This is a genomic window from Ochrobactrum sp. MYb379 (genome assembly GCF_037479515.1).
GTDB lineage: Bacteria > Pseudomonadota > Alphaproteobacteria > Rhizobiales > Rhizobiaceae > Brucella.
In genome coordinates this window covers 402,202-517,544 of the sequence record NZ_JBBGYW010000003.1, presented here as the reverse complement: position 1 = coordinate 517,544, position 115,343 = coordinate 402,202, and the positions used below count along the sequence as shown (strand labels likewise).

Sequence of the window (115,343 nt, the reverse complement as noted above, 5' to 3'; positions counted from 1 at the left end):
GTCCTTCCGCAGCTAATTCGCTGATAAATTCATGGACTGCGGCTTTCGAACCAATATCAATGCCTTTGGTCGGCTCATCTAGAATGATGACCTTTGGATGGGTCGCGAGCCATTTCCCGATAACCACCTTCTGCTGATTGCCGCCGGAAAGCGTTCCCACAGGAACCGAAAGTGCAGCAGCGCGCAGATCAAAACGCTCAGCATATTTGCGTGCGAGCTTGAATTCTTCCGCCATGCGCAGAAACCCGCGCCGCGATGTACGCGTCAGTGAGGGAAGTGATACATTCTGAAAAATCGGCATCTGCAAAACCGCGCCATGCCGTCCGCGTTCTTCCGGCACATAGACAATGCCTTGAGCAATTGCATCGCCCGAGCGGCGGATTTTGATTTCCTTGCCTTCCAGCACAACCTGGCCGGATGAAGGCGTCGTCATGCCAAACAGCGATTGTGCGAACTCGGAACGACCCGCGCCCACCAGACCATAGACACCAAGGATTTCACCGCGCCGCAGCTCAAAGGATATGTCACGGAACTCGGTCGGATGAGAATAGTTCGCAACCTTCAGCACCGTGTCGCCAAGCGCAACATCCTGCTTGGGAAAAGCCTTTTCCACCAAACGTCCAACCATCAGCCGGACAATTTCGCGCTCGTTCATTTCCGACAATAGTCCGTGCCCAACGGCACAGCCATCACGGAAAACAGCGTAACGGTCCGCAATCTCGTAGACTTCATCAAACTTGTGGCTGATGAACAGGATCGCCTTGCCCTGTGATTTCAGCCGCTCGACGATGCGGAAAAGATCATCAACCTCTTTGCGTGACAGGGCCGCGGTCGGCTCATCCATAATGACGACGCTGGAATCCACCGAAAGCGCGCGCGCAATTGCCACCAGATGCCGCTGCGCGATGGAAAGTTCTCGCAGCTTGATACGTGCATCAACCGTGATTTCCAGCGAAGAGAGCAGAGCCTGTGCCCGTGCAAAGACTGCCGCCCAATTGACGAAGCCAAGCTTCGTGCGGGGTGCATGGCCGAGATAGATATTCTCGCCAACGGATAATTCGTCGAAAAGCACCGTTTCCTGATGAATGGCGGTTACACCGGCGTCGGTCGCATCCTGCGCAGTCGAAAAATGAACCGGCTGACCATCAATCAGAATTTCGCCTTCGTCCGGGTGATAGATTCCCGTCAGAATTTTGACGAGCGTCGATTTGCCCGCTCCGTTTTCGCCGATCAGTGCTGTTACCTGGCCTGGATAGAGCGCGATATTGACGTTATCGAGCGCTCGCACTCCGGGAAATGTCTTGGCAATGCCGCGCATTTCCAGCAAAGGCGTATCCGGATGGCTGGCAGGCAACACCGATTGCCCGCTTTTCTGCAAAGCTGCATTCATCAGAAATACCTGAATTCAATTCGGAAAATGATGGCGGTGCAAGATTATCCATTGCACCGCCAGCCTCAGTCTTAAAATTAAAAGACCTTGGAGAATTCGTCGATGTTCGATGCGTCATAGACAAATGGATCGCTCATCGCGGCTTCGCCGTTTTCGCCAATCTTGATCTTGCCCATGCGACCGGCTTCGATTTCCGAGCCCGGCTTGCCGTCTGCATCACCCTTTACGAGATGATAGGCAATCTGCGTTGCAGAATAACCAAGATCAATCGGGTTCCAGATCGCGAATTCCTTGGTTGCACCCGACTTGATGGCGCCTGCCATTTCGGACGGAAGACCAAGGCCGGTTACATAAACATCGCCGATTTTGCCCGCGTCTTTGACAGCCTGCGAGGCAGCAAGCACGCCAACCGTAGTTGGAGCGACAATCACCTTCACATTGGGATTGGAGGTGAGGAGGCCCTGTGCTTCACGATAGCTCTTGTCGGCAAGATCATCACCGTAAACGGTGGTGACGAGATTAAGGCCCGGAAAATCCTTGAGCTGCTTCTTCATCTCGTCAATCCAGATGTTCTGATTGGTCGAGGTGGTTGTTGCCGAAAGGATCGCGAAATCACCCTTGCCGTCCGGAAGATGGTTTGCTGCAAGCGTCAAACACATCTTGCCAATCAGATCGTTCGATGATGGATTGAGATGGACGATGCGGCCTTCAGGTGCGACACCTGAATCCCATGAGATAACCTTGATACCACGCTGCGCAGCCTTTTTGAGTGCTGGAACAACTGCATCCGGATCGTTTGCCGAAATTGCAATCGCATCCACGCCTTGTGCAATGAGCGAATTGATAACTTCAATCTGGCCTTCGGCAGTTGTTGTCGTTGGGCCGGTGTAGATAACTTCGACGCCACCCAGTTCCTTGGCAGCTTCCTGTGCGCCCTTGTTGGCGGCTTCAAAAAAGCCATTGCCCAGCGACTTCGCAACAAGTGCAATTTTCATGTCAGCAGCCTGCGCCGCAGTTGCCATGAGAGCAACGGCAATAGCCGTGCTCATTGCCAGTTTTTTGAAAAGTTTCATGTCCCATTCCTCCCGATTAAGAACATTCCGATTTATATTAAAGCCTAGGCAACCTCTGTGGTCTCTCCCCGATCATTGCCTTTGCCAGCATTCGCAGATACAGGCGTTACGATGAGCCTGATGCCTGCATTTTCGACCATCCGTCGTGCATCGTCCGAAATGCCGTCATCGGTGATCAGTGTACTGACCCGATCAAGAGGACAAAGGATGAGGCTTGAACGGCGGGTGAATTTTGATGAATCGACCATCAGGACGATTTCGTCCGCCTGGCCCATCAGTTTTTGTTCGCTTTGAATAATCAAAGCGTCTGCTTCCATCACGCCAAGCGGACTGATGCCCTGACATCCCAGAAACATGCGTCGCCCGTAAAAGTTGCGGATCACGTCATTATCGAATGGCGACAGAATAAGGCTCTGTTCGCGATAAATCGCGCCACCCGGCACCAGAACTGTGCTTTTGGACTGCCGCAAAAGATGTTCAGCGATTGCAAAAGAATTTGTCAGTACTTGCATGCGCCGCGCTGCAAGGTAATGCACCATCTGAAACGTGGTTGAGCCACCATTGATGATAATGCTGTCACCTTCTTCGCAAAGCGATACGGCTTCGCGTGCAATTGCGCGTTTGCAATCCGTATTCTCGGCTTCCGATACTTTAAAGGAACGACCTGCAAGATTGCTGAGTTGCGGTGGATGAATAGCTTCTGCGCCACCACGAACGCGTTTAATACGGCCTTGCATATGAAGAGATGCAATATCACGTCGCAGCGTCGCCTCAGACGCTTCCGTCAGTTCTACAAGATCCTGAATGGTGATCACCGGCTTTTCCTGAACTGCACTCAGGATAATACGGTGGCGTTCTCTCTCGTGCATGGCTCCTCCTCCCTCATGTATCAAACATAAAAGGGGAAGATGTCAATCACAAACAATCACTAGCGATATAAAATTTACTATTGTTGATCGATTATGATTATTTTTGATTGACACCTTCCGTTACATAACGCCATATCTGCCTGAAATGTGATCGATTGGGCGTAAACAGCGTTCAGTCAGGTCTTCACCATATATCGGGAGGATGAGATGGTGGCGCAAAATAGGCTGTTGGATAATCGATGGGACGACGCGAAAGCGGCAACGCTGGATGAGCCTGGAAAATTGCTTTACCGCTCAAACCTGCTCGGCTCTGATAAGCGGATCACCAATTATGGTGGTGGTAATACATCAGCCAAGGTACAGGAAACCGACCCCCTCACTGGAAAGACCGTTCCGGTACTTTGGGTTAAAGGCTCTGGTGGCGATGTTGGCACCATTAAGCTTGACGGTTTTTCGACGCTTTATCAGGATAAGCTCGACGCGTTGAAGGGCATCTATAAGGGCGTTGAAGACGAAGACCGTATGGTCGGCTTCCTTCCGCACTGCACATTCAATCTCAATCCTCGTGCCGCTTCCATTGATACGCCATTGCATGGTTTTGTACCATTTACGCATGTTGATCATATGCATCCTGATGCGATCATCGCAATTGCCGCATCCAAAAATTCCCGCGAGCTGACGGCAGAGATTTTCGGCGACGAAATTGGCTGGCTTCCGTGGCGCCGTCCGGGCTTCCAGCTCGGTCTTGACCTTGAAGCTTTCGTGAAAGCAAATCCGAATGCAAAGGGTGTAGTCCTTGAAAGTCATGGGCTTTTCACATGGGCCAATGATGCAAAAGCCTGCTATGAGCTAACGCTTGAAATCATCAACAAGGCTATCGAATGGCTTGATAAGAAGGGTGAAGGCAAGGCCGCTTTTGGCGGTGCTGTCACACAAAGCCTTGATGATTCAGAACGCCGTGCAATTGCTGCGCGTCTCATGCCTGAGATACGCGGGTTGATCGGAAAGGAAGAGCGCAAGCTTGGCCATTTCGATGATCAGGATGCGGTTTTGCAATTCGTAAATTCGAAAGAACTAGAGCCACTCGCACGCCTTGGCACATCTTGCCCGGATCACTTCCTGCGCACGAAAATTCGCCCACTTGTGGTCGATTTCGATCCCGCGAAACCGGATGTTGATGGTGTGGTTGCTGGTCTCGAAGCTTCACTCGAAGCCTATCGCGCTGATTACACGCGCTATTATGAGAGCTGCAAGCACGACAACTCGCCGAAAATGCGCGATCCCAACCCGGTCATTTTCCTGATCCCCGGCGTCGGCATGTTGTCTTTCGCGCGCGACAAAGCGACAGCGCGTATTGCCGGCGAGTTCTATGTGAACGCAATCAACGTCATGCGCGGCGCATCATCCGTATCTGAATATCAGGGGCTGCCCGAACAGGAAGCCTTCGATATTGAATATTGGCTGCTTGAAGAAGCCAAACTCCAGCGTATGCCGAAACCTAAAAGCCTGGCTGGACGCATTGCGTTGATTACGGGCGGTGCAGGTGGCATCGGCTATGCCACCGCTGAACGTCTGGCAGGTGAGGGCGCTTGCGTGGTTCTGACAGATATCGACGCAGAATCGCTCAAAACCGCTCACGCAAATCTTGCCAAGCGTTTTGGTTCCGATCAGGTTCGCAGCGTCGAGTTGAACGTCACCAATGAAAGTGCGGTCATCAACGCTTTCACAGAGGCAAGTGTTGAACTTGGCGGCATCGATATATTGGTTTCAAATGCCGGTATTGCATCGTCTGCACCGATCGAAAAGACCGAGCTTTCGATGTGGAACCGCAATATTGATATTCTTGCGACCGGATATTTTCTTGTTTCTCGCGAGGCATTTCGGCTTTTCCGGCGTCAGAACCTTGGCGGTAACGTGGTTTTCGTCGCTTCCAAGAATGGGCTCGCCGCTTCGCCCGGTGCATCTGCCTATTGCACGGCAAAGGCTGCAGAAATCCATCTGGCGCGTTGTCTTGCCCTTGAAGGTGCAGAAGCTGGTATTCGTGTGAATGTGGTCAACCCGGATGCTGTACTGCGCGGCTCGAAAATCTGGGACGGCGAATGGCGTGAACAGCGTGCAGCGTCATCTAAGATCGACGTCACTGAACTGGAAGAGCATTACCGCAAGCGCTCGCTGCTCAAACTCAATGTATTGCCGGAAGATATTGCAGAAGCGATCTACTTCCTTGCGAGTGATGCTTCAGCCAAATCCACGGGCAACATTATCAATGTTGACGCCGGAAATCAGGTGAGCTTCCCGCGCTAATAATCAAGAAGGCAGAAGGGCGCTCTTGCTTCTCTGTCTTCCTTTATTGAAATTCAGGACATTCTGGGAGGAACCATGTCCGAACAACGTATTGCAGCCGATTTCATCGCTGAGCATAATTCAGGCTTTGAGAATGCACAGAAGAGTGACTATCAGGCTCTTGGCGAACAGCTTGCCCGTCGTGGCATCGAAATTGAAAAAATCACTGATAAGGTTGGCAAATATTTTGTCGCTGTCCCCTCTTGGGGAACAGGGACTGGCGGCACACGTTTTGGCCGTTTCCCCGGTCGCGGTGAGCCGCGCGGAATTTTTGACAAACTCGACGATTGTTCGGTCATCAACGAATTGTCACGCGCGACGCCGAACGTTTCGCTGCATATTCCGTGGGATAAGACTGATCCGAAAAAACTGAAAGCCCATGCGGAAGCACTCGGGCTTGGTTTTGACGCGATGAATTCCAACACGTTCTCGGATTCGGCTGATCAGCAGCATTCCTATAAATATGGCTCGCTTACGCATGTCGATCCGGCCGTGCGCGCTCAGGCTATTGAACATAATATTGAGTGCATCAAGATCGGAAATGCCATCGGTTCGAAGGCATTGACCGTCTGGCTTGGCGATGGTTCAAACTTCCCGGGTCAGCAGAATTTCACCCGCGCATTCGAGCGTTATCTGCATTCGATGGGTGAAATTTATAAAGCGCTTCCGGATGACTGGCGGCTGTTCTCTGAACACAAAATGTATGAGCCAGCCTTTTATTCTTCAGTCGTGCAGGACTGGGGCACGAATTACCTTATAGCCTCGACCCTTGGTCCAAAGGCGCAATGTCTGGTCGATCTTGGCCACCATGCACCAAACACCAATATTGAAATGATCGTGGCGCGGTTGATCCAGTTCGGAAAGCTCGGTGGCTTCCATTTCAATGACAGCAAATATGGTGACGACGATCTCGATGCGGGATCAATCGATCCATACCGCCTGTTCCTCGTTTTCAATGAGCTTGTCGACGCCGATTATCGCGGTGTAAAGGATTTCCATCCTGAGCACATGATTGATCAGTCACATAATGTGACCGACCCGATTGAAAGCCTGATTTCATCTGCCAATGAAATCCGTCGTGCTTATGCGCAGGCTTTGTTGGTGGATCGGGAAGCGCTGGAAACCTATCAGCAGGAAAACGATGCCCTGATGGCATCTGATACGTTGAAGCGCGCTTATCGTACCGACGTCGAGCCAATTCTGGCAGAAGCACGTCGACGTACCGGCGGAGCAATCGAGCCGAATGCGGCTTATCGGGCCAGCGGCTATCGCGAGAAGGTTGCGAAAGAACGCCCTGAAAGCAGAAGTGACAGTGGTGCCTTTAATTAGAAAAGGCATCTGGGGATAAAATTACCGCTGCTGATATCAGGGTCATACTGTCGATGTTGTATGGGCTCTCAGCAGCGGATTTGTTAGCAATATTATAGTGTTTTTTTCTAAGAATAGATCTATGATCGAGATGCTTAGATCTTAATGTATTTACTTAAGCCATTCACTCAGCTCGATTTCAGCGCGTTCCAGTGCGCTATAATTCAAAAGCTTTCGTAACAGTGCGACAGTTACTGCGCGCGAGCGTAAGTTGAAACGCCCTTCATCAGGCTCGCCTTTTTCCTGATAGACACCAAGCTTTTCGTAAAGCTGTTGTAAGCGGTTTTGAACGCTTCGGAGCGACAGATTACGGCGACGCGCAATAACGCGATCGGTCAGGCCAAGTGCTATATCGATCAGAATTTCATATTCGCTTTCGCTAAAACCGCTGGTATGGCCAAGGCTTTTTTGTTGGAGTCCACGAACTTCACGATCAATTACGCATTGGGCCTCTACAAAAATGCTGCGAAGTGCCAAACGCAGTTTGTCGTCGGATGCCGATTTTAGCACATAACCATAGGCCGCACCTTCCGGTACAATGCGCGAAACACCACGCACATAGGCTTCATCGGCATAATTCGACCAGAATAAAATGCGCGTTTCCGGATTTTCCTTCCAGATGGTGCGAGCAGCTTCAATGCCGTTGCGCCCACTCATCTGCAAGTCCATCACAATATGCGCTGCACGATGCATGCGAGCGAGCTTTTCACCCGTCGAGCCATTATCCGCTTCCAGCACATCACTGCATTCGGGCAGCGCCGCGCGGATCGCTTCGCCCAAATAGGTGCGATGCAACGGATCATCTTCTACGATCAAAACCTGCATCTTACTCTCCACTTGTCGCGCACATTTCCGGGGGCAGATGAATTGTCACGCATGTGCCGCTGCCCTCCGCATTTTTTCTGATGGCAAAGCTCGCTGAAATGAGCCGCGCCCTTGTTCGCATATTATCGATACCATGTCCGATACGCTGCGCCTGACGATCCATACCGATACCGTCATCCATGACTTCAACGAGAAGTCGCCCACCCTTATCACGCAGTCGAACACGGATTTCTCCAGCTAGGGCATGGCGGATCGCGTTGTTAATTGCTTCCTGCACAATGCGGAAAAGCGAGGTCGCAACGCTCTCCTCAAGCCGGTCGGTCATACCATCGCTCTCATCTTCTAGAAACCACTCAATGGCGACCGCACTTTCGCGGATCGAGCGATCAAGATGGTTTTCCGTTGCCTGCGCAAAACCGAAAAGCTGGAGCACTGATGGCTTTGCCTCTTCGATGATCTGGCGAAGGTCTTGCATACAATGCTGCAAACCTCGAAAAAGTGGTTCAAGCTGCTCGCCGGAAAGATCTGGCGCGCGCGTCAGCCGCTCAACATGCCTAGCCAGACGCGTGAGATCAGCCAATGTCTGATCATGCAAGTCCATGCCGATACGATGACGCTCGGTCTCCAAAGCTTCCGTGAGTTTAAGCGCACCAAAACGCAAACCCTCTTCGCGGGCCCGTGCTTCTGTCTCTACAATTGCAGAGCGTTTGGCCTGTTCTGCGGCGCGGATTGCGAAGAAATACGGTGCCAGAAGATCAGCAATTGATTGCGCATTTTCCACGTCACGCATCGAGTAACTGCCGGTTTGTAGACTGGAGCAACTCAATGCGCCGATAATATTACCTTGCGCTTTCAGTGGCACATGAAGACGCCCTTTAAGATCATGCTCGATAATTGGGGTTGAGAATGCTCCCTCAAAATGAAAGCGCGGATCAGTGCGGGCATCATCGGTTAGCAGGTACTCAGCCTCGCCAGATAAAACCGTGCGGATAGGGCTTCCAGAGAGAAGGGCGGGTGGATTACGACTCCACGCCGTCGCAATCCCACTTTCATAGGCGATATGAAACTTGCCATCCACCATCTTGATACAGACATCAAGATGATCGTAGGGCAAGATATGGTTAATCTCAGCAGCAACGGCCTGAATGATGGAATCGAAATCGAGTTGTCCCGCCAGCAATCTGGAAATATTCAGATAGCGGTCGAGCAAGCGTGCAGGTGCTAGTTCCAGCAAGCGACTCTCCTCCCAAAGACAGGTTGCTTAGCTTGTTATATTACGCAGCTTATCTACCGGCGCGTCTTGCGGGTTCCCGCAATTTTGCTGCGTAAACTCGCAGCACAGTTGCTTCGATCAGCCTTCACAGCGCAACAGTTTTATTACATCCTCGCTTGACCAGAAAATTGCTCGCAAGACAACAGGAAATGTCGCGGGCGTGCTGGTGCCGTTGAGGAGCGGCGGTGCGGGAGGTTTCGCGCCACATTCAAATTCAAACGATCCGAAGGGCATAACGCTCTGCGGCGCGGATATTTGCAACTGGGAGGAATAAAATGCAGCTTGGGAAAATTCTTTTGGCATCCGCCGCACTAGCCACTTTGATGGCAAGCGGTAGCGCATTTGCCGACACATCGTCGAAAAAGATCGCCTTCTCCAACAATTATGCTGGCAACTCATGGCGTCAGGCCATGCTTCAGAGCTGGGACAAAGTGACGAAGGAAGCCGTCAGCGCAGGCGCAGTTTCTGCAGCCGACGCTTTCACGACCGCTGAAAATCAAGCCACAGAACAGGCTGCGCAAATCCAGAACATGATTTTGCAGGGCTATGACGCGATTGTCGTGAACGCCGCTTCACCAACTGCATTGAATGGCGCAATCAAAGAAGCCTGCGATGCCGGTATTACCGTTGTTTCGTTCGACGGCATTGTCACCGAGCCTTGTGCATGGCGCATTGCGGTTGACTTTAAGGCCATGGGCGAAGGTCAGGTGGATTATCTCGCAAAGCGTCTGCCTGAAGGCGGAAATCTTCTCGAAATTCGCGGGCTGGCTGGCGTTTCAGTCGATGATCAGATGCATGCTGGTATCGAAGAAGGCGTGAAGAAGCATCCGAACTTCAAGATCGTCGGCTCGGTCCATGGCGATTGGGCTGCAGATGTTGCACAGCGCGCAGTCGCAGGTGTTCTGCCAAGTCTGCCGAAGATCGATGCTGTCGTAACGCAGGGCGGCGACGGTTATGGTGCTGCACAGGCCTTTGCCGCTGCAAAGCGCGAAACGCCGATTATCATTATGGGCAACCGTGAAGACGAACTGCAGTGGTGGAAGCAGCAGAAAGATGCGAACGGCTACGAAACCATGTCGGTGTCGATCGCGCCAGGCGTTTCAACACTCGCCTTCTGGGTCGCACAGCAGATTCTCGACGGCAAGGAAGTCAAGAAAGACCTCGTCGTTCCGTTCCTGAGCGTCAGCCAGGAATCGCTCGATAAGGATCTCGGTAATACCCAGAAGGGTGGCGTTGCGAATGTCGAATATTCGCTGGAAGACGCACAGAAGGTCATCGCAGAAGCGAAGTAAACCTTTTCTCCCAGGGGGTGGGCATTTCCTGTGTCCGCCCCTCCCTTATCTCCAATACAGTTCGGATGCATGTCTCATTCAATCGACAAAGGCGAGGTCGTCGCCGCACGCAATATTCGCGTGCAGTTCGGTGCGGTTAAGGCACTGGATGGCGCTGAACTTGTGATCCATGAAGGCGAATGTGTCGGGCTTGTCGGCCATAATGGCGCTGGCAAATCCACCATCGTCAACGTCATCAATGGCGGCCTTACCCCGCATGAAGGCAGCCTCTCCTATCACGGTGAGGCGGGTCATGGCGTGGCAACTGCCCGCAAGCACGGCATTCGCTGCGTCTTTCAGGAGCTGTCGCTCTTCCCCAATCTGACAATTGCTGAAAATGTCCGCATCATGCAGCGCGACCTCACGGGCGCGAACTGGCGCGGTAAGGCTGTCGATCTTATCGCAACAAAGCTCAGTGAGATTTTCCCCGGTCACAAGATCGATTGCGCGGCAACCGTAGACGAGTTGTCCATTGCCGAGCGGCAGATGGTCGAAATCGCCATCAACTTCACCGCCCCCGGCACACCGCCAAAGCTGGTCATTCTCGATGAACCGACCTCATCGCTCGATGCGGGCATTGCTGCACAGCTGATGGCCTATGTCCGTCGCTTTGTGGGCACAGGCGGTTCGGTGATCCTCATTTCGCATATGCTTGGTGAGATCCTCTCAACATCCGACCGCATTGTCGTCATGAAAGACGGTAAGGTCGTCGCCAACCGGGCAGCAAGTGAATTCACCAACCGCAGCCTTGTCGAAGCTATGGGTAGCGTCGAACGTGAAAAAGCGGCACGCCGCGCGGCAAAAGCCGACACGACGGGCACAGCTGTTCTCTCTGCAAAAAAGCGCCCCCATGACAGCAAGCCGTTTCAGGCTTTCAAGGGCGAAGTTATCGGCCTCGCTGGACTTGCCGGTCATGGCCAGACCAAGATGCTGCTTGATCTTTATTATGCAGGTCGGCCAAATTGGTTGCCTGCGCGCAATTGCGAAATCGCCTTCGTAGCGGGTGATCGTAGCCTGAACGGCACGTTTCCGCTCTGGAGCATCTTGCACAATCTTACCATTGGTTCGCTTGATCGCCTCTCATCGCTGAAGCTTGTCGATCAATCACGCGAAGATCAACTCGGCGGGCAATGGAAAGACAAAATCCAGATCCGAACACCGGATATGGGCAATCGCATTCTTTCGCTTTCCGGCGGCAATCAGCAGAAAGTGCTTTTTGCCCGCGCGCTTGCCACCACTGCCAACGCCATTCTGATGGACGATCCCATGCGCGGAGTGGATGTTGGTACCAAGCAGGAAGTCTATGAAATCCTGCGCCATGAAGCAGAAAATGGCCGTACCTTTGTCTGGTATTCCACCGAAATGGACGAGATCGAACTATGTGATCGTGTCTATGTCTTCCGCGACGGTGCAATCGTGACAGAATTGGTCGGCGACGAAATCGCGGAAAAGAACGTGCTTGCTGCATCCTTTGAGGGAGGACACGAATAATGCGTCTCTCCGCTTCATCTCTCCGCCTGCTTACGCCGGTTTTCTCGCTCGCTTTGCTGCTGGCCGCTGTTTTCTACATGCAGCCGCGCGCCATGAGCTATACCGGACTTAACCTGCTGTTCAATCTCGCAGTACCGATTGCACTCGCAACAATCGCGCAGATGCTCATCATGGCGGTCAATGACCTTGATCTATCGATGGGAACCTTCGTGAGCTTCGTAGTCTGTGTAGCTGCGACCTATCTCAATACTGATCCCGTCATCGGCGTTCTGATCCTTGCGGCGGCAATTGCAGCCTATGCAGCACTTGGCGCGATCATCCACCTGCGCAATCTCCCATCCATTGTTGTGACACTCGGAATGTCGTTCGTCTGGGGCGGGCTTGCCGTTCTACTTTTGCCGTCACCCGGCGGTCAGGCGCCTGACTGGGCGCGCTGGATTATGACGACAAAGCCGCCATTTGTGCCGATGGCGATTGTTGCAAGCATCTTGATTGCAGTTGTCACGCATTTCATCGTCATGCGCACCACTTTCGGTGTGCTGATGCGCGGCGCAGGCGGAAATACCCGATCCATCGAACGCGCAGGCTGGTCTGTCACCGCAATTCGTGCCGGAACCTATGCACTTGCAGCCTTCTTTGCAGTGCTTGCAGGTATCGCGCTTGTTGGTCTCACTACCTCGGCAGATGCTAATATCGCGCTGCGCTATACGCTGCTCTCCATTGCTGGCGTCATTCTGGGCGGTGGTGAATTTGTTGGTGGCCGTATTTCGCCAATCGGCGCGGTTATCGGCGCGCTGACACTCACCCTCGCGGGTTCATTCCTCTCATTCATGCGCATTTCTCCAGACTGGCAGATCGGTGCGCAGGGCGGAATCCTCATTCTGGTGCTGGCACTCCGCCTCTTCCTCAACCGTCTCGACCGCAAGGGGAAAAAGCAATGAGCGCTGTCTCCGTTCTCACAACTCGCCCATGGATATGGTCGTTTATCGCGACTATTGCGGTCTGGATCATCACCGTAGCATTTACCGGTGGCGCGGGTGCCGCAGGGCTTTCTCATGCGGCTTTCACCTTCGCATCGTTTTCGGTGATTGTCGGCCTCGGGCAGATGTTCGTCATCACGCTCGGACCCGGTAATATCGACCTCTCGGTTCCGGCCACCATGACCCTTGCGGCGACATTGGCTCTAAAGCTGATGGACTCGCAGGACAGCATGGTGCTGGCAGGCCTCGCTGTTGCGCTCCTGATCGGCCTTGGCATTGGCATTTGCAATTATGCACTGATCAAGTTGCTGCGTATCCCGCCAATTATCGCGACTCTTTCGATGAGCTTTCTTATCCAGTCGACTGCCATCTGGAGCAATCGCGGCCTGCGCGTAAAGCCGCCTGAAGTTTTGGCACAGTTCACCACCTCCTCTGTCTTTGGCATTCCCAATGTTGCAATCGTTGCACTGTTGTTGTCGGTCATTGGCTGGGTACTTCTGAAGAAAAGCATTTATGGCCGTTGGATTTCAGCCATCGGGCAAAACCCGTTTGCGGCGCGCATGGCAGGTGTTCCGGTTGATGGCACACGCTTCGTCACCTATCTGATCTGCGCAGTTTTAGCGTCGCTCTGTGGCTTCCTACTTGCCTGTTTTTCAGGCGGCGCAGCACTTAACATGGGCACGGAATATCTCCTGATGTCGATTGCCGTTGTCATCATTGGCGGCACTGCGGTTGCGGGTGGCGATTCCAACATTCCCGGCATTTGGGGTGCCGCACTTTTCATGTTCCTTATAGTCTCGATGCTCAACACCTATGGCTTCGGTGCCGGTGTTCGTCTGGTACTGACGGGGCTCACCATTATTGCGGTGATTTTCCTTGCCAGTAGCCGCAGACCTGAGCGCTAAACAGCATTCCCGGAGTATTTTTCTTGTCTCAGAATAATTCAATTTACGAAGTTCACGATGAGCGCTTTAAACACTTGATCGTATCAAGCGCCGATCTTGATGAACTTTACAGCGATTGTCGCTGGGCCGAAGGTCCGGCTTGGTTCGGTGATTTAAACTGCCTGCTTTGGAGTGACATTCCCAACCAGCGTATTTTGCGCTGGGTTCCAGATGGCGGGGTCTCGACCTTTCGCCAGCCATCGAATTTTGCCAATGGCAATACGCGCGACCGTGAAGGACGACTGGTCTCCTGTGAGCATGGCGGACGTCGTGTCACCCGTACCGAACTCGACGGCAGCATCACCGTGCTTGCTGACAACTATCAGGGCAAAAGGCTCAACGCACCCAATGACGTTATCGTGCGCTCTGACGGGTCCGTCTGGTTTACCGACCCGACCTACGGTATTATGGGTGATTATGAAGGCTATAAAGCGGAGCCTGAACAGCCGACCCGGAATGTCTATCGACTTGATCCTAAAAGCGGCGAGCTTAATGCCGTCATCACAGACTTTGTGCAGCCAAATGGTCTTGCCTTTTCGCCTGATGAAACAAAGCTTTTTGTTGCCGACAGCGCCTATAGCCACGACGAAAAAGCACCGCGTCATATCCGCGTTTTCGATATCGTTGATAACGGCGGGGGCGTCACGGGCGGTAAGATTTTCTGCACGATTGATAACGGTCTGCCAGATGGCTTTCGCTTCGATACAGACGGCAACCTTTGGACGAGTGCGGGCGACGGCGTACATTGCTTTTCGCCTGGAGGCCAGCTTCTCGGCAAGATCAATACGCCACAGACCGTCGCAAATGTCACTTTTGGCGGGCCACGTCGCAACCGGCTTTTCATCACTGCAACAAAATCGCTTTATGCAGTTTATTTGACCGTCACCGGAGCACAATATCCGTAAGTTTGGTGTTTTTTATTTCGCCTCCAAGTTATTTTTTAACTTGGTAGCGAGTGATGATTTGCTGATAGGTTTTCGTAAAATATCGATGGCACGGAAACGCTCTGGAATGGCTGAATCGTCACTGTAGCCTGTCATAAATATAAATGGGATTTTGTGTTCAGAAAGAATATCTGCGACTGCCTCAGATGTTTTGGATCCAAGATTGAAGTCTAATATAGCAATGTCTGGCTGAAATGATTTTAGAGTTGAGATGGCATCGTTTGTATCGCTTGCAAGTTGTATATTCTTCGCACCCATTTCCCGCAGGGTATCCTCGACGTCCATCGCGATAAGACTCTGGTCTTCCACGACAAGAACCGAAATTCCATCAAGTTGTGGCTGATTGAACGCGTTTTGTGAAATGGGTGCAAGCGTACTAAGTTCCCCTAATACAACATGGGATGCGGGAATTTGAAATGTTGCGCATAAGCCACTATCGTGATGTTCGATATGAACCTTTCCACGAAGGTCATATTCAAAGGAACTTTTGATCAGCTTTGTACCAAAGCCGGTTTGTGTTGGGCGAACAACAACTGGACCACCTATTTCCTTCCAGTTGATCAGGCAGTCTCCAGTTTCGGTCAGCTCCCATCTGATACATAATTGACCCTGATCTGTTGAAAGCGCGCCGTATTTTGCGGCATTGGTCATCATTTCATGCATTACCAACGACAGGACGCTATAGGCGCGCTGGTCGAGGATGAGGGGAGCGCCATCGAGAACTATCCTATCGGGTGTTTCATTGTCCCTAAATAGATCAGCTTCGCTCTCGACTAATGTTTTAATAAAGCCGCTCTTGGAACCATCTAATGACTGGTCATGCGCTGAGGAAAGCGCGCGAAGTCGTCCTTCCAACGTTTGCGCATATTCGTCAACATTTCTGGCACCCATCCCGGTTTGCTTGGCGATAGACTTAACGAGGGACAATATGTTTTTAACCCGGTGGTTGAGTTCGGCATTTAAAATACGCCGGCGTTGTTCCGTGCGAACACGTTCTTTCTCTGATATCTCGTTCTGGCGAAGAATAACGTCTCGCAGATATGTTGCTATGGCACGGGCGACAGAAATATCTGTTGCTGTCCAAGGCATTGATCTACCTTTCACATCCTCTCGCCACGTATCAAAACTACCGCGTGGCGTCAGACGCTCTCCAAAAGGCGTATTTAAAACCTGTTTTACAGGTTCTCCCGCCCATTCGATTTGATGGGCCTCTTCATTTCTAAATAGAATAAGATACTCACCAAATGTGACGGACAGAGGGATTGCTATCAATCCAGCTACATTGGAGTCTATATCTGGAAGGAAGGACTTTATCTCAGACGTGGACCATATGTCATTTGATGATTGTTGTTTTATATTGTTCAGCAATTGACGCGTCGGTTCTTCATCCAAAGCATCCCCTGTCTGAAACCATTGGTCATTCATCCATAAAGCCGCTCCGTGGCTTGCAACTAATTTTGCAAACTCCGGTAACTGGCTAATTAGGTCATCACGCATTGAGCTGTTAATGCCTAGCCTCGATACGATGGAGTCGAGCTTCGACCGCGTATCGGCAGTCGCTTGCAAGGTTGCCCGACGCTCGCAAGCAGCAATGTGAAGTGAAAAATACTGTCCAAAGAGTTCTGCGCCAATGCGAAGCGGTAATGGCGTGATTTTTGGTGTATCATGATGACACGCAATCAAACCCCATAGTTCGCCGTTCACAATTACTGATATGGATAGTGATGCCGCGACACCCATATTGTTCAGATACTCACAATGAATAGGCGAAACGCTTCTTAATTGTGCGAAAGACATATCTACAGGTTTTTCATCCGGCAACAGTGCAGGACTTAATCCAACGGGTGAGGATGTCGTGTCCGCGATCATCCGGATCGTGTTGCTTATATATAGCTTGCGGGCCTGAACTGGAATGTCGCTTGCCGGGAAGTGCTGTCCCATAAAGCTATTCAGGGTAGATATCTTTGCTTCCGCAATGACCCGTCCTGCGCCATTGTGAAGAAAACGGTAGATCATAACACGATCGTAACCAAGCATTGCGCGAACAAGTCGTGCCGCAGCCGTGGCTGCTCGATCTACATTTTCTTCCAGCCCCAATCTGTGAATAACGGAGCGTGTGAGATCAAGCGCTTGTCGCGCTGTTTGTCCTCTATCTGGTGAGGGTTCGAATTCGACAAAAATATTCCCGTCGTGCGAATGGACGACGGCGTCAAAAAGGGGGGCTCTGCCGGGAAAGCGTAAGCCAATAATGATGGAAGAAAGACCGGGTTCTCTTGATTTGGCAACGGCATTGCGAAAATCATGCGCATTCTTATCACCAGCGATCTGAGAAATGTCAGTTCCAGGGGTCAGGGTGCCGGTATAACCTGTTAACGTTGAGAAGTTAGCTGACGCATATCGTAATCGTTGAGTTACAGGGTCAATGACGAGCATCGCGCCGTGTGCCTGTATGGAACCAGGAATATGAATAGGTTCGCGATCGCAGTTCGTGAGGTTAACAGACTCCGGTATATACATTAGAAGCGGCGCACTTTCTCACATGAACGAATTAAACAGGTGTTTTAAGGACGGGAACTTTTATGCGCCTAATGCTTTCTTGAATTAGGAGCATTTTTGCAATGAGCTTTTTTATGTGTTCCTTCAGGGGGCGAGCAAAAATAAAGTCCCTATTAATTGCCGAAGTTATGTCAAAAAGTAACATAACACCTCTTTCGCGTCTGTCCACTTATGGACATTTTGCAGGGAAATAAAAGAATGTTTTCAATGAGTACGCAACTGATTAGCGAAACCTCAGATAATCTGTTGTTATTGATGCTTAGTGAGGATGACCGAAAAAGGTTGGCTCCGCACACAATGGCTTTCGAAATGGATGCCCTCACAATTTTACACAAAGCAGGTGACGATGTTTTAAATACGTGGTTCCCCTGCGGCTCGGCGATGGCAAGTTTTCAGCGCTGGGTTGATGATGACAATAGTGCAGTGGAAGTGGCGTTAATTGGCCGGGAAGGTGCTATCGGTGGAATTGTATCGAATGGCAGTCTCCCAGCTTATGCGACCGCAATTGTACGCAATCCGGGCAGATTTCTTCGTATTAAAACAGCTGCTCTAGAACAGGTGAAGGCTGAATCTGTGGCGCTGAGGCATTGGTTTTCACGGTATTCTGACTGCCTTATGGCACAGGTATTTCAAACCGCCGCCTGCAATGCAACGCACACGATTACGCAACGTACCGCAAAATGGTTGCTAGCCGCCTCGGCTCGTACCAACTCAGATAGTTTTGAACTTACCCATGATCAGCTATCTGAAATGCTTGGTGTGGGACGAACCTTTGTGACGCGCACTCTAGGTCAACTCAGATCAGAAGAAATAATCGAAACGCGTCGAGGGAGTGTCGTTATTCGCGATAAAGCGGCCCTTAGTAAAAAATCTTGTAGCTGCACAATGGCAATAGAAAATCATTATGATGCCGTCATGCATGGGATTTATTAAGGGAATTGCGATGGGGTGTGGCGGATTTCCTTTTGGCTTTTTAAGAGAAGATATTTCTAACAATTGTATCGCGTAGCCAGCTATGCGCAGGCTGGGAATCTAGGCGCTTATGCCATCGCATACAGATTGATATCCGTGGCGATTCAAAAGGTAGTTCGCTCATCGCTAGATGTGAGCTCTGACAAACGACCTTTGCAATCGGTCGCCGCATAACTGCCAAGACATCCTGATCCTCCATCACAGTGCTGAATCCGAGTAAGGGGATAGAATGCTTGACGTTGCGCGATACCTTTTGTTGTGCAAGCCAGGTATCGAGAAACCCCACATCATCCCCTGTTGATGACAAATTGAGGTGTGGTTGGCTGATGAGTTCCGTTACGGAAATTTTTGTATTGGGTTCGCGCAGATTTTTGTGATGAACAACAACGAAATCATCGTCGCCCAATTCCACGGAAGCAAAGCGTTCGCGCTCAATTCCAGGTTTGCCGATAAAGAGATCCAGCTCAGAATCATCAATGAGGCGATCCACATCAATCGTTCCACTGGGGCGCAAGATCAGAGAAATTCCGGGAGCATTGGCTTCGACTGTCTGAACGAGTTTGGCAGTTAGCGCGACGGCGCTACAGTTATCGAGCGCTATACGGAATTTTTGGTTTGCGGTCAGAGGATTAAAATCTTGCGCCTGAAGGCCGAGTTCAAGATAATTCAATGCCTGACGAATGGGGCCTGAAAGTTGTTCAGCGCGTGAAGTTGGTAACATGCCGCGTGCTGAACGCACAAATAGATCATCCTGAAGCGTATGTCGTAGCCGAGCGAGAGCGTGGCTGGCAGCTGGCTGGCTCATGCCGAGGCGCTGCGCCGCACGCATGATATTTCGCTCACGGAAGATCGCATCGAAAATCCGCAGAAGATTGAGATCAATCTGATTGATGTTTGGAAGTGCCATCTCAGGCTTCATTCTCCTACTTTATTTCCCATAGAATGCATTACGCGCAGTTTGATTATAAAGTAAAATGCACCGCATGCATATTGGTATGCAGAGGTTTCAGTTCCTTAAGTCAGTTGTTTCGTCCAAGACGGCAGATATCTGACATTTATTGTCATGTTTAAGTTTGTGGCTTTCAATTAAGCGGATGTTTTGTGGCAGATGCTTTGTGAACGTCTGATACAGCTGGCAGGAGTATCTATATGTCGTTTGTTAATGCGGTGCGGTCCTTGGCTTTAGCCGCGGTTTGTATTCTTTCACCTCTTGTTTCTCAGGCAGCGGAAATTACGGATGTTCTGGGACGCAAGGTTCAGGTTCCGGAGCATGTTGAACGTGTCGTATTGGGGGAAGGCCGTCTGAGCTATGCCCTAGCATTGCTGGATCGCGACAACCCCTTCAAACGGATTGTCGGCTGGCAGAACGATCTGCGTAAACTCGATCCGCATACATTTGAAGCCTATAAAACCGCATTTCCTGAGGTTGCGGATATTGCTCTTATAGGCCAGGCTTCTGAAGTCAGCGTGAATGTTGAAACCATTCTCGCGCTTAAACCGGATCTGGTGGTTTTCAGCGTGGCGGGTGAGGGCCCCAAAGCGCATAGCCCGATTGCTGACACGCTGGCGAAGGCTGGAGTTGCCGTCGTTTACGTCGATTTTCGCGTTAACCCGATTGAAAATACGCCCAAAAGCATCGAACTGCTTGGCGAAGCGATTGATCGGAAAGACGAGGCCAAAGCCTTTACCGATTTCTATGGGGCACATCTCAAGCGCCTGACCGATAAAGTGCGTGATCTCGATGAGGCGAAAAAGCCAACGGTTTTTGCAGAACTTCTTCCAGGCGTCTGGCAAGCTCCCGGTCATACAACGGGCAATGGAGGGCTCGGCCAATTCATCAATACCGTTGGCGGACGTAATATTGCATCAAGCGTCGTTCCCGGTGCTATCGGCGATGTCGCTGTTGAGTATGTTTTACAGGCTGATCCCGACATTTATGTTGCGACTGGTAACCGTGCGCCGGGCGTTTTGCTTGGTGCCGCGGTTGACGAAGCAACTGCCCGTCAAAGTCTGAACACGGTTCTGGAGCGTCCGGAATTCAAGGAGTTGAGGGCGATCCGTGAGCATAATGCTCATGGCTTATGGCACGACTATTACAACTCACCTTATAACATCATTGCTGTCGAATTGCTCGCAAAGTGGCTGCATCCTGACTTGTTCAAGGATGTTGATCCTACAAAGACTCAAGAGGAGTTGAATGAGTTTCTGACAATCAAAAATGATGGCACTTATTGGATTGATCCTGTGCAAGGAGAGTAAGGCGGCGGGATCATCAATATGTCTTCGGATATGAAAACGATTATCGAAACGAATGCGGATTCTGGTTTTAATGCGCTGAAATTACGCTATGGAAACCTCCGCAAGCGACGGTTAGCCATTATTTCGGGACTGCTTGCCCTTCTGATCGTCTCGTTTTGCTATGATATCGTTACAGGTTCATCTGGCATGACGGTGCAAAGTTTCTTGCATGGCTTGTTGCATCCGTCGGATTTATCTCCGACGGATCGAGTTATTATATGGAATGTGCGCTTGCCGTTCTCGCTGATGGCACTGCTTGTTGGGGCTGCATTATCGCTGGCTGGTGCTGAAATGCAGGTCGTGCTTAATAATCCGCTTGCAAGTCCTTTCACATTAGGCGTTGCATCTGCTGCGGCGCTGGGTGCGTCGACCGTTATTGTCTTTGGTCTGTCAGTTGCGTGGTTGCCCTATAATTGGCTGGTATCGGCGGCGGCGTTTGTTTTTGCATTTGGTTCGGTCTTACTCATTGATGCATTGGCGCGATTGCGTGGAACCAGCATGGAAACAACCGTTTTGCTCGGCATTGCTCTGGTGTTCAGCTGTAATGCAGTCGTTCTTTTATTTCAGTTGATAGCGACGGAAGATGTGCTCCAACAGCTGGTTTTCTGGTCTGTTGGCAGTCTAGCGCGTGCAGATTGGGAGAAAGTGCTTGTTCTGGCGATAGCGCTCGCCGTCGTGATGCCGCTGTCTTTTGCCTCATCTGGCAAGATGACAGCGCTGCGCATGGGCGAGGAACGCGCCATTAGTTTCGGTATAGATGTGAAAAGGCTGCGCTATTTTGCGTTGCTACGGATCAGTGTCTTGTCGGCCATGGCTGTAGCATTCGTTGGAACGATCGGCTTTATCGGGCTGGTCGGACCTCACATTGCGCGACTACTCGTAGGTGAAGATCAGCGTTATGCACTGCCCGCAAGTGGTCTGGTGGGGGCATTGTTACTTTCTTTGTCGTCCATAGCGAGCAAGACAGTGCTGCCCGGCCTGATTGTACCTGTCGGCATCGTGACAGCGCTTGTTGGTGTGCCGGTATTTATTATGCTGATTTTCAGAGGCAGGTCGGGTCGATGAAGGCAGACGAGAAAGGCCTGTTGATTTCGGACTTGTCGGTTCGATATGGGCGTAAAGAAATTATCCATTCACTCTCAATGGGGCCAGTTAACCCCGGCCAATTCGTTGCGGTGCTCGGCCCGAATGCTGCTGGTAAATCGACGCTGCTCAAGGCAATCGCAGGCATTGGTTCTTTCCGTGGACAAATTTATCTTAATGGAGTGGACATGGCATCCGTGCCGGGGGCAAAACGCGCCCGGATGATTGCTTATATGCCGCAATCACAGCCACCGGCAATTGGCCTTCCAGCGCTTGAAGCTGTCATGAGTGCTTTTGGCGGCAGTAAAGGGCGGGATGAAGCAATCAGTAATGCCTATGAGACACTTGATGATTTGGGCGCCGCAGATCTGGCCTTGCGCAATCTTCACGAGCTATCAGGAGGACAGCGGCAAATTGTGGCGCTTGCGCAGGCAATAGTTCGCAAACCTGAGGTGTTGTTGCTCGACGAACCAACCAGTGCGCTTGATCTTAAGCATCAGGTGTTTGTGATGCAGTCTGCGGCACGCCTCGTGCGTATGAAAGGCGCTATCGTCGTGGCAGTGCTGCACGATGTTTCACTTGCTTTACGCTATGCGGATTCGATCGCAGTTCTGAAGGATGGTGGACTTTATGCTTATGGAACACCAAAAGCTGTCGTCACCTCAGATATGCTGGCTGGTGTCTACGGCATTGAAGCGCGAATTGAGACTTGTAGTCAGGGAAAAATGCAAATTATTGTCGATGGAGTGGTGTAGAGCACATCCCGAAAAGTGGGAACTGGTTTTCGGAACAAAATGTGCGTAAAAAAGGCTAGAGCATTTCATCTGGTCCAACTTGATTCAGAAATGCTCTAGCTATCACGCCAGTTCAAGCTCATGGCTTTTATAGCTTGACGAATATCATGCTGATCTCGACTTTTGCAACTTAGTCGCAGCACCGGATAAACAGTAAAGAATGGTCATCACCCTTTGAAAGAGAGTGCTTTTCGCTATCGATTGTTTGCATAGGGATAACCACGTTCCTTATTCAGGCCAATGTCACCCCTATGCATTTCATTAAATCTCTTTGATCAACGTATCCGCAATTCGCACGCTCAAAGCTGCACCTGTCAGCGTTGGGTTCACACAGGACGATGAAGGCATAACGCTGGTGCCCGCAATGAACATATTGCGGTGATCATGCGTGCGGCAATCGCGATCAACGACCGAGTTCTTCGGATCGTCGCCCATAATCGTTGTTCCCATAATGTGCTGGCGGTTCTGCCATTTGACATCGGTACTCAGAATTTCGCCATCGAGAAGCTTGGCGATCTGGTCGAAGTCCTGCAATGCGCGGTCGCGACCTGCATTCCAATAGTCGGTCACGCTGTAATAAATCGACGGGACCGGAATGCCCAGCGCATCGACCTTGTCCGTGCTTGGGAGGACGCGGTTTTCAGCCAATGGCAGCGTTTCAAAATCAACTGCCCAGTTGAGCGACCGTGCCGACTGACGACGAATTTCAGCGTCCAGTTTTGAACCCAGAACACCCTTCTTCAGAAGACTCGACGTCGTCTGCCCCGTCGGAACGGTATTACGAACCTTGATCTTGTAGCTTGGGTAATCCTTGCGGAACTCGCCATCGCGCTGGTTGAGATAAACGAGAAGCTGGGTTGGACCTTCGCCCGGCCAGAAATCTTCTTTCGCCATCACATTCATGCTGATGCCGGTATGATCCATCAGGTTACGGCCAACTTGATCGGATGAGTTGGCAATACCATTCGGGAAGCGATCAGACTTCGACAAAAGCATAATCTTTGGCGATTCAATACCATAAGCAGCCATCACGAAATAACGTGCGGTGAGCTTATGCTCTGAACCATCCGGGCGCTTATACCAGATTGCGGTAATCTTGCCGGTGTCATCGGCATCAATTTTGCAGACAACCGAGTTGTCCTGAATGATCGCGCCATGGCGTTCGGCTTCATCGATATGCATCGAACCGTCATATTTAGCAGCAATCGGACAGACCGGGTTGCAGTTGTTGTTGCCACCACAGGCCGGACGCTTGCCATAAGGGCGCGTTGCACGGCCATTTGGCTCAAGGATCGGATTGAAACCACCTTTTGAGAGCTTCTCAGAAAGCTGGTTGAACATATAGCTAGGCTTAAGGCCACGCATTGGATACGGGATCGAACGCGGTGGATAGGCAGCACCGCCATGCCCGCTTTCATCCTGGCCATCGACACCGCTCACACCGAGTTCTTCTTCAGCGCGTGCATAGAATGGTTCAAGCTCATCATAGCTGATTGGCCAGTCACGACCGTGGCCATAAAGCGACTTCAAACGGAAGTCATTAGGAATCATACGCCACAGCGACGAGCCAAAGTGCCATGTCGTACCGCCGACCACACGCAAGTACGACGTGTTGTACTTAACCGGGCCAACTTGCTGGAGATAATCGCCATAGGTGGATGGTGCATGCGGCAAGCTTGGGAACGGTGAACCTGCACCCTGCAATTTTGCGTTGGCGAGTGAAAGTTTCACAGGCGCGTTGCGGAAAGTCTCGACAATATCGCGGCGATCTACACGCGGGCCTGCTTCGAGCACGATCACTTTCTTGCCAGCCTTTGCGAGGCTGTTGGCAATGATACCGCCCATTACGCCCGAACCGATAACGATCAGGTCCGCATCATATGCGTCGTTTGCCATTGTTCTCTTCCTGTCAAATCTTGGTGTCAGGTTTCGGACCCCAGGCATCTGGGCCGGGTCCATAGGTCGGGATCGCCAGAATGCCGCGTGTCGGGCGGTACATCAGCGCTTCTCCATATGCGATCAGCTCTGCATCTTCCGGCTCGCCGACCACGCCGAGATACCAGGCGGATACAATCTTAGTCGCGGTTTCCATCAGCTTCGGATCAATGGAAGGGAGCTCCAGAAATGCATCCATATTGGCAGCATTGCTCTGCTTGATAGCTGAACTGAGCGCATTCATTTGTGCGACGAGGTCGGGATTGCGTTTCTGCAAGGCTGCCAAATAGCGGCTGCCCAGCACCGGATCGAGATCGTGGCCGGTCAGAAAAGTGGAAAGCTGCATGAAATCCTGCTGCGCCTCGTCGGCAGCCGATGCTGGCAAAGGTCCGGCAAGAGCACCGATTGCCGCCAGCGCCACCATTGCAACGGAGCCTCGCAACACGGATCGGCGGGAAATATGACGACCGAAAACGGTGTCAGAAAAATTATCGATTGGCATTATTGGTCTCCTGCGGGAGTGCGCAATGCAATTGTGAAAGAAATGATCAGGCGTGGGCTGCCCGCTTACGGCGGCGAACCAGCCAGACAATCAGCGCAATCAGGATCAGGATGCCGACCACCATTGCCGGTGCTGCGAAGGGTGCAAGCTCGGCAATCAGCGGCTTTGGTCCACCTTCGCGGATCAGCTTCACATCGGCGGGCGTCACTTTGACATCCGGATTGCCGTATTGCGCCAACACATAATTGCTGACATCGGCAACATCCTGATCGGAAAGGCGATCGGTGTAGAAGGCATCTGGCCCGAAGCCCGGCATATAAGCGGTGTGGCCATCAACCGTACGATTGACGCCAAATACGATTGCCGAAAGCAGATTGTCTGAGCGATCAGCACCCGTCACCGTGTTGTGGAACAACGACGGATAGTGCTTGTTGCCTTCGCCATCCATCTGATGGCAATTGGCACAAACACCACTGAAAATACGAAAGCCACTTTCGTTCGGTACTTCACCCGGAAGTCCGCGCAGCGCATATTCCGTGACCGATGGCTTGCCAAATTTGTCACGTGGGGTTTTGTCACCCGACGAAATCGGAGCCACGTCCTTCACGTAAACCGCTATTGCGTTGAGATCGTCATCCGTCAAATGTTGGAGGCTATGCTCAATCGCTTCTGCCATAGGGCCTGCGGCCTGCGCCTTGCCTGCGACGTGTCCTGTGCGCAGATATTGCACAAGTTCTTCCTGCGACCAGTCACCAATCCCACTGACCGGATCGGATGTGATGTTCGGCGCATACCACGAACCCAGCGAACCGCCCGACAGTGCTTTGCTGCTCTGCTCGGCCATCAGATCGTTGCGGGGCGTGTGACAGGTGCTGCAATGAGCCAGCGCTTCTGACAAATAGGCGCCGCGATTCCACTCTGTGGATTTACTAGCATCCGGCGTGAAGCGAGTCTTATCAAGGAAAAGCAGATTCCACGCAGCCATCGAGGTCCGGACGCTGAACGGAAACGGCAGTTCTGTCTTCTGCGGCTGATGATCGACCGGCTTCACCTCATGCATGAAATAGGCATAAAGCGCTCTCACGTCCTCATCGGTCATCTTTGCATAAGCCGTGTAGGGCATTGCCGGATATAGATGCGAGCCGTCTTTCGCGACACCGTCACGAACGGCATGCGCAAATTCTTCTTCCGAGTAGTTGCCGATGCCATCAGCCTTTGATGGCGTGATGTTTGTTGAGAAAATAGTACCAAGCGGCGATGAGATTCCATAGCCACCCGCAAAAGGTGTCCCGCCGTGTGGTGCCGTATGACACGCAGCACAATCGGACGCGGTAGCGATATAACGCCCCTTGGCAATCAACTCTGCAGATGGTTCATCGGCCATGGCGGTTGATCCTAGCGCCACGATGGAAACGGCTGTTGCGCCAATAAGTGCTTTCCATGAAGGACGGGGTGCAACGGGGTATTGCTTAAAGCTGCCTGATTGCGACATTTTGATCGAGCTTTCATGAAGCATGAATATTCAATGCAAAGCGCAGGCGACTTTCATATAGAAAGTAGCCTTCTATCTCTGCCCGAAACGAAACAAGCATAGCAATCCAAGAATATGATTTTCTTGGATATTCCTATTCTCATCATCGATTCAAAGAATTGGATATAAGCTGTTACGCGACTTGGTTTTTGGAATAGCTCTAAGTGACTGGATATGAAAATCAGTCTTTGCTAAAATCTGATTTCATCATTTGTGAAAGTGCAACACATGAAATTCGATCTGATTGATCTGCGTATCTTCGTATCCGCCATTGAAGGCGGAAGCCTGACGGCTGCGGCAAATCAGAATAATATCGTGGTCGCAGCGGTCAGTGCGCGCCTCAAGAAACTGGAAGAATCCTTTAATCTCAAACTGTTCGATAGAACCGGACGTGGCATTCGCCCAACGCTGGCGGGTGAAATGTTTGCGCGAAATGCACGCAAGTTGATTGACGATGCACGACGCGCGCAGACTGCACTTGATGATTTTGCTGATGGCCGTGGTGGACATGTGCGATTGCTGTCGAACACGAATATGTTAGCGGAACATTTGCCGCATGCACTGGGGACATTTCTTGCAGCCCATCCCGATGTCACCGTGAGCGTTGAAGACAAGCCCAGTCTGGAAGTGGTGAGTCTATTAAGGAATGGCGAAGCAGATATCGGAATTGTCGCATCGTCTGCTGATATGAGCGGATTGGAACAATGGCGGTTTGTGCCAGACAAGCTAGTTTTGGTTACACCGCCTGAACATCCGCTTTCAGCGTTGCAGGTGAACTATTCCAGAATTCTCGATTTCAAGCTGATTGGCCTGCCGAAGCAGACAGCACTCATGCAGTTTCTGGGTCGGCTTGCCAATGAGCTTGGTCGTACTGTTGATTACCGAATGCGTGCGGAAAATTTTGAAGCCATCTGCCGCATGGTCGAAGGCGGTGCCGGTATCGCAGTTGTTCCGCAAAGTGCTGCATTGCGTTATGGAAGCTATATGGCGCTGAGTATCACAGACATTAATGAAAGCTGGGCCGACCGCGAGCTTTATCTATGCACACGAAATGAAGCGCAATTGCCTGGTTATTCAAAACGCCTTTTCAATCATTTGCGGGAATATGCAGCCAATGCTAGCTAGTTCCGCGGGCTTTGGTTGCAGAGAAAATTTGTGTTCAATCAATGACCGTATTTGTTGATGCTCGATGCTGCCGTCGCCGGAAAATTGAAATGGTTTATGGATAAAGTCATTACAGTTTAAACGAACTGAGTATTACAAAAACGGCATTTTATACCGCTTTGCTATTAAGGTTGTGGTTTAAGTGAAAATTGCAATCTTAAATTAGCACTTACTGCGAGACATGCTGATTTTTATATAATAAACACTCTTACGAGAAGCGCGTTTTAATTTGCGGATGCATGCAGATGGGTTCCCCTTTGGTACAAAGCCAGTGGCGTATGAGAGAGCTTTTGCCCGCCCTTGCCTTATTTGTGTTGGGGCTAGGAGCGCTTGCCTATGCAATGATTTTACCACAAGGGGAAAGCAATAACTTTGCAGTTATGTTGAACCCTTGGGCTGATGCTTCTGAAGTCGTTGCTTTGGTAAATAAAACCGGAGCGGACGTAATTTCCTTCAATGAGCGCACGAATGTTCTGGTTGTGAATGCTCCGCGTTCCGATGCTGTTTCGGCGTTATATAGTGCCGGTGCGTGGCTCGTTTTTGAGCCATCCCAACTTGCAAGCTGTTTTGATCTCAAAGTCCCAGAGGCTTAATCCATCATGATTATCGAACTTGATGATATTCGCAGACGTTTTGCGCGTTTTTTGGTTGTGTTTTTCTGGCTGCATGTTCCACTTTTTGCAGCTATCGCCTACGCGAACGGGAATTCCGTGATAGGCGGAGCTCTGGCTGCAGGGGTTCTTGCGCTCGCATATAATTTAATGTGGTTGCGCGCTGATATAGCGCCTGAAACCCGTTTTCTTTCTGCTGTCGCGCTTGTCGCTGAACCGGCTGTTTTGCTTTACTTATTGCGTGGCCACATATGGCAAATGGACATGCATATGTACTTTTTTGCCATGCTTGCGCTAACCATTGGCTGGTGTGATCGCAGAGCGACCATCATTGCTGCAATAGCTGTTGCGTTCCACCATTTAGCTCTTGATTATTTCCTGCCATTCTTGGTTTTTCCAACCGGAGGCGATCTTCGCCGCGTGATGATTCACGCCGTTATTGTAGCGCTTGAAGCTGCCGTTTTGGTTTGGTTTTCCGATATGCTTGTCGCGTGCGTCAACAGCATTAGCAACATGCGCGACGAAATCATGGTCAAGAATGCCGAGATTGAAGTGCGCTCTACCGAGGTGGAGCAAGCTTACAAGGCAAAGGGCATGTTCCTTGCCAATATGAGCCATGAAATTCGCACGCCACTCAATGCAATTCTTGGATTCTGCCACTTGATGTCGCGTACGGACATGACGGAACGGCAGCGCGATTATCTTTCCAAAATTAACACGGCCAGCGGATCATTGCTCCGTCTTATCAATGATATTCTGGATTTTTCTAAGAACGACGCTGGTAAGCTGACATTTGAAAACCGGCCGTTTGAGTTGCGTGCGCTTTTCGACCGCAAATTACAAATCACCGGTGCAGATGCACGGACTAAAAATGTCGATGTGAATCTTCATATTGATCAAGATGTACCCGATCGTCTTGTTGGCGATGAGATGCGTCTGGGACAGATTCTCCTCAATCTTCTGAGCAATGCAATTAAATTCAGTGAGAATGGTTCTGTAACGCTGCGCGTCAGCGGAACTGTGACCGAGACAAGTGGCTACAAGTTGCAGGTCACAGTTGCCGATACTGGTATCGGGATGACGCCGGAGCAACAATCAAAGCTATTTAACTCGTTCTCTCAGGCCGATAGTTCTACCACGCGCCGCTTTGGCGGCACAGGATTAGGACTGGTCATCAGTAAGCAGATCGCTGTTCAAATGGGCGGTGACATCACGGTCTTCAGCACGCCAGGAAGAGGCAGCGTTTTCACTGTGACGGCGATGCTGGCGAAGGTAGACCGTGCATATTCAATCGTTGAAAGGCCGCAGCCGCATATTCAGAAGCTTCGAGTACTGGTCGCTGACGATAACCCTGCTTCGCGTGAAATTTTGCAAGGTATTTTCGCTGACTGGTCGATTGCCGTCGATCTGGTTGCTTCTGGTACAGAGGTTATCAGTGCGTTGGAAACTGCGCTCGAACGTGGCCAAGCTTACGACGCGCTCTTAATTGACTGGAAAATGCCAGGCATGGATGGGCTTGAAACAGTCGGTCGCCTCTATGCCAGCGCAAAACTGGCAAAGTTGCCGGAAATAATTCTGATTACCGCATATGGAAGTGATGAGTTTAAAACTCAGGCCTCGCGTGCGGGTATTGCAGCATATTTGCCCAAGCCTATAGAAGCGCAGCAAATCTTGCAGACACTTAACACGCTATTCCCCATCGAAAACACCAACGCCGAAGCAACCAGAGATTCTGAGCTGATTGCCGAGCCTTTGAGAGGCGCGCGTGTGCTTTTGGTTGAAGATAATGCAATCAATCGTGAGATTGCTTATCAGTTGCTTGATGATGCGGGCCTGGATGTCGATATAGCTGAGAACGGACGAATAGCCTGTGAAAGTGTTGCACGATTAAAAGGCGCTTATTCGGCCATCCTGATGGATGTGCAGATGCCTGAAATGGATGGTCTTGAAGCGACAAGACATATTCGTCGTGAATGGAGCGCTGAGGCGTTGCCCATTATCGCTTTAACCGCGCATGCCTACGAAGAAGAACGTCGTCGATGTGCGGAAGCGGGCATGAATGATCATATCGCGAAGCCAATCGATCCAAGTGTATTAATCGGTACACTCGAGCGCTGGATGAAGCCGCGCCGTGCTGAAGCTGATGTAAGTCGTCCGCAAGACAAAAAGATAAGCGTTGATTATTCCGAGTTGCCGGAGAGCCTGGAACCTTTCGACCTCACGAGGGCACTCGTTCGTGTGAACGGAAAGCGGGCATTGTTGCGCCGACTGATCATAAGTTTCCATGATGATTTCGAAAACGTTATCCAAACACTGATGGATCAGATTGCCAAAGGCGACTTAACTTCTGCCCGTCGTCTCGCTCATACATTGAAGGGAGTCGCCTCTTCTCTCGAACTTCCAGATATAGCGCGTATTTCGGCTGAAGTGGAATTGGCGATCGCTAATGAACAGCTCGTCGGACTTCAATCTACGCTGTCTGCGCTCAATTCTGCAATGAAGCCGGCGTTGAAGGCTGCATCAAGCTTAATAAATACTGGAGCAGAACCTGTGCAACAGGCGGAAGGTAGTGCTCAATCTGAAGATATAAAATTGGCAGTCTCTACCCTTAGAGAGAACCTCAAACGCCGTAGCATGCGCGCGCGTGCCAGTTTTGATGCATTGCTGCAGCTGGTCGGATCGCCCATTTATGAAGGAGAGAAAGCAGAAGCTCTCCATGCAGCTAAGGCTGCGCTCGATAAACTCGACTATGATACGGCACTTCAGAGATTGGATGAAGTTTTCGTTGATGATAGTCCAAGTTCAACACAACGTGAGGCTTAAAAATGTGATGTCGAATTATCCATCCCGTGAAAGTATAAGCGTCGGATAACGCAGCCGATTTCGCCTCATGAAAAAAAACTAAGCCATTTCTAAATGCACTTGCTCATCAAAAACAGAGTAATTCTCTTGATGAGTACGTTGCAGAACTACCGGAGTAAGCCAGATGTCAGATCGCGCAACAATTCTGATCGTTGATGATGAAGTATCAAATATCGAGATCATGAACGCGGTGCTGGAAGATCATTATGAAATATCTTTTGCGACTTCAGGAGAACAGGCTCTAGAGGTGGCACGTTCGGTGTTGCCGGATTTAATTCTGCTCGATGTCATGATGCCGGGCCTTGATGGATACGAAGTTTGTTCGCGCCTCAAAAGCGATAGGCTGTTGGCCGATGTGCCCGTAATATTCACGACAGGACTTGATGATCAGGAGGCCGAAGTTCGTGGTTTGTCGCTTGGTGCAATTGATTATGTAACCAAGCCAATAAATCCTATCGTTCTTAATGCTCGTGTCTCAAACCACATTGAACTTAAACGCCTGCGTGATCAGCTTGCTCAAATGGCCGTGACTGATGCGCTGACCGGGCTCAGCAATCGTCGTCAGCTGGAATCTATACTTACGGCAGAAATATCTCGTTTGGGTCCGACAGGTGCGTGGCTCTCCGTTATCATGCTGGATATCGACTTCTTTAAGTTATTCAATGACACATATGGTCATCCGGAAGGGGACCGCTGTATCTCCATGGTGGCAGCAGCGCTCACACGTGCGGTTCACAAAGTTTCAGGCATGACAGCGCGCTATGGCGGCGAAGAGTTCGCATGTGTTTTGCCAGAGGCCAATCCGGAGAGTGCGCTGGCAACGGCGCGTGAAATTCAGTTTCAGATTCAATCTCTGAATATTCCGCATACTGGTTCTACAGTCAGTAAAAGTGTGACGCTCAGTATCGGGATTGCATCTGCCCGAACCCGAAGTGACATGGGTGGGTATCTTTGGCTCCAGCATGCAGACCAGCAATTATATGCAAGCAAGAAAAGCGGTCGGAACACGATTGCTCAAACAGAGTTTTGACAGGCTGAGCATTTGAAAATGTAAGAGTCGCAGTTACAATTTTTCCTGCCCAATTTGGGCGATTGAGATTTGCGACTTCTTATATATGGTTTGAGCTAAGATTATTTTAAGAATGGCCATCGCGTAGGCGTTTTGTTGGCCCATATTCTGTGAAGTAGGAATGTTTGTCCAAATACGACGTCAATCCGTCAATTTTTGTCGAATTTGGTTTTTTTCTTCAGCTTTGAATGCTAAGTCGCTCTCGCGATAAATGCCAACCAAGCTATATGGCGAGTTGATCAGCATAGCCAGAGCCTGAAAGCCCCAAAAATGACCGCACGTCTTTCATTTGCGCGTGAGCGTATCAATGTTCTTCTTCTCGAAGGCATCAATCAGTCCGCTGTCGATTACTTCAAATCGTCTGGCTATACCAATGTTGTCCACCTGCCAAAGGCATTGGATAAGGCTGAGCTGATTGAGGCGATTGCGTCGGCGCATATTGTGGGCATTCGTTCGCGCACGCAGCTCACCGATGAGGTTTTTGAAGCTGCACAGCGTTTGATTGCAGTCGGTTGTTTTTCGGTCGGCACCAATCAGGTTGACCTGAAAGCTGCTCGCAAGCGCGGTATTCCGGTTTTCAATGCACCTTTCTCGAATACACGTTCGGTTGCGGAACTGGTGATTGGCGAAATCATCATGTTGATGCGCCGCATTTTCCCACGTTCCAACTCGGCACATACCGGAGGCTGGGACAAGAGCGCGACGGGTAGTCGTGAAGTGCGTGGCAAGACGCTGGGTATTGTCGGCTATGGTAACATCGGTTCGCAGGTCGGCAATCTTGCCGAAAGCCTTGGCATGACCGTTCGTTATTTCGACATGACCGACAAGTTGCAATATGGCAACGTGATCCCGACAGAAACGCTGGATGAATTGCTCGAAATTTCCGACGTGATCAGCCTTCATGTGCCATCGAACAAATCGACGGCCAAAATGATCACCGAAGCCAAGTTGCGTAAGATGAAGAAGGGCGCCTTCCTCATCAACAATGCACGCGGAAATGTGGTTGATCTGGAAGCGCTGGCCACAGTGCTTAAAGAAGGCCATCTTGCTGGTGCAGCAATCGACGTGTTTCCGGTTGAACCTGCATCGAATAAGGATGCGTTTGTTTCGCCATTGCAGGGGCTTGAAAATGTCATTCTAACTCCACATATCGGCGGCTCGACTGCGGAAGCGCAAGAGCGCATCGGCATGGAAGTGACCCGCAAGCTGGTTGAGTATTCCGATGTCGGCTCGACGCTCGGTGCCGTAAACTTCCCACAGGTACAGTTGCCAGCACGTCCAAACGGCACGCGTTTCATGCATGTGCACGAAAACCGTCCGGGCATTCTCAACAGCCTCGTCAATATTTTCTCGTCACACAATATCAACATCATCAGCCAGTTTTTGCAGACCGATGGTGAAGTGGGTTATGTGGTGATTGAAGGAGATGCGATGGAAGAACATGCCGAGGACGTTCTTCAGGCGATGCGCGAAATTCCGGGCACCATCCGCACACGTTTGCTCTACTAGAGCGCGTTTCGGTCTGATATTATCAGATCGGCGCTCTAATCATTTGTTTTGACGCACATCTTGGTCCGAAAACCGGTTCCCACTTTTCGGGATGTGCTCTAAATAACGTTCGATTGCATGCAAGGTCCGCACGGTTAATGCTGTGCGGACCTTTTGTTTTTTAGATGATGCGTAACAAGTGGCATGGTTCCCGGACATTCCAGCAGTTTTGTTGCGCTTGCAGTTGCAAACACATTGACTCTTTCTCCAAAGGGCTTAAAAGCGCAATCATAAAAGGAGACATCCCGTGAACGCATATCGCGCATCACATAGCCTGTTTGGACGCAATGGCCTTATCGCCATCGGTGCCTGCATGGCGTCTGTCTCTAAAACTATCACGGCCACTTACATTAAAACGACCACCAAAACGGTCTGACCCCTTGGCCTGCTCGCCCTCTCTCCCCGGGTCCGGCCCAGGGTAAAGGCCCGCTGGTCGCGGGTTTTTATGGAAGCGGAGAGGACAGGAGAAGGTAAATGGGTTTTAAGATTGCAGTTGTCGGCGCCACCGGAAATGTCGGTCGCGAAATGCTCAATATCCTCGAAGAACGTGGCTTTCCGGCTGATGAAGTCGTGGCTCTCGCTTCGCGTCGCAGCCAGGGCACGGAAGTATCCTATGGCGATAAGACGCTGAAGGTTAAGCCGCTCGACCAGTATGATTTCTCCGATACCGACATCTGCCTTATGTCCGCTGGTGGCAACGTCTCCAAGGAATGGTCGCCAAAGATCGGCGCGCAGGGCTGCGTTGTCATCGATAACTCGTCTGCATGGCGCTATGATGCGAATGTGCCACTGATCGTTCCTGAAGTGAATCCAGACGCGATTGAAGGCTTCCGCAAGCGCAACATTATCGCCAACCCGAACTGCTCGACTGCGCAGCTCGTTGTGGCACTCAAGCCACTTCACGATGCAGCCAAGATCAAGCGCGTTGTTGTCGCGACTTACCAGTCCGTTTCTGGCGCTGGTAAGGAAGGCATGGACGAGCTGTTCCAGCAGTCGCGTGCGGTTTTTGTTGCTGATCCTATTACAACACAGAAGTTCACCAAGCGCATTGCGTTCAACGTGATCCCGCATATCGATGAATTTATGGAAGACGGCTACACCAAAGAAGAGTGGAAGGTGATGGCTGAAACCAAGAAGATGCTTGATCCAAAGATCAAGCTCACAGCAACTGCTGTGCGTGTTCCAGTTTTCATTGGCCATTCAGAAGCGGTCAACATTGAGTTTGAAAACCCGATTTCGGCTGAAGAAGCGCGGGAAATCCTGCGTGAAGCGCCGGGCTGCCAGGTTATCGATAAGCACGAAGACGGCGGTTACATCACGCCTTATGAATCGGCTGGCGAAGATGCGACGTTCATCAGCCGCATCCGCGAAGACATCACTGTTGAAAACGGCCTGTCAATGTGGATTGTTTCTGACAATCTGCGCAAGGGTGCAGCACTTAACACGATCCAGATCGCAGAACTTCTGGTTTCGCGTGGCTTGATCACGCCAAAGTCGCTCGCGGCTTAATCAAGACTGTAGTTTGAAAACAAAAGCGCCGGCAATCCGGCGCTTTTTTGTTACCTTGAAGTTTTGTCTTTGAGATTATTGCGAACATTAACCAATCGGTCGCGCAAATCCTGTAAATCATCCAACGGCTCACCGAGCGCGCAAAAGACCTGCTCGGGAATGTCTGCTGCTTTTATGCGCAAAGCACGGCCCTGATCAGTCAGTGTGATACGAACCTGCCGCTCGTCCTGTGGATCTCTGCGGCGCGCGAGATGACCTGCCGCCTCCAGCCGTTTCAAAAGCGGGGTGAGGGTGCCTGAATCGAGATTAAGCTTCGCGCCGATTTCCGAAACCGTGCAATTATCCTGCTCCCACAAAACAATCATAACCAGAAACTGCGGATAAGTAAGCTCCAGTTTGCTGAGGATTGGCTGGTAAGCGCGTGTCAGCGCATTCGCAGTCGAATAGATTGCAAAACAAACCATATCTGAGAGGTGCAATTGGGAGTCTTTACGGTTCTCGCTCATGTTCGCCTCCTTAGCGTCAATATACAGAATGCACAATTAAATTGTGCATCACATATTTGTGTAAATAAATTTTACAAAATTAGATTGTGCCCAATATAAAAATCTGCGAATTTGGCTGTGGAGATAGTTTAACGATTACCGATGGAGAGTTTGAAATGGCTATTCTTTACACCACCCAGTCCACCGCAACCGGCGGCCGCACAGGCAGCGCAAAGACTGCTGATGGCCGTCTCAGCGTCGTTCTCGATACTCCAAAAGAGCTGGGTGGTTCAGGCGGCGAAGGGACCAACCCTGAGCAGTTGTTTGCATCCGGTTATGCAGCCTGTTTCCTCGGGGCGCTGAAATTCGTCGCAGCCAAGGAAAAAGTTTCTATTTCCGCTGATAGCACAGTCACTGCGACAGTCGGTATTGGCCCGCGTGATGATGGCACAGGATTTGGCCTAGATGTGGCTCTGGAAGTCGCTTTGCCGGGTGTTGAAAAATCCAAGGCGCAAGAACTGGTCAATGCTGCGCACATCGTCTGCCCTTATTCACATGCAACACGTGGCAATATAGATGTCCGCCTGAGCGTAGCATAAAACGAGAAAAGCAAAAGGCGCTCGGTTGAGCGCCTTTTTTTGTTTATGAGGTTAGTTCTTCCAACGCTTTTAATGCAGTTCCAATCTGCCCACGCACCTCTGCCGCTAACGGCAATATGGGTCGTGGTGGTTCGATTTTTGTAAGGCCTAATAGATCGGCGATGACATACATCACGCGGAAGCTGCCGTGGGTTTTGAACAGGTTCCAGAGCGGCTCGAACGCTGCATTGATACGTTCTGCCTCGGCTTGATTGCCGCTTTGTGAAGCGCGTACAAGTGATAAAAACTGTTTTGGTAGAAGACCCGCCGCAACGCTATAGAAAGCGTCGGCACCTGCGAGAAGTGCATCTTTTGCGCCCCAATCGCCACTATAACCAATGGCGAAGTCATCGGGTGTTGCAGCGCGTAATTTTTCAATCTCTGCTGCATAGTTTTCGTCGGCGGGCAAGGGCATCTTGATTGCGTAGATATTATCGATATCTGCAAGTCGAGCAATCAGCTCATCACTGAAAACAAATCGTGTGGTCCCCGGGTTGTTATAGATGCAGAGCGGCAAATCAGTGGCCCGCGCAACAGCCTTGAAATGCTCAAAGCCTTCTTCTTGTGTGAGCGGCGTATAGGAAACGGGGGCAAGCAATAATGCATCAGCACCTGCATCCGCGGCATCTCTTGCAAGTGCCTGTGCTTCATCAGTGCGCAACGCGCCAACACCAACAATCAGCGGTATTTTTCCGCCAATATGATTGACCGCAATCTTCACTGTATGCTGACGTTGTTCTCGTGTGAGAAAGGCATATCCACCCGTGCTTCCTAACAGGCCGATCGAATCTGCTCCTGCCTCATGAATGCGCGTCAGAAAAGCTTTTAGCGCGTCCTCGATCAGATTGCCTTCGGCATCAATTGGCGTGAGCGGGAAGGCGGAGAGACCATGGAACATCTTCATTGCGACACTCATTTCTCAGATGGTTCTAGCGTGACAGAAGCAGACGAATACCGGCGAATGCAAACACCGCTGACAGAACACCTTCGATCCAGCGTCTTGCTCGACGATATAATCGCACCATTGGAGCGGTCGAAAAGATAATCGCATAGCCGCAGAAGATCGTGATGCTGAGCGTAATGCAGCCGCCGAGGAATGCTGTCATCTGTGACCATGACGAATTGGTGCCAAGGCCAAGCGTGACAAGTGCTATCCACGACAATATCGATTTAGGATTGGAGAGATGCAGCAGCAGGCCACGACGATATAGTTCGCCGCCTGAGAGGAACGCATCACCATTTATATTGCGTGCAGCGATTTTCTCATCTGATGTCATTGCAGCGCGTGCTGCTTTGAACGCGAGGTAGAGCAGATAAAGACCACCGAAAATTTTGAGAATTATCAGCGCTTCAGCAAACCGTGTAAGGATTGCAGATACGCCCGTCGCTGCCATCAGGCCCCAGAATATGGAGCCGGTCACGACACCTGCCGCAAACATTAGCCCAGCTTTGCGGCCTTGATGCATTGCAACACCCATGATGCGCATATTGCTTGGGCCGGGGCTTCCGGCGGCAATCACATAGGTCGTGTAAACAAGAAGGAGCTGATAGGCGGCGGGCGAAAGGCTCATAATCATCACTCAGATTGAACTGAGCGAATTTATAGCATTTTCCGCATGCAATTTCTGTATTCTATTGTATCGAAAACGACCAAAATTGTCTCAATTTTGACCAGAACTGATGGGCTTATACAGCACTGCGATTATGTATTGCATTAGTCCGCATGCGCTTCCAGAGCTTCCATATCATCATCCGAAAGGCCAAAATGATGGCCAATTTCATGGATGAGGACATGGGTGATAATGTCGCCAAGCGTCTCTTCATTCTCGGACCAGTAGTCGAGAATTGCGCGGCGGAAGAGCGTGATGCGGTTAGGCGTGTCGCCAGTTTGCAGGCTAAAACGCTCACCGATACCCATGCCTTCAAACAGTCCAAGAAGATCAAAAGGCGTCTCTAAGCCCATATCTTCAACGATCTGCTCTTCAGGGAAGTCAGCAATTTGGATTATTATGTCGCCACAAAGCGCACGAAACTCCTGCGGAAGATGCGCAAGCGCTTCAATCGCAATGGATTCAATTTCGTCCAGCGAGGGCGAGAGACGCCCCGCCCAGTCACCGCTTTGATCTTCTCGGGCCATTTCAGCCAACCGTGTCCTATTCAATGGTTCAGGCCACCACACATCGGCTAAAGGCGCATAACAGAACTGCCATTATGCCCAAGGACGCTGTTGAGCGTTTTTTGCCTCGAACGTGTCGATGTTCGTTACTTTTTCCATGGTCAAGCCAATGTCATCAAGACCATTGAGCATGCAGTGGCGACGGAAATCATCGAGATCGAAGGTAATTGTACCGCCATCAGGACCATGAATTTCTTTGGTTTCAAGATCAACGGTCAGCGTAGCATTGGCACCGCGCGATGCATCGTCCATCAGCTTGTCGAGGTTTTCCTGACTAACCTTGATTGGCAGAATACCGTTCTTGAAGCAATTGTTATAGAAAATATCGGCGAATGACGTCGAGATGACGCAACGGATGCCGAAATCAAGCAGTGCCCATGGCGCATGTTCACGCGAAGAGCCGCAACCAAAATTGTCGCCAGCAACCAGAATCTGCGCGTTACGATAGCTAGGCTTGTTGAGCACGAAATCCGGGTTTTCAGTTCCGTCTTCGTTAAAGCGCATTTCGGCAAACAGACCCTTGCTCAGACCCGTACGCTTGATCGTCTTCAGATAATCCTTCGGGATAATCATGTCCGTATCGATATTGACGATAGGCAGGGGGGCTGCAACGCCCGTGAGCTTGGTAAACTTATCCATGTCTGCGGCCTGTCAGTTTGGTATTGGTAAATTTGAAATCTGATTTACATCAGCATGGCAGAGAGTCAATGTTTCAGGGCGTAAGTGCCCAATAGGTCGCAACCTCGGATCATAATAAGTGTGCATCCGGGCGTTTTAAGTCGCTCCGGATGCACATAACGGTCTAAACGCACGAATATGTCTGAATTTCAGATCTAAAATTCGGAATCGTGCGTCTCGGCAGCGTTACGCGAAATTACTGCACGTTTAAGGCAATATTTCCGCTTTCGCTGCCAGTTAATCTGCGAGACTTTCCATCTGCACCGACAACAACCGTAAAACGCCTGCGTAGCATCGATAGGTTCGGTGAAACTGCAACATTAATCGCAGGATCGAACTGCAGCGTGATCCGCCAGAGATCAGGCTTGATCGTTTCTTCAACACCGATGATGCGGGCTTCAAATGCGGTTGAATGGAACATGCCCGAAACGCGCTGGCTGACGCGGTAAGGTGCTGTACCGTCTTCAACCTCTGCTTTTTCAACCTTGGCACCGTTGGCTGCAAGCGTATTCCAGTCGCGTGTGCCTGATTGGCGAGCGACGAGATCAAGTGCTTTTCCGTGGCTGATATTAATGCCTTCTTCGCCCAGAGCTTGCCTTAGACGGCGAGCTTGATGTTTGAAGTCAGTTGTTGTGTGACCAGCAAGGATAGCTGTGGTCATGGTATTGCTCCTGAATGTGAGCAGCATTTTCGTGAACGGGTGCCCGCATTGCCGTTTCTGCCGTCACCGGAACAGGAACGTGAATTCAGAATGCTTTACCATGGCCTTGAGGCCGCGAGCGGCAGGTGCATTCCAACCGTGAATGCAAAATAAGCAGTCATAAGCCAGATTTCAAGTCTCATAAAATTGGCGCGCCGTAACAGCGCATTTCAGCAAAAATAGCCCTTGCAAAATCAATTATGCAAAATTCCGAGCGTATTATGTGTCCTTGACCTGCCAGCTGAAATAATCAAAGTCTGATTCACGCTTTGATGTTTTAAAGATCAGTGACGGGTGGAATATGCTTCGAATTTTTATGTTGGGATTAACAGTTGCAGTTATTGGTTTCCCAGCCGCTGCGGAAAACAAGCCGAGTTATAATGTCCACGAGGGAAGTTATACTGGCAATGATGGCATGGAGCTACAAGCCAATGTGAAGCATAAAGGTGGCGATCTTTATGCGGTGTCTCTGTCCACGATGGTTCCGTTGATCGGAAATCAACCGGGTTGCGGTGGTGACGTTGCTGGTGATGTTACGATCAAGGACAAAAATGCGACGTTCAAAATCGAAAGCGAAGGCTTTGACCCGAGCGAAAAGGAATCCCTTCGGAACCCTCGTTTTTGTGAAATCAAAATGAAGTTTGTTGGCGAGTATAATCTGGAGATCGAAGAGGTTGCCGGGTGTACCTATTACCACGGCGCATCGTGTGAGTTCACAGGGAAGTTGGAACACGAGGCGAGCGGACTTTAAAACTTTACGGTGCGGGCGCTTGTGCGCTGATGCCAATCGGTGCACAAATTGCGCATGAAAACAATTGCTCGTCCGCGTCGTTCCGTTTTGTTTGTGCCCGCTTCCAATAGTCGTGCAGTTGAAAAATCGCTGACGCTCGGAGCTGATTGCGTCATTTACGATCTCGAAGACTCTGTTGCGCCGGAAGCGAAACTTGCCGCACGGGACGCATTGAGTAAGCATGTTTCCGAGCATCCAAAGGTTGGCTTTGAACGCGTTGTGCGCGTGAACGCTGCCGATACGCAATGGAATAAGGCCGATCTTATTGCAGCGGCAAAGATTGGCGCGGATGCAGTTTTGCTGCCGAAGGTTGAGCGACCGCAGGATGTGATGGACGCGGCGAGCCGGCTTGATCGGCATGATGCTGATCCTGAAATGCGCGTCTGGGCGATGATAGAAACACCGCGCGGTATTTTGAATGCGGATGAGATTGCTGTTTTAGGTCATCGCTCTGCAGCACGGCTTGGCTGTTTTGTGGTTGGCCCAAATGATATTGCGCTGGCAACCGGTGTGCGTCCGCAATCTGGGCGGCCTTATATGGTTCCATGGCTCATGCAGATATTATTGGCTGCGCGTGCTGGCGGTATCGATATTCTGGACGGTGTCTATAACGACTTCCGCGACACTGCGGGCTTCGAAGCAGAATGCACTCAAGGTGCTGCAATGGGCTTTGATGGAAAGACGCTTATTCATCCTTCGCAAATCGAATCGGCTAACCGTGCTTTTTCACCGTCTGATGATGACTTGGCTCATGCCCGTGCAGTGGTTGCCGTCTTCGCACAGCCGGAGAATGCTGATAAGGGCGTCGTATCGCTGGACGGTCAGATGGTCGAGCGCCTCCATCTTAAAATGGCTGAGCGCGTGCTCGCAAAATCAACTTCGTAAAGGCTAAAAGGAAGAAAACTATGAAGCTTTACCGTTTCATCACAGGACCAGACGATTCCGCATTTTGTCATCGTGTGACAGCAGCTTTGAACAAAGGCTGGCAGTTGCATGGTTCGCCCACCTATGCGTTCAATGCAGCGACGGGTGTGCTGCATTGTGGTCAGCCAGTTATCAAAGAAGTCGAGGGCGTCGAATATACGCCGGACATTAAGCTTGGCGAATATTGATTGAATGAAAAAAGGCCGGTTTCCCGGCCTTTTTGTTTTGTTTAGTTCAATCCACGCTTTTCAATCATCGCATCGGGCGTTGGCATCTTGCCACGGAAGGCTTTGTAAAGTTCTTCAGGGTCGCGGCTGCCACCAGCAGCATAGATATATTGCTTAAGCTTTGTTGCCAGTTCGGGGTTGAAAGCATCGCCGGTTTCTTCAAAAGCCGAGAATGCATCGGCATCGAGCACCTCCGACCACATGTAAGAATAATAACCGGCTGAGTAGCCATCGCCAGAGAACACATGTGTAAAATGCGGCGTGCGATGACGCATGATGATTGCGTCAGGCATCGAAAGCTTTTTCAGCGTCTCGGCTTCAAAAGCCAATGGGTCTGTGATCTTTTCGGTGCCAGTATGGAAGGCCATGTCAACGAGTGCGGACGAGGTGAACTCGACCGTGTTAAAGCCCGCATTGAACGAACGTGCAGCAAGCACCTTGTCGAGAAGCGCCTTTGGCATGGCCTCACCTGTGCGATAATGCACCGCATATTTTTCAAGCACTTCTGGCACGGTCAGCCAATGCTCATAGAGCTGTGATGGCAGTTCAACGAAATCTCGCGAAACTGCGGTGCCGGAAATCGCAGGCCATGTTACATCCGACAACAGCCCATGTAGCGCATGGCCAAATTCGTGGAACAGCGTGCGGGCATCATCCAGCGAAAGCAGCGCAGGTTCACCAGCCTTGGGCTTCGCAAAATTCATGACGTTATAGATGAACGGTTTCTGCCCGACACCAAGCTTATGGCTTGATTGCAGTGAACTCATCCATGCACCTGAACGTTTGGAGGTGCGGGCAAAATAATCGCCGAGGAATAAGCCGCGCTCGCTGCCATCCGCATTGAGAACTCGAAACACGCGCACATCTGGATGCCATGTGGGAATGCCTTTTTTCTCTTCAAAACGAATGTCGAAAAGACGGGTTGCTACATCGAAGCTTGCTTCAATGATTTTTTCAAGTTGCAGATAGGGCTTCAGTTCGGCCTCATCGAAAGCGAAACGCTCGGCACGAAGCTTTTCGGCATAAAAACGCCAGTCCCACGGCGCAACCTTGTGATTGTGGCCATCAGCCGCGATCAGGCGTTCAAGCTCAGTTTCTTCTTCGCGCGCTTTGGCGCGTGCCTTGTCCCAGACCGGCTCCAGTAGATCCATCACGGCCTTTGGCGTTTTAGCCATAGTGTCATCGAGCTTATAGGCTGCGAAATTAGCATAGCCGAGCAGATGTGCTTTGCGTTCGCGCAGTTCCACCATTTCGCGCACCACGTCGCGATTGTCGGTTTCTCCGCCATTTTCGCCGCGCTTGCCCCACGCATTGAACGCCTGTTCGCGCAGCTCCCGGTTTTGTGAGAATGTCAGAAATGGCTCAACGATCGAACGAGACAGCGTGATCGCCCAAGCGTCTGGCTGACCGCGCTCCGTTGCGGCACTCTGCATGGCGTTTTTCAGAAAATCGGGCAGTCCCGCAAGGTCAGCTTCTTTGGTTATAAACAATGCCCAGCTTGATTCATCTTTGAGCACATTCTGGCCAAAGCGTGCGCCAAGGCCTGCCAGCTTCTCGTTGATGCCTGCGAGTTCCTTTTTGCCTGCTTCATCAAGCTTTGCACCGGAACGGACAAAGCCTTTCCAGGTCTTTTCAAGCACGCGCTTTGTTTCAATGTCGAGATCTAGATGACCGCGATTTTCATAAAGCGCATCAATACGTGCAAACAGCTTTGGGTCCATCATTATGCGCGAATAATGACGCGACATTTTTGGGGCGATTTCGCGTTCCAGCGCTTGAATAGTATCGTTGGTGTGAGCGCCAGCGCGCATCCAGAAAATTGAAGAAACGCGATCAAGCGATTGGCCGGTAAGCTGCAAGGCTTTCAGCGTATTTTCAATGGTAGGTTCAGCGGCATCATTGATGATCGCTTCGACTTCCGCGAGGTCTTCAGCCAAAGCTGCGTCGAAAGTAGCAGCGAAATCATCGTCCTTAAATGCTGTGAAATCCGGCAGGCCAAGCGGTCCATTCCATTCGGTAAGCGCGTGATTATAAGACTGCTTTTCGGACATCAGAGACTCCAGATAAAAAGAATTCGATATGTATCAGATCTAGGATTTTGCAGCCGAAGAGACAAGGGTATGTCGGGATTATGAAAAAGCTTTCATGATCGGGACCGGGGGTTGACTTTCGGGGCAACCGGGCGCAAATCAGCCACGCAGCCGCAACTCTATGGCTGCATTTCAACCGGAGTCTTATTCTCTTATGCCAAGCGACAGTCACAGTCGATTGTTTCAGCCGTCAAGGCAGTTCGTGATCTGATCGTTTGCGGTCAGCTTGCACGATCAGCCTCTGACGGCGGATCGACAGAAAGGCAAGCTAATGACCGACAACAACTTCACCGAAGTTCTAAATGTTGCCGACCTCCCTGCTGCTGCAATTGCCAGCCGCATCGCTGATATTCGTACCGGCGACGCCGTAGAAATCGTCAATGAACTGGATGCAGACGACGCAATCGCCGTTGTTGCCCAGCTTTCGCATGATGACGCTATCCGTCTGCTCGATCAGCCGGAATTGGAACGTGCGACCGAAATTCTTGCAACTTTGCAGCCAAACATTGCCAGCCAACTTCTGGATGGTATGTCTGCTGACCGCGCGACCGACGTTTTCCATGAACTGGATGACGCTGACCGTGCGCGTCTATTCCCTATTCTCGCGCCCGAAACGAAAGCTGCGCTCAAGAAGCTGATGGGCTATGCGCCGAATACGGCCGGTAGTCTGATGACCATTGAGTTCATCACTGTTTTCTCTGATTGGAATGTCGGGCAGACGCTTGATCATATCCGTCAGGTTGAGCGCACGCGTGAGACTGTCTACGCCATCTATGTGGTCGATCCGCAAACCCGCGTTTTGCTGGGCGTTGTCAGCCTGCGCCGCCTGATTGTGCGTGAACTGGATGAGCCAATCCTCTCGCTTGCACGCGACGATGATCCGATCACGATCTCGCCGCTTGAAGATCGCGAAGATGTTGCCCGTCTTTTCCGTAAGCATGACTTGCTGGCCGTTCCTGTCGTTGATGACAGCCGCCACATCATCGGCATTGTAACTGTCGATGATGTGCTGGATGCCATGACCGAGGACGCAAGTGAAGACGCTTACCGCTTTGGTGGTATGGAGGCGCTTGATAAGCCTTACATGCGTATTGGCTTCGGCGAAATGCTCAAAAAACGTGGTGGCTGGCTGGGGGTTCTATTCCTCGGCGAAATGCTCACAGCAAGTGCAATGCAGCATTTTGAACTTGAACTTGAAAAGGCTCTGGTTCTCACCTTGTTTATTCCGCTGATCATGTCGTCGGGTGGTAATTCAGGTTCGCAGGCCACGTCGCTGATCATTCGCGCGCTTGCACTTCAGGAATTAAGCCTGAAGGATTGGTGGCGTGTTGCTTTGCGCGAAATACCAACGGGTCTTGCCCTTGGTGCATTCCTCGGTTTCATCGGTGTTGTGCGTATTGCCATTTGGCAGAGCCTCGGCATTTATGATTATGGTGAGCATTGGATACTGGTTGCGGCGACAGTTGGCATGGCACTCGTCTGTATTGTGACGTTTGGCTCGTTAACAGGCTCGATGTTGCCGTTTGCTCTTCGTAGATTAGGCTTTGATCCTGCCAGTGCATCGGCACCATTTGTCGCTACATTGGTCGATGTGACGGGTCTCGTGATCTATTTCAGCGTGGCACTGGTCATTCTTTCAGGCACATTGTTGTAGAAACATCGGCAAAACTGTCACAATTGCAGTGTAAATAAACGCGCAATTCTGGACTTTTTCGGTTAATTTAGGGGCAGTTTCGTACTGCCCCTTTCTAAAACGTAAAAAAACATGTAAGAGCGCCTCATTGATTTTCCGTGCATCCATCTTGGCGCGGCTCCCAACTCATAAAGAAGTGATCTCCATATGGAATTGCGTAATATCGCTATTATCGCACACGTCGATCATGGCAAAACCACATTGGTCGACGAACTGCTGAAGCAGTCAGGCTCTTTCCGTGAAAATCAGCGCGTTGCAGAACGCATGATGGATTCGAACGACATCGAGCGTGAGCGCGGTATCACCATTCTCGCGAAAGCCACTTCCGTAGTCTGGAAGAACACGCGTATCAACATCGTCGATACACCAGGTCACGCCGACTTCGGCGGCGAAGTTGAGCGTATTCTTTCGATGGTTGACGGCGCGATCGTTCTCGTTGACGCTGCTGAAGGCCCAATGCCACAGACGAAATTCGTTGTTGGCAAGGCTCTTAAGGTTGGTCTTCGTCCAATCGTTGCGATCAACAAGATCGACCGTCCAGATGGTCGTCATGAAGAAGTCATCAACGAAGTTTTTGACCTTTTCGCAAATCTTGATGCGACCGATGAGCAGCTCGAATTCCCAATTCTTTACGGTTCAGGCCGTAATGGCTGGATGGCGTTGAACCCAGAAGGTCCACAGGATCAGGGTCTGTCTGCGCTGTTTGATCTGGTGCTTGAGCATGTGCCAGCGCCAAAGGTTGCTGAAGGCCCATTCAGCATGATCGGTACAATTCTTGAAGCCGATCCGTTCCTTGGCCGTATTATTACTGGTCGTATCCATTCCGGTACCGTTAAGTCCAACCAGCCTGTAAAGGTTCTTGGTCAGGACGGAACACTTCTGGAAACAGGCCGTATCTCTAAGATTCTCGCGTTCCGCGGCATCGAGCGTCAGGCCATTGATGAAGCACAGGCTGGCGACATTGTTGCTATTGCCGGTCTCTCAAAAGGTACCGTTGCAGACACGTTCTGCGATACTTCGGTCAGCGTTCCGCTCGCAGCGCAGCCAATCGATCCGCCAACAGTTACTATGTCGTTTATCGTCAATGACAGCCCTTACGCTGGCACCGAAGGCGACAAGGTAACGAGCCGCGTTATCCGCGACCGTCTGTTCAAAGAAGCCGAAGGCAACGTTGCGCTTAAGATCGAAGAATCAAACGAAAAAGATTCGTTCTTCGTTTCGGGTCGTGGCGAATTGCAGCTTGCTGTTTTGATCGAAAACATGCGCCGTGAAGGCTTCGAGCTTGGCGTTTCGCGTCCGCGCGTTGTTCTGAAAGACGGCGAAAACGGCGAAAAGCTTGAGCCAGTTGAAGAAGTCGTCATCGACGTTGATGAAGAATATTCGGGCACAGTTGTTCAGAAGATGTCGGAACGTAAGGCCGAGATGGTCGAGTTGCGTCCTTCGGGCGGCAATCGCGTTCGTATGAAGTTCTACGCACCGACCCGTGGTCTCATCGGCTATCAGTCGGAACTTCTGACAGATACACGCGGCACGGCGATCATGAACCGTCTGTTCCACGAATATCAGCCTTACAAGGGTGAAATCGCTGGTCGTAACAACGGCGTTCTGATTTCAAACGATCAGGGTGAAGCAGTTGCTTACGCGCTCTTTAACCTTGAAGATCGTGGTCCAATGATCATTGACGCTGGCGTCAAGGTTTATCAGGGCATGCTGATCGGCATTCACTCACGTGATAACGATCTGGAAGTGAACGTGTTGAAGGGCAAGAAGCTCACCAACGTTCGTGCATCTGGTAAGGATGAAGCTGTTAAGCTAACCCCGCCAATCCGCATGACGCTGGAACGCGCGCTCTCGTGGATTCAGGACGACGAACTGGTTGAAGTAACGCCAAAGTCGATCCGTCTGCGTAAGCTCTACCTCGATCCAAATGAGCGCAAGCGCTTTGAAAAAAGCGGTAAGTAAGGCTTTGCCTGATTGCTTTGAAAAATGATTAAAAAGAAACGGCGCCGAAAGGCGCCGTTTTTGTATGTAGTTTTATTGAGTGAAACCTAGCGCTCGCCGCGGCGATAGGGCTGCATCAATGCCTGTGGTACGCGTGCACGGCGGGCCATGATGACGAGTGCGACAATCGACATGATGTAAGGGATCATCAGGAAAAGCTGATAAGGCACCAGCTTGCCGTAAACCGTCTGCAAACGTAGCTGGAATGCGTCAAAAAGTGCAAAGAGTAGAGCGCCCAAAAGTGCGCGTGCAGGCTTCCACGAGGCGAATACGACGAGCGCGATACATACCCACCCGCGTCCCTGCATCATGGTCGGGAAGAACGAGTTGAACGCAGAGAGCGTCAGAAACGAGCCGCCGACAGCCATCAGCGCACTGCCAAACATGATCGTAAAAATGCGAACGCGGATCGGATTGATGCCTTGCGCTTCGGCGGCATGCGGGTTTTCGCCGGTCATGCGGATGGCAAGGCCAAGCGGTGTGCGGAAAAGAACATAACCGAGCAGGAGTGCCAGTGGAATGGCAAGCCATGTAAGCGCCGTTTGAGTACCAAGTACCTGTCCGATGAATGGAATGTCTGCGAGCCATGACGGATTAACGGGCTGGAACGGCGTGATTGATGGTGGCGTTGACGACAGTGGCACCAGAAGACGAAACAGAAAATAGCTAAGGCTCGAGGCAAAGAGTGTAATGCCAAGCCCCACGACATGCTGCGAGAGGCCAAGCGGTACGGTGAGCGCTGCATGCAGCAGGCCAAACACAGCACCCGATGCTGCGGCGGCAAGTACACCGACCCAGAGGTCTGCTCCGTTAAAGACTGTAAGCCAGCCGATCATGGCGCCAAAGGTCATGATACCTTCAATGCCGAGATTAAGTACGCCCGCACGTTCGCAATAAAGTGCGCCGAGCGTGCCGAAAATAAGCGGTGTTGCGATGCGTAGAACCGAGACCCAGAGGCCAGCAGAAAGCAGGATATCCATCAACTCGTTCATCGGGCGATCCTGTATTGGGTGAAGAAGAGCGCAACCAGCATTGTAAGCAGTGAAAGTGCCACAGTCACATCGGCGATGAAGCTTGGAATGCCAATAGCGCGACTCATGCCGTCTGCGCCGACAAACATTGCGGCGGCAAAGAGTGCTGAGAAAATAGCGCCGATGGGGTTCAGATTGGCGAGCATGGCGACAATGATGCCGGAATAGCCAAAGCCCGGGGACAGGTCGGTCGTGACATAGCCTTTAACACCCATAACCTGTATTGCACCGGCAAGGCCAGCCAAACCACCAGAAATGCAGGCAACCTTCACAAGCGTTTTTCCAAGCGGAACACCCGCGAAACGAGCGGCTTGCGGGTTAAGTCCGGCTGCTTTGGTTTCAAGACCGAACACCGTGCGCTTCTGCACATAGGCGATGACCAGCGCGAGTGCGATGGCAATTGCGATTCCAATATGAAGGCGCATGCCCGACATGATTTTGGGTAGAACAGCCGCATCGGGTATCGGCTCTGACTGCGGCCAGCCGAAAGCCAGCGGGTCTTTCATTGGACCTTCGATCATCATCGAAACGAATAGTACGGCGACGAAATTAAGCAGCAGTGTGGTCACGACTTCATCGACACCAAAGCGGAGGCGCAGACCAAGCGGGATCAGCAGAAAAATCATGCCAGCAACGGCACCGACGATCAGCAGCAACGGAATAAGCAGAGCTGCGGGGAGGGCTAATTGCGTGCCGAGCGCTACAACTGCCAGCGCGCCCATATAGAATTGACCTTCAGCGCCAATATTCCAGAGCTTGGAGCGGAACGCGACCGCCGCCGCAAGGCCAGTTAGCATTAAAGGAGTAGCGCGGGTGAGCGTTTCGGTGATTGAAAGCTTGGTTCCAAAAGCACCAATTGCCATCTGGCGGAAAGATTCAAGCACCGGCGCACCGGCAGCTGCAATCAGCAGGCCAGCGAGCACAAAGGCAGCGAGAACAGCGATAACCGGCGCGGTTGCCACCAAAGCCATGGGCCGTGTTTCGCGTCGTTCAATACGCATCAGTTCAGCCCCTTCGTGGAATTATTCTGCCATTCACCGGCCATCATCAGGCCCAGTCTTTGCGCATTGGCTTCATCGGCATCAATCGGCGGTGACAGCTTACCCTTGACGATAGCCTGAACGCGGTCGGCAAGGCCGATGATTTCGTCAAGGTCTTCCGAGATCAGCAGAACGGCCGCACCTTTGGATCGCGCTTCCAGAATGCGGGCATGGACGGCTGCGACGGCACCTTCATCAAGGCCGCGTGTCGGCTGCGCCGCTATCAGAATACGTGGAGCCGTTTCAAGATTGCGGCCCAGAATAAGCTTCTGCATGTTGCCGCCCGAAAGCAGACGAATACGGCTGTCGGGCGTGCCGCCACGCACGTCGAAGTCTTTGATGATGCGGTCGGTAAATTCACGCGCAGCTGTGCGGTTGACCAGAATGCCATTGGAAAACTGCGGATCGCGGACGCGTTCAAGCACGGCATTTTCCCAAAGTGTGAGATCGCCGATAGCACCTTCTGTGTTGCGATCTTCAGGGATACGGCCAACACCCATTCCCACAAATTCGCGCGGATCAAACTTGGTGACAGCCTGCCCGAACATCACAAGGGAACCGCTGGCAAGCTGGCTTAGGCCCGAAACAAGACGACCCAGCGCTGCCTGACCATTTCCGGACACGCCGATGATGCCAAGCGTTTCGCCTGCGCGCAGATGAAAGTCGATATCTGTCAGGCGTGTAGCACCATCCTCAATCACGCTCACATTCTTTGCTTCGAGTAATGTCTCGCCGGGGGTAGCTGCGGCGCGCGAAGGGCGCGAAACGCGGCGACCAACCATAAGTTCAGCCAGTTCTTCCTTCGATGTTTCGGACGCTTTACGCTCAGCGACAAGCTTGCCGCCGCGCAAGACCACAACGCGGTCAGCTGCAGACATGACTTCATGCAGCTTGTGCGAAATGAAAATCAGCGACAGGCCCTGACGCGCCATTTCTTTGAGTGTTTTAAATAGACCTTCTGCTTCTTGTGTCGTCAGAACGGCGGTTGGCTCGTCGAGGATCAGAATATCGGCATCGTTGTAAAGCGCTTTGAGAATTTCCACGCGCTGTTGCTCGCCGACAGAAAGATCACCAAGCCGTGCATTAGGATCGACCTGTAGACCAAAGCGTTTGGCGATCTCGGCGATCTTGGCATGCGCAGCACGGTGCGCTGATTTCAGCTTCCAGAGGCTTTCAGTGCCTGTGATGATGTTTTCCAGAACCGTGAGATTAGGTGCCAGCGTAAAATGCTGATGCACCATACCAACGCCTGCATCAATTGCGGCACGGGGCTTTCCCTGCGGGATTTCTGCCCCCTTGACGAAGACACGGCCTTCATCGGGGACATAATGGCCGAAGAGGATATTCATCAGCGTGGTTTTGCCAGCGCCGTTTTCGCCCAGGAAAGCGAGGATTTCGCCGCACTCAAGCTTTAAAGAAATATCGTCATTGGCGGTCAGTGCGCCGAACCGCTTGGTGATGTTTTGCAGTTCTAGAACTGTCGTGGTCATGCGTTCAACCCCGCAACGCCAAATTTGTGCTGCCAGCGTTGGTCCTCTTCCAACAACTCGCCAAGGTTTAAGAGAAGATTGTCCGCTCCCATCGGTGCAATCAGCTGAATTGCAAGCGGCAGACCGTTCGTGTCCTCGCCAAAAGGCATGGAAAGCGCCGGGAAACCGGAAATATTGGCCAATGCCGCATAAGGCGCAAAGACATTCATCTTATGCCAATGCGCGTCTACATCGTCGTGATCCATTGGGTAAGAGCCGATAGGTTGCGGACCACTTGCCAGCATCGGCGTAATCAGCACATCGACATCATGGAATATCTGCCAAAGCTGATAGGCGGTCATAACGCCACCATTCATTGCGTCATAAAGATCGATAGCGCTCATCTTGCGCCCACGTGATGCTACAGCCTGCGTCAGTCTTTCTAGCTTTGCTTCATCGATCAAAAAAGCATCAATTGCCGAGGCTAAATTGGCCGAGATAATCCGGTCAAACGCTGTTGCGCTGGCATCAGTGAGCGGCGCGAGCGTGCCCGCATCAACATTGCGGATCGTGTGGCCTTGCGCTTCCAGAAAGCGTGCGGCATCTGCAACCACTTGCTGGCGCTGTTCTGTTACCGGATATTTCGCCAGATCACCGGAAACAACGCCAATGCGTAATTTTGAAAGTTGGGTGGTTGAAGAAAACGCTACATCTGGAAGGAAGCTTTCGATGTTTCCGGCCACCAGCGGAAACAGTGTCTTTGCATCGCGGATAGAGCGGCAAAGCGCAAATTCGCTCGCAATACCTGCTAGATAATTACCGAAGTACGGACCGGCTGGCATCGCGCCGCGGCTTGGCTTGAGGCCAATCAGCCCGCAGGTTGCAGCCGGAACGCGGATCGAGCCGCCTGCATCTGTTGCGTGCGCGATCGAAACAATGCCCGCTGCAACGGCTGCGGCGGCGCCACCCGATGAACCGGCAGGCGAAAGCTTTTCATCAAAAGGGTGGCGGGCGAGGGGACCATTTATAGGCTCGCTTGAAAGCGCCATGCCAAATTCGGGAACAGTTGTCGTCCCGAGGAAATTAAGACCAGCTGTGCGTAAACGTGCAGCGAGTTCTGAATCAAGTTCAGGAGGCGCATCTGCACATGCGCGTGAGCCAAGCCGGATTGGCAGGCCAGCGCACGGTCCGCCGAGGTCTTTGAAAAGCGATGGCACTCCGGCGAAAGGATCTTTGTGATCAAAAGCTGCTGCGTTGTTTCGGCCTAGTTCGGCGTCGAGATATGCAATGGCGCCCAGAGGGCGCCATTTTTCTACTGCTTCAATTGCGGCATCCATAGCCTCTCGTGCGGTCAAAACGCCTTTCGCAATCGCTTGCGCGAGCGCTGTTGCATCCTGTTGCTTCATATCGAGTGCCACGTCTGTTGTCCTGAAATTCGTTACTTAGGTTCAGCCGGGTTTGGCTCGACTTTGAAGGTGCCAGCTTTGATCTCAGCGCGGCGCGCTTCCATCTTCGCTTCGACGTCTGCTGGTGCCGAACCCTTGACGTAAACGATGTCGTTGCCGCCTTCCTTCATCAGACTGAATGGCGTGTAGTCCTTGCCGGTTGGCGATCCGGCTTTAACGTCAGCGATGGCCGCATTGAGGATCGGGCGGAAATTCCACATCGCATTGGCGAAGACAGTGTCAGGATAGCGTGGCGTATAATCGATCAGCGAACCAATCGCTTTGATGCCGCGTTCCTTGGCAGCATCTGCCGTACCGATGCGTTCGCCAAACAGAATGTCTGCGCCAGCGTCGATCTGTGCAAGACCCGCTTCACGTGCCTTTGGTGGATCGAAGAACGTGCCGATAAACGACGCATTGAACTTCGCATCCGGGCGGGTTTCTTTTACGCCCTCCTGAAATGCGTTGATGAGCATGTTGACTTCAGGAATTGGAATAGCGCCAACCGAGCCGAATGTACCGGTTTTGCCCATGCCACCTGCGAGCATGCCTGCAAGGTATGCTGCTTCAAAGTTCCAGGTGCCGAATACGCCGAAATTATCGCCCTGCTCTTTGCCGGACGAACCCATGATGAAGGTCGTCTGCGGATAATCTGCTGCGACCTGACGCGCTTCACGTTCAACCGCATAGGATTCACCGACAATCAGCTTGATGCCTTGCTCGGCATATTCGCGCATGGCGCGGGGATAATCGCTGGCAGAAACGCCTTCTGAGAAGACATATTCAATAACGCCTTCATCATTGGCCTGCTTGAGCGCTTCATGAAGGCGCGAGTTCCATGCATTTTCGACGGGCGATGCATGGATGCCTGCAACTTTCAGCTTTTCTTCGGCTGCGAAAACGCTGGTGGTGAGTGCGGTTGCACCGAGTGCTGCCGACATGACGAGAACGCTGCGGCGTGTGAATGTGGATATTTTGGTCATAGGAACCCCTCTTGGGTGATTTTAGACGTGCAATTATGCGCGACTTTTTGCTCTGCCTCTTTTGTTGAGGCTTATGAGCAATGTCACGTATTTCAGACGAATCTGCCGTTAATTCAAGCGCTTTTATCAGACGATTGAAAAACAGGCATTAGTTTTCCGTCGCATTTCTGTGGGTATTATCCGCGTGGCGCGTAATCCGCACCATCCACGGATGAAGGCCGTCCTGCTAGGTTCAAATTGCTGATGCGCTGCGGTGTTTCGGCAATGATCTTGCCGCGCTTGACGACTGTCAGGCGGTTGGCCTTGAGACGCAGTGCTTCCAGCGGATCGCGTGCCTGAAGCACGACAAAATCTGCGTTGCAGCCTTTTTCAAGACCGTAACCTTCGAGACCAAGCGCTTTGGCCGAATTAACGGTGAGCGAATTAAAGACCTGCTTTTTGCCTTCGATGGATGTCATCTGCGCCACATGAACGGCCATATGGCCAACTTCCAGCATGTCGCCTGAACCCATCGAATACCATGGATCCATCACGCAATCGTGGCCGAAGGCTACGTTAACACCAGCAGCCATCAGTTCCGGCACGCGGGTCATACCGCGGCGTTTCGGATATGTGTCGGCGCGTCCCTGCAAGGTGATGTTGATGAGCGGGTTTGGAATGGCATTCATTTGCGCTTCTGCGATGAGCGGAATGAGCTTGGAAACGTAATAGTTATCCATGGAATGCATGGAGGTGAGATGCGAGCCAGACACGCGGCCTTGCAGACCAAAGCGCATGGTCTGTGCTGCCAATGTTTCAACGTGGCGCGACATTGGATCGTCGGTTTCATCACAATGAATATCAACCGGCAGGCCACGTTCAGCAGCAATGCGGCAGAGCTCTTCAAGCGAGGCTGCACCATCAGCCATGGTGCGTTCAAAATGCGGAATACCGCCCACGACATCAAGGCCCATATCAAGTGAGCGGTTGACGAGATCGACAGCGCCCGGCGAGCGATAATAGCCGTCCTGCGGGAAGGCTACCAGCTGCAGATCGATGTAAGGCTTTACCTTTTCGCGTACTTCGATCATCGCTTCGGCAGTGAGAAGGCGTGGATCACTGACATCGACATGACTGCGGATAGCAAGCAAGCCCTGGCTGACGGCAAGATCGCAATAGCGCAGAGCGCGTTCAACCATCGCTTCAACGGTCAGCATTGGCTTTAGCTCGCCCCAAAGTGCAATGCCTTCCAGTAGTGTCCCCGACCGATTGAGGCGCGGCAAGCCAAGCGAAAGGGTCGCGTCCATATGGAAATGTGGATCAACAAAAGGAGGCGTGACCAGACGGTCTGATGCGTCGATTTCTTTCGCTGCCTGATGTTCACCCTTGGATGGGACAATATCGGCAATCTTACCATCCTTGACCAGAATGTCCTGCTTTTCACGTCCGTCGGGAAGATTGGCGTTTCTTACAATCAGATCGAACATCGGCAGCCTCTTGGTCGTTATAAAAATATGAGCGCTATAAAGTGCTGCTCATTTCTCGTTTGACTTATACCCAACTTTGCATGCTTGCAATGCTAACGGAGCCATAAGGGGTCGTCATCCGCTACGTAAAATGCTAGGCCGCAGAAATACCGTTTGCAGGATAGACATGTTCACCATCAGCCGCATTGAGACCATTACGCAGGAGATCAAGAAGAGCCGCTTTTTAGGCGTCGCTGCTCCTGTTGCGAATGAACAAGCGGCGAAAGACTTTTTGGCTGAACATTCCGATCTTGCTGCCAATCATAATTGCTGGGCATGGCGCATTGGTCAGAATTATCGTTTCAGCGATGATGGCGAACCAAGTGGCACGGCGGGCAAGCCCATTTTACAAGCCATTGATGGTCAGCAGCTTGATAATATCGCAGTGGTCGTCACGCGCTGGTTCGGCGGTATTTTGCTGGGTAGTGGCGGATTGATGCGCGCATATGGCGGCACAGCGGCCATGTGTTTACGACAAGCGGAAAAGACCGAGGTGATCCCGGTTATAGGGTTCCAATTTGGGTACGACTTCTCCGATCATGCACTGATTAAAGCGCGTCTCACGGCTGTTGAACATGTGACGATCATCAGCGAAAACTTCACAGCGACGGGCGTTGAAATTATCGGCGCGATGCCGCTCGCTGTTCAAGGTGAACTGGCGCAACTCGTGACAGATCTCACGCGCGGAAAAGCGATTATCAAGTTTGATGAATGATTAAGAGCGCATCCCGAAAAGTGTGAAACGGTTTTCGGGATGCGCGTAAAGTAAAAATTAGAGCGCGACGCGCTCTAAGAGAGCTGAGACTTTCGCAATGCTTCCGTCGAATAATGTTTGCGCTTATCCGCATACATCAGAAGATCAGCGCGCTTGGCAACTGTCTCGAGATTTTCGCCCGGCATACTGGTAGCCGCACCCATAGAAAGCTCAATCTTAAGGTGTGAATAATACTGATTGTTGATGTCGATCAGCCGACGAATGTCTTCCATGACAGCATCCGCGCCACGTTCATCGATATAAGGCAGAACGACCGCAAACTCATCACCGCCAATGCGGGCTGCGTGACCGGGTAGTTTGACGGCTTCGTTCAGAACTTCGCCGATCCGGCGTAGCAGGCCGTCACCACTCGCGTGCCCAAGCTGGTCATTGGCCGTTTTAAGGCCATTAAGGTCAATAATGATGATTGAGACAGGCTCGTGGTTTTTGCGCTCAAGCCGATTGAGTTCGTCAACATAGAATGCCCGGTTATGCAACTTGGTCAGAACATCGTGTTTGCCAAGATATTCGAGATAGGCTTCAGCTTTTTTGCGGGCTGTAATGTCAGCAAGCGCGACCTGAACAAGCGACCAATCGTTTTCATGCCCCGGAAGAACTGAGAATTGCAACAATAAATGTCGTTCTGTGCCATCAAGTGCATAATTGACGACTTCACGGCGTTGAAAATAGACGCCATTCCAGAGATCAATCAGTTGTTCGCGAAAATTCGTCTCCATGTCGTCTTTGAAGACATGTGGCAGGTTTTTCAGAAGCGTTTCTTTATTCGGTGCTGCAAACAAATCCAGCGTTTCACGATTGATGTCGAGAACGCGAATTTCGCTCATGCACTGGCGTACAAATTCTGGATGCACGTCCGTAAATATCCGAAAATCTTCTATCCCACGTTCGCGGATGTCATCCATCAATTGCTTGATACGGCTGAAGTCTTCAACCCAAAGCGAAACAGGCGAATGCTCGAATAGGCCTTCGGCATGCTGTTTGTGCTTGCTTTGCTCGCGCCGCGCTTCTTCGCGTGCTGTCACATCTTCAATGGATAAAAGAACTCGGTCCCACGTTTCCTCGTGCCCCGGAAGAACCACGCCTTTGAGCTGAATATCGAGACGTTTGCCATTGAGTGAATAGTTGATGGTATCGCTGTTAAACGCGTTGTCGCCATTCCAGAGCTGCACCATTTCGTCGATATGCGGGTCGAGCATGTCGTCACGGAAAACACGTTCCAGATTTTCAACCAGATGGTTGAAATCCTGCGCTTCATAAAGCGACAGCGTTTTGCGATTGACCTTGAGAACACGGATATGACTTGTGCAGATACGCAGGCGGCTCGTGTCTTCTTTGAGAAATGCTCTTAAATCCGTAACGCCAAGCTTCCGCCACTGTTCGAATTGCTCACGCAACCCGCTGTAATCTTCGAGCCAAAGAGAAATAGGTGCGAGTTCGAAAACATTGGCACCGTCATTCAAAGCGAATTCCATATTCATGATCAGGCTCTCAGACCGAAGCGAAACGGTAGCAGGTGCGTGTCGGATGCCACACCGAAAATGCCTTATATGATGGAGTATAATAATTAACCAGTGTTTATATAGCCGAAGGTTTATTAACCAAAATTATAAGCGATTGGCGAATAATCAGATTGGTAGAGACATCTGGCCCGATAACAATTATCGGTTGTTTGGGGAATTTTTATAATTCATTTGTTTTCTCGTCCTATGACTGCCGATGAAAGCGAACGAGATTTGCCTTGCGGGCATGCATCACGGGGATACGTTAATATGGATGAGCGGCACAAAAGCCATGAAGTGCCTTTGGCCGTTGATCTTGACGGAACGCTGATCGCGACTGACCTGCTGTGGGAAAGCATTTTCGTTCTACTGAAAAGAAATCCACTATATCTGCTTTTGCTGCCCGTCTGGTTGGTTTCGGGCAAAGCCAACTTGAAACAGCAAATTGCAAGCCGTATTTCGTTTGATGTTTCTTTGTTGCCATACAGGCAGGATTTTCTCGATTATCTGCGGCATCAACATGCAAGAGGGCGCAGACTGGTGCTTGCAACGGCGGCTGCGGAACCGTTGGCGCGGGCCGTTGCAGAAGAGCTAGGAATATTTGAAGCGGTCTTTGCGACCTCGGGCGCGACCAACTTGTCTTCGCATCGTAAAGCGAAAGCGCTGACAGAGCATTATGGTGCAAGAGGCTTCGATTATGCCGGTAATGACCGTGCGGATCTTGCAGTTTTTGCGGCTGCGCGCGAAGCGATCATTGTAGCACCTGATCGTGCCGCATCGCGCTTTCAGAAGGCAAATGACAGCCAGTCATTTCAAAAGCCAGCTACTGGTTTAAAGCCATATCTCAAAATGCTGCGTGTGCATCAATGGCTTAAAAACCTGCTGGTTTTCGTACCGGCTATTCTGGCGCATACGATCTTTTTTGCAGAAGACTTTATTGCTTCAATTTTAGCCTTTGTTGCGTTTTCTGCTGCGGCTTCAGCGATATATATCATCAATGATATCATTGATTTGCCGCTCGATAGACAACATGCGAGGAAGCGGCTGCGTCCCTTTGCAAGTGGCGCGCTCAGCATTCCTTTTGGCCTTAAAGTTTCATTTCTGCTGCTCGTGATTACCGCAGTAACCTGTTTCTTTTTGCCATTGGCCTTCAGTCTGGTCATCGGCACTTACCTTGTCGCAACGACAGCTTATTCGCTTGTTTTGAAACGCGCACTTCTTGTCGATGTTATCTGTCTCGCGGCGCTCTATGCGCTTCGGCTTTTGGGTGGCACTGCGGCGACAGAAATTCCACAGTCATTCTGGCTGATGGCTTTCGCGATGTTTTTCTTTTTGTCGCTGGCGCTGGTCAAGCGCTATGTGGAACTTCAGAACTCGACGGCAACGGAAAAAGATCGCATCGCTGGTCGCGGCTATCGACCGGAGGATATGGATATTGTCGGGCAAAGCGGTGTCGCGTCTGGCTTCACGGCTGTTGTGGTTTTGGCGCTTTACATTAACAGCGCAGCCGTTCAGCAGCTCTATACCTATCCGTGGCTGATCTGGCCGTTGGTTCCGATTGTCCTCTACATCATTATCCGTGTCTGGATTTTGGCGCATCGCAAAGAGATGGACGACGATCCGGTCGTGTTTCTCGCCAATGACTGGCGCAGTCAGGTCGTGATCGCGATAGGAACAATCCTGCTATTTGTTGCCGGGATGCGATGATGGACCAGTCTTTTGACAGTTTTGGACGCATTGATCGCCGCAAGCGTAACGTGATTGCGTTCGACGATGTATTTTCCAAACTGGAAGGCCCGGAAACGTTGCTCGCTTTCGGCAATGGGCGGTCTTATGGCGATAGTTGCCATAATGATGCGGGCTTGCTTGTGCCAATGCGCACGCACAATCACATTGTCAGTTTCGACCCGCATACCGGAATTCTGGAAGCGGAATCTGGCGCGCTGTTGAGCGAAATTATCCAGGCGGTGGCCAAGTACGGCTATTTTCTGCCGGTTACTCCCGGTACGCGTTTTGTGACGCTTGGCGGTTCAATCGCCAATGATGTTCATGGCAAAAATCACCATGTGCGTGGCACTTTCGGCAGTCATGTGGAGAGTTTTGAACTGCTTCGTTCAGACGGTGTGCATTACCAATGTTCGAGTGCTGAGAACCCTGAGCTCTTCGCGGCAACCATTGGCAGTATGGGCCTGACGGGGCTTATCCTCAATGCCCGCATACGTCTGATGCCGGTTGGATCACTGGATGTCGAAGAACGCATCACACCGTTTAAAAGCCTGTCTGAGTATTTCGCAATTGCGGAAGAAGCCGACCGCGACAATGAATATGCGGTGGCTTGGGTGGATCAACTGGCAACGGGTCGCTCGGAAGGGCGTGGCGTTTTGATTACCGGTCATCACGCGATCAATGGTAATCGCAGCGTGAATACTGGCGCGGCGCGGCTCGGGGTCCCGTTTGATCTGCCATTTTCGATGCTTAATAAGGTGAGCCTGACAGCCTTTAACAACTTATATTTTTATACAAAGCGCCGTAAGCAGGAGCCGCATCTGACAGGCTTTGCGGGCTTTTTCTATCCGCTGGATGGTTTGCACAATTGGAACCGCTTTTACGGCCCCGCCGGGCTATATCAGCATCAGAGCGTCATACCTTTTGAGGCGGCAGAGAAAACAATCCCTGCAATGCTGGCAGCAAGTCGCGATGCTGGACAAGCCTCTTTCCTGACAGTTCTCAAGCGCTTCGGTGATCTGCATTCTCCGGGGCTGCTGTCATTTCCAAGGCCTGGTTATACGCTCACGATGGATTTTCCCAATCGCGGGCGCAAGACGCTTGATCTGCTGGACCAGCTTGACAAAATGACCGTTGAGGCAGACGGGCGCGTAAATCCCTATAAGGATCAACGCATGAGTGCCGAGACATTCAAGGCAGGCTTTCCAGAATGGCGGCAGCTTGAAGACATGCGCGATGCGCGGTTTTGCTCTGATTTCTGGCGGCGTACCGCTCTCACTAATTAAAACGGGACAGATCATGAAATATATCCCATTCATTCTCTTTACGGTCGCGACGAATGCGGCAGCACAGCTATTGCTTAAATACGGAATGATGACGTTCAGTAATGCCAGCTATACAGCTGACACGCTGATTTATCGGATATTTCAGATTTTATTTAATCCGTGGGTTTTCGCTGGTCTGACCATGTTTGTGATTTCCATGGCGTCGCATATGTATGTGCTCTCTAAAGTCGATTTATCATTCGCATATCCTTTCCTAAGCCTTGCCTATGTCGCTGTGGCAGTGTTCGCATGGCTTTTATTCAAGGAAGAGCTGGGCGCCTACAAGATCGCGGGTATTGCATTCATTTGCATTGGAACTGTGCTGATCGCACAGAGCGGTAAGACGCCCAACGCTGAACAGAACGCAGTGGTTCAAGACCGTACACCAGTTTAATTTTTAGAGCCGGGGCAGGATTATGAGACATATTATTTTCGGTGGCGATGGGTTTGTGGGGCGTTATCTGGCTCCCATGCTTCTCGCTGATGGCCATGAAGTCGTTGTTGCAGACATAGTGAAAAGCGATCTGGCGCATTATAGTGATGCGACTTTCGTGCATACGGATGTGACTGACCCGGAAGCCATCCGCAAGCTTGGGCTTCGCGCCGACGATATGGTCTATAATCTCTCGGCCAAAATGCTTTCACCGCTTCAGGTGCGCGCCAAGCGTCATGATTTCTTCTTTCCGGTCAACTATTACGGTACGGAAAACATTATCAAGGCAATGGACGAGGCTGGCGCAAAGCGCCTCGTGCATTTCACCACCGATATGGTCTATGGCCACACTTATGTCTGGCCGCAGAAGGAAGATCACCCCTGCAATCCACTTGGTGAATATGGCCTGTCGAAGCTGAAGACCGAGGAATTGGCCGCAGAATGGCGCAAGAAAGGGATGAACATTTCGCTGTTCCGTCCGCGCTTGATTATCGGACCGGGACGCCTTGGCATTCTGGAAAAGCTGTTCAAGCTGATCGATAACAATCTGCCCGTGCCGATGATCGGATCGGGCAAAAATCCTTATCAGTTTATTTCCGTGTTCGACTGTGCGTCTGCTTGCTATGCCGCTTTCAAGGCAGGCGTGCCGAACGAGGTTTATAATCTCGGCTCGCTCAATCCGCCGCCGGTGCGCAAATTGCTTGGCGATCTGGTCAAACACGCGGGCTCGAAATCCATTTTGGTGCCGACACCAGCCTGGGCGGTCAAGCGCACGCTGGATTTCCTCGACTGGCTCAACAAGCCTTTGATGGACCCCGAGCAGTATCTGATTGCCGATGAAATGTGCGTTCTTGATGTGTCGAAAGGCGAGCGGGAACTCGGCTGGGTGCCGCAATATCGAGATGAAGATATGCTGATCGCAGCCTATAGCGAATATCACAAAAAGCTTGCATCGAAGGCAGCGTGAGGACAGGCCATGACAAATTTAGTAACGACAAATACCACGCCTAAGCCGAAACTTCTGACGGTTGAAGACGCCAAGGCGCTTGACCTGCCGCGCATGACTGAGCTTTTCACTGGACACCTAAATCCGGGACAGCTTCATTTCATGAAGCTGCTCGGCTTTCACAAGGTGAAAATCGAGCGTGCCGAAGGCATGTATTATTATGACCAAAATGGTCGCAAGATTCTCGATTTCTTCGGTGGCTTCGGGTCTCTGGCGCTGGGGCACAATCACCCGCGTATTCTGGAAGCACGCCGCAAATTTCAGGAAGAAATGCGGCACGAAATTGCGATTGCTTTCATGTCGCAATATGCGGCAGCGCTCGCTTATGACATTGCCGCCTGCTCGCCGGGCGATCTTGATATGGTGTTCTTAGGCTCGTCCGGTTCGGAAGCAATGGAAGCTGCTATCAAGGTTGCAGAACGTGCTGCAGGGCCGAAGAAGCCGAAGATCGTCTATGCCGAAAATTCTTTCCACGGCAAAACCAAGGGTGTGCTCTCGATCACCGATGGCGGGCTTTATCGTGGTGAGTTCAAGCTGGTCGATAATACGGTGCGCGTACCGTTCGGCGATATTGATTCAATCGAAAACGCGTTCCGCTCAGACCCTGAAATTGGCGTCATCGTGCTAGAAACCGTTCAGGGCGGCGGCGGCATCATTCAAGCCGATACTGTATTCTGGCAGAAGCTGCGCCAGCTCTGTGATCAGTATGGTGTCATCTGGATTGCTGATGAAGTGCAGTGCGGATTTGGTCGGACAGGAAAATTCTACGCGTTTGAACATTATGGGGTTATTCCCGATGTCACGGCGCTAGCCAAGTCATTGGGCGGTGGCAAGACAGCGATGGCTGCGATGATTGCAAAGCGTGACGTCTATATGAAAGCCTATGGTACGCCAAAGACGGCGATGATCCACGCCATGGCAACTTTCGGCGGTATTGGCGAAGCCTGCATCACCTCAATTGAAACAATCAACGTGCTTTACGACGAGCATCTCATCGATAACTCGGCGGAAACCGGTGATTATCTGCTGGGGCGTCTTAATGAGCTGCACGCACGCTATCCGAAACTCATCAAGGACGTGCGCGGCAAGGGCATGATGGTTGGGCTGGAGTTTCATGACTTCTCCAACGCCATGCCAATGGTACTTCGCCCTGTGCTGGCTATGCTTGATGACAAGTTGAAAGGCTCACTGCCGGGCTTTATTGGTAGTCATCTGCTGCGTGATCACGGCGTGTTGGTTGCCTTCACAGAGTATAATCGCAACGTGATCCGGCTCGAGCCGCCACTTATTTGTGGCCGTCAGCATGTGGATGAGTTCATCACAGCGCTGGATGAAATTCTCGGACGCGGCATTGTTGGCATCGTCAAAGACTTCGTGAAAGCGCAAATCAAGTAAAGCGAAAAAGCCGGGTGATTTCACCCGGCTTTTATTTTTGCAGAATGCCGGGACGCAGCAATAAATCCCAGCAAGGGTCGAGCGCAACCACATCGCGATCTTTGAGCGCATCGGCATAGATTTCCTGCAAGGCAAGGCGCGATGTCGTCATCGGGCATTTAGGCCTCAATACGCCATCAGTTGCTTCAACCGCAGCTTTGGTTTCAGGCGACATGGCGAGAACAGTGCGGAACGGATCTGCACCAATTTGGATTTTACGGGTCGCATTGCGATCAAGTAGCCAAGGAAACGGATCGGTGAAGTCGAGCGTCATCAGCGTATCAAGATGCAGACCGGATTTCGTCTCAAATTGTTTAAACGCTTTAACGGCTTTGTCAGCTGAGATGAGCCAATACATTTGATAATCAAGTTCGGAATAAAGGCGCCAGCTTGGCAGCTGTCCTTGCATTGCAAGGGTCTCATAAGGCGCGGGGTAATTGGCATAATGCTCGGGCAGCAATTTTGCGCGAGTCATAATGTCAGGCCGGGCCGAAACTTGGCGCATGTTTTTCAGCTCGGTCACAGGCGGTTGCACATAGGTTGGTGCCACAGCGATCGCCCGCAAAGTTCGATGCGTTACTTTGCTAAAAGTTGGAATAACGCAGAAAGCTGCGAGCACCACGAAAGCGATTTTGGCTTTGCCTTCGACATGTTTGATACGATCGTAGATCATCAGCAAAACTGGCCAGATAAAAATAAATTCCTGACTGCCGGTGTTTTGTGTCTCTACAGCAATGCCGCCGAACAAAATGACGGCAACCCATATCGAACTACGGTCGAAAAAGCGGTCACGACCTATGCTGCGTGTGGTTTCGAGCCATAGCAGAACCACAACAAGAATTGCAGTTGGCAGAATGACGTCCAATGTGCCGGAAACAACCGTCAGGAAACGCGGCAGCAATGCATCTTCGTTCAATAAAAGCAGCTGCTGAATGTCCGCAATATAAGCCGAAACTATGTGATTGTTTAATTCGAGTGCCACGAGGGCGAATAGCGCAAGAGCCGTCGAAACCAGAACGCTTTTAAGTGAGATGCGCCCAGCCAGAATTGCAGTCAGACCGAAAAGACCACCAACAAAAAATCCGGTGATTTTTGTTAGAAACAGTGCGAGCATAACAACGGCACAAAAGGCTGCTAGTTTGCGGCCATCTGCAATAAACATCAGTCCGCATGTCAACACATAAAGCAGCAGCGATACCTGACGATTATAGATGCCGAAGCCATCCAGCCCCGGATAAGATGTGTAAGTCTGCACGTTGGCGGGAAAGATGGCAAAGACCAGGAATGGAATGAGAAGTGCGAAGGCAAGCGTTCTGCTTTTTCTATCAACTTCCAGAAGCACGACGATCATCAAAGGTGCTGCAACTGCAAGCAATGACCATTGCACAAGCAACAAAGATTGGGCGTGTGGAAAAAGCTTCATGCCCCATGCGAAAAGATAATATCCAAGCGGCCCAACAGGCGTTGAAAAGTCGACCGATGGTATTTGTCCTGTATGAATACGTTGAGCTGCATCCAGATAGAGATACGTGTCCCAATACATCGGCCCAATTGGAACGGTCAGCGTGACGCTCAATAGGCCTAGCAGGGCTAAAAGCACGAACAGCATCCACCAGATTGGTTTGCCCGGAAAACGGGACTTTGCAGATTTTGTTTCTGGCAATCTGGATGCTGAAATTTTCAAATCTTCCCCCGTTCGGCATAATTCAACCGATCTATCTTGTTCTATCCCGTATATGTTTAAAATCTGCAAAACATATCTTGCGCTTGAAATTTCCCGCAATATGGTGCGCGCTTGACCGTAAAGCTGGAGTTGAATTTTGCAGAGCGTCGATGTTTTGGTGATAGGCGCTGGCGCTGCTGGCATGATGTGCGCGATTGAAGCTGCAAAACGCGGTCGTTCGGTGCTGGTTTTGGATCACGCCAAAAAGCCGGGCGATAAGATACGCATTTCTGGTGGTGGACGCTGTAACTTCACCAATATTCATGCAAGCCCAAAGAATTTCCTGTCGCAGAATCCGCATTTTTGCATTTCTGCTTTGAGCCGCTACACGCAGCGTGATTTTATCAAACTGGTAGAGCGATACGGTATTGCCTATCATGAAAAGACGCTTGGGCAATTGTTTTGCGATGGTTCGGCAACACAGATCATCGATATGTTGCTCGATGAAATGCATCGCCACGGCGCTCGTTTGCAGCTCGAGACTTCAATCGAAAATGTCGAAAATGTCGAAAAAGGCGAACACGGTTATGTTGTGCGGCATTCCGGCGGAACAGTCGCGGCGAAATCGCTCGTCATCGCGACAGGTGGAAAGTCCATTCCCAAAATGGGAGCGACAGGCTTCGGCTATGATATAGCCAAGCGCTTTAATTTGCGTCTGGTCGAGACGCGCCCCGGTCTGGTTCCGCTGACTTTTGAACCAAATTTGCTTGAGCGGCTCAAACCTCTCGCGGGTGTTGCGGTTGATGCAGTTGTGGCTTGCAAGAAGACGAAATTTGCGGAAGCGATGCTGTTTACGCATCGTGGTATTAGCGGTCCTTCTATCCTACAGATTTCATCTTATTGGAGAGAAGGCGATGAGATTGTTATCTCTATGCTGCCAAAGGCCGATCTGTTTGAACTATTGCGGGAGCAGCGATCCAAGAATGGCAAACAAGCTCTGCAAACTGCGCTTTCCTATTTCATTCCAAAGAAATTGGCGCAACTCATTGCCGCCGATTTCCCTGCAAGCAATTTGGCTGATTGTTCGGATGCCGTGTTGCGGCGTGCTGCTGCGGCAGTCAATGAATGGCATGTAAAGCCTGCGGGCTCGGAAGGTTATCGGACAGCGGAAGTGACGCTCGGTGGTGTTGATACGCGTGATCTTGATTCCAAAACCATGGAAGCAAGAGGCGTGCCGGGTCTCTATTTCATTGGAGAAGTTGTGGATGTCACAGGCTGGCTAGGTGGTTACAATTTCCAGTGGGCATGGTCTTCGGGCTGGTGTGCAGGGCAGGTCGCATAACACTGTGTCGTCGCGTCGCGCCTGAACGAATTCACTTAATCCTTTGTGGCTATATCTATGTCACTTAAAGTATTGGTGTAGGATGGAGGTTCGTCCGAATGCCGCAAAGAAATTCCCCCTTGGCGCCGTTTCAATATGGAACTTTTCGCGCTCTTTGGTCCGCAACGCTGTTTTCAAACCTTGGCGGTCTGGTACAAACAGTTGGCGCAGGCTGGATGATGGCGACCATCGCGCATTCAGATGACATGGTTGCGCTGGTTCAAGCTTCAACGACATTACCGGTAATGTTTTTCTCGGTTGCAGCCGGAGCCCTTGCCGATAATTTTGATCGCCGCCGCATCATGTTGACCGCGCAAATCATGCTGTTGGTCGTTTCTGTGGCGCTTGCAACCTTTGCCTATTTGGGCATGTTAACGCCATGGATGCTGCTGGGCTTCACCTTTCTCATCGGCTGTGGCGGGGCACTGCACAACCCTTCATGGCAAGCCTCGATGGGGGATATTGTTCCAAGAGCCGATCTTCCTGCGGCGGTCGCACTGAATTCCATGAGCTTTAATCTCATGCGCAGCATTGGCCCTGCCATTGGCGGTGCAATTGTTGCGGCAGCGGGTGCTGCCTTTGCCTTCATCTTCAATGCTTTCAGCTATATCGCCCTTATTCTGGCACTCTGGCGCTGGCAGCCACAACTTGCCAAGTCGACCTTGCCGCGTGAAGCCTTTGGCCCGGCGATGGTGGCTGGACTACGCTATGTTTCTATGTCGCCAAACCTTTTGAAAGTGATGTTTCGTGGCTTTCTTTTTGGTCTGTCGGCGATTGTTATTCTGGCACTTTTGCCGCTCGTTGCGCGTGATCTGGTCAAGGGTACCGCGCTGACATACGGCATCATGCTCGGCTTTTTTGGGGTTGGGGCGATTGGCGGTGCTCTGTTGAGTGCACGCCTGCGTGAGTTGCTCGGCAATGAATGGCTGGTTCGTGGTGCTTTTGTCGCCTTTGCATTGAGCTGTGCGTTGCTTTCGGTAAGTCGCAGCATCTGGATGAGCTGTATTTTTTTGCTTCCAGCGGGGCTTTCCTGGGTGCTTGCTTTGTCTCTGTTCAATGTGACGGTGCAGCTATCGACACCACGTTGGGTGGTCGGGCGCGCGCTTGCGATGTATCAAACCGCAACCTTCGGCGGAATGGCGGCTGGCAGCTGGCTGTGGGGCTCGGTTGCTGATGAATTTGGCGTGCCTTATGCTTTGCTCGTGGCGTCTTGCGTCCTGCTGTTTGGTGCGCTGGTTGGGCTTCTTTTGCCGCAGCCGGATTTTGAATCTCTCAATCTCGACCCGCTGAACCGCTTCAGCGAACCCGAGTTGCGGCTTGATCTTCGTTCACGCAGTGGTCCGATCATGATCATGGTCGATTATAAAATCGCACAGGAAGATGTCCCTGCATTCCTTGCCGCGATGGCTTTGAGACGGCGTATCCGTATTCGTGATGGTGCACGACAATGGGCGCTGCTGCGTGATCTGGAAAACCCAGAGACGTGGACAGAAAGCTACCATGTGCCCACCTGGGTTGAATATGTGCGTCATAATCAGCGCCGAACCCAGTCGGATGCCGAAGTGTCAGAGCGTCTGCTCGCCCTTCACAAAGGCGCCACCCCCCCTTTAGTGCACCGTATGATTGAGCGACAAACTGTAACTATGCATGATGATATGCCGCTTAAGGTGCATCCAGATTTGGCATAAGCTGGATTCGACACCTTTTGGATGATCTGACATGATGCGCGGGCTTGTTTGAAAAGTTTGAGGATATAGCCGCCGTAAAAAAGCCGTCTTGATTTCATGTCTGGCGGAAACGGGCCTGAAAAGCCAACCTCTGTCGTTGGTTGCTCTTGTAAGGCGCGCGTGTTCAAAAATTTCGAAAGCGTGCCATGCAGAAGTTTCGTCCCACAATCGCCAGTGGACCATTGTGTCTTTTAACGGCGCTCTACGTTCTCATTTTTACAAATACTTCATTCTGGCGGGCGATTGGCACATATTATGCTGACGCTCCGTGGAGGCTGACTGGCATCGCAGTTGTCTTGCTGTTGCTGCATATTGCGCTCTTTATGCTGTTCTCAGCAAAATATATCATCAAGCCAATGCTGATCCTGTTTGTGATTATTGCAGCAGGCGGTTCGTATTTCACAGATACATTCGGCACGATTATTGACAAATACGTTGTCGAAGCAGCGCTTACAACGACGCAAGCTGAATCGGGTGCGCTGCTTACCTCAAGCTATCTTTGGCATATGATCATATTTGGCATTGTTCCGTCGCTGTTGATCGCTTGGGTGCGTATAAAACACCGCCCCATACTCTCTAAGTTGCTGGTGAATACAGGCGTCATCCTAAGCTGTGTGATCGCATCTGTTGTCATAATAGGCACGAATTATGCGGCCTATTCTTCCATGTTCCGTGAACATGGGGCTGATATTATGCAGAAGATAATGCCAAGCACGCCAATCGCGAGCACCATTCAATATGTTTCGCACGTATATAAAAACCGCGATATCGTCATGGAGCCATTGGGGTTGGATGCCAAGCAGACGCTCACTCAACTGCCAGCAGGCAAAAAGCTGGTGACTGTTGTCGTGGTCGGTGAAACAGCGCGTGCCGAAAATTTCAGCCTGAATGGATATTCGCGTGAAACCAATCCTGAATTGAAAAAGCGCGACGTTATAGCTTTTACCAATACATCAAGTTGCGGCACGGAAACCTCCGTTTCGGTGCCGTGCATGTTTTCGCCTTTCACACGTGAGGATTACTCCAACACCAAGTTCCGCGGTTCTGAGAATCTGATGGATGTGCTCAAACATGCGGGTGTACAGACGAGTTGGTATGAGAACAATACTGGCAGCAAAGGCGTTGCCGAACGCATCAAGCTGATTGATTTGCAGGGTGCACAAGACAAGCGTTATTGTGAGGGCGGCGAGTGTCTTGATCAAATATTGATTGATAGTCTTTCGAAAGAGCTGAACGAAACAACGGGCAATGCGACCATCGTTCTACACATGACGGGTAGTCATGGCCCAGCTTATTATCGTCGATATCCGTCGGAGTATGAGCGCTTTAAGCCAGACTGCCGTTCAAATGACTTTGCCAAATGCTCGCATGAGGAAATCGTAAACGCGTACGACAACTCCATTTTTTACACGGATCATATTCTTTCTGAAGTTATCGATCTCCTGAAAAAACATCAGGACAAGTTTGCGTCTTCGATGATTTATATGTCCGATCATGGTGAGTCGCTCGGTGAGGATGGTCTATATCTTCACGCGGCACCCTATTTTATTGCACCATCGCAGCAGACCCATATTCCTTTCATCACATGGTTTTCGCCTGAATATGCCGTCGATACGGGGTTAAATCTTGATTGTTTGCGCAAAACAACAGCTGAGCCGTCATCGCATGACAATCTATTTCATACGGTACTGGGCATGATGGCGGTTAAAACATCTGCTTATGATCAGGCGCTTGATCGATTTGCGGCTTGTCGAAAGCCAAATGATGTTGCGTTGAATTAAAGCGCATCCCGAAAAGTGTGAAACGGTTTTCGGATAAGATGCGCGTCATAAAAATTGGAGTGCCAGCCTAATTTAATTAGATAGGCACTCTAAAACAAAAGCCCCGCTAAGTGAGCGGGGCTTTTGTATACCTGAAACTATCAAACGTAGCGGTTGACCACGTTTTCCAGATATTCCTGACGGCCAGATTTTGGCTGCGGGTTGATACCCTTTGTTTCGACTTCGGATGCGATCTGCTCCAGCGAAAGGCCGGTTGCGAGCTTTTTGCCGAAATCGCCAGACCAGCCCGCATAACGTTCATCCAATGGCTTGGTCAGCGCGCCGTCTTCAACCATGCGAGCCGCAGCCTTGAGGCCACGTGCACAGCAATCCATGCCGCCGATATGACCGATCAGCAGATCCTGCGGATCAAGCGACTGACGGCGCAGCTTGGCATCGAAATTGGTGCCACCATTTTTGAAACCACCATCGAGCAGAACCTGATAATAGGCCAGCGCCATTTCAGGCACATTGTTCGGGAACTGATCTGTGTCCCAGCCCGACTGATAATCATTGCGGTTCATGTCGATGGAGCCGAGAATGCCGAGGCTGCGGGCCAGTGCCAGTTCGTGCTCGAACGAATGACCGGCGAGAATAGCATGGCCCTGTTCGATATTGAGCTTCACTTCATTCTCAAGACCGTAGCGCTTGAGGAAGCCGTAAACCGTGGCAACATCGTAATCGTACTGATGCTTTGTTGGTTCTTGTGGCTTAGGTTCGATCAGGATCGTGCCCTTGAAGCCGATCTTGTGCTTATACTCGACCACGAGGTTGAGGAAGCGGCCCATATTGTCGAGTTCGCGGCTGAGGTCCGTGTTCAACAGGGTTTCATAGCCCTCACGACCGCCCCAAAGTACGTAATTGTCGCCACCAAGACGTTTTGTAGCGTCAAGGCAGGTTTTGACGGTCGCGGCTGCAAACGCAAACACTTCAGGATCAGGGTTTGTAGCAGCACCCGACATATAACGACGATGTGAGAACAGGTTTGCTGTTCCCCACAAAAGCTTGATGCCGGTTTCAGCCTGCTTCTGCTCGAAAATATCGACAATAGCTTCGAGATTTTTTGTGTTTTCAGCGAAGTTATCGCCTTCCGGGCGCACGTCGGCGTCGTGGAAGCAATAGAATGGTGCGCCGAGGAGCGAGAAGAATTCGAACGCAACATCTGCTTTCAGCTTTGCAGCTTCAAGACCATCCTTGTACCAAGGACGATCAAAAGTGCGTCCGCCGAACGGATCTCCGCCTTCCCATGCAAAGCTATGCCAATAGGCGACAGCGAAACGCAGATGATCTTCCAGACGCTTGCCCATGACGATTTCGTCTGGGTTATAGTGGCGGAACGCCAGTGGATTGTCGCTGTCTGGTCCTTCGTAACGTATTTTCTGGATGTCGCCGAAAAATCCGGTGCTCATCATATTCCTCCGATTTAGATGATTGATAAAGTGCGCGCTCTCTTACGCGAGAGGGCGCAACGCGGGATAAAGTGCGTGGTAGCGCTGATAAGCTTCGTCATAAGACGAGAGCAGCGCTTGTTCTGGTTCTATGGTGCGGGCTGTGCGCGGCGGTGTGCAGATCGCAAAAGGGTCAGCGCCGCTTGCAGCAATTAGGCCTAGTCGCGCTGCACCGAAGGCCGCTCCAAAGTCACCTTCTTCAGGCAGTGAAATTGGGACATTCAGTGCTGTTGCGATGGATTTGAGCCAATAGGCAGAGCGTGAACCGCCCCCGACTGCGATGAGAGATTTGATCTCTGTACCGGCCGATTGCAGCGCTACAAGATTGTCGCGGATGGCAAAAGCCACCCCTTCAAGGACTGCCTGCGTCATCGCTTTGCGATCTGTCTCATGATCGAGACCGCTGAAGATACCACGAATCTTCGCGTCGTTGTAAGGAGTGCGCTCGCCCGAAAGATAGGGCAGGAACGTCGTGCTACCGGGGGCCTTTATTGTGCTGCCAAGTTCTGCATCCAGTTCATGTGCGCTGGTGCCGGTGATGCGGGAGAACCAATCAAGGGCACTCGCAGCCGACAGGATCACACCCATCTGATGCCATGTGCCGGGAAGTGCATGACAGAATGCGTGAACGGCACTTTCAGGTTTTGGCTGATAAGCGCCATTGGCAGCAAACAACACACCCGATGTGCCGAGTGACACGAAAGCATGACCGGGTTGCACTGTTCCCATGCCGCAGGCCGAGGCCGCATTATCACCTGCACCGCCTGCAACGACTGGGGCTGTTGATAGTCCCCAGCGCGCCATCAGTTCAGAGCGCAAAGTTCCGGTTGCGTCGCTGCCTTCAGCAAGCGCTGGCATATGGTTTTCGGTTAGACCGGTCTTTGCAAGCAGCTCCTGCGACCATTTACGTGCGCCGGTGTCGAGCCAGCTCGTACCTGCCGAATCTGACATATCAGATACGTATTCGCCGGTCATCCAAAGACGCAGATAATCCTTTGGCAAAAGCACTTTGCGCGTGCGGGAGAAAATATCCGGCTCGTTGCGCGCGACCCAAACGAGCTTAGGTGCTGTGAAGCCCGGAAAGACAATGTTGCCGGTGATGGCACGGAATGCCGGATCAGCATCGAGCTCGGCAGCTTCCTTATAGCTGCGGGTATCGTTCCAGAGAATGCATGGGCGGAGTACCTGATCATTTTCATCAAGCAACGTTGCGCCATGCATCTGGCCGGATAGACCAATGCCTGCAACGGCTGCAAATTGTTTTGGATGCGCAGCCCGAAGACCATCAATGGCTGTTTCGCAAGCCTTGATCCATTGTGCGGGATCTTGTTCGCTCCAACCTGGATGCGGGCGTGAGACTTCAAGTTCGCCATGGGCCGAACCGATGACGGCCTGATTGTCATCAATCAGAAGCGCCTTTACGCCAGATGTTCCTAGATCAAGCCCGAGATACATAGTTGCTCCAGTCGAATAGTCGTATGCCCCATGCCTCAATCGGGTTGGGGAAGGTTGTCTTTAAGAAAGATTTCAATGCGAATGTGTTCTTGTCCCGGCACGATGGAAAGGCGGTCTGCTGTAGCTTTCAAAACACGGATAGCACTGCGAATTTCGTGCCCCGCATCTTGCGCCAAAACGGCATGGATCAAGCCTTCTTCCAGTGCCTGTGAAGTCACGTCATCTCGCTCATGGGCGACAACGAGAGGGCGAGGGCCAGGATGGGTATCGAGTGCCTGAACAAGACCACTATTACCCGCCCCAAGATTATAGATACCGGCAATGTCACTGCGCTGGTCAAGCAGGTTGTGGACCAGTTTTTCAACCTGAGCGCTCTCGTCGAAACCTTCAAGTACTGGTAGAATCAAACGCTCCGAAAAGTCCGTTTCCATAGCGTTTTTGAAACCCTCAAAACGCTCCTGATGGTCACGTACTTTGAGCGAACCAGCAATGACAGCGATAGCGCCATCTGTTCCGCTTACAAACAAACCCAGTAAACGCGCCGCGGTGCGCCCTGCTGCGCCGTTGTCAATGCCGACATAATGCGCACGTGATGACAGGCCGAGATCTGAAATGAGAGTGACTGCGTTAATGCTTTGTTCTGCAAGTCTTTTACATGCCTCGCGCACCGGGTCGGTGTCGATTGCAACAAACGCAACCCCATCTGGTTTGCGTTCCGCGCTCGCATCCAAAGCTTTGACAAGAGCTGCTTCATCAAATGGGGGAACGAGAATGAGATTGATGAATACCCGTTCTGCGATACTGCGCTCGGCAGCAGCGTTTAGCTCCGCGCGCAGACTGAGCATGAAGGTATTTTCATTATCCGGCAAAATGAAATCAAACTGATATAACCTGCCACGAGCGAGATTGGCAGCGCCCACATCACGCACATAGCCAAGCACATTCATCGCTTCCGTCACACGGTCGCGAGTCTTGCCTTTTACGCCGGGGCGGTCGTTCAGCACACGGTCAACCGTGGCGAGACTAACACCCGCAGTTCTGGCTATATCATGGACGGTAGGTTTCATGCTCACTCCTCGCTGCGGAACATAGGAGTAAAAATGAGGTACGTAAATCAGAAAAATGCTTGCTATTCATTTTTGTTCGCGTATCAATTGCTGCCGAGGATAGGGGCCGTGCGTCATGCGTATGGCCCGACTGGAGTGATCTAGGCGCTTAGCGCCGCAGGGAGGATCAGCCAGATATAAGAAATGAGTGGTCTCGATAGAGGCTGCTTTGTCGTACCAAACTCCGGGGGCGGTTTCGTTCGGGGCGAGGTCTTGTATCAGCCGACATGGCGTCGGTGGTGTTTGGAGGAACGTGCATGAAGCGTCGTAATTTTTTGACAGGTGCGTTGGTTGCCGCAGCTTTGGGCATTGGTGCAATGGGGACAGCACCAGCATTTGCATCGCCGGAAAATCCGGTTATCGGCTTTTCTATCGATGATTTGCGCGTAGAGCGTTGGGCGCGTGACCGCGATTATTTCATCGCAGCAGCTGAAAAGCTGGGTGCCAAGGTCAACGTTCAGTCGGCTGACGGCAATGAAGAAAAGCAGGTCAAGCAGGTTGAAAATCTGATCTCGCAGGGCGTCGATGCCATCGTGATCGTGCCGATGAATTCCAAGGTTTTTGATGCGGTTGTGGCCGACGCAAAGGCTTCTGGCATCAAGGTTCTGTCCTATGACCGCCTGATCCTCAATGCCGATATTGATGCTTACATTTCTTTTGATAATGAGCGCGTTGGTTTCATGCAGGCGGAAGCCGTGCTGAAGGAAAAGCCAGAAGGTAATTATTACCTGCTGGGTGGTTCGCCAACCGACAACAACGCTAAGCTTCTTCGTGCTGGTCAGGAAAAGGCGCTGAAGGAAGCGGTTGATTCCGGCAAGGTTAAGATTGTTGGCTCGCAGTGGGTCAAGGAATGGAGCCCGACTGAAGCGCTTTCGATCATGGAAAATGCGCTGACGGCTAACCAGAACAAGATTGACGCTGTTGTTGCTTCCAACGACGGTACAGCTGGCGGTGCAATTCAGGCATTGGCCGCTCAGGGTCTTGCAGGCAAAACAGCAGTTTCCGGTCAGGATAGCGATCTTGCCGCTGTAAAGCGCCTGGTTGATGGCACGCAGACAGTGACTGTTTACAAGCCACTCAAGCTGATTGCTGAAGAAGCTGCGAAGCTGACGGTTCAGCTGGTTCGGGACGAAAAGCCTGAATTTAATGGCAAGATCGACAATGGTTCGAAGGAAGTTGACACATTGCTTCTGACGCCAACCGCTGTGACCAAGGACAATGTTGACGTCTACGTAACGGACGGCTTCTACACCAAGGAACAGATCGAAGGGAAGTAAGCTTCTTTTCGGTGAACTTGGAATAAGTTGATAGATCAGACGCCAGACATTTTTTCTTTTTGGCGTCTGATCTTCAGCAAGCCTTGGTTGGCCAATTTATGACAGCGTTGTCTATGGTCAATTTGCTTTTTGAAATTGCTGCCTGAAATACTGCCCCGAAATACTGCAAGGTCGTTAATTTATGTCCGAATATCTTTTGGAAATGCGAAACATCAGTAAGGATTTCAACGGCGTAAAGGCGTTGGATGGAATTTACCTGAAAGTGCGTCCGGGAGAGTGCGTCGGGCTTTGCGGTGAAAATGGAGCGGGTAAATCGACGCTTATGAAAGTGCTTTCGGGTGTTTATCCCTATGGCACCTGGACGGGCGAGATTTTCTGGGAAGGCAAGGAACTAAAAGCCAGCGGCATTCGCGATACGGAAGAAGCTGGCATCGTTATTATCCATCAGGAATTGATGATGGTGCCGCATTTGTCGGTTGCCGAAAACATCTTCTTGGGTTCTGAGCCGACAACGGGCGGCTTTATCGATTATGATCAGATGAATGCACGGGCGACTGAGTTGCTCGCACGCCTCAAGATTTTCGACATCAATGTCGCGCTGCCGGTTTATCATTATACGGGTGGTAAGCAGCAGCTGATCGAAATTGCAAAAGCGATCAACAAAAATGCGAAGCTTCTTATTCTGGATGAGCCGACTTCGGCGCTGACTTCATCAGAAACCCGTATTCTGCTTGATCTGATCAAGGATTTTAAAGCGCAGGGCATGGCTTGTGTCTATATCTCGCACAAGCTTGATGAGGTGGCCGAAATTTCTGACACGGTTACTGTCATTCGTGATGGCGCACATATTGCGACGCGCCCAATGGCAGAACTCACGACACCCGACATCATCACGATGATGGTCGGTCGTGAAATGAAAAACCTTTTCCCGCGCGAGCCGCATGACATTGGCGAGGTGGTGTTTGAAGCCCGCAACATAAGCTGCTGGGGCGTTACAAACCCCGACCGCAAAGTGGTCGATGATGTTTCCTTTGAATTAAGGCGCGGTGAAATTCTCGGCATTGCAGGTCTTGTCGGCGCGGGTCGTACAGAACTTGTTTCCAGTCTGTTTGGCGTCTGGCCCGGTGTGCATCAGGGACAAATTTTTCTGGAAGGCAAAGAAATCAAAATCCGCACGCCGCGTGATGCGGTGCAGCAGGGCATTTGTATGGTGCCGGAAGACCGCAAACGCGACGGCATTCTGCCGATCATGCCGGTTGGTCATAACATGACGATTTCCGTCCTTGATCGCTTCTCATTGCGTGGACTCATCGACAAAGAAGCCGAACTTGCAACGATCCAGCGCGAAATTTTGCGTCTGAAAGTGAAGACGGCTGACCCGATGCTGGCGATTGCGTCTCTATCGGGCGGCAATCAACAGAAGGCAGTTCTTTCTAAGATGATGCTGCCGGATCCGAAGGTTCTGATCCTTGATGAGCCGACACGCGGTGTCGATGTCGGTGCGAAGTATGAAATCTACAAGCTGATATTCGCACTCGCGAAGCAAGGAGTGGCAATTTTGATGGTGTCGTCGGAAATGCCAGAGGTTCTTGGCATTAGTGATCGTGTTCTCGTCATTGGCGAGGGCAAATTGCGCGGTGACTTCCCGAATGAAAATCTCACCCAAGAGAGGGTTCTTGCCGCTGCAATTGGCAAGCCTGCAACCAATGCGGCCTAGTTTTTTGAACATTGAACCGCAACTAATCTAACCGGTGCATGACATGACGTTGACAGGCAAAAGCCTCAGAAAATTTTTATCAGAATATAAGATCGTGGCGCTGCTGATCGTGGTCGCTTTGATCTGGGCATTTTTTGCGGTCATGACTTATGATCCAGAAATGGGTCGGTCACAGTTTTTGACGGCGCGTAACTTCTCAAATCTCCTCCGACAGATGGCAATTACCGGCATGCTGGCTTCAGCCATGGTGTTCGTTATCGTGGCGGGTGAAATCGACTTGTCTGTCGGTGCGTTGCTCGGTCTTCTGGGGGGCGTGGCGGCTGTACTCGATGTTGTCTATGGCTGGCCATTATGGGCTACAATCAGCACGGTGCTTGTTTTAGGCGTGATCTTGGGTGGCTTTAACGGCTGGTTGACGGCCTATCTTGGCATTCCATCCTTTATCGTCACACTCGGCGGACAGCTGGTTTTTCGCGGGATCGTGCTTGGCATTATGGGGGGCGTTACCATTGCGCCTATCTCGTCAGACTTTAAATATCTCGGGCAGGGCTACTTGCCAGAATGGTTTGGCAATGTCTGCGCAATGGCCTTGTTCGCCGTGCTCATATTGATCACTCTGCGAACGCGCGCCAGCAAGCGTAAGCACAATCTGCAAATGCTTTCACCCGCTATGGAAGTTGCGCGTCTGGTTGGAACAGGCATCCTGATTTTGGGCTTCATTTTGGTTCTGAACAGCTATCAGGGTGTTCCGTTTCCGGTTCTCGTGCTGCTCGTTATCCTGGGTGTTTTCACCATTATCTCAAGGCAGACAGTCTTCGGACGCCACATTTATGCGGTTGGCTCCAATCTGGAAGCTACGCGTTTTTCGGGCGTCAATGTAAACTTTGTCAAGATGGCGGTGTTTGCGCTGATGGGCTTGATGGCAGCCGTGGCTGGCCTCACCACCACTGCGCGTCTTGCAGCGGGTACGCCATCGGCAGGTTTTGGTGGCGAACTTGATGCTATTGCGTCCTGCTTCATTGGCGGAACGTCGATGCGTGGCGGTGTCGGCTCAGTGATTGGTGCACTGGTTGGCGCGCTCATTATGTCGAGCCTCGACAATGGCATGTCGATGCTGGGCGTCGATACATTCTGGCAGCAGATTATCAAGGGCAGCATTTTGGTGCTGGCTGTTTATCTCGATATTGTTTCGTCGGGAACACGTCGCGCTTGATTAAAGTACGACGTTATTGATGCGGGCGGGGGCGTGGCGCGCAAAACCTTGATTGGTTTTGCGCGACGCATTTTTTAGTGGATCTCGTCGCTCTTACGACCAATGCTGAGCAACTGATACATGATCAGAGCGGCAAAGGTTGACGTACCAATACCACCAAGAGCAAAGCTTCCGATGTTAACGGTGAAGTCACCGGCACCGAAAATCAGCGCAACGCCAACGGTGAAGAGGTTGCGCGGATCAGCAAAATTGACCTTGTTGACCACCCAGATGCGGGCCATTGCTGAAGCAATAAGTCCAAATACCGATACGGCAAGACCGGCCAGAACAGGCGCTGGAATGGTTTGCAGGATTGCACCAAACTTTGGTGACATACCGAGTGCAATGGCCACAATCGCAGCGATCACAAAGATCAGTGTTGAATAGACTTTCGTCATTGCCATAACGCCAATGTTTTCCGCATAAGTGGTCACACCAGTACCGCCGCCAGAACCTGAAATCATCGTGGCAATACCATCACCCAGAAAACCGCGACCGATATAACGATCCATGTTTTGGCCGGTGATCGAGCCAAGCGCTTTGATGTGACCAAGGTTTTCAGCAACAAGAACGATGGCAACAGGTGCGATCAGCGTGATTGCAGGCCATGTGAAAACAGGTGTCGTAAAAGCTGGCAGGCCAAACCAAGGCGCCGCGCCAACTGCAGCAAAGTTAATGCCGGGAACAAAGCCAAAACCGTTACCGAAAATCAGCACGAGGCAATAACCGAACAAGAGAGCCAGCAATACTGCGATGCGCTTGGTTGCAAGCGATCCATAGGCAGAAATCATTGCCATGCAAAGCACCGTCAGTAGTGCAATGGACATATGCGCGGCCGAACCTTTAAGCTGGCCGACAGCCACAGGTGCGAGGTTCAGACCAATGGCAACGCCAATTGCGCCAGTAACCGCGGGCGGCATGAGCTTTTCGACCCAGCCCGTTCCGACAGCCATGACAATCAGGCCGATCACGGCATAAAGCGCACCACAGGCGATGATGCCGCCGAGTGCCAGTGCGATATTCGGGTTAGGGCCGCTGCCAGCATAGCCGGTGACTGCGATAACCACCGCGATGAAGGCAAAGGATGAGCCGAGATAGCTCGGAACGCGCCCGCCGGTCATCAGGAAGAACAACAGTGTTCCAATGCCGGAGAAGAAGACGGCAACATTTGGGTCAAAACCCATGAGCAGTGGTGCAACGATGGTGGAACCGGACATAGCCAGCAAATGCTGGATACCCATCGGAACCGCTGCTGCAGTTGGAAGACGCTCGTCGGGCAAGACGGTGCTGTCGTTGGTAAGACGCCAATTTGGGAAGTAGGACATAGACCCCTCATAAGATATTTATCGAAAGGCCCATAACTTCAAACGAAACGGATCGCCAGTCTATATCGTTAACTGGTTGTTAACTTTTTGTCCGTTGTGGCATATTTCCTCTAAAAATAGCATTATTGGCAGGCCTTCTCGTTTTCTGTGGCAATGTAATAATAACCAAACAGGCTACAACCAGCACCACACCTAACCAACCGAGTAAAGGCAAACGCTCTCCTACAATGATGACGGCCAAAAACGCTGCAACGACAGGCTCGAAAAGTGTAATTGTTGTTGCTGTGCTTGCTTGGACCCGGCTTAGCCCATAGCCGAAGCAGACATAGCCGATGAACATTGGAATGATTGCCATATAGATGCCAACGGCTGCATTGTTCCATGACGCCAGAAATGCGCCGCCGGTGACTGCCAGAACTGGCATTAGCAATAATCCACCAAGACCAAAAATCGCACCCATAGCGACTGTTGAACTGATGCCGCTTTGCATAACCCGTCGCGCACACCAAGAATAAAGTGCATAGGTGAAACCGGCCACAAGCCCCAATAATATGCCTATCATAGCCGAGTTATTTGTAGCGGATGCGTGTGCTGTGCCGCTTTCTGCAAGGCTAAGCAGTATCATTCCGAGAATACCAGTGAGGGCGCCTACTATCCATCTGGCGGAAAGGCGAAAACCGTCGAGCTTGTATTCAATAAGGGCGGAAAGCAAAGGTGCCGAACCGATGGATATGACCGTTCCGATTGTTACTCCAGCCATTCGCATGGATGCATAAAACGCGAGAGGATAAATTGCGACAGCAACAGCGCCCAGCGCAAGGCAACGCCAATGGGTACGCAAAGCGTGGCGGGAGGCGGAGATCCCTTTGAAAGCAAGCAAAGCTTGCAGCAGCCCGCCAATTCCCATGGCAGCCGCACCAATTGCCGCAGCGCTAACTTCGGGCGCAAATGTTGCGGCGGTGCCAGTTGTTCCCCAGACGATTGAAGCAATGATGATGCCTGCAATGCCGAGCAAGTAGTCTTTTGATGATTGCATTAAAGGTTCTTCAGAAGTGCGAGGACCAGATCCTGGGCTTCGCGCATTTGTCTGCCGTTTCCTTCAAGCCCTGCACGCGTAATCGCGCCTTCAAGGATGAAGGAGAGGTGTCTGGCCATCAGTTTAACTTGCTGTTCATTCGTGAGAAGTGCGCGAAGATGATCTTCGATAAAACCTTCAATCTGTTCCTTGTGTTTTCGCACTGTTGCGCGACCGGGGTCGCCTGCTGATAATTCTGCTGCCGCATTCAGAAGTCCGCAGCCGCGAAAGCCATGCTCATAAGCAAATTCGGCGTGATCCTCATAGGCTTTAAAGACGGCCAAAATCTTCTCTTTGGGCTGCGTCTTATTCTCAAGTCGCTTATTATAAAGCGTCAACCATTCATTGTGACGCAATTCGAGATAAGTGGCTACGAGATCAGCCTTGGATGAAAAGTTGTTGTAAAGGCTTTGTTTGGCAACTCCCGCACGTCGGGTAATTGAATCAATTCCAGTCGCTGCAATTCCGTCATTATAGAACAGGATAGCGGCAGCCTCTAAAAGCCGTTCACGTGCTGTTTTGGATGATGTGGAAATATCGCTGGACATTATTTCTTAGATCGTGGTTATTAGGTAGTTCAGTCTACCTAATAACGAAATGGCGTCAAGAAGTATTTTATTGGGCGAGGTTATTTCATCAAGACTGGAAAGACGCAGGAATGATCTTCGTCATTAACCTAATTCAGCGTCCAAAAATCACTGTGTCCTGACGCCAGGCGCCGGTTGTTTGTGACATGTGGAATATGATTTAGAGCGTGTTTCCATTGGGGCGTGGGCAAAAGGAGCTTTTCTATTGCTCTTGCCGTTCGAAGTGATCAGGGTATTTCTATATACATGACGAGAATGCGGAGAATTAAAATGATCACGATTAGAAAGATTTTTTCTGCGGCCTCCATAGGCTTACTGTCGGTTGTGCTTATGGGCTGTGTGGGAGATCCCTATTATGGCGGTGGCGGTGGTTATGGACAATCATATGGCGGTTATTACGGTGGTTCAGCCGTAGTTTATCGTTCGGGACCTCGATATGATTCACGCCGATATAGAAATGACCGATACTACAGGGATAATAACTATCGCAGAGGTGAGCGTCATGAGCGACCTTCACGTCGCCCAGATTATCAGAACACCCGCCCTGACAGGCGTCCAGATGCGCGTCCTGACAATCGTCCTGCCAGACCACAATTAGTTCGTCCGATGAATAACGACAACAAAGCTAATTGGGTGCGACCAGACGGGTTTCAGCCAATCAAAAGAGGGCCTCGGTAAAAGGGGTAATTCAAGATTCAAGGAACCCGCCGCAGGGTTATTGCGGCGGATTCTTTTAGATACTTGAAAGTATTTTAGGGAAATTCCACTTCTGCAGAGCTGTGCCTATCAGCGTTCCCATTTCTTTTTCAGGATGACGGGCAGATGCAGTTGGATGATGTAAACCAGCAAAGCGGCTGACCATCCAAACATGATGATGCCACTTGCCGCGGTAATTGGGCCGAACAGGCGTGTCTTTGCAATTTGGTTGAGGTCGCCAGTTCCAAGCGTGGTGTAATTTAGCATTGCCGAGTAAAATGCATCGCCAAAAGTATCAACTAAGCCCATGTGGTAATAGGTCGTTGCCCAGATCGTCACGCTGCAACACAGGCAAATAAAGAGGATGAAATACAGCGTCACTAATGACAGGGCGAGAAATATCACTCTGTTTTCATCAATCCTGTTTCCGATCAGATGCACCAGTGAATAGACGGTGAGCGTGGCCAGCAAGTGAACAAACATCACTGCCATTCCTACTGCTGAACCGATTATAAAATCTGAAATCATTTTTGCCCCCTCGTACTAATTCTGGAATCTCGGCCATCAATACGGACGATGCCTTAAATTGCAGTTTAAGCGGCTGAGTGGATGCTAAACTTTAATAACAGGGGCTTTGCAAAGCTAAAAGAAACCCCGCCGAAGCGGGGTTGGCAACTCTAAACGGCTTCAAGCTGCAGAAATGGAATCTCAAATCTAAGAGGCGCGCTGACTTAAGGCCAACCATCAGGTGCATCTTTACAAAGGCCTTTAGCATCACTTCTTCGATTGCGTTTTGCGCATAAAGGTAAGCTTGCTTCTTGATGGTTTGTATCAAGCTGGTACCCGGTTCTTTCGACCCAACATGCATGTGCAACTGAGATTGTTGCTGTCAGTTTCGTCTTAACTTTTCCAATTGCTCCAGCGATAGCGCCGCTACAATCACTGTATGATACAGGTTCCTGGCCAATCTCGACACGATCTGTTCGCGCAGCCACTAACGGCCGCGGCCAACAGAATTATGCAGATAGCCGTCGATATCGCTTTCATAGAAGCCTCCCGTATTACACCTTAGCGCATCCATAGTTTGGTTCTTTTATCTTCGGCCCGGATATATGCCAACCTTTTGGCCAGGCCGACAGATGTAGTAGCGGGTGATGCGCCATTACGTTCTCCTTTAATGTTCTTGATTTGTTTCGATTTATAGGCCATCCTGACGCACGTATTGAGCTTAGTAGCGCATATAGGTAATAGACATGGAAACACATTTCGTAGTTCAGAGCTACAGTCATGGTCAGCGGGGCAAGCTAGTTGCTGATACGCCTTTTATTGCAAAAGATGTAGCACATGCTCGGCGGACCGCAGAGCGCATGGCAAATAGTAGCCCTATGGTGATTGCTTTCATAAATACCGGCGACGCGGATACAGGCGATTTCGAGCCGCCTAAGCTTATCTTTGCTTATGGCGACCAGTTGCCACCAGAAGTCGAGGAGATGGAAAAAGTCTAGCTTTGGAGGCGAGCGTGAATGATCAAGGTGTAAACGCGTCAGAAATGCAAAAAGGATGAACCCCATATGGAGTTGCTGACTGCTTATTTCTGCTGGAAATGTGCAGAACCGTCGAACGCAATGCCACTCTCACGATAGTTTGACGCAAATCGATCATGGGCGGTCCCGCGCAATGGCTGTTCAGATCAAACTTTGAACTGCCTGGCTTAGAGTTTTCCTTTGTCCACGCGAAGCCTGAGTTCCATTCTCATGCCTGACATAAGTTGGGTAGGACACGCCGAGAACTTCGGCAGCATCTAGCGCGTTATGGAAGCTTGCCCGGTTAAGAGTCGCTGTCAATCTTTTATCAAGTTCGATGATTGTGATTATGTCATAACTAACTACGGGTTTTTCATACTCTTCATATTAAACAAAACAACCAATGTCGAAGACCGCTACGCCACATTGAAGATGACCCTGGTTGAGCATGTGCGGCAATCGGCGTTGTCCAAGCCACCTCTCGACGTTTAAATTTGATTCGAGCGTTTCACGTCCTGAAACTTAATGCAGATTTTTCCTAAATTTGAAAAATCCTTCGGAGCAACGAGAAATGCATACTTTGTGAAGTCCCTAACTCGTTGCAGAAGCGCAAAGCACTGCCACTAGCTGCAGCTTCCGTCTCTGCTCGTGTTCGCCGCATCGCAAGGTGCCTTGGATGGCGTTGTAGCCGTATCAAGAGCGTCTATTGTCGCGTAGCCAATGCCATTCATAGCTACAAAATGAGCGGCGTCGAAGAAATCGCGGGCACTCCTCTTGCTGGCGCAGGATGAGAAATAACTACGCTCCTTACTATGTATCTCTTGCGCATCGGATTTTTGGAGAAAGGCATGAACCAATCCCTGTCTTCTGCGTTGTTTAGATATCGTTAACCATGATCGGAGGTAAACATGCTTTTATATTCGCGAATTGAAACGATTGCAGCCGCAGCATTTCTGGTCATCATTTCTCTGGCAATGATTTTGAGTTAAGTCATTGAGAATAGAATTTTATTATTCAGCGTCTGCTAAGACCGTTTTCTAATTGCACCTGACATTATCTGATGTCAGGTGTTTTATATTAGAATGGCATAAAAACACGGCTACCGCGAGTTTTGCGCAGGTTAAAACTTCTTTCAGACGATGGAACGGGAGAGGGTAGCTAAAAGATTATTTGTGCACCTATGGAACGTTTTGTGCATGGCAGCATTATGTATACGAACAATATGTCATTGATTATTTTGGAGAATTTGGATGCGTCGTATTCTACTCGCTGCTGCTGCAACTGTTGCCCTGGCTTCGTTTGCTAACGCCCAGACTGCCACTGTCGCAGAAAAAGAAGTGTTCGTGACAGCCCAACCGACTGCGGTTCTCAGCTACAATCTTATCGGCCTGAACATTGTGAATGGCGATGATAAAACTATCGGCGAGATTAAGGACCTTATTATCGCAGACGGTGTGCTGAGCGGTTATATCGTGTCCGTTGGAGGCTTTTTGGGTGTCGGCGAGCGCTACGTGATTGTCGCTCCTGATGCGGTGGACATCACCTATTTTGACGAAGACAAAAAATGGTCGGCAGTTATGAACTCGACCAAGGAAGAAATTGAGAAGGCACCAGAGTTCAAATATGATGGCCGCTGGGCAAAGTAATTATTCTTAATCGACAATCACAACCGCCCCTCGGGGCGGTTTGTTCTTGTTCAGTCCACCGAGTTCTCTCAATCTTCGCGAGAGGAGTCAGTGCGGATGGGAAATTGGTCAATAGGTTGAGTGAACCTAGAGAGCGCTATCAATACTCTTGATGGATTTCATATAACATATTGATGTATTGGGGGTTCGAATGGTGGGCGTAACAGGGATTGAACCTGTGACCCCTACAATGTCAATGCAATTTTTAAACGTTTCCGTTTGTTTCCAGAAATTTCTTTTAAGTCGATTACGATATTAATATCAATGCCTTACAGTTTCCATCTGTTTCCATCTGTTTCCACTCGTTTCCGGCTATATTCCCATATTTCCGTTTTTGTGGTGAGTATATGGTGAGTAATTCGGAAATGTGGGGGTCGCACGGTGCCAAAACTTACCAAGTCAATTGTCGATAAAGCCGAGCCAAAAGACAAGCAGTATACGCTTTGGTGTTCCGACCTTAAAGGCTTCGGCGTATCGATCAATCCTGCTGGTTCACGATCATATATTGTAGATTACCGTACGGCTGACGGTGCTCGACGCAGAATGACAATAGGGCGTCACGGCTCGGTCACAACGGAAGAAGCGCGGAAGCTGGCAATCAAGACGTTGGGCGACACGATCAGGGGCGACGATCCGGCACTTGAGCGCAGGACGAGGCGCACTTCTTTGACCGTCTGGGAACTGTGCAATAATTATCTGGCAGCTGCTGGCAAGGGACTTATCATTGGCCGAGGCGGTCAACCGAAAAAGCAAAGCACCGTTGCCACGGACAAGAGCGCCGTCGATGCTCATATTGGCCCATTGCTCGGCAAGAAGCTGGTCATTGACCTTAAGCGTGCGGACATTGTGAAATTCATCCGCGATGTATCGGCAGGCAAGACAGCAAAGGCAACCGAGAAGTCCGGCAAGTTGCGTGGGCGCATTCGCGTATCGGGTGGCACTGGCATTGCCACGAGAACGACAGCCACGCTGGGCGCTATCCTTTCCTATGCTGTGTCTGAGGGCATCATTGAAACAAATCCGACCTATGGCGTGAAAAAGCCGGCTATCGGCAAGCGTGACAGGCGATTATCTCCAGATGAATATAAGGCATTCGGCAAAGCGCTGCGCGATGCTGGAACGGATGAGACGAAGGCATGGCAAGGCATTGTTGCTTTGCGTCTGGCTGCACTAACTGGTTGCCGGATCGGGGAAATTGAAAATCTGAAATGGTCTGAGGTCGATCTTGAAAACAGCTTGCTCAAGCTTGAAGACAGCAAGACTGGCAAATCCATCCGTCCGCTCGGTTCACCAGCCGTTGCGCTGCTGGCTGGTCTGGCACGAGATCCAGACAATCATTTCGTGCTGCCAGCGCCAAGGCTTGAGAACCGTCCATTCGCCGGGATCAAGCGTTTCTATCGCGGGATATTCAAGGCTGCTGGCTTTGAAGATGTAACGCCTCATGTGCTTCGGCACTCATTCGCCAGTGTAGGCGCTGATCTGGGCTTTTCAGATAGCACCATTGGCGCAATGCTCGGTCACTCTGGCAGTGGGATAACCAGCCGATACACTCACCGGCTTGATAGCGTTCTCATTGCAGCAGCTGATAAGATTGCGATCGAAGTGGATCGCCAAATGGGGTTTGCATCAACCTGATGTAAACAATGAAGCCGTGAAACTTCCGCCAACGGCGGGAGTTGCCAATCCTGCGTTTTTCTTGCGTTCCCTGTGCGTTGCGCTTTCGAGACAAGGAAGCGATTACATATGCTTGCTTGCGTTCTAGGCGTCATCATTCGTACTGCCTTCACGTTCTTCCTTAAGCTTTTCATACGTATTCTGGATTACATCATCTTTAAAGTTATCGTTGTTTAATATTTCTTTGGCTTTAGCTGAGAGCTTATCAATGTCAACGTGATTATATTTTGGCTCAGAAAGCATTTTTTTAAATGCATATGTCTTTGTGTGCTCTAAAGAAAGCTTATTAAATGATTTAATGCTTTCGAGGATTTTTTCCGAATATTCGTCTAACGTGTCGGTGTTGTTTTCATGCTCCCATACGAACTCTAATAGACTTAGAAACAATTCCCCTAAATCCTGCCGGTATTTAGACCTGAGTTTCATCTCCTTTTCAGAATTTTCTGCTGCGAAGAGTCCGATTTGAACAAGTCTTCGAACGGCCTCGGAACGAGACGGAACACGATTGCCAAAACGCCAATCGTCTATTGCTGCGATTTCCGCAGATGTAATCTTCAGCTGCATGCGTTCAGTGTCTGTCTCGCCAAGCTTAGGACGGGCCATAAAAACTCTCCTTTATTTAGTGTGTACATAACTCACAAAAAGGTTGCAAGAGAGTTAAAAAGTGATAACGTCACAATCGTACACACCTTACTAACTAAACGAGGACGTTTAATGACGCTCGAAGAAGCCTTATCAAGACCTACAATATCTGTACCTGATGCAGGTAAACTGTTTTTTGGCTTAGCGCGTAATGCTGCCTACAGCGCAGCGGAGCGCGGTGATTTTCAGACTATTAAAGTGGGAGGAAGAATTGTCGTTCCAGTCGCGCCGTTAGCCGCAAGCCTTGGCCTTTGCGCCAATATTGGACGAGCGATGATGACTGAGAAACCAAAAGGCCCGGCAGAGGTTGCAGCCTCAACGCCGAGCCAAGATTGAAACTTCCCACCTCAAATAGAAAGAAATCAACATGTCGTTGAATAGCACAACTGCGCCCAAAGTTCCAGACGGCCAAAGCGGGAACATCGTCACTATGTCGAGCCGCGAGATTGCGGAGTTGACTGGCAAGCGTCACCCAGACGTAAAACGAGATATCGAAAAGATGCTGAATGAGCTTGAGGAAGATGTGAGCAGATTTGCTCATATCTATCAGGACAGCATGAACCGCGATCAAAATGAATACCAGCTTGATCGTGAACTGACTGAAACTCTTCTGCTGGGCTACAGCGCACCATTACGTCGCAAGGTCATCAAGCGGCTACGTGAACTCGAAGAAACAGTCTATCGCCCGATTAATTCGGCGGAGGCTCTTTTGCAGATGCTCCAATTCCAAGTGAAATATGAGCGCCAGCAAGCCGAACAGGTTCAAGCTTTACAGCAGTTTGGCGAGCGGCTTGATAGGGTTTCACAGGCGCACACTATTCTCGACAAAATGCCAAGCGACTGCGAAGCGATCGGCAAAATCAGGATGCGTATTCATAAGAATTACGGATTATCTGCTGAGATTGTTACGCAAATTGTGCGGCACTCGCCCTACGCCCTTACTGTGCGCGCTATTGTTCGCAACCCAAGCGTTGACGCCGAAGGCTCTCACTATTCTGGTTATTCCAAGAAAGAGGCTACCGCTGTTTTCAAGCGCTTTGTGTCTGAATGTGTTCAGGTCACAGCCACTATGTGTACGCATCCCTACATTGAGCGGCGCTTTCGTCTCGTGAAGGGTGGTGCAGCATGAGCAATCAGATTGTGGAACAATTCGATAGCGACATTCATCACATTCACGTCCTAACGACTTTGGCCGCTGATGTCTTTGACGGGTTGAACCGGGACACTAACAAGGACAGCAACGGATACGTTGTCTTTCGCCTGAATTCTACAGATATCAATCAATTTGATTTCTTGTTGAATGAACTCGTTCGTCGCGCTCGCATTCTGCATGAAGAATTCCAAGTTGCGGATTTTGGAGGTGTGGCATGACTTCACGTCCAGAACCTTGCACCCTTGTGGCGGCTTCCGACCTCTTGTCGAGTGTTCAGTCACTTGTTGAGGCGGCTTTTATGGCAGCAGGCACTCTCGGCAAACGAGAGGAAGCGAACGCACTTCAACAGGTGCTCGACATTGCCGATACCCGTCTGACAAACGCAATCGAAATCTTGGAAGTCATAAGGAAGGGTGGTGGAGCATGACCCTCATTCGCGTGACGCTTGCAATTCTCATTCTCAAGGTTGCGAGGCGCATTGCATTCGCAGTGTTCCCGAAGAACGGCGGTGCGAAATGAGTCCAGCTATTTACAGCTATCGCCGCCGAACGCTCGAAGCATGGATCGATCAAGCAATTGCCTTGCTCGATCAGATCGATGGCGACCCAGAGTTTGAAGATGATGAACGTGAAGACGATCCCGCAGAGCTGGGCATCGCTGATATGGGTGGATGGATAGAATGATGGATCGCCCACGCCTCAGAAGAAAAGAAGTTCCTGATTATCTACTGTCAAAGTTTGGCATCGTCTTGTCGCGCTCCACATTGGCAAAGCTCGCCACCAATGGCGGTGGGCCCCTGATGCAGTATTCGGGCCGCATTCCACTCTATGCCAAGACTGATCTTGATGTGTGGGCAGATGCTCGCCTGTCAAAGCCCGTCGCGTCCACCGCAGAGAGGGGGCAGCATGGCTAAGCACAACAACAAAGGCCGTAGCAAGGGCTGTCCGCCTTATGTCCAGTTATTCCACTGGATACGAAAAACAGAGGCATGGCGATCTTTATCGCCATATCCGAAGCTCCTCTATATCGAAATTCGCGGTCGCTATAATGGCAGCAACAATGGCGGCATTTCGTTCTCAGTGCGTGAAGCTATGGAAGCGCTCGGCTGCTCAAACAGAACAGCAATTAGCTCTTTCAGGGATTTGGAAGGTCGCGGCTTGATTAAAGCTGTAATCAAAGGGGCGTTTGATTGGAAAACCCGATATGGGGCCGAGGGCCGTGCTACCACATGGCTACTCACCGAGTTGCAACAGGATATACCTGAAAGAAGTTTGGTGCCGTCCTATGATTTCAAGAAGTGGACCGCACCGGACGATCTAAAGAAAAAAACGCGGGTGAAAAATACTCACCCAATGGATGAAAAAAACTCACCCATAAAACAGGGTATGGATGAAAAAAACTCACCCAATGGGTGTAAAAATTCCACCCATGTAGCCACTTATGAACATGGTGATGGGTGTAAAAATCTCACCACATATAATTTACCATATACCCCTTCTAAATCTTCTACGCAGCACAGCGGCTTAATTCAGGTTTCGGATGCTTTGCTGCAATCGCGGCTCGTCGCAAGAAAAACGAGTGCAGGAGGAAGCCTATGAGTAAGGGTAATCTTCCTCTCTTTCGTTGGCAACCTTCCTGCAAGGTGCTGATGTTCCCGCTCAATAGGCGCATCCGAAAAGTTCGTCACACGGCGGCGATGCTTATCGACCGTCAAGGTGAAGGCGCCGAGCTTTACTGGAAGCAAGTGGCAGCAGCCAATCGGAAACACTTCGATAGGATCGGTCTTTCGGAAGAACAGGCACGCGCCGAGTTTGAGGCTTTCTCTCAGGCTGTGCATGCCGAAATGATCCGCATTTCAATGATCAAGCGAGACACCGGAGGCGTAGCATGACGCATCGGCCAATTTTGCCTCAAGAACAAATGGTAAACAATGCCGCTTCACGGCTCAAGAGCGACACACGCCAAGCCGACTGGCGGCGAGCCAACCCGAAAAAGTACGCGGCGCATATCGCGGTTCAGCGTGCGCTCAATCAGGGAAAGATAGCCAAGCGTCCTTGTGAGGTCTGCGGGGAGCCAAGGGTTGACGCTCATCACGATGATTATTCGCAGGCGCTCAAGGTGCGCTGGTTGTGCCGATCGCATCATAACCGCCTGCATGCGGGTGGCGACGACATGTTCAAAACCAAGCCAGCGAAAGGGGCATCATCATGAGCGGTGATTTAAGCCGACAGGTGCGCAAGGCTGCTATCTGGTTGGCAACCACGCCTCAACTTAGCAAACCGCGTCCGGTGATACCGCATTTGCGTCAGGCGTACGGTTTGACGGCGCAGCAAGCCGTTGAAGCCATCACAGAAAGCAATCTGATCAAAGCGAGGTCGCAATGACGGACATCAGCGATGAAGAACTTGAACGGCGCATGCGAGAGCAGTGGTTCGGCTCTAGTTCAAGCAAGCCATCAAAGCCGGTTCTTTCTGATGAGGATCGGCTAATCGCCGCAAAGCTCATGGGCAAAAAGAATGCTCATCGCCTTGCAACAACAGATCGGCCATTTCGCTACAAGCCTGTCGTGATGATTGCTGAGTTCTATGAGCACCCACAAACGGGCTGGCGAATTGACGTGATTGAGGATGGCGAGCGCCGTTCTCATCGAAGCGGCATGACCGAAAGTGAATGTTTGAAAGAGCTGCGGCAGTTGGAGAGCAAAGGCGCGACGGTGCGTCGGTTCGAAACTGAATGGATGAAAGCAACAGCAGATAGCCGTCGCGCTGGTCTGAAAGAGAAAAGTCCAGGCAAGAAAACCGCAATTATGAACCAGCAAAAGGAGTTTCGCCTGTAATGATTACGGATATGCGGATCAAGCCAAAGCGCAAAGCAAAGAAGTTGCCGCCAGCAGGCTATGAGGGCAGCAAGATCGTCAAAACCTCGGTACGTGTGACAGCGACCCGTTCAGAGACAAGATCGATCCGAGCAAAGCCGGGTACTTTTGAATGGCGTTATGCGCGCGCCAAACCAGCAGGAAAAGATACGAACGCAGCACTTTATCTGGCCGGTAGTGAGTACGCCCGGACATGGGAAAGGGCAGGCGTTGCAGACATGGGTTCTCCGAACAAAATGGGCGGCATCGGAGGCGGTGCGCGTATCGGTCTGGCAGATCGTCGGTGTGAGGCTATGGACAAGCTGGAACAGGTTCGTGAATGCCTCGGCATATTTGGTACTGCTCGCCTGACTGCTTATTGCGTGGAAGGTCAGACAACGAAAGAAATTGCTAATAAATTCGGAGCCGACGAGAGGGAAATGGGCCACGTACTGCATAGTGATCTACGCTCACTCGCTAAGCACTTAAAACTCCTTTAGTTAGTGGAACAGAGTTCGTTACGGATGCGCAATGAATTGACATTCGTAACGAAATGCAATACACATTGATTAATCGGTAGAACTGTCTCTTGAGCGGCCTTGTGCCGCTTTTTGCATGTGGGCAGTGTGTCCAGTTGGTTTTGACAAATTGTCCGCTTGATACCAACTACCGGCCAGATTGTCCGGTTGAGGCATTGCGAGGCGGCGAAAGAGACAAACAAGCCGCATATGTGTCATGGGTAGGTAGTGCTTGCGGCAATCCTAGGTTCACGGTGCCAGTACATCCCATCGCCTCGCAGTGTCCGTTCAACGCTCGTTTAACGCCCGTTGAAATCTATCATTGTTTTCATTGGATTTTTGAGGCTGGACGCAGAGCGGACGCAAGCAAACACTTGAGAACGTTCGATAAAATGGCGAAGCGAACGCAGCTAGAACGCAAGGAAAACGCAGAGAACTGCGCATTATGACGATTGAAACTTCGGCTAGAGTAGCTCGTACAAGCTTCGTGAGTGGCTCATTATGGCGTAATGCTTTTTTAACCACGAGTTTGATGAGATGCCTTAATATACCCGTTGCCATGAGGTGTTGCCCTGTTGCTACAGACATTCTTGGTCTGTTGTTTATATCAGGAATAACAAATGATTTTGGGCGTTCTTACGGGCTGGGAGTAATACTATGAAAATCAAGTCGATCTTGCTTGCTACTACTTTTGCATTCGCTGGAATTTCTGGCGCGAACGCTGCGGACGCTATTGTTTATGAAGAGCCTGTTGCTGTTGTAATGCCAGCTCCAGTGTTTTCTTGGAACGGTGGCTATCTCGGTGGTCAGATCGGTTATGGCTGGGGCAAGTCCACATACAGCGATGTAGATGGTTTCGGCGGCAGGTTGAAGCCAGATGGCTTCCTCGGCGGTCTCTATGCTGGTTATAACTTTGACGTTGGCAATAGCATTGTTTTGGGTGTTGATGGTGACGTTACCTACAACAATCTGAAGAAGCGCTTCTCGGAAACTGATGAAGATGGCGACTTTGATAGCGTTGAAACAAAGCTGCGTTGGTCGGGTGCAGTGCGCGCTCGTGCAGGTGTAGCAGTGGACCGCTTCCTGCCTTACATCGCAGGTGGTGTAGCATTTGGTAGCATCAAAAACTCCGGTACTTCTATTGTCGATGGTGTAGAAGAAGGCTTCTCCACGAGCAAGACACATACAGGCTGGACCGCCGGTGCCGGCGTTGATTACGCGGCAACCGACAATGTCATTCTGCGCCTTGAGTATCGCTATACCGATTATGGCCACAAGAACTTTGAAATTGATGGCGAAAATACCCGTAACAAGTTCAAGGCCAACGAAGTTCGCCTTGGTGTAGCTTACAAGTTCTAATCACATAATCTAGATAGTCTAGCTTCAACCGCCTGGAGAAATCTGGGCGGTTTTCTATTGAGGTCAGTTTCAACTTAGTCAGAGGATATGGGGCAGGCCGGTAAATTGCGTTCAAACCGCAGAATTTTCAGCCAGTTTAGACAAGTGCGCCAGTGCTAACGGCCCAAGTGGTATAGATCGCGGCTATAAGCGTGAAGGTGATGATTGTAGCGTTCATGATCTTGTCCATGCACCCCAAATAGTCGGACTGTCACAAAACTACAATCATCGTACGAGTGAACACACCGTTGAACCCCGCCATTGTGCGGGGTTTTCTACAAGAAAAGACCAAATAACATCACATGACTTGATATTCTTGTTGGTGCGACTGCTTGTCTATGGTGCTAATGCAGCTTTCTCCGGCCTTCGATGGATGTTTTAAACTTAGCTGCAGCTTTTTCTGCCTCATCAATTCCGGTGAACAGCTTTTCACTATCGATGACGACATCAGCCCCGCAGTCGATACATGAGAGTTTATGGGGGTGAGATTTAAGCCAAGCTCCTGTCTTAGTATCCGTGTGCCCACATTCAGAGCAGGTAATTCCGATTATCAGATCTTCAGACATGGAGCTCCTCCTGCTGATAATTCAGCACAGGCTTATCAACCAGTCCAGATCACTTTTGGAATGGGTACTCATTATCGCAGTCCACTTGGTGATGTGGCGATGCCTATACTTTTGGTTGAGTTAAACAATATCCAGTTGTTCCGGCGTTGGCATCGTCATGGCCGGTGTACTTACTTTGCCGCTTATAAATGCTCGCGGCGTGGGAGAATGCGATGAGGGCCAAAACAGCAATGTTCTATCTGTATTCATCACGCAACAAGAAAGGCGGAAAGCCTCACCCTGTTGTGTTTCGTCGTAAGGATCGCGTTCTAACGATGTGGTGGGAACACCGAACAGCAGCAGAGATTGCAGAGGAACTTGATATCTCGATCGACACTGTGCGCGGGTACATCAAGACAGCACGTAAAGCAGGTGATCCACGCGCTACCCGCACAAGAGCAACTAAGCGGATCATGGCTGCTCAAACGCGCCGCAGAAACATTGTTGAACTCAATAGCAGAGGACTAGACGTAAAAGAGATTGCAAAAGCTCTCTCTGTTCATCCCCGCCTTGTGCAAATGAGACTTAAGGAGGCTCTCTGTGTCTGATCGTGACGAAAAGGGCCGGTTCCTACCGGGTAACACTTTCTGGGAAGCACGCTCATCCCATGGGCCAAAACCTAAGTTCAGCAATCCTGATGATCTATGGTCCGCATGCTGTGAATACTTCCAGTGGTGTGAGGATAACCCCCTGAATGAGGCCAAGGCATTCGCTTATGAGGGGAATGTCACCATTGCGTCACTGCCAAAGATGCGAGCAATGACAATTGGTGGCCTATGTATGTTCCTTGATGTTGATTTTACGACTTGGCAATTATGGAAAAAAGACCGCGCCGATTTAATCCATATCGTCACACGAGCCGAGGCAGTTATCTACCGACAGAAGTTCGAAGGAGCCTCAGCGGGGCTTCTTGTCCCGAATATCATTGCTCGTGATCTGGGTCTTGCTGACAAGTCAGACGTAAACAGCCAGACAACCGTCACCTTCAACACGGTCTATGAAAAAGGGCCTGACGAAGCATGATGCATGAATTCCGCGTCCGGTGGTATCAACGTGCATTTCATGAGGCTTTGGTACAGCAGAAGAAAAAGCGCCTGATTGAGATTGCACACCGGCGATGGGGCAAGGATGAGATTGTGCTGAACGGCTTTCGCGAACTATCGCAGAAACGTGTTGGCACATACTGGCATTGCTTTCCTGAATATGCGCAGGCCCGTAAGGCTATCTGGAACGGGATTAATGGTCGTACCGGCAAGCGCCGCATTGATGAGGCTTTCCCGCCTGAAATCCGCAAGCGTATCAACGACAATGACATGTTCATTGAGACGGTATGGGGTTCAACATGGCAGTTGCTTGGTTCTGATCGATATAACGCCACGGTGGGTTCAGGCCCTGTCGGAATAGCTTATTCAGAGTGGGCGCTGTGTAACCCTGCCGCGTGGGCGTATCACAAGCCCATGATTGAAGAAACGGAAGGGACCGCTGCTTTCATCACCACGCCTCGCGGCAACAATCATGCCAAGACGATGTATCAGCGTGCGGTAAGCAATGATCAGTGGTTTGCGCAGCTTTCCAGCATCCATGAGACGAAGGCATTGAGCGAAGAACAGCTTGCCGAGAGTTTGGCCGAGTATCAGGACATATATGGCGCTGACCTTGGGTTGGCGATGTTTGAACAGGAATATTACTGCTCATTCTCTGGTGCTATGGTCGGCGCGTACTTCGGCGCTGAAATGAACGCAGCCGAACGAGACGGACGGATTAAGCTCGTTCCGGTCGATACGCGCTATCCGGTTCATACGGCATGGGATTTGGGCAAGGCAGCAAACAATCCGATATGGTGCTTTCAGGTGATCCCCGGCGAGGATGGACCACGTATCGTTGATTTTTACCGGCCTGATAGTGACGATCTTGAGGAATGGGTAAAGTGGCTTGAAGGTAAGGGCTACACCGGTACGGATTATGTGCCACATGATATTGTTGTGGCCGAGTGGGGTAGTAAGCGCACACGGTTTGAAACGCTTAAACTTCTAGGCCGCAAGCCGTTTCGGGTGGCAAAGGTGTCTGTTGCTGATGGTATTCACGCTGCCCGCCAGACCATCAAGGTTGCTGTGTTCGATAGTGAGCGCTGTGAGCTTGGTGTTGAAGGGCTGAAGCAGTTCCGCCGTGAATGGGATGATGAGCTAAAGGTGTTCCGTGACAATCCGGTCAAGGATTGGTGCGAACACATAGCCTCCAGCTTCCGTTATCTGTCGCTGGCGTGGAAGCTGGCAAAGCCGAAGGATGAACAACCGGCTAAGCCAAAAGAGCTAATCTACGCCGTTGGCCCAACTGGTCTAATTCAGGGAAATATGAGCGTGAAAGACGCCGTCGAAGCTATGGTGCGCAGGCGAAGGGAGAGGGAAGGATAGTTATTCTTGCGCCTGACCTTTTATCGCGTTTGACTGTAATTCTAAAATTTCTTGGAAAGACTCTACGACACTGATTTCATCGTCCTCAATAAAGCTGATCACCGTCTCGTTATTTTTGTATTCCACTCTTTTAATGTTGTTGATATTAATCAGAACATTACCATCATCGCGAGCGTCTTTAAGTGTAAGCCAAATAAGCATTCTTTTCTCCTTTTTTATTATACTTATTAAAGCATTCAACTATTTCAAGTCCCTCTCTCTTTCGCTGTCAAATCCATAGCTTGCGAGCATGGAACAAGATACGCCAGACCAGACGAACATTGACGGGGCCAAGTTGCTCGAAAAGGGCGGCAAATGGCTTGAACGCATTCGCGGTTCTGAGAGCCGTGAAGAAGGCTGGCGGGACGATGCGGAAGCCGCTGAAAAGACCTATGCTTGTAACCCGAAGGCAAAGGCCAAGAGCGGTAAGCTCTATGATTTCAACATTCTGCATTCCAATGTGGAAACCATTGTTCCAGCGATTTACAATTCCACGCCTGTTCCGGATGTTCGACAGCGCTTCATCACGGCGATAGGTCCAGCACCACAACCGCCAGCGCCACCGCAACCACAGCAGCCAGAAGGGCAGGGCGGACCGGATCAGCAACAGCCACAACCAGACCCACAGGCGGTTCAGCAGTTCCAGCAGCAAATGCAGGCTTGGCAAGCCAAAGCTCTTGCAGACAAGACTGCTAAAGATTTCGGCACAATGATTGAGCGGTCTATTACCGTTCTCATTGACGATAATAAGCTTGATACGGAAATCGAGAGTGTGGCGCAGGATAGTTTTCTATCCGGTCGCGGTGTCCTTCGCCTGTCGTTCGAAGCGACCTTTCAGCAGCAGCCAGCAACCGACGAACAGGGCCAGCCAGTCATTGACCCTGAAACCGGCGATCCTGTTGTTGAGGATAAAGCAACAGACGAGAGCATAGACTTTCAGGCGTGGTCATGGCGTGATTTCCGCATGGGTAAGGCCAAACGCTGGAAAGACGTGCCTTGGATTGCGTTTCAGCACCATATGCCGCGTGAAGACCTTGAGGACTTCAGGGATGACGAGCTTGTAGCGTCTCAGGCCGTGCCGACCATGGATAATCAGGATGATGACGACAACGATATCTGTGTCTGGGAAGTATGGGACAAGCGCACAAAAAAAGTTTGGTTTATCGACGCCAACACCGGCGCTGTGCAGAAGATTGAGGAAGACCCTCTAGGGCTTCCCGGTTTCTTCCCGACACCTGAGATTGTCCAGCCTATTACACTTACCGGCAATATGACGCCGGTTTGTCCGTTCACGGTCTATAAGAAGCTGGCCGACGAGTTGGACCTGTGCACCAAGCGTATCGCCGCTATCATGAAGGGACTGAAGGTTCGTGGCGGTGTAATGGGCAATGCTGCTGATATCATGAAGATTGCGTCGGCAGGTGACAACGAACTTGTATCTATCGCAGACGTTGAGCAGCTTGTGCAGACGGGTGGATTGGAAAAGGCTGTTGTCTGGTGGCCGATCCAGCAGGCGATTGCCGTTCTACAGCAGCTTTATCTACAGCGTGACGTGATCAAGTCGGCTATCTACGAGATTACCGGCATTTCCGACATTGTGCGCGGTGCTTCAAACGCCAATGAAACGCTTGGCGCGCAGCAGATCAAGACACAGTGGGGATCGCTTCGCATTCAGAAGATGCAGCGCATGATTGAGCGTCAGGTGCGCAATGTGTTCGCCATGATGGCTGATATCATTGTGACCAGGTTCTCTCCTGAGACATTGCAGGAAATGACAGGGATCGAGATTACACCGGAAATCATGGAAATGATGAGCGGCCCGGTGTCCTCGTCTTATCGCGTTGATGTGGAAAGCGACAGCACGGTTAAAGCTGACCTTACTCGCGTCAAAGGCGAAATGGCTGAGTTCCTGCAAGGTACATCGCAGTTCTTCGCGACCATGGCTCCTGTCATTGGTCAAGCGCCAGACATGGCCGAGCCTATGGCGGAAATCTACGCATCGTTTGCGCGTGCCTTCCGCCTCGGTAAACAAGCTGAAGATGCGATTGAGCGCATTTCGCAAGGAGCAAAGGAAGCAGCCAAGCAGGACAAGCCCGATCCAGCGCAGGAAGCCATGCAAAAGGATTTGGAGCTTAAGGCCAAGAAGCTTGAGCTTGACTTCATGAACGCCAAAACTGACGCGGAAACCAAACAGGCTGAATTGCAGATTAAACAGGCCGAATTGCAATTGAAGCAGCGCGAGCTTGGCATCAAGGAGCAGCAGGGCAGGCCTGTTCTTGTCGGCTAACGTTTCGGTCTCGGAATAGGAATTGGAACGTATCGAGGTTTGTATTTTAGATCGGTAATATGTCGTTCTATTACACGCTCGATAACGGGTTGAACCGTAATAGTCGGAGTAGATGGAGTTGTCAGCTTGTTAGCAACCGCAGTCCCAAAAGAAGATATAATAGCAGCGCAAATTGCCGCTTTTACCTCTTTGCTCCAATTCTTGGCGTCAAAAATACCACCGAACCGTGGAGAAATTTTCTCTGCCTCATGTTTTGCTTGCTGAGAGGTTATTTCGTCTCTTTGAAGGCGCACCGCTATATCGCGCAAGGCTTTTAACGCTTCCATGGATACGGAAGGACCGAGATAAAGTTTAAGTTTATCTCCAATCGATGTGTAAGACCCTGAGATTAATTCGGATGGTTTCCGGCATGTAGGGCACTGTACGACCCCGCCATCGAACGACACATTTTTGGAGTTCTCAATAACTATTCCGCCTACAGGGAAAAAGCCATGGGTTCGGCAAAAGCCGAGAGGATGATTCATTGGTGCCTCCGAGTATGTACATAATTCATTCGTAACAAGCTTTTTGCAATCGCATGTTTCAAATCCCTCTTTCTTTCGCACGAATAATCCGAGGCTGAGACTGTCTTTAAAGGAGGTAGTTTTGGGCGCGTATGTCTGGCGAAATGGTGAGTTTATCGACAAGCAGTCCGGTGAGGCGATGCATAAGCCATTTGCTGGTCAGGTCTGCATGCCGACCGTCATTTCTGACATTCCAGAATATCGCTCCCCAATCGACGGCAAAGCGATCACCTCGCGCTCAGAGCGCCGGGAGGATTTGAAACGCAATAACTGCGTTGAATACGAGCCGTCTATGTCTCCCACGAAAAGCAAAATCCGAAACAAGGCCTTTGCCGAGAAACGCGGCTTACAGGTCAGCGAGGAATTTAGATGACTGTCGAAACCGCTGAAATTTCTGCACCGCAAATAGAAAGCGCCGCCTTACCGGTCGTTGAAACTGCCATTGAGCAGGTGAATGATGGGCCGAGTGAAGATGACGCTATGCTTGAGACGTTCAATCGTCTGACCAAAGATACCGGCACCGCACGCGGTGAGGATGGTAAGTTTACCGCTGCGAACGGCGATCAAGCTTCGCTGGAAGGCGAGGAAGGGGCCGAGGTTGTAGACGCGGGTTCGACAGCCGAACAAGCGACTTCGGCCCCGGCGCACATGCCACAGTCGATCAAAGACCAGTGGGCAAGCCTAACGCCAGCAGCACAGAAGGCAATCACTGACCATCAGGCGGAAGTTGACCGCAGGTTTGGTGAGGTTGGCCGTCAACTTGGAATGGTCAAGCCGATTGCAGACCGGCTATCGACGGCACAGCAAACCATGCCGGAACTGTTTGCGGACATGTCGCCAGAACAGCTTGCGCAGGGTGCGCTTGAGCTTGGGGCGGTTCAGGTTCGTCTTAATCGTGCGCCGCTGGAAACAATCATTCAGATTGCGCAGCATTACGGAGTTTTAGACGGTCTTTCGCAGCGCCTTTCAGGGCAGCAGCCGACCGGCGATCAGCAATTGGTGTATGGACTGCAACAGGAGATAGCGAGCCTAAAGGGCCAGCTTACCCGCGTTTCTGATCCTTCATCGATAGACCAGCACCTTGACGCACGAATGGCTCAGCGAGACGCCGAGAAAATCATAGGAGACTTTGCCAAGAGCAAGGAACACTATGCCGATATCGAGGCCAGCTTGCCGATGTTCATTGATATCGCGCAGAAAGGTGCAGCACCGGGAACGCCTTTGGCATCACTTCTCGATGCGGCCTATGACATGGCAGTCAACGCAATACCGGCAGTCAGGGAAAAAGTCAGAGCATCCGAAGCAGCAGCGACGGTAGCAAAGACCGACCCGAAACGGACCGAGGCAGCACGGCGAGCCGCTTCCATCAACGTGAAATCAACATCGACCGGCAAAGAACGCCCCATGACCGAAGAAGAGGCCATGCGTGCGGCTTATGAACGGGCGACAGCCAGCTAATAGGAAACAAGATGGCTATTCCCTCACAGGTATTCACGGAAATGGTGACGACAACGGACCGCAACTGGTCCCAGAAGGTCACCGACAACGTGAGCAAGCATAATGCGCTTCTTTCTATCCTGAAGAAGAAGGGCAAAATCAAAACAGAAGACGGCGGTTATGAAATCGCGCTTCCTCTCGAATATGCTGAAAACAACACTTATCAGCGCTATTCCGGCTATGACGGCTTGAACACCAATGCGTCTGATGTGCTGACCACGGCTAAATTCGACTGGCAGCAGATCGCATTGCACGTCACGGCATCGGGCCGCGAAATCCGTATGAACATGGGTTCGGCAGAACGTATGATCAATCTGGTTAAGGCCCGCAAGGACAATGCGCTTAAAACCGCTGCTAACGGCTTTTCGACCGATATCTATTCGGACGGCTCGCTTGTTAACCAGGTTGGCGGTCTGGCTCAGATGATCCAGCTTAACGGTCAGGGCGTTGTGGGCGGCATTGATAGTGCTACTTGGACTTTCTGGCGCAACAAGTTCCGCGAAATCGCCGGTACTGATGCTTATACGGCTCAGACCCTCAAGGGCGAGTTTAACAAGCTCTGGCTTCCGTTGAACCGTGGCGCTGACAAGCCTGATCTGATCGTGCTGTCTCACGACTTCTATTCGACCTACGAAGCAGGCGAACAGCAGCTTCAGCGCTACATGGATGCTGATCTTGCGAAGGCTGGTTTCGTCGGCCTGAAGTACAAGACGGCGGACGTGATCTTTGACGATAACACCAATTTCGCGACCACTGCTGAAAAGGGATACTTCCTGAATACGGATTATCTCTACATCGTTCAGCACAAGGAAGCGAAGTGGACGCCGGACGAAGAAAAGCGCCCGACCAATCAGGACGCCGTTGTCGTGCCAATCTACTGGATGGGCAATCTCGTAACCTCAAACCGCTCGCTTCAGGGCGTGTTGGTTGATGCAGCTTAAGGAGGGAAAATCATGCCTTTTCCGATTACTCCCCTTGTTGGCACAAAGCCCGGCGAAAAGAACGACAGTGCCAGCAAATTCAAGGTTGGCACCACGTTCCGTGCTGATGACGGCCATTTGTATGTCTATGCGCGTGCATCGGCTGCAATCGCCGCCTCCACTGTGTCGGTGCTGACCGAGCCAGCTTTTACCATGGCTGGCGGCGCTGGCGATTGGACTTCTCCCGCATTCGCGCTCGCGAACGGCGATGAAGCTTGGTTCAAGAAAACCGCGATTTGATCAAAAGGGGCGGGGCTACGGTCCCGCCTTTGCCTTCCAACGAACAAGGAATTGAAAATGGATAATCCAACAATCCGCGTTACCGGCTTTAAGGTCGAGTACGCGATGAACAAGGAAACCGGCAAGCGTGATCGCCCTGTAGAGTGGGTTGAGTATGCGCCGGTGCACGCTGTCATGACCTCCCGTATTTGGGATCGCGTCAAGAACCTCATGCCGCCTGAGAACATCGATAATGACGATGACGGCAAGAAGATTGCCTTTATGCGTCACCGGTGGGCGATGATCGAGCCTGCATATGGAGCATGGAAGCAGGGACAGGATTTGCCGCTGAATGGTACGCCTCTTGCTGCATGGGCCGGTGTAACCGCAGAACAGGCTCAGGCGCTCTCACGTATTGGCATTCGCTCAGTGGAAGAAGTCGCCAGCCTGACGGATAGCGTCATGGGCAAGGTGCCTCTACCGAATGTGCGTGACCTCATTTCGCAGGCCAAGGCGTTTCTTGATGCATCGGACCGTAATGTCGTTGCCGATAAACTGGCAGGCCAGCAGACGGAAATTGACGGCCTCAAGGAACAGCTTGCGGCTGCTATGGAGCTTTTGGAAGAACAGACCAAAGGCAAAAAGACCAAGTCAGACGACAAGAAAGCTGATGAGGATGCAGCCTAATGGAAAAAGGGCTTGAATTCATCGGATTTGCTTTGAGTGCAGCCATTTTTGCAGCTGTGTTTCTCGTGGGGGTTATCGTCTATGGCGGCGACTTCTCACGTCCTATTGCGCTGCTTGCCGCACTCTCTGGAGCTATGTCGCAGTTCGTTGCTCAGGATCGTCAGCACTGGCGCGTATCTATCATGTGCGCATATCTGGCTTTTGCCCTCGGTTTGGTGAGCTTGATTGTTATGATGATCGGGGGCAAGTGATGGCAACCGTTGCGGAACTCATGAATAGGGCTGCTCGCGAGTGCAAGATCAAAGCTCCCGGTGCATGGGTTCCCGCAATGGGTCTGTCTCATGCGGAGCTAAAAGATTTTCTGCTTGAGACGGTTGAAGAACTCATTGAGCGTCTCGACTGGCCAGATCCAACAACCAAAGACCTGATTATCACGGGCACTGGTGTTGAGAAATACGATTTGCCCTCTGACTTCTCGCGCCTGACGAGGGATGATTTCGCAGTTTATGAAACTACCACAACGCGCAGGGCCGGTATACCAGTCACAAGCAACGGCGGGTGGACTTTTCTAAAGCAGCACGGCTCCGCTGCTGGCAATCGATATTATCGTCTGTCTGGTATCGATGGTGCATTCAAGATTGGCTTCTATCGACCGTTGGAGGCAAACCAGAGCCTTACTGTTTCGTACGTGTCCAAAAACTGGAACTCTGTTGGCGGTGTGGGCAGCAGCGAGTGGACAAATGAAGAAGCTGTTCTCCTGTTCCCACGTGACTTAGTTCAAATTGGTATTGTCTGGCGCTTCAGGCGCGCCAAAGGTTTGCCATATGCTGACCGATTGAATGAATACGAGGGCCGCTTGTCGCGTTTGATCAATGATGCACGTGGCGTTCGTACCATCAACTTCGGCGGGTGCGATGAAATGCGTAGCCCTTTTGATATCCCGGTTCCTGACTATATCCCAACTGCATAGGTGAAGCATGCTGTTCAACCGTCTTGCAGGTCCATCGTCTTCACCGATGCAGACTTCGAACACGAAAATCTTTCCTGCGCCGCGCCGTGGTCTTATCCAGAATGACAGTCTCGCCATGCCGCAGGGTGAAGGCGCTGAGGTAATGGATAATTGGTTTCCCACCCCACAGGGCGCTCGTATGCGGCGCGGTAGCGTGAAAAAGGCCACCACTGGCACAAGCGATATCCGCACTTTCATGGCTTATGAAACGGGCGGAGTAAAAAAGCTTTTTGCTGCCACACCCACTGCTGTATTCGATGTAACTACACCCGCGAACCCCGACACAGTACTATCACCAGTTCTTTCAGGGTTGGGCGGCGGTAAGTGGTCTAGCGTGATGTTTTCCAACAGTGCCGGTGCTTCTTCCTTGATTGCCGTAAATGGCGCTAATGCGCTCAAGCGGTTCGACGGCACGTCTTGGAGTGACATTACAGGCACTTCGACGCCGGTCTCAATTACTGGCGTCGATACGAGCAAGCTATCTGCTGTCTGGGCATACCAAAATCGTCTTTTCTTTGTGCAGGGCGGTACGGCATCCGCTTGGTATCTGCCGACACTTTCTTATGGTGGCGCAGCAAAAGAAATTCCGATGGGTAGCACCTTCACCAAAGGCGGCGTGCTCTTGTTCGGCGGCACGTGGTCCACAGACAGCGGTAGCGGCATGGATGATATGTGCGTGTTTGTCACCGACATGGGAGAAGTTGCTGTTTTTCAAGGAACGGATCCTGACAGCATTAATACCTGGTCGAAAGTTGGCACCTACGTAATCGGCAAGCCACTTGGTAATAATGCATTCTTTAAAACCGGTGGCGATATAGCAATCATCACCGATGATGGCATTGTCAGTGTTTCCCAGATCATGCAAAAAGATCGCGCGGGCCTCGCCTCTGTTGCCATCACATTTCCGATTGAAACTTTATGGCGAGACGTTGTCTTTAGCCGTGCATTTGCGGGATATGATTTTAGCGCTGTCGTATGGCCCACTGAAAGCCTGCTTATGGTTGTTGTCCCTGCCTTTGCTGGCAGCGCTCGCTTTTGCCTCGTCGCAAATGCTAAAACAGGCGCGTGGTGTCGGTATACTGGATGGGATGCACGCTGCGCTATAGTGTTTGATGATAAGCTTTTCTTCGGAACAAGTGACGGACGAGTGGTTCAAGGTGAGACGAGTGGCGCTGAATGCGGTGAGCCGTATGCCGCAGCTCTCTTGCCTCGCTTTGATGATATGGCGTCACCAACCCAAAAAGTTGCACTACATGCGCGTTGCATAGCTCGATCCAATAATGCTTTTGAACCAATCCTGTTCGCAAATGCCGATTATGAAACGGATATTCCTGATGCGGGTATCAGCTACGGCGATGCGAGCGGCAATGTCTGGGGCGGCGCTGTTTGGGATAGCAGTACGTGGGGTGCAACTGAAAGCAAGAAATTCCTGACCGAGTGGCAGTCTGTTGCCGCTGTCGGATCAGCATTGTCGGCAGGCATCGTCATGACTTCCGGCCGCATAGCCCCTCCTGATCTGGAATTGATCGCTATCCACCTGCAATATGAAGCGGGTAACATCCTATGAACATTCTGTGGGGCGATAGTACCAATCCAGAGTTGCGATTTCGCCTTAGCTCCTTCGTTGACCGTTCAATAGGTGGCTCAGGGCTGGGGTTTGGCGATGGAACAGCTATGGGCGTCTTTGACGGCCCGAAGCTCATTGCAGCAGTTGTGTTTCATAATTGGGAACCGCGAGCAGGTGTGATTGAAATGTCGGCGGCAGCGTTGGACCGAAGATGGCTCACGCGGTCCGTTTTGCAGCGCATATTTGATTACGTGTTCGATGATGCGGCCTGTCAGATGGTCGTCATGCGTGTATCAGAGAAGAATAAGCCGATGGTGCGCATTGCACGATCATATGGTTTTTCTGAGGTTTTAATCCCGCGGCTGCGTGGTCGTGATGAGAACGAATATATTTTTACGTTCACAGATGACAACTGGCGTTCAAGCCGTTTCAATAGCAAGTCCCTCAGTCTTTCGCACTGAAAACCGCAATCTCTGGTTATGTGAGAAACTGGCCGGAGTTTGAAAAATTGGGAAAAAGCAAAGCGCCCAAAGCGCCAGATCCTAAAGAAACATCAGCAGCGCAGACAGGCACCAATATTGGTACAGCCGTTGCAAACTCTTGGCTGAACAATGTCAATCAGGTCACGCCTGACGGATCGCTGACATATACACAGACTGGAACAAAGAATTACTACGACCCCTATACTGGAAAGTCGTATGAAATTCCTCTGACGACAGCCACACAGACGCTTTCGCCCCAGCAGCAGGCCATCAAGGATCAGGAAGACGCAACCAACCTGAACCTTGGAAAGCTCGCTAATTCTCAGTCATCGCGACTGAATGATCTGCTTGGCAAGCCGTTTACCCTTGATGGCGCTCCTGCTGGCGGTAATGCCGCCAATTTGAAAGCTCCTAACTACCAGCAGTATGGAGGCGGTCCGCAGCTTCAAACTAGCGTTGGGGCGGAAAACATTCAAAACAAGATTTCTGATGCTGGAAAAATTCAAACCGGTATTGGAAATGCTGGTGATATCACGCGTTCCTATGGCGGCGATTACAGTGGCAATGTGCAACAGGTGCAAGACGCACTTATGTCGCGCCTCAATCCTCAGATTGAGCAGGACCGTTCGGCACTTTCACAGCGATTAGCCAATCAGGGCATTATGCCGGGTTCAGCAGCGCATCAAACGGCTATGGACCAGATGGAGCGCAATGTTAACGATCAGCGCACCTCGGTTCTATTGGCGTCTGGTCAGGAGCAAAGCCGACTTGCTGGCCTTGATCAGGCACAAGCGCAATTCCAAAATTCGGCACAGCAACAATCATACAATCAGCTTTTGGGATCCGGCCAGTTTGCGAACGCTGCGCAGGCGCAGCAGTACGGACAGAACGCAAACAATGCTCAGTTTGGAAACTCTGCACAGCAGCAAGGTTATGAGCAGGCCATGGGTAATGCCAATCTTGGCAATAGCTCTAAGCAGCAGATGTGGCAAAACCAGAACCAGACCACACAGAACAACAATGCGCTTGCCGGTCAGAAATATGCCGATCAGCAGACGCAATTCAATGCGCAGAACACTCAGCGAAATCAGTATCTTCAGGAGCAATATCAGCAGCGTAACCAGCCGATTAATGAGATTTCGGCTCTGCTCTCCGGCGCACAGGTCACAAACCCGAATTTTGTTAATTCTGCCAACAGCCAGATTGCGACAACAGACGTGGCGGGCCTTATTAATCAGAACTATCAAAACCAGCTTGGCGCATGGCAACAGCAGCAACAACAGGCAGGCGGCATTCTTGGCGGACTGTTTGGTCTAGGATCAAAGTTGATCGGCCTTTCGGATGCTTCCACCAAGGAAAACATTCGTCGCGTTGGCTCTCTCGACAACGGTCTACCGATCTACGCCTACAACTATAAGGGCGATAGCATGACGCATATTGGCTTGATCGCTCAGGAAGTTGAGGAGGTGAACCCTGAAGCTGTGCACCGCATCGGCAGTGTTCGTGTTGTCAACTATGAAAAAGCCGTGGAGGCCGCGTAATGGTAGGATTTATCTTCGGCGGCGATACTGGTGAAACACCCGAAAGCGTCAAGCGTAAGCGCGCAATAGCAATGGCTCTGTTAGGCCAGTCGCACGCACCCCGCAACGTAGGCGAAGGTTTGAACGCTCTTGGTGACGGCATCGTGGCAAATGTCATGAACCGACGTGTTGGAGAAGCCGAAAAAGCCGGGCAAGCCAGCGCAGAAAAAGCATTTGGCGGCATCGACTTCAGTTCGCTTTTCGGTGGCGGTGCATCTGCGCCTGCATATCCGTCGAGCGTGGCGGCTGGTGCTTCACCTACTAGTGGCGCAGCGACAGGGACGGAAACTGTCAACCTTTCCGGCGACAAGCAAAAATTCATTGATACGCTCTTGCCAGCCGCTATCGAACACGGGGAACGTATCGGCGTTGATCCGCGCATCATCGTTGCACAGGCCGCACAGGAAACCGGATGGGGAAAATCTGCACCGGGCAACAATTTCTTTGGTATCAAAAGCCACGGTCAGAGTGGCGGTCAGAACCTCACTACGCATGAGGTCATCAACGGCCAGCGCGTGAAGATCAACGATAGTTTCCGCACGTTCGCCAGCCCGCAGGATAGCGTAGCCGGGTACGCTGATTTCCTGTCCACCAATAAACGCTATCGCCCTATGCGGGAAGCGCAGGGGTTGGACGCGCAGTTGCAGGCGCTTGGCGCTTCTGGCTATGCGACCGACCCGAACTATTCACGCTCTGTCGGTGCTATAGCGCGTGCTATTGATATACCGCAGCAGCAACAGCGAGGCGTGCAGGTAGCCAGCCTTGATCCTTCAATCGGTCTGGATATGGGGCAGGGCGCTAACCCCTCTCCGTTACAGACAATGCCAAATCGCATTGATCCTAATAATCCTGTCGATCCGTCACAGGCTGCTCAGCCGATGCCTGATACTATGAGTGATGCGCAGATTGATCCACGGCAGGCTTTGCAGCCTATGGTTAATCAACCGCAACCTACTCCGGCCAAGGTTCCTTACGATTTTACGGGAAACCCTCAGCTTTCGGCTGGCGCGGGCATGCCGTTTCAGGCGGGACAAGCGCAGCCGCAGCAAATGGCATCTGTCCAGCAACAACAGCAGGCCGACCCAAAAACAGCTATTCGTGATGCTCTGTTGCGACAGAATGACATGGCCTTGGGTGGCGCGCTTGCTCCACAGGGGCAGGCACCGCAGCAAGTTGCGGACGCCACTGGCACTTTCCCACCTGCACCGACTGGTCAGCCGTTCTCAGGGCAGCAGGGCGGTGACGCGCGACAGGCAATAGTTCAAAAGCTTATGCAGGCAGCGCAAAACCCGTGGATGAACGATAATCAGCGTGCCATGGTCAATGCTCTGCTTCAAAACCAGATGCAGCAAGCTGACCCGTTAAACCAGTTGAAAATGCAGAAGGCACAGCTTGAAGTCGATGCTTTGCGTGCCAAGCCTCAGACCGAGTATGGTTTCACGACTTTGCCTGATGGCACCGTTTTGCGCACAGACAAGCGTTCAGGCAATGCAGAGCCTATTTATAGCGCAGGTCAGAAGCCAACTGGCGACATGCAGGAATATGAGTTTGCCAAGAGCCAAGGCTATCAGGGAACCTTTGCCGATTACCAGCAGTCAATGAAGAAGGCAGGTGCCAGCAGCACAAGTGTGACCGTTGGTGAGGGTGATAAATTCTATGAGGCTCTCGACAAAAAGAATGCCGATACTTTTGCAGCCCTTTCCGACACCGGTATTCAGGCGCGGTCAAAGCTTGCCCAGATTGAACGTCTCGGCGGATTAATGGAGGCTTCGCCGTCAGGCGCAAGTGCGGCATTGAAACTTGCTGCCGGTGAATACGGTATCAAGACAGACGGCTTGGACGATTTGCAGGCGTCACAAGCTTTGATCAACGAGCTTGTTCCACAACAGCGCCAGCCGGGTTCCGGTCCTATGTCTGATGCTGACTTGGCACTGTTTAAGCAGTCATTGCCGCGCATCATCAATACACCAGACGGCAATAACCTCATTCTCGATACGATGCGGGGTATCACGCAGTATCAAATCCAGATGGGCGATATTGCAGATCGCGTGGCAAATCGTGACCTTTCGGCGGCTGAAGCTCGAAACGAGATTAAAAACCTTAAAAACCCGCTTGAAGGTTTCAGAACTTCGTCAAAGGAGCAGGGCAGCAAAAACACATCGACTGGCGTTCAATGGAGCATTGACTAATGGCTAAACTCACAATCAACGGCCGTAAAGTTACCGTCGATGACAGCTTTCTAAGCCTCTCGCCGGAGCAGCAGGAAACGACCGTAAATGAAATCGCGGCGTCTATGGGCGGCAATCAGGCTCCGCAGAAACAAGACGGCAGCTTGAACGCTGACAACACTGTCCGCGCTCTCGGTACGGGTGTTCCGATCCTTGGCGGCTTGCTAAACAAGATGGATGCGGCCACCAATGCTACGCTTGCGCCGCTTATCGACCCGCTGTTGCCTGACAGCTTTCAAAAGCTTCCCGGCAATAGTTGGGATGAGCGATATAAGCAGGCGATGGATATTCAGCAGGGTAAAGACAAGGCGTTCGAAGAGCAGCATCCATACGTCAATACCGGCTTGAACATCACAGGTGGCGTTGCTGGCACAGTTCCTATGATTATGGCTGCACCGGCTGCGTTTGGTGCGACCGGCTCCCTTGGACAGAAAACAATCGCCTCTGGACTGTCAGGCGGCATTCTTGGCGGTGCTGATGCGGGTATCCGTTCTGAGGGAGATCCAGAAGCTATAAAGATGGGAATGGGATTTGGTGCGGTTACAGGCGCTGCCGCTCCTGCTCTTGGTCAGACTGTTGGCGCTGGCGTTCGCAAGGTGAGCAATTCTCTTGCTAACCGTTCCGCTGCAAAGGGCGCAAACATGACGTCCGGTGCGCTTTCCAAGCTCAACAGGGCCGTGACTGATGATGGCTTAGACGCACTCGCAATGCGTAGCCAACTTGACGAGCTTGGACCGGATGCAATGTTGATGGACCTTGGCCCTAACCTTCAACGTCAAGCCGGTGCGCTGGCTGCAACGCCGGGTCGCGGCCAAGAGATTGTGCGCGAAGCTGTTGGATACCGAAATGCAGGCGCAAATCAGCGCGTCATAAGCGGTCTTGATGATGCGTTAGGTCCGGTTCCAAATCCGCGTACGATCAATGATACTATTCGGCAAGGTCAGCGCGATCTTGCCCCGGCATATGAAGAAGCGTTTAAAAACGCCAGTCCGGTAGATACATCGCAGTTGGCGAGCCGCCTTGATACACAAGCATCCGTTCGACGTGGCCCCGGTCAGAAAGCCGCAACTGAAATCCGTAAGTGGTTAAACGTATCGAGCGACGGGGTGCTTGATACCAATCCGTACACGCTTTTCCAGACCCGGAACGCCATTGATGGCCGTCTGGCTACCGAGGCTGACCCGCAGGCCATTGCGCTCTATACAAATGCGCGCCAGCAGATTGATGAACTGCTCGCACGCAATGTACCTGGTATCAAGATGGCCGACGCTCAATATCAGGAGCTTGCCCGCCAGAATGAAGGTCTGCGCACAGGCGTAAAAGCTCTGGATAGCGGGCGTGAAGCTTTGCGCCCAGAAGAATTACGGCAGGCCATTACCGAGGGCGTTAATCCAGACGGCTTGATGGTTGGTCCATCTGGCAATACTTTCCGCATGCAGCAGGCCGCACGCGCCGACATTGACCGGCAAGTTGGCACAAAGGCCAATGATGTTGTTGCACTTCGCAATGTGCTTAAGGGTGAAGGTGACTGGAACCGGGACCGCATTGGTATGCTATTTGGGCAGGACAAGGCGGATAGCGCTTTGAACCTACTGGAGCGCGAAGCTCGATTTGCAGATACCAGCCAGATTGTCACGCGGAATAGTGAGACGGCGGCACGCAATGCAGCAATGCAAGAACTTGGCGGAGAAGCTGCGCCGAAGTTTGGTGCACGTGAAGGCTTTATGGCTGGCGGGGTCAGTGGCGCTGCTCGATCCTCAGTTGTTCGTATGGTCGAGAAGGTAGCAGACACCATCTTGAAAAGCGGACGCGGTGCGAACAATACCAGTCTCGCCGAAGCTATCTCAGGAAACCGCAAGGCCGTTATTGACGCGCTTGTGAAGGTTCAGCAGGCACAGGGCCGCTTGCCTAACTCAAAGGTCGAGGAAATCGCGCGAGCGCTTCTTTTGAACAGCGGGTTCAATGCTGCTAGAGGCCTTCCCGGCTTCTAGCTTTTGGATGACAAAATATAATACAGCGCAGAATGCGCAGCCTGCAACAACGCCAAGCGCGAAGTCACCGCCCATAAATGACATGACAGATTTCGCACCCTGACTAATTATAATCATCAGGGTGATGAAAATCACGACACATGCGATTTGGGCGGTACGGCTCAAGCTTCTCTCCGCATTTTGTCTAATCGTTCATTCACGCGTCTAAATCGCTTATCGATCCAGCGGAACCACACATAAGAATATAATGACACAGTCAGCAAAGCTACGACAAGGCCATACAGCAGCGCTACCGATAATATTGATGGATTTTTGAATCCTTCAAGGCCGAAGAATGCCCCTGCTCCGACAGCAACTGTAATCAGAACTGCGATAAAGAAATACGCTCCCCAGCTTCCTTGAAATTCACTTCGAAGATCGACTAAAAGTGTCCATCTAGCGTGAAGCTGTTCACGGCTAAGGTTATCAAAATTATCGTCTGATAAAACTTTTGTTGGCACCATTTTCCAGCAAATCCCTCTGTCTTTCGCTTCCTCATGCGCATGCTGTTTGAAACTGTCGTGAGAGGATCGAGTTATGCCATTGTCCAAGCGCATCCGCCTTGCAATCATTTTCAGAATTGCAAGGCTTATTAAAGTGCCTATCGATATTCAGGGAAGCTTTTTCACGGTGTTGAAGAATGAGGCAAGTACGCGTGGTTCCATAACCGCACCGAAATAAGCTAAACTCATATCAGACGGGTCAAAAACCACCAGCATATCGTGGTTTGCATCGAGGCCCGCTGATAGCTTTTTTGCAAAGGCTTCAGTGTTTAGAGTGGAATTTACGAGCAGAAAAGACGTGGTTGCATCCCAATATCCCAGTCCTTTTGTGAATGCGGCCTCCATAAGTGACTCTCTACGTTCACCATATGTTTTTCCTCCTACCGTTTTGTCGGCTATTCTAAAAGATATTACGTAAGTATCAGCCATTTAAGCCTCCCCGTTGTTAACACAACCAGTCAAGCCGACTCGCAACTTTTAGTCGAGAGGCAAGTCCCTTAGTCTTTCGCACTATTAGGCGGAAAGTTCCTCCAATGATTACAGGAGGCTACTTTGCCAAGAAACGGACAAGGCGTTTATTCGCTGCCGCCAGTCTATGAGGCGGTCACAGGCGAAACTATTGAGGCCCAGCAGCACAATACGCCGCTTGAGGATATCCGTTCTGACCTAAACCTTGCTCGGCCAATCACAGCGGGTGGAACAGGAGCGCAGTCTGCCTCTGGCGCGCGCACCAATCTTGACGTTTACAGTAAGTCAGAAACTGACGCCAAGGTACAAGACGTAAAAAACAACTACGTCAAAAAGTCCGGCGACACGATGACTGGCCCGCTAACGGCTACATCGCTGACGGCGACGGGTGGGGTATCTGGTGTCATTCAGCATCGTGGCGATTATTTGACAATTGGTTCGTATGCTATTCCCGCTTACGGCGATGGTCTTGTGCGAGTGTGGTGGAACGAAAACGGGGGCGAGCTGACATTTGACCCGGCGACTTCAGGTAAAACTGCCACATTAAAAGCTCACATACTTTACCTTCGCAACACCACACCAACTTCGATCAATCACGCCACATCAAAGCAATACGTGGACAGTGAAATCGCAAAACAGGTCGCAAAAGCTGGCGACACGATGACCGGCTTGTTGACACTTTCGGGCGCACCGACAGCCGGTTTGCATGCTGCCACGAAAGCTTACGTCGATACGCTCATCAATCAGCAGGTTTCCAAGTCCGGCGACACGATGACCGGTCCACTCAATGGCACCTCAGTTTCTATGAGCGGCGGCGTTTCTGGCACCCTCAGTCATCGAGACGGCGGCGGATACATGACCATCGGCTCGTTTAGCACGAGCGCTTATGGGTCCGGTTACGGTCGCTTGTGGTGGAACGAAAACGACCGAACTCTGACAATGTCATCGGAAAGCGCTGGCGATGCTACGTTCTCAACCAACAACGTGTTGGTTAATCGCGATCCAACAAGCGGTAACCACGCAACTCGAAAAGCGTATGTTGATACTTGGCTAAATACCAAGCTGAACGCCAATGGCGGGAATGCCACCAATCTCACATTGGGAACTTATCCGACTTCCGGAAATCAGGCGGCAAGCAAGTCTTACGTCGATAACCAAATTGCAACTTGCGTTACAGATACGCGATGGAGCGCTGAAAGTTATAGCGGCACGATCCCAAATGCCAGCACATGGCGCGCTGCCGCTGGCGCAGCTGTAACAGGCTTACAGATCGCGGCCAATTTCTCAGCGATTGGAGCTTATTCAAAAACACTTCAAATCCAGATCAACGGCAGTTGGCGCAACGCGGCTTAGGATAATCATATGAAAAACTTTGAAAAACTGACAGTCGCCAAGGAAGCAATCACGGATGAAGAAACTGGAGCAAGCGTCTCTGTGTTGATCTATCGCGATGCCAGTGGCGAAGACTGGCTTGATGTCGCGGCAGCAAATCCGCATGCATATTACATCGCTGTCAATGATAACGGCATGGTTGTATGTATGGCTGACCAGGCTGACATGATCCAGCTTGACGGGCTCACGATGTACGGCATTGATGAAAGCTTCGGATTTGAGGGCCGCGATGCTCTTGGCAAGCTCTGGAACGGTTCGGACATAGTTGAGCCTGATCCCGAACCTATCGTGCAAATTCTCCCAGCCGTTACTCTCTGGGAGCGTATGACGGAAGCAGAAGCCGAACAGGTGGCCGAAGTGATGGCAGCGCAGCCGTTCCGCACGCGCAAGATATTCGAAACAGCAGCCACATTCCGATCAGATCATGAGCTTTGGCCGTTGCTTGAGCAGATAGCACATCAGTTATTTGGGGAAGCAAGAGCGGCTGAGCTGCTGGCTGCGTAGCCAAGGCGCAAATCTGAGCGACGCATCGTCCTGAAGAGTGGTAAATTAAGGGTAATCAGAGGCTTCCTTTAGCTGTAAAGCCCAATAGCACGAGGATAAAAATTGCAACGATAAGACCGGAATAAATGAAAATCTCAACACCACTCAAAATCAATAATTCCATGCGTGCCTCAAACCTAATGTGATTTGTAGAATAGGTATATAGCTATTTTCGGTCGCGTTCTGTCCATGCGCTAAAGGCGATCAGAACAATCCACGCTGTAGTTATTGTAGTAATGAATGTTGCCATCATATTTCCTCTTCGTCTGAGAAACTCCGTGATGGGAAAAAAGTTCATAGGTCATAAAAAAATAAAGCCCCAGATGCTGACGGGCTATTCTGGGGCCGCGTGCGAACTTCCGGCGGGACGTTCACACACAACTCATGATTTAGCGCAAAAGTTGAAAAAGAAAAGCCCCAGAGGCTTGGAGGCGCTACTGGGGCTGCGCCTTGTACGATGCGGGTAACATCAAAGCGCAACATCAGCATCTCACAAATATAGGAAAACACAATGGATAGAACCGTGCCAGCAGGCGCGGTTAAAGAAGGCCGATTAAATTGCTTCGAATTAGAGCCGCGTGCTTTGGAACCATTAAGTCTAAACCAGCATCGATGAATTCGATGATTGCTTCACAGCATTCCTTCGAGAGGCGTGCAAATTCTTTGGCGTTTGCCAATTCGAAGTCAGGATGACGAACCACCTTGGAAACGTCTAAGTAACTGTCATGCTTTACGAGTTCATGTATTCCGGCCGGAAGGAATAGTTGATCGCAGTCATGCGGGCGAGGGTTCGTATTGATCCATAGGAAAAAGCCGTTAGCTATACAAACGCAAACGGCATATTTTTCTTTAGGTGGTTTGGTGAGTATTGTGTCTACAATGTAGACATGACCAAGCTTACAGGACGCCATAAGATGAGAATATCTCTGCTTCCTCTTTG

At 51.1% G+C, this 115,343-nt stretch carries 109 protein-coding genes (2 of these 109 only partly in view); 70 read left to right on the top strand and 39 right to left on the bottom strand.

The features are described 5' to 3' along the window. The 3 genes from WH356_RS09665 to WH356_RS09655 all read right to left on the bottom strand — a co-directional run. Nucleotides 1–1,390 carry the 5' portion of a sugar ABC transporter ATP-binding protein gene (locus WH356_RS09665; protein ID WP_339510203.1) on the bottom strand. It extends 167 nt beyond the left edge of the window, so the window shows 1,390 of its 1,557 coding nt (coding positions 1–1,390); it begins with the start codon at nt 1,388–1,390; its stop codon lies off the left edge, out of view. 77 nt (nt 1,391–1,467) lie between these two features. Further along, entirely contained in the window at nt 1,468–2,463 is a 996-nt protein-coding gene (gene rhaS, locus WH356_RS09660) for a rhamnose ABC transporter substrate-binding protein (RefSeq protein ID WP_339510201.1), read from the bottom strand. Nucleotides 2,464–2,507: 44 nt separating this feature from the next. After that, a complete protein-coding gene (locus WH356_RS09655) occupies nt 2,508–3,332 on the bottom strand; it encodes a DeoR/GlpR family DNA-binding transcription regulator (RefSeq protein ID WP_339510199.1) in 825 nt (274 codons plus the stop codon). Between the two features lie 207 nt (nt 3,333–3,539). On the opposite strand from WH356_RS09655, the gene WH356_RS09650 reads away from it, so the two are divergent. Next, nucleotides 3,540–5,636: a bifunctional rhamnulose-1-phosphate aldolase/short-chain dehydrogenase gene (locus WH356_RS09650; protein WP_339510197.1), complete on the top strand. Its 2,097-nt coding sequence runs from the start codon at nt 3,540–3,542 to the stop codon at nt 5,634–5,636. Nucleotides 5,637–5,711: 75 nt separating this feature from the next. Next, nucleotides 5,712–7,004, top strand: a complete 1,293-nt coding sequence (gene rhaI, locus WH356_RS09645; protein WP_339510195.1) for an L-rhamnose catabolism isomerase — start codon at nt 5,712–5,714, stop codon at nt 7,002–7,004. 150 nt (nt 7,005–7,154) lie between these two features. Here the strand turns inward: rhaI and WH356_RS09640 are convergent, their stop codons facing one another. Further along, entirely contained in the window at nt 7,155–7,868 is a 714-nt protein-coding gene (locus tag WH356_RS09640) for a response regulator transcription factor (RefSeq protein WP_339510193.1), read from the bottom strand. 1 nt (nt 7,869) lies between these two features. Beyond that, nucleotides 7,870–9,102, bottom strand: coding sequence for a GAF domain-containing sensor histidine kinase (locus WH356_RS09635; protein WP_339510191.1), 1,233 nt, complete (start codon nt 9,100–9,102; stop codon nt 7,870–7,872). Nucleotides 9,103–9,416: 314 nt separating this feature from the next. Here WH356_RS09635 and WH356_RS09630 point away from each other — a divergent pair, with 314 nt between their 5' ends. The 5 genes from WH356_RS09630 to WH356_RS09610 all read left to right on the top strand — a co-directional run bounded on the left by WH356_RS09630 (nt 9,417) and on the right by WH356_RS09610 (nt 14,792). Beyond that, a complete protein-coding gene (locus WH356_RS09630) occupies nt 9,417–10,433 on the top strand; it encodes an ABC transporter substrate-binding protein (protein WP_339510189.1) in 1,017 nt (338 codons plus the stop codon). Nucleotides 10,434–10,502: 69 nt separating this feature from the next. Next, nucleotides 10,503–11,963, top strand: a complete 1,461-nt coding sequence (locus WH356_RS09625) for a sugar ABC transporter ATP-binding protein (RefSeq protein WP_339510188.1) — start codon at nt 10,503–10,505, stop codon at nt 11,961–11,963. Then, nucleotides 11,963–12,904 carry an ABC transporter permease gene (locus WH356_RS09620; protein ID WP_250044175.1) on the top strand — a complete coding sequence of 314 codons (942 nt, stop codon included), beginning with the start codon at nt 11,963–11,965 and terminating at the stop codon, nt 12,902–12,904. Before WH356_RS09625 ends, WH356_RS09620 begins: the two co-directional genes overlap by 1 nt. Then, entirely contained in the window at nt 12,901–13,848 is a 948-nt protein-coding gene (locus tag WH356_RS09615) for an ABC transporter permease (RefSeq protein ID WP_339510186.1), read from the top strand. Before WH356_RS09620 ends, WH356_RS09615 begins: the two co-directional genes overlap by 4 nt. Before the next feature lie 23 nt (nt 13,849–13,871). Further along, nucleotides 13,872–14,792, top strand: coding sequence for an SMP-30/gluconolactonase/LRE family protein (locus WH356_RS09610; RefSeq protein ID WP_339510184.1), 921 nt, complete (start codon nt 13,872–13,874; stop codon nt 14,790–14,792). A gap of 12 nt (nt 14,793–14,804) precedes the next feature. On the opposite strand, the gene WH356_RS09605 is transcribed toward WH356_RS09610, so the two are convergent. Beyond that, a complete protein-coding gene (locus WH356_RS09605; RefSeq protein ID WP_339510182.1) occupies nt 14,805–17,348 on the bottom strand; it encodes an HWE histidine kinase domain-containing protein in 2,544 nt (847 codons plus the stop codon). A gap of 246 nt (nt 17,349–17,594) precedes the next feature. Here WH356_RS09605 and WH356_RS09600 point away from each other — a divergent pair, with 246 nt between their 5' ends. Continuing rightward, nucleotides 17,595–18,320 (top strand): Crp/Fnr family transcriptional regulator, encoded by a 726-nt coding sequence (locus tag WH356_RS09600; RefSeq protein WP_339510180.1) that lies wholly within the window; start codon nt 17,595–17,597, stop codon nt 18,318–18,320. 40 nt (nt 18,321–18,360) lie between these two features. Here the strand turns inward: WH356_RS09600 and WH356_RS09595 are convergent, their stop codons facing one another. After that, nucleotides 18,361–19,266 (bottom strand): LysR family transcriptional regulator, encoded by a 906-nt coding sequence (locus WH356_RS09595; protein WP_339510178.1) that lies wholly within the window; start codon nt 19,264–19,266, stop codon nt 18,361–18,363. A 242-nt stretch (nt 19,267–19,508) separates the two neighbouring features. On the opposite strand from WH356_RS09595, the gene WH356_RS09590 reads away from it, so the two are divergent. From WH356_RS09590 to WH356_RS09580, 3 genes are read left to right on the top strand one after another with little or no spacing between them, the layout of a single operon-like run. Continuing rightward, a complete protein-coding gene (locus WH356_RS09590) occupies nt 19,509–20,618 on the top strand; it encodes an ABC transporter substrate-binding protein (protein ID WP_339510176.1) in 1,110 nt (369 codons plus the stop codon). 18 nt (nt 20,619–20,636) lie between these two features. Then, nucleotides 20,637–21,722, top strand: coding sequence for a FecCD family ABC transporter permease (locus WH356_RS09585; RefSeq protein WP_339510174.1), 1,086 nt, complete (start codon nt 20,637–20,639; stop codon nt 21,720–21,722). Next, a complete protein-coding gene (locus WH356_RS09580) occupies nt 21,719–22,495 on the top strand; it encodes an ABC transporter ATP-binding protein (RefSeq protein WP_339510172.1) in 777 nt (258 codons plus the stop codon). Before WH356_RS09585 ends, WH356_RS09580 begins: the two co-directional genes overlap by 4 nt. A gap of 300 nt (nt 22,496–22,795) precedes the next feature. On the opposite strand, the gene WH356_RS09575 is transcribed toward WH356_RS09580, so the two are convergent. The 3 genes from WH356_RS09575 to WH356_RS09565 are packed head-to-tail and all read right to left on the bottom strand — an operon-like array spanning nt 22,796 to nt 26,487. After that, nucleotides 22,796–24,430, bottom strand: a complete 1,635-nt coding sequence (locus WH356_RS09575; protein ID WP_339510170.1) for a GMC family oxidoreductase — start codon at nt 24,428–24,430, stop codon at nt 22,796–22,798. A gap of 13 nt (nt 24,431–24,443) precedes the next feature. Continuing rightward, entirely contained in the window at nt 24,444–24,971 is a 528-nt protein-coding gene (locus WH356_RS09570; RefSeq protein ID WP_339510167.1) for a sorbitol dehydrogenase family protein, read from the bottom strand. Between the two features lie 46 nt (nt 24,972–25,017). Continuing rightward, on the bottom strand, nt 25,018–26,487 hold the full coding sequence (locus WH356_RS09565) for a c-type cytochrome (protein ID WP_339510165.1): 1,470 nt from the start codon (nt 26,485–26,487) through the stop codon (nt 25,018–25,020). A gap of 243 nt (nt 26,488–26,730) precedes the next feature. Here WH356_RS09565 and WH356_RS09560 point away from each other — a divergent pair, with 243 nt between their 5' ends. From WH356_RS09560 to WH356_RS09530, 7 genes are all read left to right on the top strand, one after another. Next, nucleotides 26,731–27,627, top strand: a complete 897-nt coding sequence (locus tag WH356_RS09560) for a LysR family transcriptional regulator (RefSeq protein ID WP_339510162.1) — start codon at nt 26,731–26,733, stop codon at nt 27,625–27,627. A gap of 284 nt (nt 27,628–27,911) precedes the next feature. Then, on the top strand, nt 27,912–28,259 hold the full coding sequence (locus WH356_RS09555) for a hypothetical protein (RefSeq protein ID WP_339510160.1): 348 nt from the start codon (nt 27,912–27,914) through the stop codon (nt 28,257–28,259). 6 nt (nt 28,260–28,265) lie between these two features. Then, on the top strand, nt 28,266–31,100 hold the full coding sequence (locus WH356_RS09550) for a response regulator (RefSeq protein ID WP_339510157.1): 2,835 nt from the start codon (nt 28,266–28,268) through the stop codon (nt 31,098–31,100). Between the two features lie 163 nt (nt 31,101–31,263). Continuing rightward, the gene (locus tag WH356_RS09545) at nt 31,264–32,169 is read left to right on the top strand and encodes a diguanylate cyclase (RefSeq protein WP_339510155.1); all 906 of its coding nucleotides are present in this window, start codon (nt 31,264–31,266) and stop codon (nt 32,167–32,169) included. 309 nt (nt 32,170–32,478) lie between these two features. After that, a complete protein-coding gene (gene serA, locus WH356_RS09540; protein WP_339510153.1) occupies nt 32,479–33,717 on the top strand; it encodes a phosphoglycerate dehydrogenase in 1,239 nt (412 codons plus the stop codon). Nucleotides 33,718–34,003: 286 nt separating this feature from the next. Next, nucleotides 34,004–34,132 carry a hypothetical protein gene (locus WH356_RS09535; RefSeq protein WP_339510151.1) on the top strand — a complete coding sequence of 43 codons (129 nt, stop codon included), beginning with the start codon at nt 34,004–34,006 and terminating at the stop codon, nt 34,130–34,132. 98 nt (nt 34,133–34,230) lie between these two features. Next, nucleotides 34,231–35,265, top strand: a complete 1,035-nt coding sequence (locus WH356_RS09530) for an aspartate-semialdehyde dehydrogenase (protein ID WP_339510149.1) — start codon at nt 34,231–34,233, stop codon at nt 35,263–35,265. 50 nt (nt 35,266–35,315) lie between these two features. Here WH356_RS09530 and WH356_RS09525 read toward each other — a convergent pair whose 3' ends face one another. Beyond that, a complete protein-coding gene (locus WH356_RS09525; protein ID WP_339510146.1) occupies nt 35,316–35,771 on the bottom strand; it encodes a MarR family winged helix-turn-helix transcriptional regulator in 456 nt (151 codons plus the stop codon). A 155-nt stretch (nt 35,772–35,926) separates the two neighbouring features. On the opposite strand from WH356_RS09525, the gene WH356_RS09520 reads away from it, so the two are divergent. Further along, nucleotides 35,927–36,349, top strand: coding sequence for an organic hydroperoxide resistance protein (locus WH356_RS09520; protein ID WP_339510144.1), 423 nt, complete (start codon nt 35,927–35,929; stop codon nt 36,347–36,349). A gap of 43 nt (nt 36,350–36,392) precedes the next feature. Here the strand turns inward: WH356_RS09520 and WH356_RS09515 are convergent, their stop codons facing one another. From WH356_RS09515 to WH356_RS09495, 5 genes are all read right to left on the bottom strand, one after another. Further along, complete coding sequence (locus WH356_RS09515; protein ID WP_339510143.1) at nt 36,393–37,292, bottom strand: dihydrodipicolinate synthase family protein; 900 nt, start codon at nt 37,290–37,292, stop codon at nt 36,393–36,395. Between the two features lie 25 nt (nt 37,293–37,317). Next, nucleotides 37,318–37,959 (bottom strand): LysE family translocator, encoded by a 642-nt coding sequence (locus WH356_RS09510; RefSeq protein WP_339510141.1) that lies wholly within the window; start codon nt 37,957–37,959, stop codon nt 37,318–37,320. 143 nt (nt 37,960–38,102) lie between these two features. Beyond that, a complete protein-coding gene (locus tag WH356_RS09505) occupies nt 38,103–38,525 on the bottom strand; it encodes a metallopeptidase family protein (RefSeq protein ID WP_339510138.1) in 423 nt (140 codons plus the stop codon). A gap of 72 nt (nt 38,526–38,597) precedes the next feature. Next, complete coding sequence (leuD, locus tag WH356_RS09500) at nt 38,598–39,203, bottom strand: 3-isopropylmalate dehydratase small subunit (RefSeq protein ID WP_339510136.1); 606 nt, start codon at nt 39,201–39,203, stop codon at nt 38,598–38,600. A 235-nt stretch (nt 39,204–39,438) separates the two neighbouring features. Further along, a complete protein-coding gene (locus WH356_RS09495; RefSeq protein ID WP_339510134.1) occupies nt 39,439–39,903 on the bottom strand; it encodes a glyoxalase superfamily protein in 465 nt (154 codons plus the stop codon). Between the two features lie 340 nt (nt 39,904–40,243). Here WH356_RS09495 and WH356_RS09490 point away from each other — a divergent pair, with 340 nt between their 5' ends. The 3 genes from WH356_RS09490 to WH356_RS09480 are packed head-to-tail and all read left to right on the top strand — an operon-like array spanning nt 40,244 to nt 41,844. Next, complete coding sequence (locus tag WH356_RS09490; RefSeq protein WP_339510132.1) at nt 40,244–40,693, top strand: hypothetical protein; 450 nt, start codon at nt 40,244–40,246, stop codon at nt 40,691–40,693. Between the two features lie 54 nt (nt 40,694–40,747). Then, nucleotides 40,748–41,617 carry an HpcH/HpaI aldolase/citrate lyase family protein gene (locus tag WH356_RS09485; protein ID WP_421565623.1) on the top strand — a complete coding sequence of 290 codons (870 nt, stop codon included), beginning with the start codon at nt 40,748–40,750 and terminating at the stop codon, nt 41,615–41,617. A 20-nt stretch (nt 41,618–41,637) separates the two neighbouring features. Further along, entirely contained in the window at nt 41,638–41,844 is a 207-nt protein-coding gene (locus WH356_RS09480; RefSeq protein ID WP_250043456.1) for a DUF1737 domain-containing protein, read from the top strand. 41 nt (nt 41,845–41,885) lie between these two features. On the opposite strand, the gene WH356_RS09475 is transcribed toward WH356_RS09480, so the two are convergent. Then, nucleotides 41,886–43,934 (bottom strand): M3 family metallopeptidase, encoded by a 2,049-nt coding sequence (locus WH356_RS09475; protein ID WP_339510126.1) that lies wholly within the window; start codon nt 43,932–43,934, stop codon nt 41,886–41,888. A 310-nt stretch (nt 43,935–44,244) separates the two neighbouring features. Between WH356_RS09475 and mgtE the strand changes: the two genes are divergently transcribed. After that, nucleotides 44,245–45,627 (top strand): magnesium transporter, encoded by a 1,383-nt coding sequence (gene mgtE / locus WH356_RS09470; RefSeq protein ID WP_339510124.1) that lies wholly within the window; start codon nt 44,245–44,247, stop codon nt 45,625–45,627. Nucleotides 45,628–45,813: 186 nt separating this feature from the next. After that, entirely contained in the window at nt 45,814–47,628 is a 1,815-nt protein-coding gene (typA, locus tag WH356_RS09465; protein WP_339510122.1) for a translational GTPase TypA, read from the top strand. Between the two features lie 86 nt (nt 47,629–47,714). On the opposite strand, the gene WH356_RS09460 is transcribed toward typA, so the two are convergent. From WH356_RS09460 to WH356_RS09435, 6 genes are all read right to left on the bottom strand, one after another. Continuing rightward, nucleotides 47,715–48,659 (bottom strand): ABC transporter permease, encoded by a 945-nt coding sequence (locus WH356_RS09460; protein WP_339510120.1) that lies wholly within the window; start codon nt 48,657–48,659, stop codon nt 47,715–47,717. Further along, nucleotides 48,656–49,699 (bottom strand): ABC transporter permease, encoded by a 1,044-nt coding sequence (locus WH356_RS09455; protein ID WP_339510118.1) that lies wholly within the window; start codon nt 49,697–49,699, stop codon nt 48,656–48,658. Before WH356_RS09455 ends, WH356_RS09460 begins: the two co-directional genes overlap by 4 nt. Then, nucleotides 49,699–51,228, bottom strand: coding sequence for an ABC transporter ATP-binding protein (locus WH356_RS09450; RefSeq protein ID WP_339510116.1), 1,530 nt, complete (start codon nt 51,226–51,228; stop codon nt 49,699–49,701). Before WH356_RS09450 ends, WH356_RS09455 begins: the two co-directional genes overlap by 1 nt. Further along, nucleotides 51,225–52,625 carry an amidase gene (locus WH356_RS09445; protein WP_339510113.1) on the bottom strand — a complete coding sequence of 467 codons (1,401 nt, stop codon included), beginning with the start codon at nt 52,623–52,625 and terminating at the stop codon, nt 51,225–51,227. The genes WH356_RS09450 and WH356_RS09445 overlap by 4 nt, the downstream gene beginning before the upstream one ends. 20 nt (nt 52,626–52,645) lie before the next feature. Then, nucleotides 52,646–53,635: a BMP family protein gene (locus WH356_RS09440; RefSeq protein ID WP_339510110.1), complete on the bottom strand. Its 990-nt coding sequence runs from the start codon at nt 53,633–53,635 to the stop codon at nt 52,646–52,648. Between the two features lie 176 nt (nt 53,636–53,811). Then, nucleotides 53,812–55,101 carry an amidohydrolase family protein gene (locus tag WH356_RS09435; protein WP_339510108.1) on the bottom strand — a complete coding sequence of 430 codons (1,290 nt, stop codon included), beginning with the start codon at nt 55,099–55,101 and terminating at the stop codon, nt 53,812–53,814. Nucleotides 55,102–55,267: 166 nt separating this feature from the next. Between WH356_RS09435 and WH356_RS09430 the strand changes: the two genes are divergently transcribed. Continuing rightward, nucleotides 55,268–55,855: an IMPACT family protein gene (locus WH356_RS09430; RefSeq protein WP_339510106.1), complete on the top strand. Its 588-nt coding sequence runs from the start codon at nt 55,268–55,270 to the stop codon at nt 55,853–55,855. 74 nt (nt 55,856–55,929) lie between these two features. On the opposite strand, the gene WH356_RS09425 is transcribed toward WH356_RS09430, so the two are convergent. Continuing rightward, the gene (locus WH356_RS09425; protein WP_339510104.1) at nt 55,930–57,393 is read right to left on the bottom strand and encodes a sensor domain-containing diguanylate cyclase; all 1,464 of its coding nucleotides are present in this window, start codon (nt 57,391–57,393) and stop codon (nt 55,930–55,932) included. Nucleotides 57,394–57,684: 291 nt separating this feature from the next. Between WH356_RS09425 and WH356_RS09420 the strand changes: the two genes are divergently transcribed. From WH356_RS09420 to WH356_RS09400, 5 genes are read left to right on the top strand one after another with little or no spacing between them, the layout of a single operon-like run. Then, a complete protein-coding gene (locus tag WH356_RS09420; RefSeq protein ID WP_339510101.1) occupies nt 57,685–59,121 on the top strand; it encodes a UbiA family prenyltransferase in 1,437 nt (478 codons plus the stop codon). Continuing rightward, the gene (locus WH356_RS09415; protein WP_339510099.1) at nt 59,121–60,425 is read left to right on the top strand and encodes an FAD-binding oxidoreductase; all 1,305 of its coding nucleotides are present in this window, start codon (nt 59,121–59,123) and stop codon (nt 60,423–60,425) included. The genes WH356_RS09420 and WH356_RS09415 overlap by 1 nt, the downstream gene beginning before the upstream one ends. A gap of 13 nt (nt 60,426–60,438) precedes the next feature. After that, on the top strand, nt 60,439–60,858 hold the full coding sequence (locus WH356_RS09410) for an EamA family transporter (protein WP_339510097.1): 420 nt from the start codon (nt 60,439–60,441) through the stop codon (nt 60,856–60,858). A 22-nt stretch (nt 60,859–60,880) separates the two neighbouring features. After that, entirely contained in the window at nt 60,881–61,864 is a 984-nt protein-coding gene (locus WH356_RS09405; RefSeq protein WP_339510094.1) for an NAD-dependent epimerase/dehydratase family protein, read from the top strand. 9 nt (nt 61,865–61,873) lie between these two features. Beyond that, nucleotides 61,874–63,298 (top strand): aspartate aminotransferase family protein, encoded by a 1,425-nt coding sequence (locus tag WH356_RS09400; RefSeq protein ID WP_339510093.1) that lies wholly within the window; start codon nt 61,874–61,876, stop codon nt 63,296–63,298. 31 nt (nt 63,299–63,329) lie between these two features. On the opposite strand, the gene WH356_RS09395 is transcribed toward WH356_RS09400, so the two are convergent. Then, entirely contained in the window at nt 63,330–65,015 is a 1,686-nt protein-coding gene (locus WH356_RS09395; protein WP_421565692.1) for a hypothetical protein, read from the bottom strand. Nucleotides 65,016–65,157: 142 nt separating this feature from the next. On the opposite strand from WH356_RS09395, the gene WH356_RS09390 reads away from it, so the two are divergent. From WH356_RS09390 to WH356_RS09380, 3 genes are all read left to right on the top strand, one after another. After that, nucleotides 65,158–66,342, top strand: coding sequence for an NAD(P)/FAD-dependent oxidoreductase (locus WH356_RS09390; protein ID WP_339510091.1), 1,185 nt, complete (start codon nt 65,158–65,160; stop codon nt 66,340–66,342). A gap of 98 nt (nt 66,343–66,440) precedes the next feature. After that, complete coding sequence (locus tag WH356_RS09385; protein WP_339510089.1) at nt 66,441–68,069, top strand: MFS transporter; 1,629 nt, start codon at nt 66,441–66,443, stop codon at nt 68,067–68,069. A 185-nt stretch (nt 68,070–68,254) separates the two neighbouring features. Next, the gene (locus WH356_RS09380) at nt 68,255–69,889 is read left to right on the top strand and encodes a phosphoethanolamine transferase (RefSeq protein ID WP_339510087.1); all 1,635 of its coding nucleotides are present in this window, start codon (nt 68,255–68,257) and stop codon (nt 69,887–69,889) included. A gap of 140 nt (nt 69,890–70,029) precedes the next feature. Here WH356_RS09380 and xylA read toward each other — a convergent pair whose 3' ends face one another. The 3 genes from xylA to WH356_RS09365 are packed head-to-tail and all read right to left on the bottom strand — an operon-like array spanning nt 70,030 to nt 73,898. Next, a complete protein-coding gene (xylA, locus tag WH356_RS09375; protein WP_339510085.1) occupies nt 70,030–71,337 on the bottom strand; it encodes a xylose isomerase in 1,308 nt (435 codons plus the stop codon). A 42-nt stretch (nt 71,338–71,379) separates the two neighbouring features. Then, nucleotides 71,380–72,831 carry a xylulokinase gene (gene xylB / locus WH356_RS09370; protein ID WP_339510083.1) on the bottom strand — a complete coding sequence of 484 codons (1,452 nt, stop codon included), beginning with the start codon at nt 72,829–72,831 and terminating at the stop codon, nt 71,380–71,382. A gap of 35 nt (nt 72,832–72,866) precedes the next feature. Next, nucleotides 72,867–73,898: a LacI family DNA-binding transcriptional regulator gene (locus tag WH356_RS09365; protein ID WP_339510081.1), complete on the bottom strand. Its 1,032-nt coding sequence runs from the start codon at nt 73,896–73,898 to the stop codon at nt 72,867–72,869. 296 nt (nt 73,899–74,194) lie between these two features. Here WH356_RS09365 and xylF point away from each other — a divergent pair, with 296 nt between their 5' ends. The 3 genes from xylF to WH356_RS09350 all read left to right on the top strand — a co-directional run bounded on the left by xylF (nt 74,195) and on the right by WH356_RS09350 (nt 78,144). After that, a complete protein-coding gene (xylF, locus tag WH356_RS09360) occupies nt 74,195–75,214 on the top strand; it encodes a D-xylose ABC transporter substrate-binding protein (RefSeq protein ID WP_310014875.1) in 1,020 nt (339 codons plus the stop codon). 181 nt (nt 75,215–75,395) lie between these two features. Beyond that, complete coding sequence (locus WH356_RS09355; RefSeq protein ID WP_250041857.1) at nt 75,396–76,931, top strand: xylose ABC transporter ATP-binding protein; 1,536 nt, start codon at nt 75,396–75,398, stop codon at nt 76,929–76,931. A gap of 43 nt (nt 76,932–76,974) precedes the next feature. After that, nucleotides 76,975–78,144: a sugar ABC transporter permease gene (locus tag WH356_RS09350; RefSeq protein WP_339510071.1), complete on the top strand. Its 1,170-nt coding sequence runs from the start codon at nt 76,975–76,977 to the stop codon at nt 78,142–78,144. Between the two features lie 74 nt (nt 78,145–78,218). Here WH356_RS09350 and WH356_RS09345 read toward each other — a convergent pair whose 3' ends face one another. The 4 genes from WH356_RS09345 to WH356_RS09330 form a co-directional block, all read right to left on the bottom strand. After that, nucleotides 78,219–79,508 (bottom strand): solute carrier family 23 protein, encoded by a 1,290-nt coding sequence (locus tag WH356_RS09345; protein WP_339510069.1) that lies wholly within the window; start codon nt 79,506–79,508, stop codon nt 78,219–78,221. A 79-nt stretch (nt 79,509–79,587) separates the two neighbouring features. After that, a complete protein-coding gene (locus tag WH356_RS09340) occupies nt 79,588–80,544 on the bottom strand; it encodes a DMT family transporter (protein ID WP_339510067.1) in 957 nt (318 codons plus the stop codon). Next, complete coding sequence (locus tag WH356_RS09335; protein ID WP_339510065.1) at nt 80,544–81,131, bottom strand: TetR/AcrR family transcriptional regulator; 588 nt, start codon at nt 81,129–81,131, stop codon at nt 80,544–80,546. The genes WH356_RS09340 and WH356_RS09335 overlap by 1 nt, the downstream gene beginning before the upstream one ends. A gap of 825 nt (nt 81,132–81,956) precedes the next feature. Continuing rightward, nucleotides 81,957–82,394: an ion channel gene (locus tag WH356_RS09330; RefSeq protein WP_310014865.1), complete on the bottom strand. Its 438-nt coding sequence runs from the start codon at nt 82,392–82,394 to the stop codon at nt 81,957–81,959. 725 nt (nt 82,395–83,119) lie between these two features. Between WH356_RS09330 and WH356_RS09325 the strand changes: the two genes are divergently transcribed. The 3 genes from WH356_RS09325 to WH356_RS09315 all read left to right on the top strand — a co-directional run bounded on the left by WH356_RS09325 (nt 83,120) and on the right by WH356_RS09315 (nt 86,709). Further along, on the top strand, nt 83,120–83,371 hold the full coding sequence (locus tag WH356_RS09325) for a hypothetical protein (RefSeq protein ID WP_339510062.1): 252 nt from the start codon (nt 83,120–83,122) through the stop codon (nt 83,369–83,371). Nucleotides 83,372–84,639: 1,268 nt separating this feature from the next. Beyond that, entirely contained in the window at nt 84,640–85,035 is a 396-nt protein-coding gene (locus WH356_RS09320) for a PRC-barrel domain-containing protein (protein WP_339510060.1), read from the top strand. A gap of 420 nt (nt 85,036–85,455) precedes the next feature. Next, nucleotides 85,456–86,709, top strand: coding sequence for a tyrosine-type recombinase/integrase (locus WH356_RS09315; RefSeq protein WP_339510058.1), 1,254 nt, complete (start codon nt 85,456–85,458; stop codon nt 86,707–86,709). A 123-nt stretch (nt 86,710–86,832) separates the two neighbouring features. Here the strand turns inward: WH356_RS09315 and WH356_RS09310 are convergent, their stop codons facing one another. Beyond that, nucleotides 86,833–87,351: a hypothetical protein gene (locus WH356_RS09310; protein ID WP_339510056.1), complete on the bottom strand. Its 519-nt coding sequence runs from the start codon at nt 87,349–87,351 to the stop codon at nt 86,833–86,835. A gap of 111 nt (nt 87,352–87,462) precedes the next feature. On the opposite strand from WH356_RS09310, the gene WH356_RS09305 reads away from it, so the two are divergent. The 13 genes from WH356_RS09305 to WH356_RS09245 all read left to right on the top strand — a co-directional run bounded on the left by WH356_RS09305 (nt 87,463) and on the right by WH356_RS09245 (nt 93,274). Beyond that, nucleotides 87,463–87,726 carry a hypothetical protein gene (locus tag WH356_RS09305; RefSeq protein WP_339510054.1) on the top strand — a complete coding sequence of 88 codons (264 nt, stop codon included), beginning with the start codon at nt 87,463–87,465 and terminating at the stop codon, nt 87,724–87,726. A 31-nt stretch (nt 87,727–87,757) separates the two neighbouring features. Then, nucleotides 87,758–88,519, top strand: coding sequence for a Rha family transcriptional regulator (locus WH356_RS09300; protein WP_339510053.1), 762 nt, complete (start codon nt 87,758–87,760; stop codon nt 88,517–88,519). Further along, a complete protein-coding gene (locus tag WH356_RS09295) occupies nt 88,516–88,761 on the top strand; it encodes a hypothetical protein (protein ID WP_339510051.1) in 246 nt (81 codons plus the stop codon). The genes WH356_RS09300 and WH356_RS09295 overlap by 4 nt, the downstream gene beginning before the upstream one ends. Continuing rightward, nucleotides 88,758–88,970, top strand: coding sequence for a hypothetical protein (locus tag WH356_RS09290; RefSeq protein WP_339510048.1), 213 nt, complete (start codon nt 88,758–88,760; stop codon nt 88,968–88,970). The genes WH356_RS09295 and WH356_RS09290 overlap by 4 nt, the downstream gene beginning before the upstream one ends. A gap of 88 nt (nt 88,971–89,058) precedes the next feature. Further along, nucleotides 89,059–89,226, top strand: a complete 168-nt coding sequence (locus WH356_RS09285) for a hypothetical protein (protein WP_339510046.1) — start codon at nt 89,059–89,061, stop codon at nt 89,224–89,226. Next, nucleotides 89,223–89,456, top strand: a complete 234-nt coding sequence (locus tag WH356_RS09280) for a hypothetical protein (RefSeq protein ID WP_339510044.1) — start codon at nt 89,223–89,225, stop codon at nt 89,454–89,456. Before WH356_RS09285 ends, WH356_RS09280 begins: the two co-directional genes overlap by 4 nt. Continuing rightward, on the top strand, nt 89,449–90,141 hold the full coding sequence (locus tag WH356_RS09275) for a hypothetical protein (RefSeq protein WP_339510042.1): 693 nt from the start codon (nt 89,449–89,451) through the stop codon (nt 90,139–90,141). The genes WH356_RS09280 and WH356_RS09275 overlap by 8 nt, the downstream gene beginning before the upstream one ends. Continuing rightward, the gene (locus tag WH356_RS09270) at nt 90,138–90,434 is read left to right on the top strand and encodes a DUF6074 family protein (RefSeq protein WP_339510040.1); all 297 of its coding nucleotides are present in this window, start codon (nt 90,138–90,140) and stop codon (nt 90,432–90,434) included. Before WH356_RS09275 ends, WH356_RS09270 begins: the two co-directional genes overlap by 4 nt. After that, complete coding sequence (locus WH356_RS09265) at nt 90,431–90,754, top strand: hypothetical protein (RefSeq protein WP_339510038.1); 324 nt, start codon at nt 90,431–90,433, stop codon at nt 90,752–90,754. Before WH356_RS09270 ends, WH356_RS09265 begins: the two co-directional genes overlap by 4 nt. After that, nucleotides 90,751–90,927, top strand: coding sequence for a hypothetical protein (locus WH356_RS09260; protein WP_339510035.1), 177 nt, complete (start codon nt 90,751–90,753; stop codon nt 90,925–90,927). The genes WH356_RS09265 and WH356_RS09260 overlap by 4 nt, the downstream gene beginning before the upstream one ends. Continuing rightward, entirely contained in the window at nt 90,924–91,379 is a 456-nt protein-coding gene (locus tag WH356_RS09255) for a hypothetical protein (RefSeq protein ID WP_339510033.1), read from the top strand. The genes WH356_RS09260 and WH356_RS09255 overlap by 4 nt, the downstream gene beginning before the upstream one ends. Beyond that, on the top strand, nt 91,379–91,897 hold the full coding sequence (locus WH356_RS09250) for a hypothetical protein (RefSeq protein ID WP_339510031.1): 519 nt from the start codon (nt 91,379–91,381) through the stop codon (nt 91,895–91,897). Before WH356_RS09255 ends, WH356_RS09250 begins: the two co-directional genes overlap by 1 nt. A 675-nt stretch (nt 91,898–92,572) precedes the next feature. Further along, nucleotides 92,573–93,274, top strand: coding sequence for an outer membrane protein (locus WH356_RS09245; RefSeq protein ID WP_339510029.1), 702 nt, complete (start codon nt 92,573–92,575; stop codon nt 93,272–93,274). A 383-nt stretch (nt 93,275–93,657) separates the two neighbouring features. On the opposite strand, the gene WH356_RS09240 is transcribed toward WH356_RS09245, so the two are convergent. Beyond that, nucleotides 93,658–93,879 (bottom strand): hypothetical protein, encoded by a 222-nt coding sequence (locus tag WH356_RS09240; RefSeq protein WP_339510027.1) that lies wholly within the window; start codon nt 93,877–93,879, stop codon nt 93,658–93,660. Nucleotides 93,880–94,091: 212 nt separating this feature from the next. Between WH356_RS09240 and WH356_RS09235 the strand changes: the two genes are divergently transcribed. From WH356_RS09235 to WH356_RS09225, 3 genes are read left to right on the top strand one after another with little or no spacing between them, the layout of a single operon-like run. Further along, the gene (locus WH356_RS09235) at nt 94,092–94,466 is read left to right on the top strand and encodes an HTH domain-containing protein (protein ID WP_339510024.1); all 375 of its coding nucleotides are present in this window, start codon (nt 94,092–94,094) and stop codon (nt 94,464–94,466) included. After that, complete coding sequence (locus WH356_RS09230; protein WP_339510022.1) at nt 94,459–94,941, top strand: DNA-packaging protein; 483 nt, start codon at nt 94,459–94,461, stop codon at nt 94,939–94,941. The genes WH356_RS09235 and WH356_RS09230 overlap by 8 nt, the downstream gene beginning before the upstream one ends. After that, on the top strand, nt 94,938–96,329 hold the full coding sequence (locus WH356_RS09225; protein WP_339510019.1) for a hypothetical protein: 1,392 nt from the start codon (nt 94,938–94,940) through the stop codon (nt 96,327–96,329). The genes WH356_RS09230 and WH356_RS09225 overlap by 4 nt, the downstream gene beginning before the upstream one ends. On the opposite strand, the gene WH356_RS09220 is transcribed toward WH356_RS09225, so the two are convergent. Then, nucleotides 96,330–96,530: a hypothetical protein gene (locus tag WH356_RS09220; protein WP_339510017.1), complete on the bottom strand. Its 201-nt coding sequence runs from the start codon at nt 96,528–96,530 to the stop codon at nt 96,330–96,332. It abuts the gene before it with no gap. An 88-nt stretch (nt 96,531–96,618) separates the two neighbouring features. Between WH356_RS09220 and WH356_RS09215 the strand changes: the two genes are divergently transcribed. Then, nucleotides 96,619–98,655 carry a hypothetical protein gene (locus WH356_RS09215; RefSeq protein ID WP_339510015.1) on the top strand — a complete coding sequence of 679 codons (2,037 nt, stop codon included), beginning with the start codon at nt 96,619–96,621 and terminating at the stop codon, nt 98,653–98,655. On the opposite strand, the gene WH356_RS09210 is transcribed toward WH356_RS09215, so the two are convergent. Continuing rightward, a complete protein-coding gene (locus tag WH356_RS09210; protein ID WP_339510014.1) occupies nt 98,652–99,179 on the bottom strand; it encodes a hypothetical protein in 528 nt (175 codons plus the stop codon). The two genes, WH356_RS09215 and WH356_RS09210, sit on opposite strands and share 4 nt — an antisense overlap. Nucleotides 99,180–99,300: 121 nt before the next feature. On the opposite strand from WH356_RS09210, the gene WH356_RS09205 reads away from it, so the two are divergent. The 12 genes from WH356_RS09205 to WH356_RS09150 all read left to right on the top strand — a co-directional run bounded on the left by WH356_RS09205 (nt 99,301) and on the right by WH356_RS09150 (nt 111,458). After that, nucleotides 99,301–99,591 carry a hypothetical protein gene (locus WH356_RS09205; RefSeq protein WP_339510012.1) on the top strand — a complete coding sequence of 97 codons (291 nt, stop codon included), beginning with the start codon at nt 99,301–99,303 and terminating at the stop codon, nt 99,589–99,591. Then, nucleotides 99,588–100,676 carry a hypothetical protein gene (locus WH356_RS09200; RefSeq protein ID WP_339510010.1) on the top strand — a complete coding sequence of 363 codons (1,089 nt, stop codon included), beginning with the start codon at nt 99,588–99,590 and terminating at the stop codon, nt 100,674–100,676. The genes WH356_RS09205 and WH356_RS09200 overlap by 4 nt, the downstream gene beginning before the upstream one ends. Nucleotides 100,677–100,687: 11 nt before the next feature. Beyond that, a complete protein-coding gene (locus WH356_RS09195) occupies nt 100,688–101,656 on the top strand; it encodes a phage major capsid protein (protein WP_339510008.1) in 969 nt (322 codons plus the stop codon). A gap of 12 nt (nt 101,657–101,668) precedes the next feature. Next, a complete protein-coding gene (locus WH356_RS09190) occupies nt 101,669–101,935 on the top strand; it encodes a hypothetical protein (protein ID WP_339510006.1) in 267 nt (88 codons plus the stop codon). Between the two features lie 57 nt (nt 101,936–101,992). Further along, nucleotides 101,993–102,601, top strand: a complete 609-nt coding sequence (locus WH356_RS09185) for a hypothetical protein (RefSeq protein ID WP_339510004.1) — start codon at nt 101,993–101,995, stop codon at nt 102,599–102,601. Then, nucleotides 102,601–102,852, top strand: a complete 252-nt coding sequence (locus tag WH356_RS09180; RefSeq protein WP_339510002.1) for a hypothetical protein — start codon at nt 102,601–102,603, stop codon at nt 102,850–102,852. Before WH356_RS09185 ends, WH356_RS09180 begins: the two co-directional genes overlap by 1 nt. Continuing rightward, on the top strand, nt 102,852–103,571 hold the full coding sequence (locus tag WH356_RS09175; RefSeq protein ID WP_339510000.1) for a phage adaptor protein: 720 nt from the start codon (nt 102,852–102,854) through the stop codon (nt 103,569–103,571). The genes WH356_RS09180 and WH356_RS09175 overlap by 1 nt, the downstream gene beginning before the upstream one ends. A gap of 7 nt (nt 103,572–103,578) precedes the next feature. Further along, a complete protein-coding gene (locus WH356_RS09170) occupies nt 103,579–105,177 on the top strand; it encodes a hypothetical protein (RefSeq protein WP_339509998.1) in 1,599 nt (532 codons plus the stop codon). After that, the gene (locus WH356_RS09165; protein ID WP_339509997.1) at nt 105,174–105,638 is read left to right on the top strand and encodes a GNAT family protein; all 465 of its coding nucleotides are present in this window, start codon (nt 105,174–105,176) and stop codon (nt 105,636–105,638) included. Before WH356_RS09170 ends, WH356_RS09165 begins: the two co-directional genes overlap by 4 nt. A gap of 47 nt (nt 105,639–105,685) precedes the next feature. Further along, nucleotides 105,686–107,200: a tail fiber domain-containing protein gene (locus WH356_RS09160; protein WP_339509996.1), complete on the top strand. Its 1,515-nt coding sequence runs from the start codon at nt 105,686–105,688 to the stop codon at nt 107,198–107,200. A gap of 155 nt (nt 107,201–107,355) precedes the next feature. Further along, nucleotides 107,356–109,428 (top strand): glucosaminidase domain-containing protein, encoded by a 2,073-nt coding sequence (locus WH356_RS09155; RefSeq protein ID WP_445253649.1) that lies wholly within the window; start codon nt 107,356–107,358, stop codon nt 109,426–109,428. Next, complete coding sequence (locus tag WH356_RS09150; protein WP_339509994.1) at nt 109,428–111,458, top strand: hypothetical protein; 2,031 nt, start codon at nt 109,428–109,430, stop codon at nt 111,456–111,458. The genes WH356_RS09155 and WH356_RS09150 overlap by 1 nt, the downstream gene beginning before the upstream one ends. Before the next feature lie 161 nt (nt 111,459–111,619). Here WH356_RS09150 and WH356_RS09145 read toward each other — a convergent pair whose 3' ends face one another. Further along, complete coding sequence (locus WH356_RS09145) at nt 111,620–112,048, bottom strand: hypothetical protein (RefSeq protein WP_339509993.1); 429 nt, start codon at nt 112,046–112,048, stop codon at nt 111,620–111,622. Between the two features lie 60 nt (nt 112,049–112,108). Further along, nucleotides 112,109–112,429, bottom strand: coding sequence for a hypothetical protein (locus tag WH356_RS09140; protein ID WP_339509992.1), 321 nt, complete (start codon nt 112,427–112,429; stop codon nt 112,109–112,111). Between the two features lie 123 nt (nt 112,430–112,552). Between WH356_RS09140 and WH356_RS09135 the strand changes: the two genes are divergently transcribed. Then, entirely contained in the window at nt 112,553–113,821 is a 1,269-nt protein-coding gene (locus WH356_RS09135) for a hypothetical protein (RefSeq protein ID WP_339509991.1), read from the top strand. Between the two features lie 9 nt (nt 113,822–113,830). Further along, on the top strand, nt 113,831–114,364 hold the full coding sequence (locus tag WH356_RS09130) for a hypothetical protein (protein WP_339509990.1): 534 nt from the start codon (nt 113,831–113,833) through the stop codon (nt 114,362–114,364). Between the two features lie 936 nt (nt 114,365–115,300). On the opposite strand, the gene WH356_RS09125 is transcribed toward WH356_RS09130, so the two are convergent. Further along, nucleotides 115,301–115,343, bottom strand: the 3' portion of a protein-coding gene (locus tag WH356_RS09125; RefSeq protein ID WP_339509989.1) for a Panacea domain-containing protein. Its footprint extends 518 nt past the window's final position; 43 of the gene's 561 nt are visible here — the last part of the coding sequence; its start codon lies beyond the right edge, outside the window; it ends in the stop codon at nt 115,301–115,303.

Excerpts from the sequence above, each read along its gene's own strand:
- rhaS (WP_339510201.1), bottom strand. The coding sequence starts at position 2,463 with ATGAAACTTTTCAAAAAACTGGCAATGAGCACGGCTATTGCCGTTGCT.
- WH356_RS09655 (WP_339510199.1), bottom strand. The coding sequence starts at position 3,332 with ATGCACGAGAGAGAACGCCACCGTATTATCCTGAGTGCAGTTCAGGAA.
- WH356_RS09650 (WP_339510197.1), top strand. The coding sequence starts at position 3,540 with ATGGTGGCGCAAAATAGGCTGTTGGATAATCGATGGGACGACGCGAAA.
- rhaI (WP_339510195.1), top strand. The coding sequence starts at position 5,712 with ATGTCCGAACAACGTATTGCAGCCGATTTCATCGCTGAGCATAATTCA.
- WH356_RS09640 (WP_339510193.1), bottom strand. The coding sequence starts at position 7,868 with ATGCAGGTTTTGATCGTAGAAGATGATCCGTTGCATCGCACCTATTTG.
- WH356_RS09630 (WP_339510189.1), top strand. The coding sequence starts at position 9,417 with ATGCAGCTTGGGAAAATTCTTTTGGCATCCGCCGCACTAGCCACTTTG.
- WH356_RS09625 (WP_339510188.1), top strand. The coding sequence starts at position 10,503 with ATGTCTCATTCAATCGACAAAGGCGAGGTCGTCGCCGCACGCAATATT.
- WH356_RS09620 (WP_250044175.1), top strand. The coding sequence starts at position 11,963 with ATGCGTCTCTCCGCTTCATCTCTCCGCCTGCTTACGCCGGTTTTCTCG.
- WH356_RS09615 (WP_339510186.1), top strand. The coding sequence starts at position 12,901 with ATGAGCGCTGTCTCCGTTCTCACAACTCGCCCATGGATATGGTCGTTT.
- WH356_RS09605 (WP_339510182.1), bottom strand. The coding sequence starts at position 17,348 with ATGTATATACCGGAGTCTGTTAACCTCACGAACTGCGATCGCGAACCT.
- WH356_RS09600 (WP_339510180.1), top strand. The coding sequence starts at position 17,595 with ATGAGTACGCAACTGATTAGCGAAACCTCAGATAATCTGTTGTTATTG.
- WH356_RS09595 (WP_339510178.1), bottom strand. The coding sequence starts at position 19,266 with ATGGCACTTCCAAACATCAATCAGATTGATCTCAATCTTCTGCGGATT.
- WH356_RS09590 (WP_339510176.1), top strand. The coding sequence starts at position 19,509 with ATGTCGTTTGTTAATGCGGTGCGGTCCTTGGCTTTAGCCGCGGTTTGT.
- WH356_RS09585 (WP_339510174.1), top strand. The coding sequence starts at position 20,637 with ATGTCTTCGGATATGAAAACGATTATCGAAACGAATGCGGATTCTGGT.
- WH356_RS09580 (WP_339510172.1), top strand. The coding sequence starts at position 21,719 with ATGAAGGCAGACGAGAAAGGCCTGTTGATTTCGGACTTGTCGGTTCGA.
- WH356_RS09575 (WP_339510170.1), bottom strand. The coding sequence starts at position 24,430 with ATGGCAAACGACGCATATGATGCGGACCTGATCGTTATCGGTTCGGGC.
- WH356_RS09570 (WP_339510167.1), bottom strand. The coding sequence starts at position 24,971 with ATGCCAATCGATAATTTTTCTGACACCGTTTTCGGTCGTCATATTTCC.
- WH356_RS09565 (WP_339510165.1), bottom strand. The coding sequence starts at position 26,487 with ATGCTTCATGAAAGCTCGATCAAAATGTCGCAATCAGGCAGCTTTAAG.
- WH356_RS09560 (WP_339510162.1), top strand. The coding sequence starts at position 26,731 with ATGAAATTCGATCTGATTGATCTGCGTATCTTCGTATCCGCCATTGAA.
- WH356_RS09555 (WP_339510160.1), top strand. The coding sequence starts at position 27,912 with ATGGGTTCCCCTTTGGTACAAAGCCAGTGGCGTATGAGAGAGCTTTTG.
- WH356_RS09550 (WP_339510157.1), top strand. The coding sequence starts at position 28,266 with ATGATTATCGAACTTGATGATATTCGCAGACGTTTTGCGCGTTTTTTG.
- WH356_RS09545 (WP_339510155.1), top strand. The coding sequence starts at position 31,264 with ATGTCAGATCGCGCAACAATTCTGATCGTTGATGATGAAGTATCAAAT.
- serA (WP_339510153.1), top strand. The coding sequence starts at position 32,479 with ATGACCGCACGTCTTTCATTTGCGCGTGAGCGTATCAATGTTCTTCTT.
- WH356_RS09530 (WP_339510149.1), top strand. The coding sequence starts at position 34,231 with ATGGGTTTTAAGATTGCAGTTGTCGGCGCCACCGGAAATGTCGGTCGC.
- WH356_RS09525 (WP_339510146.1), bottom strand. The coding sequence starts at position 35,771 with ATGAGCGAGAACCGTAAAGACTCCCAATTGCACCTCTCAGATATGGTT.
- WH356_RS09520 (WP_339510144.1), top strand. The coding sequence starts at position 35,927 with ATGGCTATTCTTTACACCACCCAGTCCACCGCAACCGGCGGCCGCACA.
- WH356_RS09515 (WP_339510143.1), bottom strand. The coding sequence starts at position 37,292 with ATGAAGATGTTCCATGGTCTCTCCGCCTTCCCGCTCACGCCAATTGAT.
- WH356_RS09510 (WP_339510141.1), bottom strand. The coding sequence starts at position 37,959 with ATGAGCCTTTCGCCCGCCGCCTATCAGCTCCTTCTTGTTTACACGACC.
- WH356_RS09505 (WP_339510138.1), bottom strand. The coding sequence starts at position 38,525 with ATGGCCCGAGAAGATCAAAGCGGTGACTGGGCGGGGCGTCTCTCGCCC.
- leuD (WP_339510136.1), bottom strand. The coding sequence starts at position 39,203 with ATGGATAAGTTTACCAAGCTCACGGGCGTTGCAGCCCCCCTGCCTATC.
- WH356_RS09495 (WP_339510134.1), bottom strand. The coding sequence starts at position 39,903 with ATGACCACAGCTATCCTTGCTGGTCACACAACAACTGACTTCAAACAT.
- WH356_RS09490 (WP_339510132.1), top strand. The coding sequence starts at position 40,244 with ATGCTTCGAATTTTTATGTTGGGATTAACAGTTGCAGTTATTGGTTTC.
- WH356_RS09485 (WP_421565623.1), top strand. The coding sequence starts at position 40,748 with ATGAAAACAATTGCTCGTCCGCGTCGTTCCGTTTTGTTTGTGCCCGCT.
- WH356_RS09480 (WP_250043456.1), top strand. The coding sequence starts at position 41,638 with ATGAAGCTTTACCGTTTCATCACAGGACCAGACGATTCCGCATTTTGT.
- WH356_RS09475 (WP_339510126.1), bottom strand. The coding sequence starts at position 43,934 with ATGTCCGAAAAGCAGTCTTATAATCACGCGCTTACCGAATGGAATGGA.
- mgtE (WP_339510124.1), top strand. The coding sequence starts at position 44,245 with ATGACCGACAACAACTTCACCGAAGTTCTAAATGTTGCCGACCTCCCT.
- typA (WP_339510122.1), top strand. The coding sequence starts at position 45,814 with ATGGAATTGCGTAATATCGCTATTATCGCACACGTCGATCATGGCAAA.
- WH356_RS09460 (WP_339510120.1), bottom strand. The coding sequence starts at position 48,659 with ATGAACGAGTTGATGGATATCCTGCTTTCTGCTGGCCTCTGGGTCTCG.
- WH356_RS09455 (WP_339510118.1), bottom strand. The coding sequence starts at position 49,699 with ATGCGTATTGAACGACGCGAAACACGGCCCATGGCTTTGGTGGCAACC.
- WH356_RS09450 (WP_339510116.1), bottom strand. The coding sequence starts at position 51,228 with ATGACCACGACAGTTCTAGAACTGCAAAACATCACCAAGCGGTTCGGC.
- WH356_RS09440 (WP_339510110.1), bottom strand. The coding sequence starts at position 53,635 with ATGACCAAAATATCCACATTCACACGCCGCAGCGTTCTCGTCATGTCG.
- WH356_RS09435 (WP_339510108.1), bottom strand. The coding sequence starts at position 55,101 with ATGTTCGATCTGATTGTAAGAAACGCCAATCTTCCCGACGGACGTGAA.
- WH356_RS09430 (WP_339510106.1), top strand. The coding sequence starts at position 55,268 with ATGTTCACCATCAGCCGCATTGAGACCATTACGCAGGAGATCAAGAAG.
- WH356_RS09425 (WP_339510104.1), bottom strand. The coding sequence starts at position 57,393 with ATGAATATGGAATTCGCTTTGAATGACGGTGCCAATGTTTTCGAACTC.
- WH356_RS09420 (WP_339510101.1), top strand. The coding sequence starts at position 57,685 with ATGGATGAGCGGCACAAAAGCCATGAAGTGCCTTTGGCCGTTGATCTT.
- WH356_RS09415 (WP_339510099.1), top strand. The coding sequence starts at position 59,121 with ATGGACCAGTCTTTTGACAGTTTTGGACGCATTGATCGCCGCAAGCGT.
- WH356_RS09410 (WP_339510097.1), top strand. The coding sequence starts at position 60,439 with ATGAAATATATCCCATTCATTCTCTTTACGGTCGCGACGAATGCGGCA.
- WH356_RS09405 (WP_339510094.1), top strand. The coding sequence starts at position 60,881 with ATGAGACATATTATTTTCGGTGGCGATGGGTTTGTGGGGCGTTATCTG.
- WH356_RS09400 (WP_339510093.1), top strand. The coding sequence starts at position 61,874 with ATGACAAATTTAGTAACGACAAATACCACGCCTAAGCCGAAACTTCTG.
- WH356_RS09385 (WP_339510089.1), top strand. The coding sequence starts at position 66,441 with ATGCCGCAAAGAAATTCCCCCTTGGCGCCGTTTCAATATGGAACTTTT.
- WH356_RS09380 (WP_339510087.1), top strand. The coding sequence starts at position 68,255 with ATGCAGAAGTTTCGTCCCACAATCGCCAGTGGACCATTGTGTCTTTTA.
- xylA (WP_339510085.1), bottom strand. The coding sequence starts at position 71,337 with ATGAGCACCGGATTTTTCGGCGACATCCAGAAAATACGTTACGAAGGA.
- xylB (WP_339510083.1), bottom strand. The coding sequence starts at position 72,831 with ATGTATCTCGGGCTTGATCTAGGAACATCTGGCGTAAAGGCGCTTCTG.
- WH356_RS09365 (WP_339510081.1), bottom strand. The coding sequence starts at position 73,898 with ATGAAACCTACCGTCCATGATATAGCCAGAACTGCGGGTGTTAGTCTC.
- xylF (WP_310014875.1), top strand. The coding sequence starts at position 74,195 with ATGAAGCGTCGTAATTTTTTGACAGGTGCGTTGGTTGCCGCAGCTTTG.
- WH356_RS09355 (WP_250041857.1), top strand. The coding sequence starts at position 75,396 with ATGTCCGAATATCTTTTGGAAATGCGAAACATCAGTAAGGATTTCAAC.
- WH356_RS09350 (WP_339510071.1), top strand. The coding sequence starts at position 76,975 with ATGACGTTGACAGGCAAAAGCCTCAGAAAATTTTTATCAGAATATAAG.
- WH356_RS09345 (WP_339510069.1), bottom strand. The coding sequence starts at position 79,508 with ATGTCCTACTTCCCAAATTGGCGTCTTACCAACGACAGCACCGTCTTG.
- WH356_RS09340 (WP_339510067.1), bottom strand. The coding sequence starts at position 80,544 with ATGCAATCATCAAAAGACTACTTGCTCGGCATTGCAGGCATCATCATT.
- WH356_RS09335 (WP_339510065.1), bottom strand. The coding sequence starts at position 81,131 with ATGTCCAGCGATATTTCCACATCATCCAAAACAGCACGTGAACGGCTT.
- WH356_RS09330 (WP_310014865.1), bottom strand. The coding sequence starts at position 82,394 with ATGATTTCAGATTTTATAATCGGTTCAGCAGTAGGAATGGCAGTGATG.
- WH356_RS09325 (WP_339510062.1), top strand. The coding sequence starts at position 83,120 with ATGGAAACACATTTCGTAGTTCAGAGCTACAGTCATGGTCAGCGGGGC.
- WH356_RS09320 (WP_339510060.1), top strand. The coding sequence starts at position 84,640 with ATGCGTCGTATTCTACTCGCTGCTGCTGCAACTGTTGCCCTGGCTTCG.
- WH356_RS09310 (WP_339510056.1), bottom strand. The coding sequence starts at position 87,351 with ATGGCCCGTCCTAAGCTTGGCGAGACAGACACTGAACGCATGCAGCTG.
- WH356_RS09305 (WP_339510054.1), top strand. The coding sequence starts at position 87,463 with ATGACGCTCGAAGAAGCCTTATCAAGACCTACAATATCTGTACCTGAT.
- WH356_RS09300 (WP_339510053.1), top strand. The coding sequence starts at position 87,758 with ATGTCGTTGAATAGCACAACTGCGCCCAAAGTTCCAGACGGCCAAAGC.
- WH356_RS09295 (WP_339510051.1), top strand. The coding sequence starts at position 88,516 with ATGAGCAATCAGATTGTGGAACAATTCGATAGCGACATTCATCACATT.
- WH356_RS09290 (WP_339510048.1), top strand. The coding sequence starts at position 88,758 with ATGACTTCACGTCCAGAACCTTGCACCCTTGTGGCGGCTTCCGACCTC.
- WH356_RS09285 (WP_339510046.1), top strand. The coding sequence starts at position 89,059 with ATGAGTCCAGCTATTTACAGCTATCGCCGCCGAACGCTCGAAGCATGG.
- WH356_RS09280 (WP_339510044.1), top strand. The coding sequence starts at position 89,223 with ATGATGGATCGCCCACGCCTCAGAAGAAAAGAAGTTCCTGATTATCTA.
- WH356_RS09275 (WP_339510042.1), top strand. The coding sequence starts at position 89,449 with ATGGCTAAGCACAACAACAAAGGCCGTAGCAAGGGCTGTCCGCCTTAT.
- WH356_RS09270 (WP_339510040.1), top strand. The coding sequence starts at position 90,138 with ATGAGTAAGGGTAATCTTCCTCTCTTTCGTTGGCAACCTTCCTGCAAG.
- WH356_RS09265 (WP_339510038.1), top strand. The coding sequence starts at position 90,431 with ATGACGCATCGGCCAATTTTGCCTCAAGAACAAATGGTAAACAATGCC.
- WH356_RS09260 (WP_339510035.1), top strand. The coding sequence starts at position 90,751 with ATGAGCGGTGATTTAAGCCGACAGGTGCGCAAGGCTGCTATCTGGTTG.
- WH356_RS09255 (WP_339510033.1), top strand. The coding sequence starts at position 90,924 with ATGACGGACATCAGCGATGAAGAACTTGAACGGCGCATGCGAGAGCAG.
- WH356_RS09250 (WP_339510031.1), top strand. The coding sequence starts at position 91,379 with ATGATTACGGATATGCGGATCAAGCCAAAGCGCAAAGCAAAGAAGTTG.
- WH356_RS09245 (WP_339510029.1), top strand. The coding sequence starts at position 92,573 with ATGAAAATCAAGTCGATCTTGCTTGCTACTACTTTTGCATTCGCTGGA.
- WH356_RS09240 (WP_339510027.1), bottom strand. The coding sequence starts at position 93,879 with ATGTCTGAAGATCTGATAATCGGAATTACCTGCTCTGAATGTGGGCAC.
- WH356_RS09235 (WP_339510024.1), top strand. The coding sequence starts at position 94,092 with ATGAGGGCCAAAACAGCAATGTTCTATCTGTATTCATCACGCAACAAG.
- WH356_RS09225 (WP_339510019.1), top strand. The coding sequence starts at position 94,938 with ATGATGCATGAATTCCGCGTCCGGTGGTATCAACGTGCATTTCATGAG.
- WH356_RS09220 (WP_339510017.1), bottom strand. The coding sequence starts at position 96,530 with ATGCTTATTTGGCTTACACTTAAAGACGCTCGCGATGATGGTAATGTT.
- WH356_RS09215 (WP_339510015.1), top strand. The coding sequence starts at position 96,619 with ATGGAACAAGATACGCCAGACCAGACGAACATTGACGGGGCCAAGTTG.
- WH356_RS09210 (WP_339510014.1), bottom strand. The coding sequence starts at position 99,179 with ATGAATCATCCTCTCGGCTTTTGCCGAACCCATGGCTTTTTCCCTGTA.
- WH356_RS09200 (WP_339510010.1), top strand. The coding sequence starts at position 99,588 with ATGACTGTCGAAACCGCTGAAATTTCTGCACCGCAAATAGAAAGCGCC.
- WH356_RS09195 (WP_339510008.1), top strand. The coding sequence starts at position 100,688 with ATGGCTATTCCCTCACAGGTATTCACGGAAATGGTGACGACAACGGAC.
- WH356_RS09190 (WP_339510006.1), top strand. The coding sequence starts at position 101,669 with ATGCCTTTTCCGATTACTCCCCTTGTTGGCACAAAGCCCGGCGAAAAG.
- WH356_RS09185 (WP_339510004.1), top strand. The coding sequence starts at position 101,993 with ATGGATAATCCAACAATCCGCGTTACCGGCTTTAAGGTCGAGTACGCG.
- WH356_RS09180 (WP_339510002.1), top strand. The coding sequence starts at position 102,601 with ATGGAAAAAGGGCTTGAATTCATCGGATTTGCTTTGAGTGCAGCCATT.
- WH356_RS09175 (WP_339510000.1), top strand. The coding sequence starts at position 102,852 with ATGGCAACCGTTGCGGAACTCATGAATAGGGCTGCTCGCGAGTGCAAG.
- WH356_RS09170 (WP_339509998.1), top strand. The coding sequence starts at position 103,579 with ATGCTGTTCAACCGTCTTGCAGGTCCATCGTCTTCACCGATGCAGACT.
- WH356_RS09165 (WP_339509997.1), top strand. The coding sequence starts at position 105,174 with ATGAACATTCTGTGGGGCGATAGTACCAATCCAGAGTTGCGATTTCGC.
- WH356_RS09155 (WP_445253649.1), top strand. The coding sequence starts at position 107,356 with ATGAACCGACGTGTTGGAGAAGCCGAAAAAGCCGGGCAAGCCAGCGCA.
- WH356_RS09150 (WP_339509994.1), top strand. The coding sequence starts at position 109,428 with ATGGCTAAACTCACAATCAACGGCCGTAAAGTTACCGTCGATGACAGC.
- WH356_RS09140 (WP_339509992.1), bottom strand. The coding sequence starts at position 112,429 with ATGGCTGATACTTACGTAATATCTTTTAGAATAGCCGACAAAACGGTA.
- WH356_RS09130 (WP_339509990.1), top strand. The coding sequence starts at position 113,831 with ATGAAAAACTTTGAAAAACTGACAGTCGCCAAGGAAGCAATCACGGAT.